Raw genomic sequence first — 112,962 nt, forward strand, 5'->3', positions numbered from 1 at the left:
GAGGCTGCTCACGCGCGTTTCGGTCGTATCGACGTGCTGGTGAACAACGCCGGCGTCGGCTATTTCGGCTCGTTTGAAGAAAGCGATCTGGACGAAGTTCGCAAGATGATGGAAATCAACGTCTGGGGTTTGGCGCAGATGACGCGTGCGGTGTTGCCCGGCATGCGCGAAAAACGCAGCGGTACGGTGGTCAATATTTCTTCGGTGGGCGGGATTGTCGCGTTCCCGGCCGTGAGTTTTTATCACGCCACCAAGTTTGCGGTAGAAGGCATGTCCGAGTCGCTGGCCCAAGAGGTCGCGCCACTGGGCATAAAAGTGTTGCTCGTCGAACCGAGTGGTTTCCGCACCGATTGGGCGGGGCGTTCAGCCAATGAGGCAAGCCAGACCATCGACGATTACCGTGAGACGGCCGGTAAGCGCATGGAAATGATGCGTGGCTACAGCGGCAGTCAGCCGGGCGATCCGGTGCGAGCTGCGGTGGCGATCGTCAATGCGGTCGAAGCCGAGAATCCACCGTTGCGTCTGTTGCTTGGCAAAGCTGCACTCGCTGGCGGGCGCGGCAAGATCGAATCGTTGCGCAAGGATTTTGAAGGGTGGGCCAGTGTCAGCGAAGGGGCTGATTTCCCGAGCTGACAAAAAAAGGGCCACGTTGAGTGGCCCTTTTGCAGGGTTCTGTCAGTACCCGAACTTGTCCCGCAGGCCGTAGTACCAGGCGCCCAGCGCCGCGAATGGCGTGCGTAACAATTGTCCGCCGGGGAATGGGTAGTGCGGTAAGTCGGCAAACGCATCGAAACGTTCGGCCTGGCCGCGCAATGCTTCGGCCAACACCTTGCCGGCCAGATGCGTGTAGGTCACGCCGTGGCCGCTGCATCCCTGGGAATAGTAAATAGTGTCGCCCAAACGCCCGACCTGAGGAAGACGCGAAAGGGTCAGCAGGAAATTGCCGGTCCAGGCGTAGTCTATTTTTACGTCCTTGAGCTGGGGGAATGCCTTGAGCATTTTTGGCCGGATGATCGCTTCGATGTTCGCCGGATCGCGCGCGCCGTAGACAACGCCGCCACCGAAAATCAGGCGTTTATCGCCGGTCAGACGGTAGTAATCGAGCAGGTAATTGCAGTCTTCAACGCAGTAGTCTTGCGGCAATAGACTCTTGGCGAGTGCATCACCCAAGGGCTCAGTGGTAATCACTTGAGTGCCGCACGGCATCGACTTGGCCGCAAGTTCCGGCACTAGATTACCGAGGTAGGCGTTACCGGCCACGATAACGAACTTGGCCCTGACCTTGCCTTGAGGCGTGTGCACCACCGGGTTCGCACCGCGCTCGATACGCACCGCCGGTGATTGCTCATAAATGGTCCCGCCCAGTAACTCCACGGCCGCCGCTTCACCCAGTGCCAGGTTCAGCGGATGAATATGCCCGCCACTCATGTCGAGCATGCCGCCAACATATTGATCGCACCCCACCACTTCACGAATACGCTGTTGGTCCATCAGCTCTAACTGCGTATGACCAAAACGCTCCCACAGACGCTTCTGCGATTGCAGGTGGCCCATCTGCTTGGCGGTAATGGCGGCAAATACGCCGCCGTCCTTCAAGTCGCACTGGATATTATATTTGGCGACCCGCTCACGAATAATCCGCCCACCTTCAAACGCCATTTGCCCCAACAGCTGGGCCTGCTTGGGACCGACGCTACGCTCGATCACATCGATATCGCGGCTATAGCTGTTAACGATCTGGCCGCCATTGCGACCCGATGCGCCGAACCCTACCTTGGCCGCTTCGAGCACCGTCACCCGAAAACCGTGCTCCAGCAGAAACAGGGCAGAAGACAAACCGGTATAGCCGGCCCCGATCACACAGACATCAGTCTCTACGTCATCCTGCAACGCTGGACGCTCAGGCGCCGCGTTGGCCGATGCAGCGTAATAGGACTCTGGGTAAGGGGTGTTTGCCATCCTGCAGCCTCTGTTTAATATATTTTACGTGTGCGCCGATCCTACCCCAGTTAAAAATCAGCCGCCAGCCGCCGCAAAATCTTCTTTGTCATGAAGAAATTAAATATTTTGCATATTCATAGGGTTAGCTCGAAAAAAGGTGTTGACACCCCTTCGGAATTCCGTAGAATGCCGCCTCACAGCAGGCACGTAGCTCAGTTGGTTAGAGCACCACCTTGACATGGTGGGGGTCGTTGGTTCGAGTCCAATCGCGCCTACCAAACAAAATCCGCTCTGCTGGGCGGTCTAGAAGGGCTCACCGAAAGGTGGGCCCTTTTTTGTTGGGTGTCGTTTGGAAAAACGTTGGAAACGTTTTGGAAAAACGAACCACCGTCACAGCGTCAAATCGGCCTTCACCTTCATGTACACCACCGCGTCATCGCCGTGGCCCGCCTGGTAATGTTCCGTCATCTTCACGTCGGCGTGACCCATAAGCCCCTGTATGTATTCCTGTGCAAAACCCTGCTGCTCGTACAGCCATGCGCCGAGTGCTCGAATCTCGTGAAAGGTGGGGCGCTCGCCTGCTGGCAATTCCTCGTATGCCTTTGAGTCGTCGCGCGCCTGGGCAAATGACTTGGTCAGGTAGTCCGCGGTTACCGCGTTCCAATGTAGCTTCGCATCCAGCTGGGCGCGTTTTCGGGCCTTGGGCGAGTAGTGGATTAGGTATGGGCAGACAACCGGTGACCGGATGCACTCCATGACGACCTCCCGCAGCGCTTTGCCCATGACTATTTCCAAGTGCACGGGCTTCCCGTAATTCTGCGTCTTCCCGGGCGATACCTTGATGGTGTTCTGATCGACGTCTACGGCCGATTTTGGCCACATCACGATATCTTCCCGCCGCTGAAGACTCAGCAATCCCAGTCGGATGGCTCGCTTCAGCCAGATCGGCGTCCCCACGTACTCCAGAATCTTGTTCAGCCCCTCGACTGTATGACGCTGGCGTTTCTTCTCGGCCTCTTTCTTCACCAGGGTCAACTCAGCCGAGTTGCGCTCGCAAAGACCCTTGGCCACGGCGAACGCGAATACTTGGACAAGCAGGCCCCGGTGCTTTGTATAAGCGTTGTTCTCGAAACCATCCAGATACTCCGCGATTGTGAGCACATCGAGTTGGCCTACCATCCTGTCTCCCAAATCCTCCTTGTAGCGTGCCAGTTTGAATTTGATCTCCTTGAGAGTTCGTTCTGCATATCCGCGCCCGATTAACCATTCCGTTTCGAAACGCTCGAGCAGATAAGTAAACGTCGGGGCTCTTTCACCCGTGAGTACCGCAAGCAGCGCGCCATCTGAATCCAGTAGCGGCTGAAGCTTGGAGTTCGCCATTTTTGCGAGCTTTACAGCATCAGCTTTAGGTTTGTTGATGCTGGTACGCTTTCCAGTGATCGGGTTGCGGTAAATAAAATATTTACCGTTTGGGTAAAGATTCTCTGGAAGTCCCCGGTTTGAGACGTCCCGGCCGCGCGGGGGAGCCATCAGCCCACCTCCATCATTCTAGCGAGCAGTGGATCGTCTGAGCCCATCACGGCCGCCTGCAGATCAACGAAATACATCCCGCCTTTTACCTCTCCAATCACTTCGCCTTCCTCAATCCATTTCTTCAATTGCTGCAGGCTAGGCTTTCCGCCTACGTACCGCAGTTTCCTGTATTCGCCTGCCTCCATGAGGCGCGGCAGTTTGACCGTAATCTGGGCCAGAACTTTTGCCATGATGATGCTCCATGCCGCGCGTGGCGGCAGAAGGTGGGGAAGGGTTACGCCGACCGGCGCCCGTTTTCTTTCTGGCGCTCTACGTCGATTTGTTCATATAGGGCATCGATTTTTTTACTTTTTCTGTCGATGGCCTGAGACCGCTTGATGTGCTCTGACATGGCCTTGTCATAAGGCTCTATCAGTTTGAACAGTCGCATTTTCTCTTCGGGGTCTTTTGAATCGTTGAACCTGGCGGCCAGATCATCACGCTGCTTGAAATTCACTCCATCAAGTGCGCGATTTTCCTTTTGCATTTCCTCAAGCACTTCGGCCGACTGCCGCTCCCAGTGCAGATACAAAATATCGCTTCGTTTGGGGCGCGAGAACTGGCGGCTTCTGATCCATGCCACCAGGTCCTCCTTGGTCATTTCGTCGAGAACATCTTTTGCGGCTTGTCTGCTCATGCGTGCACGGCTCCGCCCGCCGTTCACAGGCAGGCTCGTAGGTGAAAAGGGGGGTTAGATCGATCCGCTACTACGCCCCGCCAGATGCGAAAAAAGTAATTGCGACTGTTTTAGCTTTCTGATCAGGAAAGGGCGTACAACTGGGAGTCAGCCCTTTGATAAGTGTGAAACGAAATGCATCCGCTAAAGCAGCGACAGCGAGTTTTCTGGGAGTGGTCGGATTGCGCGCTGCACACTCGTTGTCACGACGGTATCTTTGAAGATGGGGGTCAGCTCGACGTCCAGGTTCGGACATCCCGTACTGGTGTAGTACAGCTTTTTATCGGTGTTTACTTGGGTTCCGGAGCAATGAAGTTCGAGGAGTACTACAAGGATCGTGTGGATGAAACTATGACTCAAGCGCTGGAGTGGGGCATCGAACGTGCATTGACTTTGACTTCCAGCAAATTAATGCCGCTGTCGTCATCGCCGACTCTCAGCGTTTACCACGATGCTTGAGATGTAAGCATTACAGTGGCCCCTTGTAGATGAGCCAGGCCATGTAGGCGAGGGCGATCATGGCGTTACCTGCTTACGGTAGCCGGCGTCGATAGCTCGAAGGAAGTCGCCCTGGCCTCGCTGATCAATGCCTTCCCATGGCAGGCGATGGTTTTCGTTGGGGATCATCGTCTCAAAGAGTTCTCGAGCCAGTTCTTGCCGATGCTGCTCTGCGGTCGCGCCGTTTGGGCGGAACTCACGCAAGCCGACGTAGGCGCAGTGTTCGACATCAGATCCGATGTACTGCCAGACCATCACATTGCTTGATGAGTAGAGGATGGTGCACGTGCCAAACCCCGATTCGCCAGTGGATCCATCGACTTCGCAAACCGTTCCGGCGGGCGGTGGGCCCTCGCCAGTCCATGGCAAAACAGTTTCTTCAGGCATTGCGATTCCTTTGCCGCTATAGCGGCTGACTTTGAAGGGGGAGGGAGTTACAGAGGGGTGGAGTACAGATGTACTCTTGTCAGGATTCGGCTGACTCGGTCAGCGTTTCACCTTGGTCCTGCAGGTCGCGGTGGTCTTGGCCCAAATGGCGATCACCTTTCGACCTTCACCCTTGAAGCTCGATAGCCACGGCCCCTCCATGCGCTCATACGAAATGCTCAGCGGGCAGGACCGGACCTGCTTGCCGTCTTTGAAGTCAGGGATACGCAACATGGCGTGGGTTTCCAGATCGGGGTCCAGCGTCTGGAGCTGCCGGATCAATTGGCGAACCGTCTTCGGCGCGGCCCAGTTCACCGGCTCGCGCTCGTGCTGGGTCAGCTCATCAATGCGCTGATCCGCCACGTTAAGTCGCAGCTGAAGGGCTTGTTCGCGGGCAATGGATTCTGCGAGCAGAGCGCGATCCGACTTGTAAGGCGTTGGGCATTCACCAGCGGGGAGTTCCGTATAGGTGCCACGAGCTTTACAGCCCCGGCAGATCACCAGGCCACCATCGTCACCCTCGACGGCCTCATTGCAATGCTTGCTCATCGTGCCATCTCCCATATCAGACCCGCCCGCCGGGCCGAGGTAAGTAATTGTTGGCTTGCTCACTTTGAACCCCTTCAATTGTCCGTACCCGTGTAGGTGCGCCAGCCGATCAACCTAACGCCGCTCTATGGCGAGTTTTCCCAGGCGGTGCCGCAATGACCAGTGAATCCGACAGTTTTGGAGTTATGCAGAGGATGTGGCGCCGAATTCAGCTGATGTCGAGTTGGGGTCGGGTCACGTTTTGCGATGACGGAAAAACCGCGCAGCTGCTGCAGGTGAAACTCAACGATTCCGAGACGCGCGACAGCACGCCGAGAATCGCCGAGTTCGGATTTACCTCGTTCCCTCCGAATGGGTCTGACGTCCTGGTGGTCTTTATGGGCGGCGACCGCTCAAAGGGTGTTGTGGTTGCAACCGGGCATCAACAAAGCCGCCCAATCGGGCTGGTTTCCGGTGAAAGCATGGTTTACGACCTATGGGGCAAAAGCGTCTATTTGACCAAAGATAACGGCATCGTCGTAGAGGCTGGCGGCGCTCCGGTCACGGTCAGCAATGCAACAACTGTCACGATCAATGCTGCTACAGCCGTCGATATGAACACGCCGGTGCTGAGGGTCAGCGGCGATATTGAAGCTGGAGGAAATGTCAAAGACAGTGTCCGCACGATGGCCGAGGATCGACTAATTTTCAATTCGCACACCAACGGGAGCGGCACGACAACGCCGACACCACAACAATGAGCGATATCACCACAACCTGGATCGTCCAGAGCGGCACGGGCGACTGGTCGATCAGCGGCGGCGCCCTAACCAGCGGTGACGATCTGGAAACAGCCGTCCTCATCAGCCTGTTCACCGATCGAGCTGCGGAGGCTACCGATGTACCACCGGACGGCGGCGATGATCGCCGTGGATGGTGGGGAGACGAAGAAGAAGACGTGCCGATTGGCTCGCGCCTCTGGCTGCTTGATCGATCACGCCTGACAACCGCCGCTGCCAATACGGCCCGCATTTACATCGAAGAGGCGTTGAAATGGCTTATCGATGATGAGGTGGCCACCAGCGTCAAAGCGCTCACCGCAATTTCGGGGGCAAGTCAGTTAAACAGCATCGTCACCATCACGCGTAGCGACGGCACGGTGGTCCCGCTCAAGTTCAACTGGGCCTGGCGATAGTCCTGATATTCGAATTACTGCAATCCCGCCAGTCGCGGGATTTTTCTTGCCTGGAGTTTGTCGCTCATGCCATATCCCAGACCCACACTTTCAGAGCTGCGAGCGAGAGTGGCTTCCGACATTACGTTGGGAATCCCGACCGCCGATGGCTTACTACGTTTTTCAAACCTGCAGATTCTCGGCAAGGCAGTCGCCGGCCTGGACCATTTGAACTACGGCTATCTCGACTGGATCGCCAAGCAGGCAGTACCGTATACATCGTCCGGTGAGTTTTTACAGGCGTGGGCGGCCCTTAAAAACGTCTACCAAAAGACCGCATCTTTCGCGGGCGGCAGCGTCACTTTCCCCGCCACTGCGGGCAAAACGATCGATAGTGGTACCGAGATATCGCGAAGCGATTCGTTCACCTTCACCACCCAAGCGCCGGCCACTGTCGGCGTGGGTGGCATGGTAACGGTGCAAGTTCTGGCTGATCTGGCGGGCGAGGCAAGCAACACTCCGGTGGGCAGCTTGATGACCCTTGGGATTTCGATTGAAGGTATCTCGTCGAGCGGTGCGGTCACCACAGCAATTACCGGCGGCGCGGACCAAGAAAAGGAAGACGCGCTATTCCAGCGAATGCTGGAGGCTTATCAGAACACCCCTATGGGTGGGTCGGTCACTGATTACCCCATTTGGGCGAAGGCGGTACCTGGTGTGACGCGGGCATGGTGCGCTCCGAACGGCTTCGGCACCGGAACCGTTGTGGTCTACGTGATGTTCGATGAGGCCAATGCTAATCACCAGGGCTTTCCTCAAGGAACCAACGGCATCTCCTCCAGTGATAACAGGGTCACTTCTGGAAATCTTGCCTCGGGCGATCAACTCACCGTGGCCAACAGCATTTTCCCCAAGCAGCCGGTTACAGCGATGGTCTATGCATGCTCACCAATCGCCGCTCCGAAAAACTTCACAATCACCGGCCTCACCGGGGCCTCGCTTGCGACGCGCGCCGCGGTTGCCGCTGCGATTTCCGAGGTGTTAAGGAGCAGGGTGCGCCGCTTTCTGACGGGTCTTTTGTAGCGCTCTCCGATATCGATTCAGCGATTGCCGCGATCGCATCGACGAAGGGGTTTGTGATCACTTCGCCGGTCGCGAACATAGCGAACGTCCTCGGTTATCTCCCGACCCTCGGCTCCATTACCTATAGCTGATCCCCTATGCCAAAGCCTTCGTTCACCAGTGCCGATTTCACGTTTGCGCTGCTTGGGCTGCTTCCGCGTGGCCGAGTTTGGCCTAAAGAGCTCAGCAGCGTTCATGCGCAAGCGGTGTCCTGTTTTGCCCCGACGTTTCAGAGGCTCAGTGATTCCGCCTTGGGTTTGCTGGTCGATGCGTTTCCCGCCACCGCCGTGAATCTTCTCGGCGAGTGGGAGCTGACCTTGGGCCTGCCCGACCCCTGCGCCGGGGTATCGCCGACTTTTCAAGGACGGCGTAACCAGGTCGTTGCGAGATTTACCAACACCGGCGGCCAATCCATCCAATACTTCGAGGCTTTTGCGCTAGGCCTGGGCTACACGGTAACCGTTACTCAGTACGCCCCTTTTCGATGCGGACAGAGCGCGTGTGGTCAGCAGCTGGGAGGGGAGGATTGGTTCTTTACCTGGGCCATTAACAGCCCGCTTAACACCATCAGCTATTTCCGAACCGGGCAGTCGGCCATGGGCGATCCCTTGTCGTCATGGGGGAACTCGGTACTCGAGTGCGAGTTATCCCAGGCCAAACCGGCGCACACCATTCTGCAATTCCATTATTCGTGAGGCTCTAGATGTATCAGATCGACAACTCAACGGCTGCTGCAACTATTCCAGCGAGTACATCTGCTGGAGCACCTGGTTTCTTTACTGATGGGAACCCGGCGACCGGCGTGGCGGCGACGATCATGCCTGCTGAATTTATGAACATGCTCATGATGGAAATCATCAATGTTCTTGGCGCGGCAGGGATTACACCCTCGAAGTCCAACTTCACGCAGCTGATTACCGCCATTCGGGCGGTGAATCGGCAAGTGTCCATTCTTGCTGATACCGGGGTTGCTGGTACTTATTCGGCGGTGAATTCTCCCGCTCTGTCGGCGCTTCCTACTACCGGTTACATTCAGCGCGTCAACATCGCAAACCTCAATCCCGGAGCTTCCACGTACTCGCCAGATGGCTTGGCGGCAAAGCCTATCTACGGTCTTGGCCTTCAACCACTCCAGGGTGGAGAGCTGGCGGTCGGCGTTGCCATTCTCATGTACCTGGTGCAGGCGGGCGTGAACGGCGGCAATGGCGCCTGGATCATTATTGAGTCGCTCGGTGGTGCCCAGCAAATTGCCACGGCGACAAAGGGTCAGCATGCTGCCCAGTTGGCCCAGACGGCGCTAGTTCAGTCAGCAAGAGGGTTGGTCGGAGCCAATAACGCGACTACGCCAAATACGCAATATGATGTGGCTGCCGACTTTTTAGTGTTGCGAAATCCATCTACTGGATCCTTAGCAAATATCACTGCCACCGGAACACTCACATGCAACCTTGCAACTGCCGGACCTGCAGTTAATGGTCGAGATCAATCAGGCGCGTTTTTAGCGTCCACTTGGGTGCACGTCTATTTCATCTGGAACGGCTCTACTCTGGCTACGGTAGTGAGCCTTAATGCGCCACCAGCTGGGCCGACCCTTACAGGCGCGCTTGCTGGATACACTCACTGGTTCTATGTTGGTGCATTATATTTCAACGCTAGTTCGCAACTCACTAAGACACGGTATCGTGGTAATCGTGCAATTCATTACACGCAAGTTGGAGTAGTTACGAACGGTAGCGCAACTTCGCAAACGGCAGCGTCCACGGCTACAGGAGTTCCTCCAAACGCTCAAACGGCAATCGTAATTGCTTCTGGACAAATGAATACCAGTGCATCTGGCGGAGCCCAAAGCTTTATCGGGATGCGAGTAGATTCTGGGTCCGACGCATTTACCGTTCCTTTTTCTGCTGCTGCATCTAGTGTAGCTCTTGCGAACGGAACTCAAGAGCTGCCAAACATAGGGCAAAACATCTACTACCTCTGGTACTCCGAGACAAATCCCGGAAATATATCTTTACGCTCTTCGCAGATTGCGGTGTGCGGGTTCACAGTTTCAAACGGAGCTTGCTGATATGGCTAATAGTATTTCGGTAGTGCGAAAATCCTTTCGAGATCCAGCGACAGGCTTACTTAAAGCGCATGGGTATATGGATCGCAACGACGAAGGGGATCTTGAGCGTGAAGAAGCGGAGGATTTTTTACTTCAGCCAAGATTGTGGCGAATGGAAAAAGGTGGGTGGGTTAAGGCGGAGCCGAGCGATGAAACAATCATCGCCTGGCCAAACCTTAAATAATGCTTAGGCTCGCCGCAGTAGTGAGCTTAGCCTGCGGATTGGTTTAGTTAACTTCCAAGAGGAACTTTGGCGCATGGCAATTACTTCTTCTTGCAATGCTGCATTTTTAGAACGCTCGGTTTCCAATAAGGCCTCTAGGCTTTGTGCATAATCAATAGGATCGATAAATGCCTTATTCAGTGCAATCGAATTATCACTGACAGGCATGTATCGTCGAATCCAAAGGTCTCGAACTTCAGTAAATTTTTCGTCGATCGCCAATAGGCGTGAAATAGCTTCCTGCCACGCGACTGGAGAGAGGGAATCTGAAACCGTACCGCTCTGAAGTGCCTGTTCCAAATTTGGTGTGCATGGCTCATTCGTTTGGTCTGGCTCAACCTCTATTGTTCTTAGGCGGTAAAACTCGCACTCGTGATGGCGGAGCTGCAGTCCAATGCGCGCGGCGTAGTACTCGCGCTTAATGCGTGAAAAATGGTCGGCTCCAGCTTTTGCTTGTGCCTCGGCCTTTCTCTGTTCGTAGTCAGCTGGCTTTCTGGCAATCACGCTGACTCCGGCAGCCAGAGCCCGCTTGGAATACTCAGATGATTGATTGAACCAGGTGCGCGCTGTCTCGGTATCTCTCAGGGCATCGATAAAACGACCGACAGGCATACCAAGAATCTGATGCCGATCTGCTAGATGAAGTCCTTCAATGAATCGGTGAAGGCTGTTTTCGATGCTGTTCGAGGCACGATCTTTGAAAGGGATTATCGATTCAACTAACTCGAAATCGTCTACCAAAAATGTCTCCGCGGCCTGCGGCGTCATGTTGAAATAATGCCCAGGAAAACCGTGGTAACCCTGCATAAATGCTGTGTCAACCATCAGGCCACCACCTCCTTTCAAGACGCGGCGCATTTCTGATATTGCTGCAAATGGGTCGTAAAGATGTTCAAACACTGCGTCAGATTCAACCCAGGCGATTGACCCATCAGCGAACGGGAGTGCTTCGGCTTCTGCCACGATGTCGGTGTTATGTGTGGGCAGGATGTCGACAGATAAAACGTCGGGGTGATCACACGGCACGTTGCCAGATCCGAGATGAATCTTCAGGCCGGGAACCGCCGCCGATGCTGAGTGAGGAACATATACATCAAAGTTCTGGGAAATGATGCTTTCGTCAGGTGGCGTGATATGCATCGCCATGACATTGCGGACCAAAATTGGTTTTCCGTTGATGATCGGATAACGCTCGCCTGCTGCTGAGACCAGCTCCGATCCTTCGATGTGCAAGGCAGTTCCCGTGCGTGGGCAGCGAAGAAGGTGTAGTGCTGCCTCGATTTTCTTATTCATCTTGATCATTTATGCCGTCCTGGAAGTAGCGAAATTCTAACAGTTTCCATCGCCGCTCCTGAGCGGCTTTTTTCGCCTGGAGAAAAGTATGCCCATCACCGCGCAGCAGCTGCTGCAGATACTCCCGAACGCCGGCAAAAAAGCCGGCGTTTTTGCACCTGTACTAAACACGGCCATGGGCCGGTACCAGATCATTGGGGTTAAGCGCGTTGCCGCGTTTGTTGCACAGATCGGCCATGAGTCAGGCCATCTGGTCTACGTCCGTGAACTGTGGGGGCCGACACCTTCCCAGTCTAGGTACGAAGGCCGCAAAGACTTGGGCAACAACGTAGCGGGCGATGGCTTCCGTTTTCGAGGTCGTGGCCTGATTCAGGTGACAGGGCGGTCGAACTACGCGGCGTGTGGCGAGGCGCTAGGCCTGGACTTGATCAAGCAGCCTGAGCTACTGGAGCAACCTGAATACGCGTGCATGTCGGCCGCTTGGTTCTGGTCGACTCACGGGCTGAATACTTTGGCCGATGCAGGGGACAACCAGAATATCGGCAGCATCATCAACACCGGAGGGAAAGGGCGCACGCCCAATGGCGCGGCGGAGCGGATGGCCTTCTACAACACTGCGCTGAAGGTGCTGGCATGAGCGGTACCGGATTCACCAAGTTGTCGTGTGTGCTGGCCAAGGCCAAGGAGGGCGATCTTTTCTTCGAGTGCCCGGGCTGCAACATGGTCCACGGCATTTCCACTGGGGTTGGACCTGGTCCTCGCTGGGGCTACAACGGCAATGCGGAGTCACCGACGTTCACGCCGTCGGTTCTGGTCCAATACAACTGGTCGGACGGTCCTAGGGTTTGCCATTCGTTCGTGACCGAGGGTCGCATACAGTTCCTCAGTGACTGCACGCACAAGTTGGCGGGTCAGACCGTTGACCTTCCCGACTGGGAGGATGAGCAATGATGACTCCCGGGCAAATTCTCGCCGCGGTCCTGCTGGCGGTTGCCATGGGGTTTGGGGGTGCTTGGAAGGTTCAGGACTGGCGTTACGGGGAGCAGCTCGCGCAACAGACCAGCTTGCACCAGTCCGACCTGGCCTCAATCAGCAACGCAGCGGCTGCTCAGATGCGAGCCGATCAAGACAAACGCCTTGCGCTCGAGCAGCGCCTGTCAACAAGTGACCAAATCCACCACAAGGAACTGAGCGATGCTCAAACGAAACAGGCTCGCGTGCGTGACAGCCTTGCTACTGCTGAACTCCGGCTGTCAGTCCTTCTCGACGCCACAGATTCAGCCAGTGGCTGCGACATGCCTGCCACCCCCGGCACCGTCGGCGTGGCTCATGCAGCCCGTCGAGCCCAACTTGACCCAGCGCATGCTCAACGAATTATCGACATCACCAATACCGGCGACCAAGGATTGATAGCTCTGGCTGCGTGCCAAAAATATGCGAAGGAAATATCAGCTCGAAAATAGATCAGGCATCGCGTCTAGTTCGTTACTATTTTTGGTGCGCGCCAAAGCGTCCAAACGCCTGGCTCCGATGACAGGGGGGCGATCTCTATACTCACTTTTTGTCCAGAAAACTCCGACAAATCCTGTGAAATTGTCACCCATTGATTCGCCGCTAATCGGTCGCCAGTGAGTTCGACGATTGAGTCGATATATTTTTCTCTGCTTGAGACTCGCACACGAAACTTCACACCGTTCACAGATGTGTCTGGGTTCCACGCTTCGTGGACCCTAACATCACTGATGAATTTTGTAGCAGATGTCGCAGGGACTCGTTTGAAAGTTACCCACTGACCTGTGTTGATCCATAGTATTTGCTGAGAAATATTACCACTTACCTCAAATAGATTCGTTCTTATACGCGGTTGATCGCCTATATCAATCACCGTTTTTGGCCAGGAGGACAAGTCTATTTCCCATCCGTATTTTTCAAATCCACCATCACGATTGATCTTCATGAATATAGCTGGGCCTGCCAGCCCGGCGAAAAGAAGAGCAATTATAGATAACGAAAGAGATCGCCCTGGCGAGCTGAAAAAGCACATAACAACTTTATGCATGATCTGCCTCGTACCGCTTATTTTGTGTCAATTTGTGTGCCGCATATGTACTTGATAGGACTCGTATCATGGTACTTGCATACACAGCGCCTAAAAGCACAAGAGTTAGCCATAGATAATGCTCAAAGTTGTTGTCTATGTATCGAACGCTTGGGTATCTGGATGCGTAAACTACAGCGTACTCTGTGAATATGAGAGACGCGAAAATTACCATGGAATTCTTTGTCATTTTGTTTAGTGTTAAAGCTGTAGCGATGATGATAGGTATCAAGGCAAAAAGCATTATAGGAGCGATAAAGTGATCATCACGCCGATACAAAGTCATTCCTGGAATTAATGGAAGAACCACGAAAACAATTAATGCCAGCGATAGATGCCAGTTTTTGCTTACGTTGCGTTTGATTCCGATCAATGCAATGACTCCGCCAGTCAAGCAAAAAGGAAATAGGAATCTGGTGAATTGAGTGCGGAACAACGCCTCAGCGAATGATCGCCAATCAAGAATAGGACCGGAATAGGAAGACGACACAAGCCAGCCTAGAGTCTCAAACGGGAGTAATCCTTTAATCAAGTTGATGAAAGGAAGGATCAATAGGTTCTGTGGGGACGTTGAGGAATAGAATCCTTGAGCCATGTCTTCGAGGCTGTGATGCAATCCATAATCTGTGGAAACACCATAAATATAGTAAGCCTGCAAAGGCGATTGACCGCCAAAGAAATGGTCAGCGCCGAACCAAAAGGCAGGGAACGCAAAACCAATCAATGCGATCGCTGATGCATTGATATATCTATTTGTGCTGTTTGATGGCCAAAAAAGTATATAAATGATAAGTACGCCGATCAGCGACAAATGCGCCCATAAAAACGACCCGTGGACAAGGAAGCTGACGCCGCTAACGAAAGCGGCCAGCCACCATTGTCGACGAAAAATCAGAAGCGATGCGCAAAGGATGATGTACACCCCAAACAGTTTCGGCCACACACCAATCGTATTGAACACAATGCTTGGAGCTGCTAACGCTATCCCACATATAACACATCCAGCGATGCCAAGAGCATATCGTTTCGCGATTGCTAAAACCGCATATACAATGCTTGAGTTGATCCAAATCCATAGTGCGAAGTAAGCCAACGATTCTGTGGGGGAGTATTCTCCAAAGGACTGGGATGGCATCAGTCCAATTGCGGAAAGTGCAGCGGCAGTTACAATCCCACCCAAAAAAGGTCGGTCGAATATCGCAAAGTCCTGCATATTTGCAAGGCTCGCTCCATGTATAAGATATTGCGCTTGGAAAAGTCCTTGCGGCGAATCGCCAGGTGATACGCCTGTCAGGTTGTATGCCGTCCAAAAAAGCGTGTCTCCACGGGCTGCGCCGTAGTGGAATGCCAACAAAATAGTGAAGCAAGCCAGGCCAAAGGCTGAACATATTAATATCGGTCGTCGCGCTTCCTTAAGAAAGCCAAACGTGTTTTTCCAGTCAAGCACTACGCAGAGAAGCAACGCCCAGAATGTCCAGGCTAAGGCGGAAGGGAAAAGCGCGATTGCTGCTCCGGACAAGGCTACGTGTAATAGGACGCCAAAAAACAGCGACGTCATTATTCGTATATCTGCATTGTCGGAAAAGCTTTCCCTCCAGATTATCCCTGAAATTTTCGACCCGATCAGGGTCGCGAAAAACATGTAGCCCATTCCGAACAAGGCTGCTGGAATGGCTATCCCTATCATTTCTAGCATTTTCTGACTCAAGCGCAGGTTTATGGGGCAATCATACTTAAGCGCTAAGCGTGTGTCGCCTCCAACGAATTGTCGCCATCACCGATTCCGGGGAGGGGCGGGGGCAGCGATTGATCGCGCTGGTCGCTTGGCAAGCCCATATCAAAGAAACTTGCGGAGCGACGTCAGAATTGGACTGAGTTGACTGATCGGAAGCAGGGCAGGGTTACTGTCCTGCTTACTTCTAGTTTAGCGAGGCTCCAACACCTGAACAGTGCCGAACCGTTGGGTTTCCTTATAATTTGCTTGAATGTAGCTATCAAGTAATTTTGATCCATTCGCTAGCCGTGAATCGTTTGGTTCTTCGGCGTCATCCCAGCGGCTATCAAGTACCACTATTTTTGGAGGTGACTCACGCATTTGGCCAATCATTTGTAACTGGATTCTCTCTTGGGATTGTACGCCAGGGTGGAGATCGTGCCACTTGACTGCGGGTTGACGCTCCGCAACGAAATAGAACGTAACTGCGTTCGCGAATAGTTTGTCATGCCGTGTCGTGCCTACGTATATTTTGTCGTTTGGTTGTGTTTTTTTCATGACGACTTTCGCAGCTAACAAATAGTCGTTGTCGATGCCAACGCATCTCATGCGTGGCAACATTGGGTGGGTGCAGTTAGCAATAACGTTAGATTTTCCACCAATGATATTGGTTGCGCCATAAACGGTTTCTATTGCTCCGGAAAATGTCGGGCTTACTAATAAAGCAGCGGCAAGTGAAAAGCTTGGCAGCAAAATAAATTTGCCAGGTTGGGATTTCCAGCTAATGCGCGGAGAATAAATTGCTAGCAATATTACAGAAAGGACCAAAGCTTGAATCATGTGGAAAGACGAAACTCGAACCATGCCTTTTATTGTAAATAGAAGGCATGTGATCAAAATTATAGGAATCAGCACCCAACTTTCATTAGCCGTTGAGGTCCTGAATATTGTTGTTTTTTTGTCCGCTCTTGTAGCGAACTCTGCGATTAAAATACTAATCACCAAGATGAATGGGACGTAAACTACAAAGGCAGGTATATCTAGCGCCAATAAGGCGTGAAGCTTTGGGAATGGTATTGATCTAACTGCTGGGTATATCTTTGAAGGTATGTAAATTAGGTTTTCGTAAAGATCAGCCAGCGGTACCGTGTAAAGTAAAAATGCCATAATGGGTATGAACACAGCTAGCGTGCCCGCGCCATAAATAATTATTTGGCGGGTTGATTTGTTGAGAGCGTGACGCGTACTCGGCGCCTGAAGCAAGTTAACTATAAGGCTACTTATTGAAATTCCCAGAGCGCTATACAATCCTAGGTCGTGCCGAAAACTAGTAGCTAGACCAGTTGATATGCCGGCTAAAAACAAGTAGCAGGTTTTCCCCCTTAGACCTTTTTCAGCTAAAAGCATAGAAGCCATCGCCAGTGTTAGAGCTGGAAATGCTGGAAATGCCTCTAAGTGCGCGGCAATAAGCATGAAAAGAATAATAGCAGTTGCTGCAATCGAATATGCTTTTGGTGCAAGCCGAGAAATTATCACGTACGACAAGCTTGTAATAATTGCTTTTTCTAACATGCCCATCGTTCTAACTACCAAGTCGGTATGACCGAAGATAGAAAATAGCCACGAGGTTAAATAAAATTGACCTGGACCATACATTGTCCAGAAATCGCGATATGGAACCTTTCCGCCAGACACCAACTCGGCGCCCAATAAAACTATTCCTTCGTCGTATATATTTATTAGCGGCTCAAAAGCAAAGAATTGGAACACTAACGCGGTAAAAAATACAAACCAGGGTGCCCAGGCTGAAGGTGTATCGAGCTGTAGTCGGCTTTTCATTATTATGTCTGGTTTGTAATGTTGAATTGTCATGCAAAAACCTAAATAGTTTATTTGTATAAATCGATGTTTTAAGTTCAGATAACTTAAATCATCTCATTCATGATTTCTATTTGTTAGGTGCTAAATGTCTTGTTTTCGTGAGCGCAATCATGCCCACCCCAACGGAAAACCAAAGAGTGCACAATCGGATAAGCACAACTGCAGCAATGGCGTCGGCATGTGGCACGCCTTTCCATATTAGCAAGGTTGCCATTACGGCTTCCGTGCCGCCTAGACCTCCTGGCATAAAACTCAATGCGCCAGCTAGAATTGATAGTGCATATACAAATACCGCGAAGGTTAATGGTACGTCTGCGCCTATCCAACTCAATATCCAGTAAAAAGCAAGTGCTTCGGAGCTACAAGCCAATACCCCCAGCAATGCTGCCAACAGAAACATACCGGGGCTATGGCAACGCTGGGCTTCAGTTAAAATGTGATTTAAATGTTTCGCTAGTCTCGTAGCTTTCCCATATGACTCAGGAATAAAGCGAACTAAGCGCTCGATCAATCTGCGCTGAGAAAGAGCTACGAGGCCTACAAGCACCATTCCGAATCCAACGAGAATCATGGCCTTAGCGTCGGGATACAAACTAAGACCGAGTAGCGTTAATAACGCTATCGCTAACAAATCAGACAGGCGTTCGCTAAAATAAGCTGCGAAGCTTTTTGGGTAAGGGACACCCCACTGTTTGAATAGTACGCCACGCAATGCTTCGCCCGCCCGACCTGGCGTTGTAGTCAGAGCAAAGCCTGCGAGGTACATCTTAAAGCTTGGTTGCGTGGGGAGAGGATGACCTAATTTATTTAGGTAAATTTGCCAGCGTAAGAAACGCACGCTGTAATTAATCAGAGACATAAGCATAGCAATGACAATCCCTGGCAAGCCAACCTTGACGATGGCACTGCTTACATCCTGCCAACCCACCCACAGGGAAAAACCCAGGTAACCGAGTGCAGCCGCTCCGGCCGAGAGGGTAACAGCACGATATCGCCAACCTGACAGATACTGCGTTTCGCTCACAGGTTGAGCCTCTTAACGATAGGCTCAGGGTAGCAGTGGATGACCAATGCCAAAAAACGTGGGGTATTCGGAGTTGCAATAACCACAGAAATCTTCCCGGTGCGTAGTACAGATACGATTAAATCTGCAGATTAAATCCGGAAAGTAGCCGGCTGCAGGACATGGCAATCAAATGCCGCCAAGTTTAAAAGGCGCTCAAAATACCACGTCCATCCCATCAATAAACTCAATTAAAACGGACGTGAGTGAGCGGCTGAGGGTCTAGGTAGATAGCGGCGCGGAGCATCACCATTGAGTGGCTGCCTGAACCTCAGCCTTCACCCATTGCTGCCATTTTTCTTCAAGTGGTGCGCTTGAGTAACGTCCGTCCTCTAGTCGAGACAGATCGATATCGGCACCCAGTTCGGAGATTTCGAGCGCTTCGAATTCTGCGCGAAAGTTCTCTGCATGATCGCTTTTCAGCATCGATTTCAGTTTGTCAAGCATTTCGCTTCTCTCCTTTGAATGTCGAACAGATTTTCGGCGGCAATAATACAATAGAATTAGCCTTAATCGGCGGCCTGGTAATGACCTGTTGAGGTCACAGGGTTGTGCGACTTAGGAGGCACACCGACCGCCGATCCGGCCGTTGTTGGATAAATGCCAGCCGATTCAGGACACTGGTTTTTTATCCAGTATTGAGTTGGCGATGTATTTCCTGAACACGACCATGAGAGAGAAGGGGGTCGCCAGGGAATGGAAAGCGATCCGGCAGACGGTCGGCGTCCCGGCCGACATCAACATCTGAAAGCTGATGTGCGGGCAGATGAACCGAACCAGCGACATTGCTGAGATTCGGCCGGATGGCATGCCGCTAGACAAAGTGCCGCTACCGCCGCTAATCGAGGCTTGGCTCTCAGGAGTGGCGAATAACGCTTTCACGCTGAGTGGCCTGGAGGAAATCGACAGCTGCCTGTATGCGCAGTCGTGGTGGTGTAGGCCGGTTTGATGGGTTGGCAGAGCGCCGGGGAGAGGGGGGAGTACTGTAGGAATATACAACGCTAAGTTATTGATTCTTATAGGGTGAAGTGTCGGTTTTACACCTCTTGAAAAATGCCTATTTTTCCTTCTGCATCAATTACTTGCGTAGGTTTCGTGGTCACCTTGACATGGTGGGGGTCGTTGGTTCGAGTCCAATCGCGCCTACCAAACAAAATCCGCTCTGCTGGGCGGTCTAGAAGGGCTCACCGAAAGGTGGGCCCTTTTTTGTTGTCTGGCGTTTGGGCAAACATTGAATTTGCGCGTGCGTAGGAAGCGCTTGCCGCGCCATACCTTCAGCTCACCTTTGACTTTTAAGTAAAGCAATTGCCTCATCGGCCGTTATTCCTTTATCCCAGATACCCACGGAGCGACAAAGCATGGATAGCAACACCACTCAAAACGAGTATCAGAAGCCAAAAAACCTGGCTGGATTGGGGCGCAGGTGGGGAGGGCAGATCATTGATTCGATCATCACCTTTGCGCTGTTCTACGTCGTAGGGCTGACGGCCGAGTTTGTTGGCCTGCCGCAAAACGTGGCGGCTATCCTGGCGTTTGGCTCGGGGGCGGCGTATTACCTGTTTTCCGATGCCATGCCCAACGGTCAAAGCGTTGGTAAAAAGGTGCTGGGGATGTCAGTGATTGATGAGCGCAGCTACCTTGACTGCAATCTTTATCAATCCTTTTTGCGCAACATCACTACGCCCTTTCTGAGCGTCCTGGACTGGATCTTTATTTTCTTCGGCTCGCGCAAGCGACTGGGCGACATGCTTGCGTCTACGATCGTGATCCGATCCAGGTAAGGGCCAGTTATCCTGGCTAGCGTTAGTGAACTTGCATCAAGGAGCGATGGAATGGGGAATGGATACAATACGGCACTGGTTATAGGGGCCGGGCTGAGTCTGCTGGCGGCCCTCATGCATGTCGGGGTGATCATGAAAGGGCCTTCCTGGTATCACCTGTTTGGAGCTGGCGAGCGCTTTGTGCGTGCGGCTCAGGCTGGTCGCAAATTTCCCGCAGTCGTCACGATGGGGATCGCACTGGTGCTCGGCGCATGGTCTGCGTATGCACTCTCAGGTGCCGGGGTAATCGATCCCTTACCTCTGTTGCGCCCTGCATTGTGCGTCATAACCCTGGTCTATCTGTTGCGTGGCCTGTTGGGACCGTTCGTGTTGGCCGGCACGGGGCGAAGTGTTCGCTTCATCATGATCAGCTCGGCAATCTGCCTCATGTTTGGGCTGGTGCATCTGTTCGGGGTGGTGCAAGTGTGGGGTCGCCTTGCCTGAGTCCTGGCCAAGCCTATTGCGATAACCCGACAGCAGGGCAATTCACGATTTATGAGCTACTACTGACAGGTTGATTCACTTCGCCCTGACAGGAGTATCTCGATGCTGACTCACTGGTTGCTTGCTGCGGTACATCTCTTGGCGTTTGCCACAGGATTTTGGGCGGTGCTTTCGCGTGGCACTGCTTTGCGGCGTCTGGCCAGCGGTTTAGGCGAGGCACGCAGCGTATTGATCGCAGATAACGTGTGGGGGATTTCTGCGTTGATTCTGCTGGTCACTGGTGGGATGAGAGCTTTTGGCGGGTTTGAGAAAGGCACCGACTATTACCTTCATCAGCCGCTGTTCCATTTGAAGATGACACTGTTCATCCTCATTCTGGTGCTCGAGGTGGCGCCGATGGTAACGCTGATCAAATGGCGGATTGCTCAGGCACGCGGTTCTTCAATTGATATCGGGCGAGCAACGCTGTTTGCGCGGATCAGTCATGTCCAGGCATTGCTGGTATTGCTGATGGTGGTGGCGGCCACGGGCATGGCGCGAGGGGTATCGTTTGGGTAAATGAGTGCGGATGCACTCTTTCTCAGGATTTATACGAAACGTCCGACAGCCATGAGGTGAACTCTGCCGGTAGTATCGGCAGCACGTTTCGGCGGGGGAGTTGGAAGGCGTCGTGACAGTTGAATCTTAGCCAGCCGTGGTTCGGGGGTGAACGGGCTGGCTACTGACTGCAGCAGGATTCAGTTTTGAGGCTTGTCCGGAGCGGTCAGGCCAGCTTGAATACGCTGATAAATCTCTTCGCGGTGCACCGCAACGTCTTTCGGGGCGTTGATGCCAATCCTGACTTGCTGGCCACTAACGCCGAGGATGGTGATCGTAATGTCATCACCAATGTTTATGCTTTCACCGACTTTGCGGGTGAGTATCAGCATGGTCTTCTCCTTGATTGCTTTGTAGGGCACCTGATTCGGACAGTGCAGAGGTCGGTGGTATGTATAGATTAGTGCGAAGTCTCACGGTTTGGGTGCCTCTTTCTGACGCGCAGACGCTGCATAAATTCCCAAGGCGTAACTATACAGACGCAGCAACCATCATTCTCGTTGTTTTGGGCCCATTTTGCGGCACTCGGAAAGTATTCATGAATGTTAAAATCCTGGCTTTGAGTATTCAGAGGGAAACGTTGTGCGCAAAATGGTCTTGGTAATCGCGGTACTGGCATTGGCGGGATGCGGTGAGGGCAACAGTCGTGATGTGCAAAAGCCCCGGCCAGCGGCGGTTTCAGCGCCTGTAGTGGCTGCCGGTGCGCAGTGGGATCTCGAAGTTCGCGGCGAAACCACTCAAGCGGTCAGTGACCTGAGCGGCTGGTTGATTGAGCACAGCTTCGTTTCCAACGTTGTCATGGAAGATGGCAAGGCGCGGATCCTGCTCGGTCCATTCAGTTCGAAAGCCGAGGTTGATGCTAAAAAATCTGATGTTGAAGCGGCGCTCGCCCGGGCCAAGAAACAAAACGTTCAATTGCTGGTCATCGAGCATCCGGTCATTCAGTAACGGATGTTTCTTTTGCGGCCATTCGGCCGAATCTCTTAAAGGGAGCTGACGGTAACTCGTCTCTAGACGTAGTCACTGTTGATTCCCCGAAGGAGTTCCCCCATGGCCTCCGCCACACCGTACAAAATATTCGACGCGGTCCTGCGTCGCAAAACCACCCTCAGCCCTCATCTGATGCGCGTCACGCTGGCCGGTCCCATGGTCACCGAGATGGCGACCTGGGCGCCGGATCAGCGTGTAAAGCTGTTTTTCCCGGCGCAGGACGGATCGCCTGCCACACTTGCCCACGATGAAGGTTGGTACGCCCGATATCGCTCGATGCCGGTTGCCAATCGTCCGGCGATGCGCACCTACACCATTCGACATTTGCGCGCCGAGCAGGGTGAGGTGGACATCGATTTCGTATTGCACGGCGAAACCGGCCCAGCATCCCGTTGGGCGATCCATGCCACCGCAGGCGAGCCGATACAGATCGTCGCGCCAGATCGTCAGTTTTCGGCACAAGATGCTGGCGGGTTCGAATGGAAGCCGCCGCAGCAGCTGAAGCATTTGTTGCTGGTGGCAGACGCCACGGCGCTACCCGCAGCGCTGGGGATTCTCGAGGAGATGGCCGTGCATGCCATGCCGCCAGTTACCCAAGCCTTTTTCGAAGTGGACAGCTTGGCGGATGCGTTGCCGGTCCCTGATTGGCCCGGGCTTTCAGTGGAGTGGTTGATTCGGGACCACGCCATCACTACGGCGGCAGGCTCACTGATGGTCGAAGCGGTCCGCCGGGCAAACCTGCCTTCGTTCGCTTTGGAAACACCAGGTGCGGCGGACCTGGCGGAAGTCAATGTCGACGAGGACATCCTCTGGGAAACATCAACGCCTCGCGCTGACGGCTTCTACGGCTGGGTCGCCGGTGAAACAGTCGCAGTGATGAGCTTGCGCAAGCATTTGATCAACGAGCGCGGCATCGCTCGTGAATCCCTCAACCTGATGGGGTACTGGCGCTACAACAAGGTCGGCGGCTAATAACGCAAAAGGCCCCGGGTAATTAACCCGAGGCCTTTTGTTTTGAGTGAGTTTTTAACCGCAGGCTTTCATGTTTACCGGGCCGACAAAGTCATTACCGCGGCCCATCACGCACGCCACACTCTGGTTGCGCTGACGTTCCCAGGTCTGAACCGGATAGGTCTTGTCCCAGGCTTCGTACAACTGGCGATCCTGCCTGGAAAGGCTCAAGCCGTATTGCTTGCTCATGTAGAAATAAGTGCGGGCGATCATCCCGCGAATGGAAGGACGAGGCATCACCTTCTTCGCTTTGAAATCGACCTGCGTCAGGCACGATCCATATTGGCCCGATTGCACCGGCAACCACCCAAAGCTGAAGTTATTACGATCGCCGTTTACCTCGCCGATGCTGGGCACCAGATTGTGCAAATCGGCCTCGGCTTTTTGATAAACCGGGTCGTAGCGTGTGCAATTTTTACGACCGCCCTGTTGCCAGCATTGGCGTTGATGACCAATTTGCCAGGCAGGGACGATGTGCTCCCATTCAATGCGCGACGCACGTTTGGCATTTTTGCGCGGCACGTAACCGCACGCCGATAGATTGACCTTGTTGCCAGTGTATTTACAGCCGCAATAGAACTCGGTGGATTGCGGCGCGTATAGCTTCCAGGCAACTTTCTTGGCTTCGCTGAAGGTGCGCGGCGCAGCAGCCTGGGCACCCGTGGCGATGAACAGAAACAGTAAAGCGAAACAACGGACACTCATTGATTCAATCTTCCTTCGGCACAACCCAGAAAATCTGCACACCGCCATCGTCGCGATAGGCGAGGGTGACGTTGTCGTTTTCGTCGATTTCTTCGAGTAACTGTTCCCACTCGTCCACCGGTTCGTCCGGCAGACGAAAGATCAGCGCGGCTTTGGCTTTTTGAGCAGTGGGGGAATTAATGATTTTCTGAACGCGAATGCCCATGCGTGCATAAGCGTCGGGAGAGGCAGAGGTGTTGGCCACGGAATTATCCTTATTAAGCTGTACGTGCATACAGTATTTAACTGTAGGCATTTTCGCAACTGCTTAAAATTCAAGAAAATCCTCTGACAGCGCTTTTTACCGTTTGGTGTAGGAAAAGGAGATTTTTTTTGGCGGTGCATGAGCCACCCGCCAGAGAGGGCGAGTGGAGGAGCGGTGCCCGACCGGAACCGGTCGGGCGAGGGTGACTCAGTATTCCCAGAACATCCGTTGCAGTTCTTTGCTGTCGTTGGTCTTGGTCAGCGCAACCATGGCCAGGATGCGCGCCTTTTGCGGGTTCAGGTCATGTGCCACCACCCAATCGTACTTGTCGTCAGGCTGCTCGGCGTTACGCAATACGAAGCCGCCAGCGTTAACGTGGGAGGAACGAATGATCTGCACGCCATCCTTGCGCAAGGCTTGCAAGGTTGGAACGACACGTGAAGAAACCGAACCATTGCCAGTGCCGGCATGAATGATGGCTTTGGCACCGGATTGGGCCAGCGCTTTGTAAGCGGTATCGCTCACGTTGCCGTAGGAATAGGCGATTTCGACGTCAGGCAGACTCTTGATGTCTTTGATATCGAATTCGGAATCCATGGTGTGGCGCTTGGCTGGCAGGCGGAACCAATAGGACTTGCCTTCAACCACCATGCCGAGAGGACCCCAGGCACTTTTAAACGCCTCGGTCTTGATATTGATCATTTTGCTGACGTCGCGACCCGACTGGATTTCATCGTTCATGGTCACCAGCACGCCTTTGCCGCGCGCCTCTTTGCTGCTGGCCACGGCCACCGCGTTGTAGAGGTTCAACATGCCATCGGCAGACATCGCAGTGCCAGGACGCATGGACCCGACCACGATGATCGGCTTGTCGGTTTTTTCGACCAGGTTCAGGAAGTAAGCGGTTTCTTCCAGCGTATCGGTGCCGTGGGTGATGACGATGCCATCGACGTCTTTGCTGTCGGCCAGCTCGGCAACGCGGCGGCCCAATTGCAGGAGGTTGTCGTTTGTAATGCTTTCGGATGCAATTTGCATGACCTGTTCGCCACGCACGTTAGCCAGTTGGCTCAGCTCGGGAACCCCGGCGATCAACTGTTCGATGCCGACTTTTGCCGCTTGGTAAGTGGCGCTGTTCGCAGCGCTGGCGCCCGCGCCGGCAATGGTGCCGCCGGTGGCCAGGATGACTACGTTCGCCAGTTTTTGTTTGGTTTCGACTTCTTTTGCCTGAAGGGCAGTGGGCAGAAGCAGCAGCAGGGCCAAGGCGCCCGGAACAAAGGTTTTCAAAGCAGATGTCATTATTTTTCTCTCTAGTCGTGAGACGGTGCGGATGCAACTTCATCTAGATGCGCCCCAGGCAGATCTGAACGCCGGGGGTACGGGAGAGGAGCAGGATCTGTACCAGTCAGACGTTGAAAGAAAAAAGATGTTTAACCTTATGATTTTTATGATTAATTTATAAAAGAACAGAGATTGTTAAACGGCAGCGTGTCCGCATTTCCGACTATCTCGCGCTTAAGTGTTCGGCTTTCCGAAAAGGATGACAGATTCTGTTTAACGGACCGATTTTCCAGATCGACAATCAGCCCTAAAGAAACCGTGATTCAGGTCGATGTCCCTCTAAAGGATCTTTTATCTCGGGAGTTCACATGTCGTTTACCGTAGGTTTTCCAAATGCGGCGGCGGTCACCATCGGCGGCAAATCCTCAGCGACGATCAACGCCCTGAGTGACTCCACCTCCGACGCCTCAACACAGATCCTGGGTAAGGACGATGCCGACTCCAACCAGGTGCGGACCGGCGGCGCTGCACCGGCCGACACCAAGGCTGACAGTGGTGGCAACCAAAGCGCGGCGGTAAAAATGTTGCTGAAACGCATGCAGGAATTGCAGCAGCAGCTTCGCGAGCAACAGCAACAACTGGCCGCGGCGCAAGCCCGGACTTACCCGACCCCCGAAGCCAAGACCACTGCAGTCATGAGCATTCAGGGGCAAATCGCCGACACCAATGGCGCACTGGCGGAGGTCACCGGCAACCTGATCAGGGAGCTCGCCAAGGACTCCAGCGGTGGTGGTTTGATCAGCACAACCGCATGATCTGACGGGCTGGTTTTTTGCCGGCCCGTCCATCCAACAGGTCGTTGACAAATCCCTGCAGGGTTCGCATAGTTCGATCTACGCAAACGTTTGCGCAGTCGCCGTCGATGGTTTCATCCATTGACGACCGACATCCAGGCGTACTTGGCGCAAGCGTTGCTCACAATAATCATAAGATCGGAGTGAACCCATGAAGCTGCCATTTGCTGGACGTCTTCTCGCTGTCGCTATGCTGGCTGCCGCATCCGTCGCGTTGCCTGTCTCCTCGGCTTTCGCCGATACCCCTGAAAAACCTAAAGTCGCGCTCGTCATGAAATCGTTGGCCAACGAGTTCTTCCTGACGATGGAAGATGGCGCAAAGGCTTATCAGAAAGATCACTCCGCCGATTTCGACCTGATCTCCAACGGTATCAAGGACGAAACAGACACCGCTGGCCAGACGCGGATCGTCGAGCAAATGATTTTGGCCAAGGTCAACGCACTGGTTATCGCCCCGGCGGATTCCAAGGCCATGGTGCCCGTCATCAAGAAAGCCATCGATGCCGGTATCACCGTGATCAACATCGATAACCAGCTCGACCCTGCCGTGGTCAAAAGCAAAAACATTACCGTACCGTTTGTAGGCCCTGACAACCGCAAAGGCGCGCGTCTGGTCGGTGAATACCTGGCCAAGCAACTGAAGGCCGGTGACCAGGTCGGCATCATCGAAGGAGTGTCCACGACCACCAATGCCCAGGCCCGTACCGCAGGTTTCAAGGATGCGATGGAAGCGGCGCAAATCAAGGTTGTCTCTGTGCAATCCGGTGATTGGGAGATCGACAAAGGCAACAAGGTTGCCGCCTCGATCCTCAGCGAATACCCAGACGTAAAAGCATTGTTGGCGGGTAACGACAGCATGGCTGTCGGCGTCGTTTCTGCTGTGCGCGCGGCCGGCAAAGCAGGCAAGGTGCAAGTGGTCGGTTACGACAATATCAACGCCATCAAACCAATGCTCAAGGACGGTCGTGTGCTCGCCACTGCAGACCAGTTTGCAGCTAAACAAGCGGTGTTCGGTATCGAAACCGCGCTGAAAATCATCAAGGGCGAGAAAGTCGACAGCGGCACTAACGGCGTCATTGAAACCCCGGTTGAGCTGGTTACCAAGTAGTCCTTCTGGCGACACAACGGTGCTCGCCCGTCGGGGCGAGCGCATGGAGAGTTTTTATGTCAGTTAGCGCCCCGGACGCTGTCCTCACGGTCAGCGGTATCGGTAAGACCTATGCCCAACCGGTTCTGACCGGCATCGATCTGACGCTGATGCGCGGTGAGGTGCTGGCACTGACCGGCGAGAATGGCGCCGGTAAAAGTACGTTGTCGAAGATCATTGGCGGGCTGGTGACGCCGACCACCGGACACATGCAGTTTCAAGGTAAGGACTACCAGCCTGGCAGCCGGACTCAGGCCGAAGAGCTGGGCATCCGCATGGTCATGCAAGAGCTCAATCTGTTACCGACGCTGACGGTGGCGGAAAACCTTTTTCTCGATAATCTGCCCAGCAAGGGTGGCTGGATCAGTCGCAAACAACTGCGCACGGCTGCCATAGAAGCCATGGCCCACGTGGGTCTCGATGCGATTGATCCGGACACGCTGGTTGGCGAACTCGGCATTGGCCACCAGCAAATGGTCGAGATCGCGCGCAACCTGATCGGCGACTGCCATGTGCTGATCCTCGACGAACCGACCGCGATGTTGACCGCGCGTGAAGTCGAAATGTTGTTCGAGCAGATCACGCGTCTGCAGGCTCGCGGCGTGTCGATTATCTATATCTCCCATCGCCTCGAAGAACTGGCGCGGGTTGCGCAGCGCATTGCGGTGCTGCGCGACGGCAATCTGGTGTGTGTAGAGCCGATGGCCAATTACAACAGCGAACAACTGGTCACGTTGATGGTTGGGCGCGAACTTGGCGAACACATGGACATGGGGCCGCGCAAAATCGGTGCTCCAGCCTTGACGATCAACGGCCTGACCCGTTCAGACAAAGTACGCGACGTGTCCTTTGAAGTGCGCGCTGGTGAAATTTTCGGGATTTCCGGATTGATCGGGGCAGGGCGAACCGAGTTGCTGCGCCTGATCTTCGGTGCAGACACCGCAGACAGTGGCACCGTTGCGCTCGGCTCACCGGCCACTGTTGTCAGTATTCGCTCGCCGGCTGACGCGGTGGGACACGGCATCGCCTTGATCACCGAAGACCGCAAGGGTGAGGGTCTGCTGCTGACTCAATCGATCAGCGCCAACATTGCCTTGGGCAACATGCCGGTGATTTCCAGTGGCGGTGTCGTCAACAACGCGCACGAGATGGCGCTGGCACAGCGGCAGATCGATGCCATGCACATCCGCAGCTCTAGCCCGACACAATTGGTGTCTGAGTTGTCCGGTGGTAACCAGCAAAAAGTGGTGATCGGTCGTTGGCTCGAGCGCGATTGCTCGGTGTTGCTGTTCGACGAGCCGACTCGCGGTATCGACGTCGGCGCCAAGTTCGACATCTATGCCTTGCTCGGCGAATTGACCCGGCAGGGTAAAGCGTTGGTGGTGGTGTCCAGCGACCTGCGTGAACTGATGTTGATTTGCGACCGGATCGGCGTGTTGTCGGCGGGACGTCTGATCGACACTTTTGAGCGCGACAGCTGGACCCAGGATGATTTGCTTGCAGCCGCATTTGCCGGCTACCAAAAACGTGATGCGCTGCTCAATGAAGCCGCGCCTAGGGATCTCCCATGAAAACTGCAACTTCTGCCGGCAAACGTAGTGGCAACTTTTATGGCCTCGGCACTTACCTGGGCCTGGCGGGAGCATTGCTGGCAATGGTCGCGCTGTTCTCGGTACTGAGCAGCCATTTCCTGTCGTATGACACCTTCAGCACGCTCGCCAACCAGATCCCCGATTTGATGGTGTTGGCGGTCGGCATGACGTTCGTTTTGATTATCGGTGGCATCGACCTCTCGGTGGGTTCGGTGTTGGCGCTCGCGGCGTCCACGGTCAGCGTGGCGATTCTCGGTTGGGGTTGGGGCGTGCTGCCTGCGGCGTTGCTTGGGATGGCGGTTGCCGCGCTGGCCGGGACCATTACCGGTTCGATCACCGTGGCGTGGCGCATTCCGTCGTTTATCGTGTCGCTTGGCGTGCTGGAAATGGCACGCGGCGTGGCGTACCAGATGACCGGTTCGCGCACGGCATACATCGGCGATGCCTTCGCCTGGTTGTCCGATCCGATTGCCTTCGGCATCTCGCCGTCCTTCATCATTGCGCTGCTGATCATTATCATTGCCCAGGCGGTGCTGACCCGGACCGTGTTCGGTCGCTACCTCATCGGTATCGGCACTAACGAGGAAGCGGTGCGCCTGGCGGGGATCAATCCCAAGCCCTACAAGATTCTGGTGTTCAGCTTGATGGGGCTGCTGGCTGGTGTCGCCGCACTGTTTCAGATTTCACGTCTGGAAGCGGCAGATCCAAACGCCGGTTCTGGCCTGGAGCTGCAGGTAATCGCCGCTGTGGTGATTGGCGGCACCAGTCTGATGGGCGGCCGTGGATCGGTCATCAGCACCTTCTTCGGTGTGCTGATTATTTCTGTACTGGCGGCCGGTCTGGCGCAAATCGGTGCTACCGAACCGACCAAACGTATTATTACCGGGGCCGTCATCGTGGTAGCGGTGGTGCTCGATACTTATCGCAGTCAGCGCGCAAGCCGGCGGATCTGAGTCATGGCAACAATCAAGGATGTGGCTGCACTCGCGGGGATTTCCTACACCACGGTTTCGCACGTGGTAAACAAATCCCGGCCAGTCAGTGAAGAAGTGCGAGTGAAAGTCGAGGCCGCAATCAAGCATCTCGACTACGTGCCGAGTGCAGTCGCACGGTCACTCAAGGCGAAAACCACCGCGACGATCGGGTTGCTGGTGCCTAACAGTCTCAACCCGTACTTTGCGGAGTTGGCGCGTGGCATCGAGGATTACTGCGAGCGTAATGGCTATTGCGTGATCCTGTGCAACTCCGACGATAACCCGGACAAGCAACGCAGCTATTTGCGGGTGTTGCTCGAAAAGCGCATCGACGGTTTGATCGTGGCGTCGGTGGGCGGTGATGCGGGCATGGCGGATGGCCTGGCAGGTGTGCGCACGCCGATGGTCATCGTCGACCGCGGGCTGGACGGCGTGAACGCGGATCTGGTGCGCATTGATCACGAATACGGCGCCTATCTGGCGACGCGGCACCTGCTGGAATTGGGGCATCGGGATATCGCCACCATCGGCGGCCCGGCCTCCACCAGCGTGGCCCAGATGCGCCTGGCCGGCTACTGCCGTGCGTTGAAGGAGGCGGGTGTCGAGGTGCCGCGCGAACGCATGCTGGAAAGCGATTTCACCAGCACGGGCGGTTACAGTGCTGCCGCTTTATTGCTGGAAAAGAACCCGCCCAGCGCAATCTTCGCCGGTAACGACATGATAGGTATCGGCGTATTACGGGCAGCCGCCGAACGCAATATCCGCGTGCCGAGTGAGCTGTCCGTCATTGGCTTCGACGATATCCAGATGAGCCGTTACGTTTATCCGGCATTGACCACCGTGGGCCAATCAATCCTGCAGCTCGGTGAGATGGCGGCCGAAGTGCTGTTGAGAAGAATTGCCACACCGGCCACGGCCACCGATCAGAGGATCGTGACGCCGAGCATCGTTTTGCGAGAATCGACCGCGCCACTGGCTGGCGTGTTCGCCCAATACCGCTGAAATCGAATTTGACGAGTAGTGATGTATGCCAGCAAAAGTAGTGGTTATAGGCAGCCTGAACATGGACCTGGTGACTCGCGCGCCCCGGTTGCCGCGTGGCGGTGAAACGCTGATTGGGCATTCGTTCGCGACTGTCTCGGGCGGCAAGGGCGCGAATCAGGCCGTGGCTGCAGCAAGGCTTGGCGCGCAGGTGGCGATGGTCGGTTGCGTGGGCAATGACGCCTATGGCGAAGCACTTCGAGCGGCGTTGCTGGATGAGCAGATCGATTGCCGGGCCGTCAGCACCGTTGAAGATTCCAGTGGTGTGGCGTTAATCGTTGTCGATGACAACAGTCAGAACGCAATCGTGATCGTTGCCGGTGCCAACGGCGCGATGACCGCCGAGGTGATCGACCGGTTTGATTCGGTGTTGCAGGCGGCAGACGTCATCATCTGTCAGCTGGAAGTGCCGGACGCCACCGTTGGCCACGCGATCAAGCGCAGCCGCGAACTGGGCAAAACCGTGATCCTTAATCCGGCACCTGCCAGCCGGCCGTTGCCCGCAGATTGGTATGGCGCCATCGATTATCTGATCCCCAACGAGAGTGAAGCAGCGGCCCTGACCGGGCTGCCAGTGGACTCGCTGCAAACTGCCGAAGTCGCGGCGGCCGCGCTGGTTGCCAAAGGCGCCGGTAAAGTGATCATTACGCTGGGGGCGCAAGGCTTATTGTTTGCCAATGGAGTCAGCGTTGAGCATTTCCCGGCGCCCACAGTGACTGCGGTTGATACCACGGCTGCCGGCGACACATTTGTCGGCGGGTTTGCCGCAGCGCTTGCTTGCGGTGAAAGCGAGGCCCAAGCCATTCGTTTCGGGCAGGTGGCGGCCGCATTGTCGGTCACGCGCGCCGGTGCGCAACCATCGATTCCCACGTTGTCCGACGTACAGGCTTTCAAAGCACCATGAAGAAGACTCCTCTGCTTAACGTCGCGCTGTCGCGGCTGATCGCATCATTGGGCCATGGCGACATGGTGGTGATTGGCGATGCGGGTTTGCCGGTCCCTCCCGGCGTCGAGCTGATCGATTTGGCCCTGACTCACGGAATCCCCGATTTCGTCAGCACGTTGAAAGTGGTGCTCAGTGAAATGCAGGTCGAAAGCCATGTGCTGGCTGATGAAATCCTCGACAAAAAACCTGCCGCACTCGCCGTGCTGGACGATCTCACCGCCGACGGTCAATTGGGTCGACGCGAGCTGCTCAGCCATGAACGGTTCAAGGTTCTCACCCGACAGGCCCGCGCCGTTATTCGCACAGGCGAATGCTCGCCTTACTGCAACGTGATCCTGCTGTCAGGCGTCACTTTTTGACGCGCTGCCCACGTTTTATTTTCTCATGCACAAGGAATGCGCCATGCACCGCTATGCTCAGAAACTGCACCACTTGCTCCGGAGTCTGCTGCTTTTGTCCCTGATTACTGCAACGAGCGCCCAAGCGGCGGAAAAGATCGACTTGATCATCGACACCGATCCTGGGGCCGATGACGTAGTTGCCTTGCTGTTCGCGCTGGCATCGCCGGAGGAATTGAATATCCGTGCGCTGACGACTGTTGCCGGCAATGTGCGTCTGGACAAAACTTCGCGTAACGCGCGATTGGCACGCGAGTGGGCAGGGCGCGAGGAAGTGCCGGTTTACGCGGGCGCGCCGAGGCCGTTGATGCGCACACCGATCTACGCCGAGAACATCCATGGCAAGGAAGGCCTCTCAGGCGTCACCGTGTATGAGCCGGCAAAAGGACTGGCTAAAGGCAATGCGGTGAACTACCTGATCGATACGCTGAAAACCGCCAAGCCTCACAGCATCACCCTCGCCATGCTTGGCCCGCAGACCAATCTGGCGCTGGCGTTGATCCAGGAGCCGGAAATCGTTCAGGGCATCAAGGAAGTCGTGGTCATGGGCGGCGCGCACTTCAATGGCGGCAATATCACCCCGGTGGCCGAGTTCAACCTGTTTGCCGATCCGCAAGCGGCTGAAGTGGTGCTCAAGAGTGGTGTGAAGCTGACGTATCTACCGCTGGACGTTACTCACAAGATTCTCACCAGCGATGCACGCCTCAAGCAAATCGCGGCCATCAACAATAAGGCCAGCAAGATCGTGGGCGATATTCTCAATGAATACGTCAAGGGCGACATGGAGCATTACGGTCTTACGGGTGGTCCGGTGCATGACGCGACGGTCATTGCCTACTTGCTCAAACCCGAGTTGTTCACCGGCCGCTCGGTGAATGTGGTTGTCGATAGCCGCGAAGGGCCGACCTTTGGGCAAACCGTCGTCGACTGGTATGACGGTCTTAAAGCACCGAAGAACGCTTTCTGGGTAGAAAACGGCGACGCGCAAGGTTTCTTTGATCTGCTGACTCAGCGCCTTGCACGTCTGAAATAAGCAGCCAACCCGCAGGTGCCAGCTTGCGGGGTTTTATTCCCTCTCTGTTTCGAGTACGCCCACATAGTCTTGCGGGTACTTCTCGAAAACCTGCGCGATGAACGAAAGGGCTGCTGCGGTTCCCAGTTCCTTGACCAATAAATCTATGCCGATGATTGCCAGCTCTTCCGGGCTGCCAGGACTGTAGGAACTGTGGCCCTGCGCCCATTTTGCTTTGATGTCGGCGTCGATACTTACGGTGGTCATGATGGCGCTCTGAAGTCGAATAAAGTCTGGGCGTCGAGTTAAACATTTTGCGTGGCTTTTGGCACTCCGACTTAGGCATGAGAGGAGGGCTATGCGACACTTGGTCTTTGACGATTTTCGAAGGATCGCGCTGTGCAGATTGATTTGAACACGCCTGACGGCTTGACCCTTGAGGCGGTGCGGCAATTACTGGCTGCCGCCAGTGACGATGAGCACACTCAGTTAAGAGTCACCAAGGCTGGCATCGCTTATATTTCGTCAGGTGTCGTGGGCGGTACCGACATCGGTGGGTTACTGTTTCGCCTGGAGACGTGGGCCAAGGGCTCGGGTTATGTCGGTCTGGTCGCTGCGAGTGACGAGGTCTGGGTAATGCAGATTTACAACGCGCTCAAGCAGAACTGGCCAACGCCGCCCTTCGACTACATCGACATCTATTGAGCTGTTCATATTCAGTCACGATTGATTGATGAATCGGGTGACGATGCTCAGGCAAACTCGCCGCTTGCCTGGATCGAGGGCCGGGCGCTGACGCTCCTTGTGAAACCAAACGCCATCTCGGCGGTCGCACGATCTCAGCTTAACTATTGAAAAAGGAGGCTTCATGCCTTGGAAGTTCGCGTCATTGGGTACTTTGTTGGTCGCAACGTTACTGGCTGGTTGCAGCAGCACGTCAACCGAATCGGCGACAGACCCTGTAGCTGCGACAGAGACCGGTCATAGCCGCTGTGAGGCAAAGGCTGCCGAATTCACCCTTGGCAAAAAGGCTTCGCCTGAACTGCTGGAACAGGCCCGGACCCGCGCAGGCGCTCAGAATGCACGCTTTCTGCTGCCCAACGATATGGTCACCCTGGAGTACCGCTCCGATCGCCTTAACCTGAGCACCGATGCGAATAAAATCATCACCCGCGTCAACTGTGGCTGATAGCGTCAGGTTTTTGTTTTGCCCATAAAAAACCCCGTCACATGGACGGGGTTTTTTTAGTGCGCGTAGAAATTACTCTGCGCGAACTTGAGCAGCTTGCATACCCTTTTGGCCTTTCTCAGCCACGAAGGAAACAGTCTGGCCTTCTTTCAGGCTTTTGAAACCGTCGCTTTCGATAGCTTTGAAGTGTACGAACAGGTCGTCACCGCCACCTTGAGGAGTGATGAAGCCGAAGCCTTTTTCATCGTTGAACCATTTAACGGTGCCGGTTTGGCGATTAGACATGGTGTATCTCCAAGAAACATATATTTTCAGTAGTACTGTGCTGCTCAGGCCAACTGGGCACACCGGGGTATCATAGTCGAAATGTTCGCTTTGGGAGCCCCCCGGAGGTGCTGTTTGCCATCTTGTTGCGTATTTTTCGCGGTGCTAAATGGCTGGAAGCCCCGTTTTAAGGGGCTCGGCGCTCTAAAAACAGGGTGAAAAAAAAGCCATAAAACCTGCGTAAATTATGTAAATCAGCTGTTTTTTAGCGTTTTTACATTGCTGAATGAGTCAAAAGCGAGGTTTTGAAACCTTACTTTTGTACTTTGCATACCGAAATTTCTTTCAGTGCACGCTGACCCAATTCGTTGGTAGGAGGCGTTTTCGGGTCCATCAGTTGCGCGATCTCCTGAGTGGTGAATTTCTTCTCCAGGACGTCGGCGCCGCACGCGCAGTGTTTTTGCGCCTCGGCAGGGTTGACGCTTTTGCTGGCAGCGATCGTGCAGTCTTCCATGTACTTGGCTTTCACGCCGGCCGGCCAGGCAGCGTGCGCGCTTAAAGGCAGCAGCATGGCCAATGGGGCAGCGAAGGCAAAAAGACGAATAAGGCGCATGACTGAAACTCCTTGGGGTCGATAATCTGTTGCGATTCTCAGCCTATTCGAGGTCGCTCGTACATCTCAAGTTCACTTTGCGTGCTGAAAGTGAGCAAATCATCATGACCTTTATGACGGCGCGGCGGCGACCGTTCATCTGTGCTAGCATCATCCGCTCGGGTTTTTGCAGGCTCCGGATGATCTTCAATCCCGGTGGCGGCAAAGACGCGAATAACCCTGATTTGAATCCCAGTCACTCTGGTTCGGTTTTCCGGTTGGCCGTAAGGCTCCTGCCGCTGTAAGGCAGGCGTTCGTTATTGAATGGCCTGGACCGGATCTTGTACTGGCTCATCCCAACCCACGTGACCTTTGGTAGGGGTCACCACTAGGAGAGGAGGCGCCATGCCAACTATTACTCTTCCCGACGGCAGTCAACGTTCATTCGACCACCCGGTTTCCGTAGCCGAGGTCGCCGCATCCATTGGTGCTGGCCTCGCCAAAGCCACCGTGGCCGGCAAGGTCAATGGCAAGCTGGTAGACGCCAGCGACATCATCGACAGCGATTCCACGCTGCAAATCATTACGCCAAAGGATGAAGAAGGGCTGGAGATCATTCGCCACTCTTGCGCTCACTTGGTCGGTCATGCGGTCAAGCAGCTGTACCCGACCGCCAAAATGGTCATCGGGCCAGTCATCGACGAAGGCTTTTATTACGATATCGCCTTTGAGCGTCCTTTTACTCCGGACGACATGGCGGCCATCGAACAGCGCATGCAGCAGCTGATCGAGAAAGATTACGACGTGATCAAAAAAGTCACTCCGCGCGCCGAAGTGATCGAAGTGTTCAAGGCCCGTGGTGAAGACTACAAGCTGCGTCTGGTCGAGGACATGCCGAATGAACAGGCCATGGGCCTGTACTATCACGAAGAATACGTCGACATGTGCCGTGGTCCGCACGTGCCGAATACTCGCTTCCTCAAGTCCTTCAAACTGACCAAGTTGTCCGGTGCCTACTGGCGCGGCGATGCCAAAAACGAGCAGTTGCAGCGCGTTTACGGTACTGCCTGGGCCGACAAAAAGCAGTTGGCTGCTTATATCCAGCGTATTGAAGAAGCTGAAAAGCGCGATCACCGCAAGATCGGCAAGCGTCTGGGCTTGTTCCATACCCAGGAAGAAGCACCGGGCATGGTGTTCTGGCACCCGAACGGCTGGACTCTGTACCAGGTACTCGAGCAGTACATGCGCAAAGTTCAGCGCGACAACGGCTACCTGGAGATCAAGACTCCTCAGGTCGTTGACCGCAGCCTGTGGGAGAAATCCGGGCACTGGGCGAACTACGCCGACAACATGTTTACCACGCAGTCGGAAAACCGCGATTACGCTATCAAGCCAATGAACTGCCCTTGCCACGTGCAAGTGTTCAACCAAGGCTTGAAAAGCTACCGTGAGTTGCCGATGCGTCTGGCCGAGTTCGGTGCCTGCCACCGTAACGAGCCATCGGGTGCGTTGCACGGCATCATGCGCGTGCGTGCATTCACTCAGGACGATGCCCATATATTCTGTACTGAAGAGCAAATGCAGGCTGAGTCCGCAGCATTCATCAAGTTGACCATGGACGTTTATGCCGACTTCGGCTTTAAAGAAGTCGAAATGAAGCTGTCCACTCGTCCGGAAAAACGCGTCGGCTCCGACGAGCTGTGGGATCGCGCCGAAGCTGCATTGGCTGCAGCCCTTGACAGTGCTGGTCTGCCGTATGATCTGCAACCGGGTGAGGGCGCATTCTACGGTCCCAAGATCGAGTTCTCGCTGAAAGATTGCCTCGGCCGCGTCTGGCAGTGTGGTACCCTTCAGCTCGATTTTAACCTGCCTGTCCGTCTGGGAGCCGAATACGTCTCCGAAGACAACAGTCGCAAGCACCCGGTTATGTTGCACCGGGCGATCCTCGGTTCCTTCGAACGTTTCGTCGGAATCCTGATCGAGCACTACGAGGGTGCGTTCCCTGCGTGGTTGGCTCCGACCCAGGCAGTGATCCTGAATATCACTGATAAACAGGCGGATTTCGCCGCTGAAGTTGAAAAAACTCTCAACGAAAGCGGATTTCGTGCCAAGTCTGACTTGAGAAATGAAAAGATCGGCTTTAAAATCCGCGAGCATACTTTGCTCAAGGTTCCTTATCTCTTGGTTATCGGAGATCGGGAAGTCGAGATGCAGACTGTCGCTGTGCGTACTCGTGAAGGTGCTGACCTGGGCTCGATGCCCGTCGCCCAGTTCGCTGAGTTTCTCGCGCAAGCGGTTTCCCGGCGTGGTCGCCCAGATTCGGAGTAATTATTATTAAGCGTGAAATGAGACAAGATAAACGAGCTGCACCGAAAGCCCCGATCAACGAGAATATCTCGGCACGCGAGGTTCGGTTAATTGGAGCTGAAGGTGAGCAGCTTGGGATTGTGTCAATTGAAGACGCGCTTCTTAAGGCTGAAGAGGCCAAGCTGGATTTGGTGGAGATTTCCGCCGATGCAGTACCCCCTGTTTGCAAGCTGATGGACTACGGCAAATCGATCTTCGAAAAGAAGAAGCAGATTGCCGCGGCCAAGAAAAACCAGAAGCAGATTCAGGTTAAAGAAATCAAGTTTCGTCCAGGGACGGAGGAAGGGGATTACCAGGTAAAACTGCGCAACCTGGTACGTTTCCTGAGTGATGGGGACAGGGCCAAGGTATCCTTGCGATTCCGCGGCCGTGAGATGGCCCACCAGGAGCTGGGGATGGAACTCCTCAAGCGAGTTGAAGGTGACTTGCTCGAGTACGGTTCGGTCGAACAGCATCCTAAGATGGAAGGACGCCAGCTGATCATGGTCATCGCCCCGAAAAAGAAGAAGTAATCAATAGGGCACGGCAGGCCTTCTGATTATGTTTATCAACTGAATGCGGAGTATCCGAACATGCCAAAAATGAAAACTAAAAGTGGTGCTGCTAAGCGGTTTCTGAAAACTGCTAACGGTATCAAGCACAAGCACGCTTTCAAGAGCCACATCCTGACTAAAATGTCGACCAAGCGTAAGCGTCAACTGCGCGGTAGCAGCTTGCTGGCACCGTGTGACGTGGCAAAAGTCGAGCGCATGTTGCGCCTTCGTTAATTTAGTCAAGAATAGAGGAAGTAACTCATGGCTCGTGTAAAGCGTGGCGTCATTGCCCGTAAACGTCACAAAAAAATTCTGAAACTTGCTAAAGGCTACTACGGCGCTCGTTCGCGCGTATTCCGTGTTGCCAAGCAAGCGGTAATCAAGGCAGGCCAATACGCCTACCGTGACCGTCGTCAGAAAAAACGTCAGTTCCGCGCTCTGTGGATCGCTCGTATCAACGCTGGTGCACGTATCAACGGTCTGTCCTACAGCCGTTTCATCGCCGGCCTGAAAAAAGCGTCCATCGAGATCGACCGTAAGGTTCTGGCTGATCTGGCAGTGAACGAAAAAGCGGCGTTTGCTGCGATTGTCGAGAAAGCTAAAGCCACCTTGGCTTAAGTACCCCCGACAGTCACCCGGCCTCACCTCTGTGGGGCCAGGTGTTAAACGTCATAAATAGGGGAAGAGCCTTCAAGCTCTTCCCCTATTTTGTATCTGGAGTCTGTACATGGAAAACCTGGATGCGCTCGTCTCTCAAGCACTAGAGGCTGTGCAAAGCGCTGAAGATATCAATGCCCTGGAGCAAATCCGGGTTCACTACCTTGGCAAAAAGGGTGAATTGACTCAGGTGATGAAGACCCTGGGGAATTTGCCGGCAGAAGAGCGTCCACAAGTTGGCGCGCTGATCAACGTTGCCAAGGAGCGTGTCACAGAGGTTCTCAATACTCGCAAGGCACTGTTTGAAGAGGCCGACCTGGCCGCCAAACTGTCTGCCGAGTCTATTGACGTGACCCTGCCTGGCCGCGGTCAGACCTCTGGTGGTCTGCATCCGGTTACTCGTACTCTGGAACGTGTCGAACAGTTCTTTACCCACATTGGCTACGGCATTGCCGAAGGCCCTGAGGTCGAAGACGACTATCACAACTTTGAAGCACTCAACATCCCAGGCCATCACCCGGCCCGGTCGATGCATGACACTTTCTATTTCAATGCCAACATGTTGCTGCGCACCCATACCTCGCCGGTACAGGTCCGCACCATGGAATCGAAACAGCCGCCGATCCGCATCGTCTGCCCAGGCCGTGTGTACCGCAGCGACTCCGATATCACCCACTCGCCGATGTTCCACCAGGTTGAAGGCCTGCTGGTCGATCGCGACATCAATTTTGCCGACCTCAAAGGCACCATCGAAGAGTTCCTGCGCGTCTTCTTCGAAAAAGAACTGGCCGTGCGTTTCCGCCCTTCGTACTTCCCATTCACCGAGCCATCCGCTGAAGTCGACATGGAATGCGTGATGTGTAGCGGTAAAGGCTGCCGCGTCTGCAAACAGACTGGCTGGCTGGAAGTGATGGGCTGCGGCATGGTTCACCCCAACGTGCTGCGCATGTCCGGGATTGATCCGGAAGAATTTTCCGGTTTCGCCTTCGGCATGGGCGTAGAGCGTCTGGCCATGCTGCGTTACGGCGTGAACGACTTGCGTCTGTTCTTCGACAACGACTTGCGGTTCCTCGCGCAATTTCGCTAGTCGTAACGAATTCTTAGGAGAGCAGGATGAAATTCAGTGAACAATGGCTGCGTGGCTGGGTAAGCCCGCAGGTAAGTCGCGACGAGCTGGTTGCTCGTCTGTCGATGGCCGGTCTTGAGGTCGATAGCGTTACGCTGGCCGCCGGTGAATTCAGCGGTGTAGTGGTGGGCGAAGTGCTGAGCACCGAGCAGCACCCGGACGCTGACAAGCTGCGTGTTTGCCAGGTCAGCAACGGTTCGGAAACTTTCCAGATCGTCTGTGGCGCGCCAAACGTGCGCCCGGGTCTGAAGATCCCGTTTGCGATGATTGGCGCCGAACTGCCAGGCGATTTCAAAATCAAGAAAGCCAAGCTGCGTGGCGTTGAATCCAACGGCATGCTGTGCTCCCAGGCTGAGCTGCAAATCGGTGAGGGCAATGATGGCCTGATGGAGTTGCCGGCTGATGCGCCGGTGGGTCAGGACATTCGTGAATACCTGAGCCTGGATGACGCCAGCATCGAGGTCGATTTGACCCCGAACCGCGGCGACTGTCTGTCTGTTGCCGGCCTGGCTCGTGAAGTAGGCGCGCTGTACGACGCCAGCGTCACTCGTCCAGTGGTTGCGGTCGTACCTGCCGTGCACGATGAAGTGCGCTCGGTGGAAGTGCTGGCACCTGCCGCTTGCCCACGTTATCTGGGGCGTGTGATCCGCAACGTTGACCTGTCCAAGCCTACACCGCTGTGGATGGTTGAGCGTTTGCGTCGCTCCGAAGTGCGCAGCATTGATGCTGCCGTCGACATCACCAACTATGTGATGCTGGAACTGGGTCAACCGTTGCACGCGTTCGATCTCGCCGAAATAAATGGTGGCATCCGTGTGCGGATGGCCGAAGAGGGCGAGAAACTGGTTCTGCTCGACGGCCAGGAAGTCAGCCTGCGCAGCGATACGCTGGTGATTGCCGACCACACTCGCGCCTTGGCTATCGCCGGTGTCATGGGTGGCGAGCACAGCGGTGTCAACACGGCGACCACTCGCGATATCTTCCTTGAAAGTGCGTTTTTCGATCAGATCGCTGTAGCTGGCAAGGCTCGTTCCTACGGCCTGCACACCGATGCCTCGCATCGCTACGAGCGTGGCGTTGATTGGCAACTGGCGCGTGAAGCCATGGAGCGTGCAACAGGCCTGCTGCTGGAAATTACTGGCGGCGAAGCTGGCCCGATCATTGAAACCGTCAGCGAGCAGCACCTGCCGAAGATTGCACCGGTCACGTTGCGTGCCCAGCGCATCACCCAGATGCTGGGCATGGAAATGGATTCGACCGAAGTCGAGCGCTTGCTCAACGCTTTGGGTCTGGCTGTTTCGGCTGATGGGGCAGGGCAGTGGCGCGTTGAAGTGCCGAGTCATCGCTTTGACATCAGTCTGGAAGTTGACTTGATCGAAGAGCTGGCACGCCTTTACGGCTATAACCGCCTCCCGGTTCGTTACCCGCAGGCTCGTCTGGCACCGCAAGCCAAGGCTGAAGCGCGTAGTGACTTGCCTGAACTGCGTCGTTTGTTGGTGGCGCGCGGCTACCAGGAAGCAATTACCTACAGCTTCATCGATCCGAAACAATTCGAGTTGTTTAATCCGGGTGTCGAACCGCTGTTGCTGGCGAACCCGATCTCGAATGACATGGCTGCCATGCGTTCGTCCTTGTGGCCGGGCCTGGTGAAATCGCTTCAACACAACCTGAATCGTCAACAGGATCGCGTGCGTCTGTTCGAAAGCGGCCTGCGCTTTGTGGGGCAGCTGGAAGGCTTGAAACAAGAGCCGATGCTGGCGGGCGTGGTTTGCGGTAGCCGTCTGCCGGAAGGTTGGGCGCAAGGTCGCGATGTCGTGGACTTCTTCGACGTCAAAGCGGATGTGGAAGCGGTGTTGGGCTTCGCCGGCGCGCTGGACTCCTTCACGTTTGTACCAGGCAAACACCCTGCATTGCATCCGGGCCAAACCGCGCGCATTGAGCGTGAAGGTCGTCTGGTAGGTTTCGTCGGGGCCATACACCCTGAATTGTCGAAAACTTTGGGCCTCGACCGTCCTGTCTTTGTTTTTGAGCTGGTTTTGGCCGAAGTGGCGTTAGGCAAAATGCCTAAATTCCAGGAGTTATCGCGCTTTCCTGAAGTGCGTCGTGACCTGGCGTTGATTGCCGACGAAGGCGTTGCAGCCAGTGCTGTACTGGATGTAATCCGTGAAAATGCAGGCGAATGGCTGACAGACCTCAGGCTATTTGACGTGTATCAGGGTAAAGGTATTGATCCGCATAGAAAAAGCCTTGCAGTTGGCTTGACCTGGCAGCATCCATCGCGCACTCTTAATGACGATGAGGTGAATACCACGACGCAAAACATCCTCACCTCGCTCGAACAAAGGTTGAACGCCACGTTAAGGAAGTGACGTATGGGGGCTCTGACGAAAGCTGAAATGGCGGAACGTCTGTATGAAGAGCTGGGCCTGAATAAACGGGAGGCCAAGGAATTGGTCGAACTGTTTTTTGAAGAAATCAGGCACGCTCTTGAAGACAACGAACAAGTCAAATTGTCCGGTTTCGGCAATTTCGACCTTCGGGACAAACGCCAGCGGCCTGGCCGCAATCCGAAAACGGGTGAAGAAATCCCGATCACGGCTCGCCGTGTGGTCACCTTTCGTCCAGGGCAGAAGTTGAAGGCCCGAGTTGAGGCGTATGCTGGAACCAAGTCATAACGACGAGCTACCCGTCATCCCAGGCAAACGCTACTTCACCATTGGTGAAGTTAGCGAGCTGTGTGCGGTAAAACCGCACGTGCTGCGCTATTGGGAACAGGAGTTTCCTCAACTCAATCCCGTCAAACGCCGCGGAAACCGCCGGTATTATCAGCGACAAGACGTGCTGATGATCCGGCAGATTCGTGCGCTCCTTTACGATCAAGGGTTCACCATCGGCGGCGCACGCTTGCGTTTGTCCGGCGATGAAGCCAAAGACGACACCACTCAATACAAACAGATGATTCGGCAAATGATTGCCGAGTTGGAAGACGTATTGGTAGTTCTCAAGAAATAATTTCTGCATTTGAATACTTCCAGTTTTCAAACGCTTGCGATATATTCTTGAGCGATCTTCGAGGTGAAGAGCGAGTTAAACGCCTAGTCGGGGCGTAGCGCAGTCCGGTAGCGCACTAGCATGGGGTGCTAGGGGTCGAGTGTTCGAATCACTCCGTCCCGACCATATAATTCAAGGGGTTGCGAGATTTTATTTCGCGACCCCTTTTTATTTTTGATCGTTTTTACCCCTACAAAATCACTGGCTCTGGGTGGAATCCTCACTGTGTTCGCGTGAATTGATGCCTTATCTGGCAGTCTTCTCATGCCATCTTCACCCCCCCGTAGTACATTCTCTCATCAGCGTTTTCCTAACTGCCTCAGCTTACGCAGGGATGTGAGTTCACGCCGCTTTTGGCCCTTTTGCGCGCTGCCTTTGGCACCAATCCTGTCTGATATTTCTCTTCCTTTCTCCGCTTTTTCGCATGTCAGATAGCCTTACCAAACGCCCTTTTTTCGGGCGATTCGGGCGTTTTTCCTCACCGGCTCCGCGGCGCTAAACCCTGGAAGCTCAGTTCCGATTCTTCGTTCTTAAAGGTCACCATCCAACATCCGCGAAACAGGCTGTACGTCACGCGGGCCGTGCCTTTGAAGACAAACGGAAGCACCTTTAGGCCGGACTTCCGATTGTGCGCTAGGGAAACGGAACAGAGCGCGGGGAGGGCGGGGAGGGTGGTTGGGCAATCGCCAGGTCTGTGGAAGGTCTCTAGTCGCCGGACGAGCCCTTTGATCACAAGGCCCAGGGGCCGATTTGGGATCAAACCATCGCGTCCGTGATCCTGACTCATACCTCCAAATTCGACGTTTTTGGGCCCAAACCGCAGTGCCAAACAGACCGCAAATTCACCCGACTTCTTGCTGTTTTGGTGACAAACCATTTTGCAGGTAGTTGGCACCGATTGAGTGCCGCTGAACCCTCGAAAGATCCGTCGGCCGCGGCTCCTAGCGGTCAGCTCGGAATCTCTTGCAAGGTCCTGCTCGGTGCCAAATCCGCTGCTAACTCACATATTCAGGTCTGGAATTGCCTCGGACCAGACTATTTCCTCGTGGTCTCGCTGGTAGTTTTTGGTCATGCCCTCGCTCGCATGGCCTGCGATTTTCTGCCCGTCTTTTCCGGCTTTCTTGTACAGGTGCAGCGACAACGCTCGCACTTCGTGGAAGCCTGGCATCTCCTCTTCCTTCCATCCCTTGTAACATTCCGCCGCGTCCCTGGCCTCTTTGAATGCTCGAGTCAAATACCTCTCTTCAACCTTCGTCCAGTGATCCTTGGTCTGCGCCTGTTTTTGCTTCAGACGATCGGGCTTGCGGTGCACCAGGTATGGAGAGACAACATCGTCGCGGCACCGGCTGATGGGAGTGCAAGCGGGTTTGGTGGGGTAGGGCCGGCAGCGTGTAGTGGTGCGATGTCGCTGCTCGTGCAATAAAAAGACCTACTGGAAACGGTGATGAGTTAGCGTTTCGTGGCGGCACCTCTTATGATCTTTAGCGCTGTGTGCACGGACGAAAATCACGAATCCACTGGGGCTGCTTAAATGGAAAGAAGCTACTTTTTGACGACTCTTTTGCTGGTTTTACATCAGATAGATGCGGCCTTTTGGCGCGAATGGGAGATGTTTTATGTGCCCGGCGGGATACAGGGCTTTCTCCTTTTCAATGCCGCGGCCGTTACCTTTTTATTGATTGGTTATAGGCATGTATTGCTTGGCACGAGCAGTGCTTTTTTGTACGCCAAAATTTGTGCAGGCCTAGGCGTGCTGACGTTCGTTATTCACACCGGCTTCGCTGTTGCCGGCTCCCAGCTATTTCACTTGCCACTGTCCATTGCTGTCATCGTTCTTTGCTTGATCAGCTCCATATGGTTGCTAGTCAAGACCCGAAATATTGAATCGCGGGTTAGCGTGCCCGCTATTTGATGCCGGTGGGCGGAGATAGGCCGCAGCTTCGTCCGCATCCTTCTGCCCACTCAGCGAATGTGCAGAGGTGATGCTTTCAATCAGTCGTCATCGCCTTGGCTGAGCATCTTTTCGATGTCGTCGGCGCTGGGTTTTTGCCAGTTTTTGATCTGGCCCGTCTCCAGGTCGATGCTGAGGATCAGGTAGTCACCGTAATGCTGACCTGGGAAGAAGTCCGGGACGTAGCCTTCGTAGCTGCCCACTTCTTCACCCTAGGCGTCTTTCAGTCCGCCCGCAAAGCCATCGCGCACTTTGATATGCAGGTGAAGCTCGGTCACGTTCACCTGCACCGTCTTTTGCTAGTTGATTTGCTTGCTGCTGTCTCCGGTTGATTTCCCGTCTGGCCCTGTCGCCAAGGCCAATCGGTGAAATCCCCGGTCTCGCTACTGGCGACAAACCGGGGTTGTTGCGTCAGCGGTGTTGGTCAGTTACCCGCCGCTGATTGCAGGTCTGTCCGGTCGTCTTCGGTGTGGGCTTCGAGCTTCCTACTCACAGCGTCAAACAGCATTTGTTCGCCGTGGATCACAGGTCCTTACAACATGCACGCTACAGCAATGAATGCCCAGGCTGAGTGGGGCAGCCTCCAGCTCTGCCGTCACGCGAAAGCGAATTCACCATAACCTCCACGTGTAATCGACATTTACCCGCAGTTCATTGTCATCCCGATGGCTGGCCTGCGGGGCGAAATCGTTGCGGTACCAGGCGTTACGCACGCGCAGGGCCAACCCTTTCAGTGAAGTCCCCTGCAGTACGTATGACAGTTCGATATCTTTCTCGCTTTCTGTCAGGTTCGAGCCTCCCAGCTTGGCCAGTTCGATGTTGTCGCCACTGACGTAACGCAGCATCCCATTGAGCCCCGGCAAGCCCATGGCCACGAAATTGTAGTCATACCGTACCTGCCAACTGCGCTCCTTGGGGTTGATGAATTCCGAGCTCAGCGTGCCTTCGGTGATCACCAACGGCTCGGTGCCGAACAGATACGGCATGGCCGTTTTGCCGGTCAGTTGCATGTAACCGGCACCGAATTTGTGGGCGCCCAGGCTGTACGTGAGCATCAGCGCCGCATTGCGGTTGTCCACGGGGCCAGCCTTGGCCGCACCGTCCTCGCCCGTGACGAACAGGCGGAAGTCACTTTTCAGGTTGCCGGGGCCCATCGGGCGATTGTCGACGAAGCCGTAGAAGTCCTTACGGTAAAGGTCAGCAAGTTCGGCGTGGTAGTACTTCAGCGTCAGTTGCGACGACCAGGTGTAGTCGCCGCCGAGGAAGGTAAAGCGGTCCGACTCGGCGGCACCGTTGAAGCGGCCGTTGGGCGAGGCCACCGACATTTTCTGGTAGTCCGTGGAGTCGCGCAGGTTGATGCGATCGAGCCAACCGACGTGCAGGGTCAGGTTGTCGATTTCCTGTGACTTGAGGTACGCACCGCGAAAGGTTTGCGGCAGCAAGCGAGTAGGGCTGGCAAAGGCTATCGGCAGGAAGGTGCTTATGGTGCCCAGTTGCAACTCACTCTTCGATGCGCGGACCTTGGCGGTCAAGCCCAGCTCCGAATATTCACTGGCCGGCTCGTGGGTGGTTGGGTTGTACGGCAGCAGGCCGGTTCCGGCACGATCCGCCGAGGAGTCGAGGCGCAAACCGAGCAAGCCCTGGGCGTCCAGGCCGAAGCCGACAGGTCCTTGCGTGTAACCCGAACGCATGTTGAGGATGAAACCTTGCGCCCACTCGCGAGCAGCTGCCTGCGGCGTGGTGTTCACGTAATTGCGATCGAAGTAATAGTTGCGCATCACCAGATCGGCATGACTGTCATCGACAAAACCGCTGGCGCAAGCTTGGCCAATGGAGAAAACGCAGGTGCAGGCGCTGAGCGCTCCGAGGGATTTCCTGAGCATGGAGGTGTTCACTTTTATTGTTGTTGGAGTAATCCCGCGCCATCGCGACGCGGGGTGTTGCGCATAGAAACTCAGTCGGCTTGTGAGCCGTTGCGTCGCACCGACAGGTAAAACATCGCCAGCGCTGCGATGACGATCCCCGGTGCCGAGGCCATCATCACGCCGGTCGTGCCGGTGCCCAACGCAAGCATCTTGCCGGCCACTAACGGGCCGCTCATTGCGCCAAGTCGGCCGATGGCAACCGCGCTGCCGACACCGGTGGCGCGAATGGACGGGCGATAAAAATGCGGTGCCAGCGCATACAACACGCATTGCCCGCCAGTGGCGAAGAAACCAGCGACGAAACCGGCCAGCAGCATGCTTTCCCACTGGCTGGCCAGACCCAGTGCGGTCAAGGAAGCAAGGATGCCGACGTAGATCAGCGCGGACAGCGCCCACGCCGGGAGGCGATCCATCACCCAGCCCAGCAGCAAGGTGCCGCTTGCCGCGCCAAACTGCAGCGCCAGCATCACCCAACTGGCCTGGCGCCCTGTGAAACCCTGGCCGACCAGCAAGCTCGGCAGCCAGTTGATCAGGATGTACACCACCATCAGCGTAAAGAAATAGCTGACCCAGATCATCGCAGTCGGCAGCGCTGCACCTTGACGGAACAAGCCTTGAACTACACCGACGGGTGCCTCTGCCTTGATGCTGCGAAACAGTGTCGACTCCGGCAGATAAAGCCCGAGCAGCGGCACGATCAATAACGGCACGAATCCACCGACGTAGAACACCGTCTGCCAGCCACCTGCCAAGTCAGCGATGCCAATGCTGGCCGCCAGTGCGGCCCCCAGCGGTACACCGCAATACATCATGCTGACCGCCACACCACGCAAGCGTGGGCCAGCCACTTCACTGGTCAGGGCGATCAGGTTGGGCAAGGCAGCGCCCAGGCCTACACCCGTCAGGCAACGGGCAATCAGCAAACTGTTGAAGTCCCAGGCGATGGCAGTGACCAGCGAGAACAGCCCGAACAGGGCCACCGAACCCATCAACACGCGTTTGCGACCGACGCGGTCAGCCAACAAACCGCCGAGGAATGCACCGGGTAGCAGCCCGAAAATCCCGGCGCTGAAGACCCAGCCCATGTGTAATTTATCCAGTTGAAAAGCCACCGCCATGCCTTGGGCGGCGATTCCCGAAGCTTGCAGGTCAAGGCCTTCCATCAGGGCCACGAGAAAACACAGACCGATGGTCCGTGTCAGGTGCACAGGTGTAGTCAGATTCAGCAATGTCATGGGCAGTACCCGTTTTATTGTTGTTATGTCAGTCAGGAGTGATCCCTGTGGGAGCGAGCCTGCTCGCGATGGCGGTGGAACAGTCAACGATGATGTTGAAGGTCATGGCCCTATCGCGAGCAGGTTCGTTCCCACAGTTTTTTAGGTGTTAGCGTTTGAGCAGGTCCAGCGCCACGTCGACGATCATGTCTTCCTGGCCGCCAACCATGCGCCGCTTGCCCAGTTCGACGAGGATGTCGAGGGTCTTGAGGCCGTACTTGGCGGCAGCGATTTCGGCATGGCGCAGGAAGCTCGAATAGACCCCGGCATAACCCAGCGCCAAGGTTTCACGGTCGACCCGCACCGGCCGATCTTGCAGCGGGCGGACGATGTCGTCGGCCGCGTCCATCAGGGTGTAAAGGTCGGTGCCGTGGTTCCAGCCCAGACGTTCGGCCGCGGCGATAAAAACTTCCAGCGGCGCGTTGCCGGCACCGGCGCCCATGCCCGCCAAGCTCGCATCGATACGGTCGCAGCCTTCCTCGACAGCGGTGATCGAGTTGGCCACGCCCAGGCTCAGGTTGTGGTGCGCGTGCATGCCGGTTTCGGTTTCAGGCTTGAGCACCGCTTTGAACGCACGGAAGCGGTCGCGGATATCCTGCATGTTCATCGCGCCGCCGGAGTCGGCCATGTACACGCAGGTCGCGCCGTAGCTTTCCATCAGCTTGGCTTGGGCGGCTAACTGCTCAGCCGGAATCATGTGGCTCATCATCAGGAAACCGACGGTGTCCATGCCCAGTTCGCGGGCGTATTCGATGTGTTGCTTCGAGACGTCGGCCTCGGTGCAATGGGTGGCGATGCGCACCACCCGGGCCCCGGCGTTGTAGGCCGCTTTCAGGTCATGCACCGTGCCGATGCCAGGCAGCAGCAAAGTAGTGATTTTGGCGTGGCTGATCACATCCGCCGCCGCTTCGATCCACTCCAGATCGGTGTGCGACGCAAAGCCGTAGTTGAAGCTCGAACCTTGCAGACCGTCGCCATGGGCAACTTCGATGGCATCGACCTTGGCCTTGTCCAGCGCACGGGCGATGTCCTGCACATTCTGCAGTGAATACTGGTGGCGTACCGCGTGGCTGCCGTCGCGCAGGGTCACGTCGGAAATGTAGATATTCTTGCCGTTCATGTCGGTCTCCTCAGGCGTTCAGCATCGACTGCGCCATGCGCTCGGCGGTGGCCAAGGCAGCGGAGGTCATGATGTCGAGATTGCCGGCGTAGGCCGGCAGGTAATGGGCGGCGCCTTCGACTTCAAGGAACACCGAAGTCTTGAGTCCGGAGAATGTGCCCAGACCCGGAATGTGCAGCGGTGCATCCTCAGGGATGACGTCGAACTGCACGTGTTGTTTGAGGCGATAACCTGGCACATAGGCCTGAACGGCGACGGCCATTTCGACAATGGATGCCTCGACCTCAGCCTGGTCGGCGGCCTCGGACAACACGAATACCGTGTCGCGCATCATCAACGGTGGCTCGGCCGGGTTCATCACGATGATCGCTTTGCCCTTGGCCGCGCCGCCGATCACTTCGATGGCCTTGGAGGTGGTTTCGGTGAATTCGTCGATGTTGGCGCGGGTGCCCGGTCCGGCAGATTTGCTGGCAATCGAGGCAACGATTTCGGCGTAATGCACCTTCGCCACACGCGACACCGCTGCGACCATCGGGATGGTGGCTTGGCCACCGCAGGTGACCATGTTGACGTTGAGCTGATCCAGATTTTGTTCCAGGTTGACCACCGGCACGCAGTACGGGCCGATGGCCGCCGGCGTCAGGTCGATCAGGCGGATGCCCGGTTTGATCGAGCGCAGAAACGCATCGTTTTTCACATGGGCACTGGCCGAGGTGGCATCGAAGACGAAATCGATGTCCTTGAATTCGTCCATGCGGGTCAGGCCTTCAACCCCTTCGTGGGTGGTGGCCACGCCCATGCGCTGGGCGCGGGCAAGGCCGTCGGAGGCCGGGTCGATGCCGACCATGACCGCCATCTCCAGGTGTTTGGCGTTGCGCAGGATCTTGATCATCAGGTCGGTGCCGATGTTGCCGGAACCGACGATGGCGACTTTGAGTTTGTTCATTGTTGTTGCCTCATTTGCACGCAAGTCGCCGATCACTCGGCGCTGAACTGAACACCGACACGACCGATGCCTTCGATCTCGGCCTCGAACCGGTCACCAGCAGCAACCGCTACCATCGGCCCGAGCGCGCCGGTCAGAATGATGTCGCCAGCCCGCAGCGGATCGCCCAGGCGTGCCATGGTGCGGGCCAGCCACACGGCGGCATTGAGCGGATGGCCAAGGCATTCGGCACCGCTGCCGGTGGACACTTCCTCGCCGTTGCGGGTCATGCGCATCGCGGCTTGGCGCAGGTCCAGGCCATCGAGCCGGCGCGCCGGTCCGCCGAGCACGAAACAACCGCTGGAGGCGTTGTCCGCCACGGTATCGACGAAGCGGATGTTCCAGTTCTGTACGCGACTGCCGACGATTTCCAGTGCCGGCACCACTGCACCCACCGCCGCCATGACGTCGGCAAATGTGGTGTCAGCACGGGGCAGGTCGCGGTCGAGGATCAGCGCAATTTCGGCCTCGATCTTCGGTTGCAGCACACGGCTGACGGGCACGGTTTCGTTATCGCCGTAGCACATGTCGGCGAACAGGGTGCCGAAGTCCGGCTGATCGACGCCCAGTTGCGCCTGGACCTTGGGATTGGTCAGGCCGATCTTTCGCCCGACCACGCGCCGGCCGCTGGCCACGCCATGAGCGACATTGAGCCGCTGGATGCTGTAGGCGGCCTCGGCATTGTCTTCGCCGATCTGTTCACGCAATGGGGCAATAGCTGCGTTGCGCGCTTCGGCCTGGCGCAGGTCGGTGGCGAGTTTTTCCAGTGTGTCTTGAATCGGGTTCATGTCGGCCTCGGTCATCAATGGGTCAGGAAGTCCAGGACCATGCGGTTGTAAGTCTCGGCGTGTTCCCACTGAGCCCAGTGGCCGCAGCGGTTGAACACATGCAGTTGTGCATCGGGCAGCCCGGCCAGCAGGCGCAAACCGGTGTCCATGGGCACGAAGCGGTCTTCGCGACCCCAGACAATCAGGGTTTGGGCCTTGATTTCGTGCAGTCGGTGGCTGAAATCCGGGAACTGCTTGGGATTGAGAGTGCTGCTCTTGACGAAGTTTTCCAGGTGATCGCGGCGCGCGAGGATGTTGTCCAGGCGGGTCTGGAACAGTTCGTCGGTCATGCTGCTGGCGTCGAAAACGAAGACGTTCATCATCTTCTTCAGGTTCTCGATGGTCGGCTCGCGATACAGCGCGCCGATCAGCTTGATGCCTTCGGTCGGCTGCGGGACGAAGGCGCTTGGGCCGCCGGTGCCACCGCCCATCAATATCAGTTTGCCGATGCGCTGCGGATAGGCGAGGGCGAACGCCACGGTGCTGTGGCCGCCCATGGAGTTGCCGATGATGTGTACGCGGTCCAGGTCCAGCGCGTCGACCAAGCCTTTGAGGGCTTTAGCATTGAGGTCCGAACGCGAACCACTGCAAACGATCGGGTCACTTTTGCTCCAACCCGGGCAGTCCATCAGAATCACGCGGTAACCGGCGTTCACCAGCGGCTCGATGTTGCGGTGGAAGTTGGCCCAGCCGCTGGCGCCGGGTCCGGAGCCGTGGAGCATGACCACGGTTTCGCCGCGCTGGTTTTCAGAGCTGGGGCCAACATCGTTGTAATGCAGTTGCAGGTCCAGCTCGCCTTCCTTGATACGGATAAAGCGGCTAGTGGAAGCTTCGGTGAATGCAGTGGCAGTCATGACAAGTTCCTCGGATTCAGTGGTTGTTGTTCAGCGGACGGGCGCCAAGGGCGGCGAAGCCTGCGATCCATTCGGGAATCGGGCGGTAGTAGCGAGCTTCGCTCTGGTAAGGGCCGAAGGCGGACAGCGCGGCGAAAGCAGCGACCCAGGTTTTCACTTCGTGAGTGGACTTGCCGGCCAACGCCGACAACGCCTCATTGCTCAGCGCATCGAAGTCGCTCAGTCGACCTTGTTCCAGCGTGTCGAGAAACTGCTGATCCCACGTCGGGTTGAGCGGGTGCAGGCTGTTTTGGTCTTCAACGAAATCGCGTGCCGCCTGAATGACTCGCTGCTGGCGCGCATCGCGTTCGTCGGCGGGCAAGTCGCGGCCGCTGCCCATCAGGCGGTCGGCCATACGTGCATCGACCTTGGCCAACTCGGGCACCGGGGGCTGATGGGACAAACCACCAGAGGCCAGAAACAGCACGCGTTTATTCAGCGACAGTGCCCATTGGCCGATGGCTTCACCGAGCAGGCGAGCGCGCCTGAAACCGGGCAAGGGCACGGCGACCGAGTTGATGAAAACGGGAATTACCGGGCAACCTTGCAAACCGCCGAGCAACAATTCCAAGGGCTGAGCGAACGCATGATCGACCTGCATGCGATAGGAGACGGCGGCATCGACACCCGCATCCAACACGCTTTGGGCGCAGGCTTCGGCCAGTCCCTTGGGCACGTCCAGCGCCCCGGCGGCGGTGCCGAAATCACCGATGGCGTCAGCGGCCATGCCGATGCAGAAGGCCGGCATCACGTCGTAGAAAAAACCGTTGTAGTGGTCCGGGCCGAACAGCACGATCAGCTCCGGGTTGAAGTGGGCGATGCGCTCGCGGGCCTCGGCGTTCATCGCATCGACCTCGGCCAGCACTTCAGGCGTCGGGTCGACGTAGCCCACCAGCGGCGTGTGCGACATGCAGTGCAGATACGCGCTCATCTCAAGCCACCTTGCTGGCGACAATGGTCGCGGCGGGTTGTGGCAGGGCCTTGAGCGCCAAGGCCAGTTGATCGCAGGCGGTGCCGAGGGTTTGCGGGATAGCCAGCCCGGCGAGGAAGCGGTCCGGACGCACCAGCGCAATGGACGCTGAACCACGGGCAAACCATTCCTTGAGGCGCCCGGTGCTGTCACCGACGCGGATCACATTGCCACTGACGTCACTGGCAGCCTTGAGCTGGACATCGGGCAGCACCTGGATAAACCGCGTTCCCAGTGCTTGCCATTGTTCAATCTGCTCGGCGCTCAAACCCCAGGTCGGGTCGCAGCCCCAAGCGATGATCGCGAAATGTTCACCGATCACTTCGTCGAGTAATACGCGCTCGCCGTTTTCGGTCAGCACCTGCGGCTGAATAAACATCTTGCCCACGGGGGAGGATTTTTCGCTCGGTACAATCAGGGCGCCTTGGGTGTATTGCGGCATCGGTTTGAAGCGCATTTCCAGGAAATAGCGTTTGACCGGCGGCACATAGTTGAGCAGCCAAGAAACCCCATCGCGCAGGGTGCCTTGCCAGCGTTTCGGCGGCGCCAACACGTGGCCGGCGAGTACGGACAGGTCGATCATCGCCTTGGCGTGATCGCGGCGTTCCTGTTCATAACTGTCGAGCAGGCTGTCGGCGGCCAGGCCTTTGATCACCAGCGACAGTTTCCACGCCAGGTTGGAGGCGTCGCGCATGCCACTGTTGTAACCCTGGCCTTGCCAGACCGGCATGATGTGCGCGGCATCGCCCGCCAGCAGTACCCGGCCCTGGCGGAATTGACCCGCCAGACGAGCATTGTGGGTATAGACGCGGCTACGGATCAGTTCGATGTTGTCCGGGTTCGGCAGCACTTTGCCCAACAGCTTGCGCATGTTTTCCGGTTTGCTCAGCTCGGCTTCGGTCTCGCCGGGCATGACCATGAACTCGAAACGGCGTACAGCATGGGGCAGGGCAGCGGAAACGTAAGGGCGCACCGGATCGCAGCACAGGTAAACATGCGGCGTGCTCAACGGGTCGTTGGCGATGTCGACGACGATCCACTGATTCGGCGCGGTCTTGCCTTCGAAGCTAATGTTCAGGTTGCGCCGCACGATGCTGTTGCCGCCGTCGCAACCGATCAAGTAACGGGCATGCAAGCGTTCGCTGCGGCCGTGCTGATCCTTGAGGTTAAGCACCACGGTGCTGTCGTTCTGTTCAAAACTGTCGAGTTCACGGCTGAACAGCACCTTGACGTTGTCAAAACGCTGCAAGCCTTCGAACAGGACGCGGTCGGCCAGCGGCTGAATGAATGCGTTGCGCCGCGACCAGCCGAATTCGTCGGTTTTCGGCTGAATATCGGCAAAGCAACGACCCTTGGGTGTCAGGAAACGCATGGCGTGCCACGGTGTGGTGTGCGGCAGCACAGCGTCTGCCAGCCCGACTGCCTGGAAGGTACGCAGGCTTTCGTCGTCCAGGCCGATGGCGCGAGGGTAGTCGATCAGGCTGTCGAGCTTTTCCACCAGTGTGACGTTCACGCCACATTGACCCAGGTAGTTGGCGATCATCAAACCGACAGGGCCGGCGCCGACGATGGCAACGTCGGTGGTCAGCTCCAATGTGGAAGGAGTAGGGGCAGGACTCATGGGTATCTCCGTACAGCGCTTTTGGATTTCTTGTTGGGCGCAGTATGGAAATCACGAGGCTGGTGGACAACGACAACCCTTGTTAGTGTGCACCAGGTGCACATCGTTGATTTACAAGAATAATGGAGTCATCCGTGAGCGAAACAGAATACAAGTCCGTGCGTGGGCTGATGCGCGGTCTGGCCCTGATCAACCGCTTGAACCGCTTCGACGGTGGGGCCAGTACCGCGCAACTGGCCGAGCAGAGCGGCCTGCATCGCACCACGGTTCGGCGGCTGCTGGAGACCTTGCAGGCCGAGGGATATGTGCGGCGCAGCGAGTCCGATGACAGCTATCGCCTGACCCTGAAAGTACGCGAATTGAGTGAAGGCTTTCGCGACGAACAATGGATTTCATCAATCGCAGCGCCACTGCTCGGCGAGTTGCTGCAAGAGGTCGTCTGGCCCACTGACCTGTGTACGCTGGACGGCGATGCGATGGTGATCCGCGAGACCACTCATCGCTTTAGTCGACTGTCGTTTCACCGCTCCATGGTGGGCCGGCGATTGCCATTGCTGATGACCGCGACGGGGCGGGCATATTTCGCTTACTGCTCACCGGCTGAGCGCGAGGATCTGATTGAGTTGATGATCAGCCGCGAGGATGAGCAATCGGCGTTGGCCAGTGATCGACGTTTTATCGAGCGACTGGTCGAGCACACCCTCGCCAAGGGTTATGGCGAAAACAACTCCCATTGGGGCGAAGAGCGCAAGATTGCTGCGATTGCGATTCCGGTCATGCACGAAGAACGGGTAATGGGTTGCTTGAATCTGGTGTACATCGCCAAGGCGATGCCGGTTGAGGAAGCGGCTCGCCGTTATCTGGGAGCCATGCGCGGGGTGGTGGCGAAGATAGAAGCGGGAGTCGTTGAGGGCCGGTAAGGCCTTTACGGTTGCATCTATTCTCACAAGGCCCGCACGCCCCTTCTGCGGGGCATGTGATAAGGGTTATTTGTAGGAAAAGGCTCATCGCTACGTCAGATGTGTTAACGTCCTGGCCGGTTTCAAGCATTTTTTCTCCTGTTTGACCGGATCGAACGCTGCCTTCCAGCGTTTTCTCGAGAACCCTCGCTTCATTGGTGGCCTGCCCACCCCCGGCCTTCTGTTTCACCGACAGATGCAGCCTTCATCACATTGCGCCATCGGTTAAGCCGATTTTAGTGCGCATCACTCAGAGCTTGATGGCCCGACCGACACCGGTACGAGCGTCACTCTTTTTCCGCGCTCAGTCGTCGCCAGGGCCAAGATCCCGCGTGCGATGAAGCGCCTGAAGAAAGGAGTCTTTATGACTTTTAGAGTTGCCATCCTTGGCGCCGGCCCTAGCGGCTTGGCACAGTTACGTGCGTTCGAAGCTGCCCGTTGCGACGACGCAGAATCCCCCGAGATCGTTTGCTACGAAAAGCAGAGTGACTGGGGCGGTTTGTGGAATTACACCTGGCGCACCGGACTGGATCTGTATGGCGAGCCCGTCCATGGCAGCATGTACCGGTACCTCTGGTCAAACGGCCCCAAGGAATGCCTGGAGTTCGCCAATTACAGCTTCGAAGAGCACTTCGGCCGGCCAATTCCTTCCTACCCGCCACGCGCTGTGTTGCGTGACTACATCATCGGCCGCGCAGCTAAAAGCAACGTGCGCCAGCACATACGCTTCAATACAGCGGTGCATTGGGTTGCCTATGACGACGGCACCGGCAAGTTCGCAGTCACCGTGCGCGACCTCAAGCAAGATCAGCTGATCACCGAAGAGTTCGATCACGTCATCGTCGCTACCGGGCATTTTTCGACTCCCAACGCTCCTTACTTCGAAGGCTTGGAGCAATTCCCCGGCCGCGTATTGCACGCACATGATTTTCGCGATGCGTGCGAGTTTCAAGGCAAAGATTTGCTGCTGGTTGGCAGCAGTTACTCGGCCGAAGACATCGGCACGCAGTGCCACAAGTACGGTGCCAAGTCGGTTACTTTCAGCTATCGCACCAAGCCCATGGGCTTTGATTGGCCGCAATCCTTTGCCGAAGTGCCGTTGCTCACCCGTGTGGTCGGCAAGACCGCGCATTTCAAGGATGGCACCAGCAAAGAGGTCGACGCGATCATCCTGTGCACCGGGTATCAGCATCACTTCCCGTTCCTGCCCAACGAGCTGACGCTGACCACACGCAACCGGCTCTACCCCGAAGGTTTGTACAAAGGCATCGTGTCTCTGGCCAATCCGAAGCTGATGTTCCTCGGCATGCAGGACCAGTACTACACCTTCAACATGTTCGATGCCCAGGCTTGGTATGCCCGGGACATTATGCTTGGCCGTATCAAGCTGCCTGCGGAACACGCCATGGCCAGCGACACCCGTGATTGGGTGGCCCGCGAAGAGCAAGTGGCCGATCCCTTTGAAGCCATCGACTATCAGGCCGCCTACATACTCGACCTGCTTGAGCCGACCGATTACCCGCCCTTCGATGTGCTCACCGTGGCTGATATTTTCAAGGAGTGGGAGCATCACAAAGCAGCGGACATCCTCGGTTACCGCAATAAAAGCTACCGTTCCGCGCTGACCGGCACCCTGGCGCCGGTGCATCACACGCCGTGGATGGATGCGATGGACGATTCACTGGAAGCCTTCCTGCACGACAAGCAATCGAAACCGGAAAAGGCCTCTACGTGAATGCGCCAAGCCTGAGCCAGGCTCGGTCGCGTTTCACCGCCAGCAGCATCCGCTGGGGTTTCATGTGGGCGTTGTGGTGCGCAGTGCTTTGGGGGGCTTGGTATGTGCCGGGCTCCGCCGTTTGGTTCGAAGCGCCCTATGTCAATCTGAAGTACGACACCAATGCCGAGTTCTTGCTGGCGGCAGCGGTGTTGACCACCTTCAACGCCATTGCCGTGTTGTTCTTCCTGTTCGTTTGGAACGGGGTGCTGGGCAAGTGGGGCGAGTACGTTCGCACCATCAAACAGATGCGCTACATCTCTAAGTGGTTCTTCATCGGCGCTATTTTTGGCGGCCCGATGGCCATCTTTGGCTCGTATTTGGCGATCGGCTATATCGGTGGGGCCTTCGCAGCTATTTCCGCATTGATGTATCCCATCATCGGCGCAACGCTGGCCAGGCTCTGGTATCAGGAGAAAATCACCCGGCGCGCAGCCGTGGGTATTTTCATCATCTTGGCCGGCGGTGTGACGGTGTATGCCCCCGGCATCATTGCTGAAATTACCGGCACGGGTGACACCGGCTGGCTGGGGTATCTAGGCGGCGCAATGGCTGCTATCGGTTGGGGCGTAGAAGGTGCAATCGCCGGTCGCGGGCTCGATGTTGCCGACCCTGATGTGGGCATTACGGTGCGTTTTACCGCCGAGGTGCTGTATTGGGTCGCACTGATTTTACCGGCGATCTATGTGTTTACCGATCAACCGGTCGTTGAACTCGTGGTCGCCACTTTCAATTGGTCCGCCATCGGCTGGCTGACGCTTGCAGGCGTGACTTTCGCCTTCTGCTACGTCTCTTGGTACAAGTCGTTTCCACTGATTGGCGTCGGCCGCGGGCAAGCAATTGCCTCGCTGTATGGTTTATTTGCGGTGATCTTTCTGGCCGTCTTCACGCTTAAATTTCCTGAATGGAATTTCCTGGCAGGTTTGGTGCTGTTTGTGTCGGGCGGGTTTGTGATGTTCACCGAAAGTGATGAGGTGCTCGAAGTCGTGCGCGCCGTATCAACCGACGGCAAAAAAGCCAACACGGTCGTTGATGCAGTTAACGTGTGATGACTGGAGCAAGCCATGAATAAGCTGCACATGAAGGGCCGCATTCTCCAACTGATCAACGATCAGCAGGATGTCGGTATCTGGGACTGGCAAATCACCGACGCGCTGATGAGTGAATATGGCCTTAGCGGGGCCTACTGGCGTGGCAACACCCGTGTCACTCTGACTGATCTGTTCTCCAGCGGCATTATCGAAAGTGTTGAGGAGAAACTCGATGATCAGGCCTATTTCGGTGCCGGCCGAGTGCTGTTCAAGTTCAGGGTCAACGACTTTGGCCGCCAACGTATGCGCGACACGGCGCTGGCGTGATGGTTGTTGCCACTTACCCTTGCCACTGAGGAAACACGATGTCTGATTTCTGGGGTTTTCCGGGCGCGGATTGGCTAGCCGTCGCCGTTATTGTCGTGCTTAGCAGCGCAGCGCTGTACCAGGCGCGGACTTTTGTAACGAAGCTGTAGTTGTGTGCACGTCAAATAACGGTAAGCGCGTCTGCCCGACTCAACGTTGAACTCAAGGTCGCGACAGCCCGTCGCGGCCCCAATCACTTTGTCAGTCGGACGGCTATAAGTGATCTGCCGTATTAGCCAACGCTCAGGCCTCCCAAGGCGTGCATGCAGGTTTTGACCGGGTTGTGGCGCGGGTTTTTTAGCTCGTCATGCCAGAGGCTGGTAGCATCGGCCCTGCTTCTAAAGGCATGGAATGACCAGGCGTCAGGTCATTCAAAGGGCATTCAACGTCACCTTGTGAACTGGCCTCTCAAAACAAAAAAATCAGGAGTCATCGATGCAACCGATCCGTCTCGGTCTGGTGGGCTACGGCAAGATTGCTCAGGATCAACACGTTCCCGCGATCAATGCCAACCCCGCGTTCCAATTGGTAGCCGTCGCCACGCAAGGTCAGCCCTGTGCTGGGGTCGAGAATTTCAAGTCACTGGGCGAGCTGCTGGAAAACGGCCCGCAGGTCGATGCGATTGCGTTCTGTACGCCGCCGCAAGGACGCTTTGCCTTGGTGCAACAGGCGCTGGCCGCCGGCAAGCACGTGCTGGTGGAAAAGCCGCCGTGCGCCACCCTGGGTGAAGCGATGGCCTTGGTCAGCCAAGTCGACGAGCAAGGCGTCAGCGGCTTGTTCGCCTGGCATTCACGTTACGCGCCGGGCATCAAAGCCGCCCGTGCCTGGCTGGCGACCCGTACCCTGCAAAGCGTGCAGATCAACTGGAAAGAGGACGTGCGCAAGTGGCACCCCGGCCAGACCTGGATCTGGCAACCCGGCGGTCTGGGGGTGTTCGATCCGGGCATCAATGCCTTGTCGATTGTCACGCACCTGCTGGCGCTGCCGCTGTTTGTCGAGTCTGCCGAACTGCGGGTGCCCAGCAACTGCCAGTCGCCGATAGCCGCGTCGATCGCCATGTCCGATTCGCGCCAACTCAACATCCGCGCCGAGTTCGATTTCGACCACGGTCATGACGAACTCTGGAGCATCGAGATTCGCTGCACTGAAGGTGTCCTGCGCCTGGATAACGGCGGCGCACTCTTGAGTATTGATGGTGTGGTTCAAGCCGTATCGGAGGAGGGTGAGTACGCGGCGGTGTATCGGCATTTTCAACAACTGATCGCCGACAAAACCAGCGACCTCGACCTGCAGCCACTGCGGCTGGTGGCTGACAGTTTCTTCGTTGGCAGCCGGACGTTGGTTGCGCCGTTCTACGATTAAACGGCTTCAACGTTTCGGAGGTTAAACACCCGGCGGCGCGTGGCGTTCGCTGGCCCGTTTCAGTGCACACGCGGCGCAGCGCTTGGCAACGCCGCGTGATGCCTGACGGGTGTTAGTTTTTTGTTTCGGTTTTACCGTCGTACCGCGCTCGCCATTTCTCCAGCACCGCGGCCCGCTGACTGCCCGCCTGGTCAAAATTGACAGTGATCAACCGGTCGTAATACGCGTCCGGCATTTGCGCCAACTTGCTGTTGAATTCCGGGCGCGCCAATGCGGCTGAATTGGGTTGATACAGCAGGAACGCTTGTTCGCTGACTGCAAAGTCCTCGAGTTTTTTTGCCGCCTCAAGGTTCTTGCTGCCTTTTATCAACGCCACCGCGTTGATGTCCAGACCCAGGCCTTCGGTCGGCAGCACGATGTCCAGCGGCGCGCCTTGACGTTTCAGCGTGACAGCCCGGTAATCCAGGGAAATGCCGATCGGGTATTCACCCATGGCCGCCTGAGTGCAGGGCTTGGAGCCAGAGTGGGTGTATTGGCCAATATTGGCGTGGAGCTTGTCCATGAAAGCCCAGGCCCTGTCCTCGCCCATGACTTGCAACCAGGCATTGACGGCTGAATAACCCGTGCCGGAGGAGGCAGGGTTGGGCATGACGATTTTGCCTTTGTAGACTGGGTTGGTCAGGTCCTCCCAACTGTTGGGGATCGGCAGGTTCTGTTTTTTGGCTTCGACCGTGTTCACGCACACGGCGGTGGCTTCCACGCCATTGCCGACCCATTGTGGTGGGTTTTGCGTGTCACGAAAGCGTGAGTCTACTTTCTCCACATCCTTGGGTGCATACGCTTGAAGCATGCCTTCCTTGCCCAGCAACGCCACACTTGATGCGTACAGCCCCCAGATGGCATCCGCACGCGGATTCGCTTTTTCAGCCAGCAATTTGGCAGTAATGATCCCCGTCGAGTCCCGCACCCATTTGATTTGAATATCGGGATTCTTTGCCTCGAAGGCTTTTTTGTAACCAGCAAGTTGTTCGTTTTCCATGGCGGTGTAAACGGTCAGTTCCGTGCTGGCGAAAGCCGTGCTGGCAATGCCGACACCAAGAACAGCGGCAACGAGGGTATTCCAGGATTTGATCATGGTAGGTCTCATTCAGTGGGGGGTAAAAGCAGGCGTTGTGAATTCAGGCGTGTCCGGTTCGCCAATGCTGGGTATGCCTGAGCAGGCCGCGCGACAGCATGTAAAGCGTCAGCGACACCAGGGCTGAGGTCAGCAGGATGAGAGAAGACAGCGCTGCAGCGGCGCCGATGTTGCCCGCGTCATCCAGGTTGAGTACGGCAACGGCGGCCAGAATGGTGTCGGGGCTGTAGAGAAAAATCAGCGCCGATACCGATGTCATCGACGACACAAAAAGATAGCGAAACACCTCCAGCAATGCCGGTAGGCAGATGGGCAGCGTCACTCGCCGGTATGTGGTCAGCAGTGGCACCTTCAGCGAAAGTGAAGCGGATTCAATCTCTTCGTTCAGTTGGCGCAAGGCTGTAGTGGCCGTCATTTGCGCCGGCGTCAGGAACCGCATCACGCAGCACACCACCATCAGCGCAATGCCACCGTACAGACCGTTCAGCGGGTTGGCGGGGTGGTTGAAGAAGAACACGTACCCCAGGCCCATGACCAAACCAGGCACTGCCATCGGTAACATGCACAGCAATCGCAGCAGGTTATCGAGCCAGCCGCTACGGGTTTTCTCCATCAGGTAGGCACAGGTGAAAATCACCGGCGTACCGATCACGGCCGTCAGGCTCGCCAGCAGCAGGCTGTTGCGGTACGCCAACCAGCCGACATCACCGCTGGATTCGAAGTCGTAATGACGCAGGGAGATGGCTAAGTCGTACGGCCAGAAGTTGATCAGCGATGCCCCGACCGCCACCACCACCAGACTCAAGAGCGCCAAGCCAATCGCCCCGGCAACCAACAGCAGCACCGAGTCACGCAGCCGATTGACCGGTGCGACATAGGTGGCTGCCTGGCTGCTGACCTGGCTGCCGCGCAATCTGCGCATCCATGCATCCACTGCAAAACTGATGAGGGCCGGTACCAGCAAGATGCTGCCAATCAGTGCGCCTTCGGAAAACTTTTGCTGGCCCACCACCGATTTGTAAGCCTCCATCGCCAGCACTTGATAGTCGCCGCCGATCACCACCGGAATCCCAAAGTTAGTGATGGTTTGTGTGAACACCAGGCAACTGGCGGCGAACACCGCGTAGCGGGTGCCGGGCCATGTCACATTGAGAAAGGTTTTCCAGTGGTTTGCGCCCATGCTGATCGACGCGTCGTACAGGCGCGCATCGGCCAGGCTTAAAGAAGAAATCAGGATCATCAGCGCCATCGGGAAGTTATAGAACGCTTGCCCCAATACGATGCCGGTATAGCCATAAATACCGTCCGCGAACCATGACTTCAGCAGCCCCTGGTTTCCGAACAAGTAGATCAGCGCGATAGCAGACAGCATCGACGGCGCCATCAGCGGCAGCAGTGACAGACTGCGAAGCAACCCTTTGCCCGGTATCCAGCTGCGTTGCAAGGCATAGGCGAATACGTACGCTGCGGGCACGACAAGCGCAACGGTGCTCAGAGCTACCTTGACGCTGTTGCCCAACAACCACAAAAAGCGTGAACTCGACAGCAGTTGCCAGACACCGGCCACCCCGTTTTGCACATCGACTACTTTGCCCAGCATTGCCATCAGCGGCAGGGCGAGCCCAGTGATCAGCAACAGGACCATTAACAGCTTTACGCCACGGGTGAATAGCAGGTCGAGGAGGGCTGCTTTAGGCGACCGCGTCAAAGACTGTGGTTGCAGAGGCACTGAGTGAGGGAACTGCAAACTGGTCATCGCACCGCTCCTGGAAAGGCTCGCAAGCTGTGGGATGGAAACGTCAGCCAGACCCGTTCGGCGACTATCGGCGCGGCGTTCAGATCAGCGCTGATCTCTGCAACAAACTGTTGGCCGCGCAGTTGGTCCAGCTCCACCGTGAGCCGGTAGCGATTACCCAAAAACAGTTTTTCGACGACCTGTGCCGCCAGGCTGTTGGAGGCTTGCGGGTGATTGTCGATGCGCAGCGCTTCGGGCCTGCAAAAAAGCCTGCCTGGCCCGTCGGCGGGGACTTTATCAAGGTGCAGAGAGACCGTGCCCAGGTGTGCCTGGCCATCGCTCATCTGTTGATAATCGAGCCAGTTGGCCTGACCGATGAAGTTGGCGACGAAGGGGGTGGCGGGCGAGCGATAGATGTTTTCCGGGGTATCGAATTGTTCTATGCGGCCTTGGTTCATCACCGCGATACGGTCCGCCATGACCATCGCTTCGTCCTGGTCGTGAGTGACCATGACCGTGGTGATGCCGAGCTTGCGTTGCAGCGTGCGCAGCTCATAGCGCAGATGTTCGCGCACTTTTGCATCCAGCGCTGACATCGGTTCATCCAGCAGCAACAGCGAAGGCGAGGGCGCCAACGCCCGGGCCAGGCCGACACGTTGCTGTTGTCCACCGGACAATTGACCTGGGTATTTGCCCGCCATTGCCGCCAGGCCGACAAGCTCGAGCATTTCCTGGACGCGTTCGCGTACCTGGGAGTGCAGGAGGTTTCGGGTGCTCAGGCCATAACCGATGTTTTGCGCAACGGTGAGGTTGGGAAACAACGCGTAGGACTGAAACAGAATCCCGTAATCGCGCTCCTGGGGGTGGGCACGAGTGATGTCCCTGGGGCCAATCATCAAGCGGCCGGTGTCTTGTTTTTCCAGGCCCGCAATGATCCGCAGCAGGGTGGTTTTTCCGCACCCTGAAGGTCCGAGCAGGCACACAAGCTCGCCTGCTTTTACCTCAAGCGAGACATCATCGAGTACGCTCAGTTTGCCGAATGATTTTCCGATGCCTTGAACCGAAAGCGGCACGGTAGAGAGTTGGGCGAGGGTAGAAGCCATGGTGAATCCCTATGCAATGCCAGCCACCAAAAACAAGGGTGGTACCGATGTAAAACAACGGTAATGAGCGAATGACTGGCAGATAGGAAGTTGGCGAATGCAGGCAATCTGGCGTTGCCGTACGGGAGTTGTTTCGCCTGGATTTGATGTATCACGCAGAAAAATGACCCGCAAACATAAAACGGTGAAAAACGTCCAGATAATCAATTTAGCGTGCGTTCACTCGAGCGTTATCTTTGTTAATAGTTAACAAATACAATTAGATAGATTGTTTTTGGTGCGTGCGAGATGGTGAATTTCACTGCACAAAATTGCCTATGAATTCATAGGTCTTTTGCGCCTCGGGAGCCAGATTCGAGTGTTGAAGTTCGATTTGAATCAAAACGGGTGCGCAAAGATGAATCAGTTTTGCTGATGCCAGGTCGCCCTATAACTGATTGGATTGGTGATTTGGCGGTTGGCATTCTGGCGCCTCTCTTAGAGTGAGGCGCCCCATGTCCGATGCCAATCTGGCCACATTGCTCGTATTGATTTCTGCATTCATGCACGCCAGTTGGAACGCCGTCGTCAAGTCCAGTAGTGATCGACTGTCCTCGATGGCAATGGTCGACGGGGTCGCGTTTATCGTCGCGTTAATCGCCTTACCTTTTGTCGAGGTGCCTGCACTACCGGTGTGGGGGCTGATCGGGATGTCGGTCGCAGTCAATCTGTTCTATCGCTACTTCTTGATCAGGGCTTACCACTTTGGTGATTTCGGCCAGGTGTACCCACTGGTTCGCGGTTTGCCACCGTTGCTGGTGGTGGTGTTTGCCACCCTGTGGCTGGGTGAGACCTTGTCCCCGATGGGTTTGACGGGCGTGGTGATCTTGTCGCTCGGGGTTCTTAGCCTGTTGCGCGTGACCGAGCAATGGCAGGCGCCGCGTAATGCTTTGGCTGCAGGCGTGTGCGTGGCCTTGTACACCGTGATTGATGCTCAAGGTGTGCGGAGCGCTCAGGGAGTGCTTTCTTATCTGGTGTATTTCACCTTGGTACTCAGCGTGCCGATTCCGCTTTTTGCCGCGCGGCGTCGGCGCCGGGCACTGCTGCAGCATGTGCAGGGTCATTGGCGAATGTCGGTGTTTGGCGGGCTGACTTACTGCGCGGCCTATGCGCTGGTGCTGTGGGCCATGACGCTGGAAAACGTGGCGAAAATCGCAGCCTTGCGTGAGAGCAGTGTGATCATCGGTGCGGTGATCGCCACGCTACTGTTCAAAGAGCCATTCGGTCGCCGCCGCTTGATTGCTGCAGTCACCGTGACCCTGGGAATTGTGCTGATCAAATACGCCGCTTAACCGAAGCGCTTTTGCGCCACTTGCAGGAAGTCGTCAATCAGCCGTGCCGCGCGACGTTCTTTCAGGCAGTACAGGAATTCGTCGAGCAAGGCCGCTTGGTGAATCGTCACGATGCGCAACTCCTGACTGTCAGGCACTTCGTGGCGCGCGATAATACTCACCCCGATGTTGCGCAGCACCGCTTCGCGGATGGCTTCGCGACTGCCAATCTCAATGACGTTCTCAAGCTTGATTTGTGCCTGGGCGAGCATGTCTTCAGTGAGCTGGCGGGTGTGTGAGCCCGGTTCCCGCATCAGCACACAATGATGTTCGATTGCGTTCAAAGAGAGGCGGCTTCGGTTCGCCAGTGGGTGGCTGCGATGCGCCACCAGCACCAGTGGGTCTTGCCCCAGTGGCAGGCAGAACAGTCGCGGGTCGGTGAGTTGCTGAGAGGACGTCACCAGGTCGACCCGGTATTCATCCAGCGCATTGATCATCTGTTGTGAGTTGCCCAACTCCAGGCTGACTTGCACTTCATGTTGTTCGCGAAAAGCCTTTACCAAATCCAGGATGTAGTAGGGCGCGGTGGCACCGATGCGAAGTTTCCCGGCCTTGCTGCTGGCGTTGTTCAAGAAGAACTCGATGTTCATGCCGTGGGAGATCATCGGTTTGATCAGAGGCAGCAACCGTGTACCGGTTTCGCTGAGGGTCAGACGCCTGCCGCCCCGATAAAAAAGCTCAACTGCAAACTGACTCTCCAATTGACGAATCTGGTTGGTCACCGTGGGTTGGCTCAGGCCGAGTTTCCTGGCTGCAAGCGTCACGCTGCCTAACTGGGCAACCATGTAGAAAGCTTTGAGTTCCGATTCAAGCATTATTCGCGCTCTGGCTTTAGGTCGACCCGCTCGTATAAGCCAGGAATTCAGCGGATATCTTAAGGCCTGAGTTTGAATTGTGCCTACGCCTCATCACTTGGGACATGCTTGGTTTGACGTCGACGATGACATCCGCAAGCAGGTCGCTCAAATCGGTTTATGCAGGGTCAGCATTGGAAAAACCGATATCAGCGACTTATAAGCTATACTTATTAGTGAAATACAATAAATCGATTTTTATTATTTCTAGCTCACTGCTTTGATAGCGCCATGCATCACTCCCCCACAACAACAATACAGCCGGAGAAGATCATGACCAAAGCCGAGTTTCCAACTGCCGTGCCGCTGGCAATACCTGCCCTGGGTGAGCCTTACCTGTTGACGCCGGGTCCGTTGACTACCTCCAAAGCGACCAAGGAAGCGATGCTCCGCGACTGGGGTTCATGGGACGGTGCCTTCAATCGCATTACTGCTGACGTTCGCCAAAGTCTGCTGAGCATGGCAGGCGTGCAGGACGACAGTTTCACTTGCGTGCCTCTGCAAGGCAGCGGCAGTTACTCGGTAGAGGCTGCTCTGGCTTCTGCCATCCCGCGCGAGGGTAAATGCCTGGTGCTGATGAATGGAGCCTACGGCCAGCGTGCCACCAAAACCCTGGAATACCTGGGGCGCGCCTTCATCACGCTGGACAAAGGTGACTACCTGCCACCGCAGCCTGATGAAGTGGACGCTTTGCTCAAGGCCAACCCGGATGTGACCCACGTTTTTCTGGTCCACTGCGAAACCAGTTCAGGCATTCTCAACCCGCTGCGCGAGATCGCCGATGTGGTGAAGGCTCACGGCAAGAGCCTCATTATCGATGCCATGAGCACCTTCGGCGCGGTGCCGGTGATCGTCAAGGACATAGCCTTTGACGTGCTGGTGTCCTCGGCCAACAAGTGCATCGAGGGTATTCCCGGTTTCGGTTTCGTGATCATCCGCCGCTCGGTACTGGAGTCGGCCAAGGGGCGTGCCAATTCGCTGTCCCTGGACCTCTACGAGCAATGGGTTTACATGGAGCGCACCGGACAATGGCGCTTCACCCCTCCGACTCACAGCGTAGTGGCCTTCCACAAGGCCCTGGAACAGCACGCGGCCGAAGGCGGGGTGCACGGGCGTCTGGCGCGCTATACCCGCAACCGTGACGTGCTGGTCAGCGGCATGCGCGAGCTCGGATTCAAGACCCTGCTGGAAGACCGTTGGCTGTCGCCGATCATCACCACGTTCTTTTGCCCTGAACACCCGAACTTTCAGTTCATGCGCTTTTATGAAGAGCTGAAAACCCGCCAGTTCATCATCTACCCGGGCAAGCTGACCCAGGCTGAAAGCTTCCGCATCGGCTGCATCGGCCAGATCGACGAATACATCGTCCACCAACTGCTTCGCGCCATTGCTGACAGCCTCTTGGCGATGGGCGTGGACATGCCGGCACCGGCAACCTGAACGCACGCTTTCAAGGTCTCTGTCGCTTCACGCATGGGTGCAATGGGTAGTACCTGTGGACGGTGATCTTTTTTATCCATGGACCCGGTGACTTATTGCCCTGCAGTGCCGTGCAGGCGTCACCGATCGCAGCAATTGACTAGACGAAGCCTGACGCCGTCCTCATAGACATCTGTTCGATGGCGTGTGCATGGCAGGGCTTTGTGCACCGAAAACAAAAACAAAAAATCAATTAATTGCGCTGTCTGGCACCACATTCGGGATCAGAACACCATGAACACAAACACCACAAGTCCACTCGCAAGAGGCTGGCAATCCCTCCACCGCTGGCGCGTCCAGGTTTTCCTCATTACCTGGGTGGCGTACGCCGCCTTCTACTTCACCCGTAAAGCGTTCTCTGTCGCCAAACTCGGTATTGGCGAGGACCCGAACTTCATGCTCGAAAAGGCCATGATGGCCAACCTCGATGCGCTGTACCTGACGGCTTACGCCGTGGGTCAGTTTTTATGGGGTAATTTCGCCGACCGCTTCGGACCACGAATAGTCGTTCTCAGCGGCCTGGTCATATCGGCCGTGGCGGCGCTGCTCATGGGCACCTACGCCACGTTACCGATATTCGTCTCGTGCATGCTGATACAGGGGCTTGCCCAGTCGACCGGTTGGTCAGGTCTGTGCAAGAACGTCGGCAGCTTTTTCAGTACCAGTGAGCGTGGCCGTGTGCTGGGTTACTGGAGCACCTCTTACGCCTTCGGCGGTCTGGTTGCTACTCCGTTTGCCGGTTGGTGGGCCTACGACACTTACCACGACTGGCGCTTGGCGTTCATCAGCAGTGCGGTCGTGGTGCTGATAGTGGCGGTGCTGTTCTTTTTCCTGCAACGCAACCGGCCAGAGGACGTAGGTCTGCCTCCTGTCGAGATCGAAATAGAACCCGTCAGCGATGTGGTGGTACCGCGTGAAAGCATGTGGGCTGGCTTGCGCACCGTGATGAAAAATCGAACGGTGCTGGTGCTCGGTCTAGCGTATTTCATGCTCAAGCCTGCGCGCTACGCCATCCTCCTGTGGGGCCCGGTCATTATTTACGAACGGATGCCCGAGATCGGCAAGGTGGCCTCCGCAATCGTACCGACTGCGTTCGAACTCGCGGGTTTGGCCGGTCCCATTCTTATCGGTATCGCCTCGGACAAGTACTTCGGTGCACGTCGTATCCCGGCCTGCGTTCTTAGCCAGGTGGTTCTCACCCTGTGCCTGGGGTTGTTCGTACCGGCGATGCAAAGCGGCAGCCTTTACATGGTGGTGGGCCTGCTCTTCATGATGGGCCTGACCCTCTACGGGCCAGACTCGATGATTAGCGGTTCGGCTGCCATCGACTTCGGCAGCAAGGACGGCGCTGCCTCCGCTGCAGGTTTCGTCAATGGCTGTGGCTCGGTAGGTGCGGTACTCGGCGGCCTGCTGCCGGGATACTTCGACACGATCACCGTGTTCCTTGTGTTCACCGGCTCCGCGCTGCTGGCCAGTTTGATGCTGGTGCCATTCTGGAACAGCCGCCCCAAAACAGTCGAAAAACACGTGTCTGCCTCGATCCCGGTACAACCCGTCATCGTCGGCACCAACTCCTGAATTCGCAGTTACTCATTATCCTTTGCTGGAGCGATCATCATGAATTACCAACAACCCGATCAACTGCAAGCCGTGGTCCTGGACTGGGCGGGCACCGTTGTTGATTTCGGCTCTTTCGCCCCGACGCAGATCTTCGTCGAAGCCTTTGCCGAATTCGGTGTTGCCGTCTCTCTGGAAGAAGCGCGCGGCCCCATGGGCATGGGCAAGTGGGATCACATCCGCACACTGTGCAACGAACCACAGATCGCCGACCGTTACCATGCCGCCTTCGGCCGCTTGCCCACTGATGACGATGTCACGGCCCTCTATGAGCGCTTCATGCCGCTGCAGATCGAAAAAATCGCCCTGCACTCGGCGTTGATTCCCGGTGCTCTCGAGACGATCAATACCTTGCGTGATAACGGCCTGAAAATCGGTTCGTGCTCGGGTTATCCGGCCGTGGTCATGGCCAAAGTGGTAGAGCTGGCGCGCAAGAACGGTTACGTCGCCGACCACGTGGTAGCCACCGATGAAGTGCCCAATGGACGCCCGCACCCGGCGCAGGCATTGGCCAACGTCATTGCGTTGGGCGTCAGTGACGTTGCGGCTTGCGTGAAAGTCGACGACACCTGGCCTGGCATCCTTGAAGGTCGCAGCGCGGGCATGTGGACGGTCGCGCTGACCTGCTCCGGTAACGCATTAGGCTTGACCTACGATCAGTATCGGGCCTTGTCTTCAGACAGGCTGGCCGAAGAACGGGCGCGCATCATCAAGATGTTCGAAGGCACTCGCCCGCACTATCTGATCGACACCATCGTCGATTTGCCATCGGTGATCGAAGACATCAATGCCCGTCTGGCACGCGGTGAAACCCCTCAGGGTTGCTGACATACACCACTACTGACGCGGGCAGTGGCCGTTCCATGAGCGGCCACATCCAAAAACAACAAGAGATTCCCACCATGAACTACGCCCATCCTGGCACCCCCGGCGCCATCGTTTCGTTCAAGAGCCAATACGGTAACTACATCGGCGGCGAGTTCGTCGCGCCTGTCAAAGGTCAGTACTTCACCAATACTTCGCCAGTCAATGGCCAACCGATTGCCGAATTTCCGCGTTCTACAGCCGAAGACATCGACAAAGCGCTGGACGCCGCCCACGCGGCTGCCGATGCCTGGGGCGCTACTTCTGCTCAGGCTCGCTCGCTGGTGCTGCTGAAAATCGCCGACCGCATCGAGCAGAATCTGGAACTGCTGGCGATCACCGAATCCTGGGACAACGGCAAAGCCGTGCGCGAAACCCTCAACGCCGATATTCCGCTGGCCGCTGACCACTTCCGCTACTTCGCCGGTTGCATCCGCGCGCAAGAAGGCAGCGCCGCCGAAATCGATGGCAATACCGTCGCTTATCACATCCATGAACCACTGGGCGTGGTCGGACAGATCATCCCGTGGAACTTCCCGATCCTGATGGCCGCGTGGAAGCTTGCCCCGGCGCTGGCGGCGGGTAACTGCGTGGTGCTCAAGCCTGCCGAGCAAACGCCGCTCGGCATCACGGTGCTGATGGAACTGATCGGCGACCTGCTGCCGCCCGGCGTGCTCAACGTCGTGCAAGGTTTCGGTAAAGAGGCCGGCGAAGCGTTGGCCACCAGCAAACGCATTGCCAAAATCGCCTTCACCGGTTCGACTCCGGTCGGCTCGCACATCATGCACGCCGCCGCTGAAAACATTATTCCGTCCACCGTGGAGCTGGGTGGCAAGTCGCCAAACATCTTCTTCGCCGACATCATGCAAGCCGAAGAAACCTTCATCGAAAAAGCGGCCGAAGGCCTGGTGCTGGCGTTCTTCAACCAAGGCGAAGTGTGCACTTGCCCGTCCCGGGCACTGGTGCAGGAATCGATCTACGACGACTTCATGAAAGTGGTGATGAAAAAAGTCCTGTCGATCAAACGTGGCGACCCGCTGGACACCGACACCATGGTCGGCGCCCAGGCCTCCGAGCAGCAATTCGACAAAATTCTTTCCTACCTGGAAATTGCCAAGGGCGAAGGCGCCGAATTGCTGACTGGCGGCAAGGTGGAAAAACTCGAGGGCAACCTGGCGACCGGGTATTACATCCAGCCGACCTTGCTCAAGGGCACCAATAAAATGCGCGTGTTCCAGGAAGAAATCTTTGGCCCAGTGGTGAGCATCACCACCTTCAAGGACGAAGCCGAAGCCCTGGCCATCGCCAACGATACCGAGTTCGGCCTCGGCGCCGGCCTCTGGACCCGCGACATCAACCGCGCCTATCGCATGGGCCGCGCCATCAAGGCCGGTCGTGTCTGGACTAACTGCTATCACCTGTACCCGGCGCACGCCGCGTTCGGTGGTTACAAAAAGTCCGGCGTCGGCCGTGAAACCCACAAGATGATGCTCGATCACTACCAGCAGACCAAAAACCTGCTGGTGAGCTACGACATCAATCCACTGGGCTTCTTCTAAACCCGCTGCCAAACCGCGTCGAGGCTTTCACAAGCAGGCGCGCGTCCCACGTTATCCGTTGAACCTGAGACCGTAGGCACCTCGACAGTACATTGTGCTGTCGAGGTGCCTTGTCAGTTTCTGGGTGTGCTGGGGGGAGACCTGCGTTTGAATACGGTGGCCGAGGCCGTCAATACGCTGGATGTCGATGGGGCTGCCGCACAAACCCCGCCCGGCCAACAGCCGAGCGGGGTTTTTGCTTGGGGTTATCCCTTATCGGCCTTGCCCGCAGCCGCGGCGAATTTTGCCAGGCGAACATCGAGTGGGCGAGGGCGTCGACCATGGTCCTCGGCCCGCTCTTTACGGCGAATGGCGTTGCGCACCATCAGTGAGCCCACGTAGCGAACGGGTTCCGGCGGGAAGTTGCCGAGTGGGCCTTGCACCAGCGGCGAGCGCGTCCAAGGATTGTCCAGGCCCTGCACCAGCGAGGAAAGGATCTGCCCACCCATATGGCAGGGGCCGACGCCGCTGCCCGAATAGCCGAAGCCGTAGAAAATATTGCTGTTCGGCCCCATGGTGCCAAAGAAAGGCAGGCCGGTAACCGAACGATCGGAAGGGCCGTTCCAGGTGGCGGCGATACCGACATCGGCAAAGTCCGGGAAGAACTCGGCCAGGGTGCTGCGCAACAACCCTTCGTAGGGCGATGGCTGGTCGAACACCGGCAAGATACGGCCACCATAGGCGAACGTGTTGCCCCCTTTACCGAGCATGATCCGGCCGTCCGGGGTGTTGTGGTAGTAGTGCACGAAAATACGCGAGTCGAGGACCGTGACCCCGCTAGTCAAGCCGATTCGCTGGAGCAGGTCCGGCCGTGGTTCGGTGATGATCATGTCACTGGAGACGATAGCCACCGACCGCGAGAACTCTGGGAAGGCACGCGCCATCCAGGCGTTCATCGCCAGCACCACCCGGTCGGCGACGACTTGCCCACCCGGCGTATGGATGATGGCCGGCCGCCCTTGCTCCAGTCGGGTCATTTTTGATCCTTCGTATATCCGCACGCCAAGTTCGAGTGCAACCCGGCGCAGGCCTCGAACCAATTTGCCTGGCTGCACGCTGGCAGCCGCTGGCGAAAACCAGCCTTCGATGTGCCGCGTCGAGCCGGCCATGCGTTGCAGTTCGGGCAATGGACACCTGGAAAAGGAGTTGATGCCGTGACGCTCCAACGCCGCGACCACCGCATCGGTTGCACCTTTCTGTGCCTCGTTGGTGGCGGTATAGAGCGTGCCGTCGAGGCGATAATCGGCATCCACAGCGTACTGCTGACAGAAGTCGCCGATGGCCCTGATGCTGTCTTCCGACGCTGTCACCAGACGCACCGCTTCAGCTTGGCCGAACAGCCGCTCGAGCGTGAAGTATTTGGCTGACCAGGACAGCGCGCAGCCACCGTTGCGCCCACTGGCACCGGCACCGCAGATGTCGGCTTCGACGATCACCACATCCAGTTCCGGGTTCTGTTGCTTGAGCATGATTGCCGTCCACAAACCGGTGTACCCGCCACCGACGATGCAGACATCGGCGCGAGTGTTCTGCTGCAGGGGCGGGCAGGGCGTGGCGGGTTGGTTCTTCAGGGCCTGATCGAGCCAGTAGGGTCGCATCGAAACGTCTCCGTTGGTTATTGTTTTAATGTCGGTTCAGAAGGGTCAGCCGCACGCCGCAACAACGATCATTTCCACGCGCAAACCAGGGTCGATCAAGCTAGCCAGCGTGCAGGCACGCGTCGGGGCATGGCCTTCGGGAAAGAACGCGTCCCAGACCCTGTTGAGCCCTTCATAGTCCTCGCGATGAGCCAGCAGGATGCGCACCGAAAGTACTCGCTTGCGATTGCTGCCCGCACTGATCAGCAGTTGCTCGATGTTGGCGAGCACTTCCTGTGTTTGCGCCTCGATATCGCCGCTGAGGTCCTCCGCGACCTGGCCTCCGATATAGAGATGGTTGTCGTGCCGGACCATGTCCGAGCGGCGTTTTGCCGTTTTGAAACGTTCTATTTCCATCAGGTTCTCCTCATCCATCGGGGGCTTGGCACTGTTCAAACAGTGGTCCGGCGGCTTGCGAAAACCATGCTTGCAGGTCATTGTTGATAATTAAAATCGATTTATCATATGCATGAATAAGTTCAGTCTATAACCAGGTCCACGACGATGATTTCTCACGCACAACTCAAGGCTTTTCACGCCGTGGCAATCAATGGCAGCTTCACGCGAGCGGCCGATCAACTGTGCTTGTCGCAGCCAGCCGTGTCTGATCAGGTGCGCAAGCTCGAGGATTACTACGGGGTGAGGGTGTTTTATCGCGACAAGCGTCTGGTGCGTCTGACGGAGGTAGGCGAGCGTTTGTTTGGTCTGACACAGCGCCTGTTCGATATCACCATCAATGCCCATGACATGCTGACCGACTACCGCACACTGTCCACGGGTACCCTGAACCTGGCCGTGGATGCACCGGTGCACGTGTTGCCTTACGTGGCACGCTTCTGCAGCTTGTATCCCGGCATCGATGTGAAAATCGAGACCGCCAATACTGATGAGGTCCTGATGCGGGTGTTAAGTCACCAGGCAGACATCGGCCTGTTGGGACGCAGCATTGACGATGAGCGTCTGCTGTCGCAGCACCTGCGCAGCGATCCCATGCTTGCCTTCGTGGCGCATGACCATCCATGGGCGCAGCGCGAATCAATTTGCCTCGCCGACTTGCACAACATTCCCCTTGTACTGCGCGAACAGGGCTCGGTAACACGACAGTCCCTGGAAGAGGAAATGGCCACGGCCGGCCTGCACATTCGCAAGGCAATCGAAGTGGAGGGGCGTGAAGCGGCGCGTGAAGCGGTGGCGATTGGTATGGGGGTGGGCGTTGTCTCGGCCGCCGAACTTGGCTCGGACTCCCGAATACGTGGATTGCCTATCGTCGACTGTCAGCGGCGCTTTACTGAGACCTTGGTCTGCCTTCGCACGCAGAGTTCCCGGCGCATCCTCGCCACCTTTTTTGACATGGTGAGTGAGTCGCCCCGGGTTTTGTCGGCACCTTAATGCCTCGACATGAGGTCAATCAGAACGGTTGTCGATACCAGGACAAAATCGAGGCGCTAACCGGGCCTCAATCGTTAGTACTTGCGGTCACTGTATTTTGAGGGCTCTGCAATGTCGGAGCTGTCTCATCGAACCAGCCGCGGATTAATTGGGTGAAAAACAGGTGCGTCGTATCCCACCAGTATTTCCACCAACTGCCTGTCTCAACGTCCTCCAGAGCTATCAAGGGGCGGCTCCCCAGTTTGTGCCCGGCATCGTACAGTTCCAGTGTTCCAACGACGGTGCCAATAGCGATAGGCGCTTCCAGCGGCCCATCTATCTGCATGCGCGTTTCCAATTCGCGATTTTTGTTCTTGGGCAAGGTGAGGGTCATATCGTCCAACAGCCCCAGGGCGATCGATCTGTTTTTACCTTTCCAGAGAGGGGACCGCGTGAGTATTTCCCCTGCTTTTTTGTAGGTTTGGGTATCGTAGAAACGAAAGCCGTAACCGATGAGTTTTTCCGTTTCTGCCGTGCGCTTTTGTGTGCTGCTGGCGCCAAAAATCACACTGATCAAACGCCGTCCGTTTCGGTGCGACGAAGCCACCAGGCAATAGCCTGCCGCGTCGGTATGGCCGGTCTTCAAGCCGTCGGAGCTTGCGTCCCGCCATAACAGAAGGTTGCGGTTGGATTGCCGTATGCCATTCCAGGTGAAGTGTTTTTTGGCGTATAGCGCATAGGAATCAGCACCTTCGCTGATGATCGCCCGAGCCAGCGTTGCCATGTCTCGCGCCGATGAATAATGCTCCGGTTCCGGCAGGCCGGTGGAGTTCATGAAGTGCGTGTTGGCCATCCCCAGTGCCGTAGCGGTCGAATTCATCATGGCGACGAAGGCACCTTCGCTTCCGGCTATATGTTCGGCGAGCGCAACGCTTGCGTCATTACCCGAGTCGATGATCACGCCGCTGAGCAAGTCGTGAACCGAAACGGAGCTGCCGGGATCAAGAAACATGCGTGAGCCGCCAGTACGCCAGGCATTTTCGCTGACGGTGACGGTGTCATCGCCTTTCATTCGCCCGGCCTTGATCTCACGAGTGGTGACAAATGCCGTCATCATTTTCGTCAGGCTGGCGGGTGGTAGGCGCGTGTCACTGTTGTGGCTGGTAATAACGGTACCCGTTGCAGCGTCTATCAGTATCCAGCCTTTGGCGCCAAGCTTGGGTGCAGCAGGGATCATGGCCCCTTGAGTATTATTGTCAGCCAGAGCAGGGGTAGCCCAGGCAAGAGGCGTTAGTACGCAGAGAGCGGTTAACAGAAGCCGGGACAACAGGTCATTCACAAGCAAAAGGCCTTGGGTCAGCAGAAAGTGCTGCCAAGTTAGCCCCCAAGGCAGGCGGGCTGACATTAAGCTGGATTAAGTTAAATTTAATATTCAGGCATCTGAAACCATCGGGCAGTGAATCAAAACACGGGTGCCGCAGCCGATAACCGCAGGCTGGATGTCCAGCGAGTAACCGTGCAATTTCACAATGGCGGCGACCAACGATAAGCCAAGTCCGTGTCCGGGTTGCAGGCTGCTTGCCTGCCCTCGATAAAGCCTGCGAAAGACATGTGTACGGTCAGACTCGGATATACCGGCCCCGTCGTCGACGACTTCAATGATGACCGTTGCCTCCTGGACACTGCCGCGCAATTTGATATGACCACCCACTGGCGCAAACTTGATGGCGTTATCCAGCAAGTTGACCAGCGCTTCGAACAGCAACGATGAGTCGCCATACACGCTGGGCACGTCACGGGTAATTTCCAGGGAAAGCGTCTGGGAGCGGTCCAGCGCCAATGGCTCATAAAACTCATGTGCCTGTTGCAAAAGCGCCATGATGGGAAAAGGTTCGAATGCCGAGCGGCGACGTATATCGTCGAGTTCGGCCACCCGAAGCAGTCCTTGAAAGCGCACCATAATGGATTCGCTTTCTTCAAGGGCTTGATTGAGCGTGTGCTGGTGATCACTGTCCAGCGGCAATTGTTGGAGCTGATAATGCCTTGCGCGCAAACGCGTCAGAGGCGTGCGTAGATCATGGGCAACGCCATCGCAGACACTCTTGACCTCATGCATCAGTTGCTCGATGTGGTCGAGCATCGTATTCACGGCGCTTGCCAGCATATCCAGTTCATCGCGGCGGGCGGACAAGGGCAGACGCTCCGCCAGGTTGCCTGAAACGATACTTTCGGTGCACAGCTGCAGGCGTTTCACACGCCGCAACGGTCGGCGCCGCAACAAGCGCCAGCCAATCAATCCGGGAATCAGGGTTAACGAGAAACCCCACATCAAGGCCTGTTCGATAATTCCGCCCACGGCTGAAATCGAGCCGCCGTCACGGGCCAGAATAAGAATACTGCCGTTGGGCCGCCGATTTAACAGGGCGTAGCTGCTTCTGGTTTCTTTGCTGGGTAACGCGATGCTCAGCCCGCGCTCAAGGTAATGAACATTGCCATCGTCGGGCAGACTGGAACGCAGTTTGAGCAGGTCTCCCGCAACGTGCTCTCCATCGGCTGTGAATAAACCGTAAGCATCAATCCCGGGCGTTGAATAGGCTTCACTGGCAGCCAGTTCTTGCACCAGTTTTTTATCGTCGATTTTCTGATAGTAGTGGGCACGCTGCAGTAACGTTCGCTCTGCAACGGTTCCCAGATAGTGGGAGATTTCCCAGTACAACACGCCTGTAAACAGTGCGGCCCACGCCACGAAAAACAGGGCGTAGAAACCGATCAATCGACTACCGGACGAGCGCCATTCTTCAGTCTTTGGCAGCAAGGACATAACCGGCACCGCGTATTGTATGAATGGCGGGAGTGCCTTCATCGCCTTCAAGCTTCTTGCGCAGCCGACCGATATGGACATCGATGATGTTTGTCCCAGGGTCGAATCGATAACCCCATACTTCTTCAAAAAGCATGGTGCGGGTGACCAGTTGGCCGGCACTGCGCATCAGGTAATTGAGCAGTTTGAACTCGGTTGGCAACAGCAATATGTGTTCGCCATCCCTGGTCAGTTTGTGCTCGACCAGGTCCAGTCGCAGGTTGCCGCAAATGAGTTGCGGGTGGCTTGCGTCTGCACTGGTGCGCCGAAGCAACGCATCAAGACGCGCCACCATCTCGATGGCAGAAAAGGGTTTGGTCAGGTAGTCGTCGCCGCCGGCGCGAAGCCCTTGCACGCGCTCATCCACGTCGGAAAGCGCACTGATCATCAAGACAGGCGTCTGAATCCCCAGGCTACGCAACGTGCTGACAATCGTCAGGCCATCAAAATCAGGAAGCATCCGATCCAGGGTGATGGCGTCGTAACCCCCTGCAATTGCCAGGGCCAGCCCGTCTCTTCCGGTAGCGGCCCATCTTGAACTGAACCCATGGCGTTGGAGTTCAGCAATGATGACTTCCGCCGTCACCTTGTCGTCCTCTATGACCAACGCGCAACTCATAACTTCCTCCGTTTTGAACTGTTTTTTGGCGTTTGCGACTGAACGTCGACAGCCGATGGACGCGTACCCTAGTGAGCAACGGTCCCGCCGAACATTAACTATTTCTTAACCCACCTTAACCTTGTCGCCCTCCAAACCACGGATATATTCGCAACGACAATGGAAATCACTCGGGTGCTCAAACCGCTTTTATTGATTCGCCGTCGTTTTGCATCGATCCGGTGGCGCACGCGAGTCACGCTGTGTGTCGCCGCTACGCTCGCGGGCTTGCTGGTGGTGATGTTCGCTCGACTGGCCGACCTGGCATTGACGCAATTTGCGCAACAGACCGCCGAACGGCCTTGGCTGCCCTTTGTTTACACACCGCTGGTGGGCATGTTGGTGGTGTGCCTGACCACTCGTTTTTTTGTCGGCTCACACGGCAGTGGCATTCCCCAGGTGATTGCCGCCACCCGGCTGGCGCACCAAGGTAAACCGGTCGATAAATTGGTGTCGTTACGTATCTTACTTTTCCGGTATCCCCGGCGGTATTTTTGCCCCTTGCCTGGCGGTAGGTGCGGCAATCGGAGCCAATGTCGCAGAGCTCTTCGGTCTGGCAGCACAGCCGATGATTGCGTTGTTTATTGCTCGAGACAGCGAAGCGTTGGTTTTGGCGATTTAGAGTTAGCGACCAGTGATCGGCATGCCGCCAGTGAATGCTCAGCACCGCAAACCGTCCTTCGACGGGGCAAAGCAAAATTGCCATGTGTTTCCTTCGTTCTTTCTAACGTCGCACTGTTCATTGCCTGTTTCTGTACGTTCGGAGTTTTCTCGATGCCCCCGTCAAAATCCCTGCCCGCTGCTTTGCTAGGCCTGGCCCTTTTTTGTCCGGCCATGGCCGCCGCTGAAAGCATGGAGCTGGGGCAGGTGCTGATCGGGGCTGAAGAGAAGGGCGATGAAGACCAGACGATTGAGGATGCCAAGGTCCGGCTCGACCAAGTACCCGGTGGCACCAACGTGGTCGATATGCGCCGTCCTTTGCAGGGGCGCGTGGCCAGTAACCAGGATGTGCTGGCCTATCAACCGGGCGTTTATGCTCAGTCGGCGGGCAATGAAGGCGTCAAGATATCGATCCGCGGTTCGGGAATAAACCGTGCGCCAGGCGCACACGCATCAGGGCTGTACACGATGCTCGACGGGTTGCCGCTGACCGGTCCTGGCGGCACGCCGTACGAATTGCTCGAGCCGTTGTGGCTGGAACGCGTGGAAGTATTGCGCGGCGCAAACGGTTTCGACAGGGGGGGCTTGGCGCTGGGCGGGGCCGTCGATTACATCAGCCACACGGGTTACGACTCGCCCAAGTTGCAAGTGCGCTATGCGACGGGCAGCTACGGTTATCAGCAGCGCCAGATCAGCTCCGGCCAGGTTCTGGGGGCTTTCGACTATTACGTGGCGTTGACCGACGCAAGCTCCGATGGCTACCAGGATCACACGGCCAGCAAGAGCCAGGGCGTTATCGCCAACTTCGGCTATCGCTTCAACCCGAACCTGGAGACACGCTTCTATCTGCGCCACCGCGAGACTGACAACGACCTCGCCGGACGGGTTTCCAAGTATTCCATCGAGCACACTGCACGCGCGGCCAATCCTGGCTATGTGACACGTGACGACAGCCGCGACGAGCCGGGCAGCACCTTTTTCGGCAACAAGACGACTTACTACATCGATGATGATTCGAGCATCCAGACCGGCCTTGTGTATCACGATTATCCGATGGATCTGCGTGAGGGCCCCAACCGTCTGAAGGTCGCGTATGCGGACGTCAGCGGCACCTTCGACTACAAGCGTCGCGATACGCTCTGGGGCCTGCAAAGCCACAGCACGCTAGGCCTGCGGGTCACCAAGCATCTGCCAAATGACGGTGCCAGTGAATTTGTGCGCATCCCGTCTGGCAACACCGCCGGGTACGCGCCGGGGACGTTGATGCGCAACTTCACTTATCAAGGATCGGACAGCGTTCTGCATGTGGGCAATGATCTGGAGATTGCCGACGACTTGTGGCTGACCACCGGCCTCGCCGCCATTTACACCCGTCGTGAAAGCGCTGTGACCTACCCGCAAAGTGGCGGCAAGACCAGCCTGAATGACTGGGATTACGCTCCGCGAGTAGGCCTGCGCTACCAGCTGACGCCGGATGTGCAGTTGTTCGGCAATCTGAGCCGCTCGGTCGAGGCGCCGCATCCTTGGTCGCTGATCTACAGCTCCAACATCCGATTCCCCACCGGCAGCGGTCCCGCCACGGGCGCTCAGCGTGATCCGGTAAAACTGCAAAATCAGACCGCCACCACCTTGGAAATCGGCGGCCGTGGCGACAGCGCTGCGGGACAATGGAGCCTGGCTTGGTACTACGCCCAAGTGCGCCACGAGTTGCTCTCGGTATTGCCCGATGCCAATGCGACCACCCCCTACGAGCTCAACGCCAGCCCCACGGTGCACCAGGGTGTGGAAGCCAGCCTGCTGAGCAACCTGTGGTCATCGGGCGACGGCGGTCAATTGAACCTGCGCCAGAGCTACACCTTCAGTGACTTCCACTACCGCGACGACGACCGCTTCGACGACAACCGCTTACCTGGCTTGCCGATGCACTATTATCAGGGCGAATTGCGCTATGACTGGCCGCTGGGATTCTTCGCGGCGGTCAATACGCAACTGGTGTCCAAGGTCGCAGTCGATTACGCCAACAGCTACTACGCCGATCCCTACGCGCTATTCGGTGCCACGGTGGGTTACAACGCGCCCAAGGGCGACTGGCAGGCGTGGCTGGACATGCGCAACCTGACCGACAAGCATTACGCCGCCACCGTCACACCGGGCTATGACGACCACGGTCTGGACGCGGCACGTTCCACGCCGGGCGAAGGCATGGCGGTGTATGTCGGCGTGTCGTGGAGTGTTCTTTGAGGCAGCGGGTGATCCATGGCGTGGCAGCCGTACATTTGTGGGGCTTGACAGGCCTGGGATAATGAAAGCAACACCGCGGCCCACGCGTTGTGCCTATCAATGCTCAAGGTGTCCCCATGCGCGATGAAAAACTCAAGCTATTGTTCGACCGGCAAGCGGCCAACTACGACCAGCAATGGGCGAGAATGGCGCCCATTCGCGACGCGTTGTATTTGCTGCTCGATGCTCACTTCAGCAGCCTGCCGGAAAATGCCCGGATATTGTGCGTCGGTGTGGGTACTGGCGCGGAACTGGCCCACCTGGCGGAACGCTTTCCCGGTTGGCATTTCACTGCCATCGACCCCTCGGGCGCCATGCTTGAGGTGTGCCGACAGAGCGCTATTCAAAATGGCTTTCTCTCGCGCTGCGATTTTCACCAAGGCTACCTCGACACGCTGGACGCCGAGCCCCGCTACGACGCTGCCACTTGCTTTTTGGTGTCCCAGTTTTTGTTAGAGGCGAGCGCCCGAACCACGTTCTTTCGCGAGATTGGCCGCCGCCTTAAACCCCACGCAATACTGGCAAACGCCGACCTCGCCGCCGATACCGACACGCCTGCCTTCGAGGTGCTGCTGCGCAACTGGCTGACATTGATGTGCGCAGGCGATCTTCAGCCAGAAATGCTCGACCGCGCCCGCGCTGCTTACGCCAGCGACGTGGCAATCCTGCCCGCACAACAGGTCGCGAACCTTATTGAAACCGCTGGTTTTGAAGCCCCTGTGCAGTTCTTTCAGGCCGGGTTGATGCATGGGTGGTTTTGTTCGTGGCGGTCAGGTGAGGAGTGAGTTGGATGTCATCTGGTCGTTTTCGGCGCGGAAGTTCCCGGGCGACATCTCACTGCTGCTGACCGTCCTGTGCATCCACATAAGTGGCGGGTATTTGGCTCCCACATTCCATGTTTGCAGCCATGCCCGGACTAACGGAGTAGGCGTTGGTGAAAAAAACGGTGCGCGGGTCGATCAGGTTGAAGGTGTTCGTGGTGGAGGCTTTGAACGGCGCGCTGATCGCTTTCGACCCTTTAGCTGCCCTTCGCGAAGGACAGCCATGGGCGAGATCAAACCTTTGAAAATTGGCACGTCGCTAGTGAGCTTTTTTCAATTTCATTTGCGAGTCTGAGGACAGTCTCCTCATCACCAAACTTTCCAACAATTTGCATCCCAATCGGAAGGCCATTCTCCATGATCCCTACGGGAATGCTGATGGCCGGTTGGCCAGTCAAGTTGAAAACTTCGGTGAAAGGAGAAAATGCGTAAGCGTTTTTGTACCACTCGTCCAAACACCTTTCCCCTGTGGTTACAAAGCCACCTATCAACGGGGGAGGAAGCGCTACGGTAGGGGTGATAAGGACATCTATGCTTTTGAAGCTATCCGCCATGTCACGACTAACTGTGTTCTGCGTGGCACGGGCATGGTGAACATCAAGTGCCGTTTTCCGGCGCGAGCATTTGTAAAACTCATACGTAATCCATTCAACATCCTCATCAGAGATCGGGAACCCGCGTTTTCGCGCTTGGTGTTCCATCAAAGCCTCTATTTCCATCTGCCAGAATAGCGCAGCAGCTGCACCAGCATTGTTCATGTCTGGCCATCTGAACGGCCGTAATTCATGGCCGTCCTTACTTAAGAAATCAACGGCGTTCAAAATGGCTTTGTGAATGGCATTATCGATACTCGAACCCTCTGGCCGGTAGCAGGCGAAAGCGATCTTCAGTCGTGGTGATTTTGCTTTCAGAGATTCCAGCCATGAAGCCGGTGCGGGAGGGGCGGCATAGGGGGCACCGGGCTCATAGCCAGATAGGACGTCCAGCAGTAATGCGGTATCGCGAACAGTCCTGGTCAGTACGTGCTCGCAATCTAGGCCTCCAACAAACTCACCTACGTGAGGGCCCACAGGGTTACGTCCTCTGCTTGGCTTCAGGCCAACTACGCCACAAACGGAAGCTGGAACCCTGATGGATCCACCGCAGTCGGTGCCATGCGCAACGGGAACCATTCCCGCGCCTACTGCGCTCGCCGAGCCACCACTTGAACCCCCAGAAGCGTACTGCGGATTTCTCGGATTCCGACATGGGCCTTGCCATTCAGGCTCTGTAACAAAGTCGCCTGCGAACTCGGGCGTTTTGGTTTTCCCGAGAATAATTGCTCCGGCATTGCGCAATCGATGCACAAATTCACTGTCGATCTGCGCCGGTGCGGCGTTCTCGTATAACCGGGACCCGTGCCTGGTTGCAAAACCTGCTACATCGATGTTGGTGTCCTTTATCAGGATAGGTACACCCGAGAGTGGTCCAGCCTTGGGATCTAGCGCCACTCGTTGCGCATCTTCGACATTGATTGCAACGACCGCACCCAAGGTTGGGTCCTGAGTTTCAATTTCTTTGGCTGCCAGGTTCACCAGTTCCAATGGCGAGACTTTTCCGGACTGCAACCATTGAACAAGGCCAACGGCATCAAGACTTTTATACTCATCAGGTGTCATTTCTACGCCTCCAGATTATAACCAAGCACGTTGTTGAGGAACTCGTAAGCCAAGCGACGTGAATCATCAATCGTGTCTGGGCTGCAATCGACCGCAGCCCTCAACCATAAACCGTCGATGAAAATCGCGATCATCTGCGCTTTGGAGTGGGCTGCTGCCTTATCCATGGTCTTTGACAAAGCATAAAAAAGTAATGAGTGGCTTCGCCGCGCGACGACGTTTTGTATCCGTTGCAATTTTGCGGATTGAGGTACCTGGGCCCAGAAAGCCAGCCAAGCCGCGACGTTTTCTTTTGTCAGATTCAAGGCACTGACGTTTCCGTCTACAAACGCAAGAACACGCCCGGCTGGTGTTGTGGACGTTCGTAGGCGCGCAAAAATTTCGGCATTTATGCGTTTGTTCAGCTCTCTCAAGGTGGCTTCGAGCAAAGCATTCTTGTCTGAAAAATAATGGTGCACGATGCCGTTCGCCAAACCGGCGCGAGCGCTGACTTGGGTCATGCTCGTACCTGCCATGCCCTGCTCACCAATAAGGTTGAGCGTCGCTTCGACGAGCTGTTTTTTTCTGATTTCTTGCATTCCAACCTTTGGCATAGAGGTGCTCTTTTTTTTCATTGGACGATGAATGAAAAAAAAGTTATCACTAGGCTCTCCAAAAAACAAGAGAACCCAAGGGGATCCAATATGAAAAGCAGTGCTATCGGTTGTGCTGTGCTGTTGATGACATTCCAGGGGATTGCCGGCGCCGCGGACTCTGCGGCGTGCCGCGCGCCTCAGTTCGCAGAAGTGGGGTGGACCGACATCGCTTTGACCACGTCATTGACCACAGCAGTATTGGAAGGGCTGGGTTACGTCCCAAAAGTCATTACTTTGTCGACGGGTATTGCCTACAAGGCAATGGAGGGCAAGAGCATCGACGTGTTCCTGGGGACATGGGATCCGGCGTTGATCGAGGCGGCTCAACCCTATTACAACAACAAGTCTATTCAGACAGTGCGAGTGAACCTCACCGGCGCAAAATTTACCTTGGCGGTTCCGCGATACGTCTATGAGCAAGGTGTGAAAAGCTATGCCGATCTGGACACTTACAAGGAAAAATTTGGTGGGAAAATCTATGGGGTTGAGCCTGGCGGAAACAAACCGATCCAGAATCTTATCGCGGATAATGCCTATAACCTGGGCAGCTGGAGCCTGGTTGAGTCAAGTGAGAAGGGCATGCTCACTCAAGTCGCTAGGCAAATAAGAAAGAACGATTGGATCGTGTTTCTGGGATGGGCGCCTCATCCAATGAACAAGAATATTGAGCTGGAATATTTGTCAGGCGGTGATAAGTACTATGGAGCGAATTACGGCGCATCGTCAGTGCGGACTGACGTGCGTGCGGGATATCTGGATGAATGCCCTAACGTGGGGAGATTGCTGAAGAATCTGGAGTTTTCTATAGACGCCGAAAACACCATGATGGACTACGTGATCAATGGTGGCCTCGCACCACGTGCGGCCGTGAAAAAGTGGCTGAGTGATCATCCCGAATGGCTTGAGAGAACGCTGGATAATGTTCAGACACTGGAAGGACTACCTGGGCTCACCGCGGTAAAGTCTCATATGGAGGTAGCGCCTCAATAGGTGGCATATCTCTACAAATCAAATATATCCAGAACATGTAGAGAATATTTTAGCGCCTGGTACTCACTTGCCGGGCGCGTCCTTACAACGTCTAAGCTCCCAATTAACCGGCCAGAGGTTCAGGCACGTCACCCCGAGGCGTTGCTGCCTGTACCCTTCGCGTAGCGCTTCCGCTATACCGCGCAGGGCGAATTTGGAGGCGCCAAAGGTGACTTCCGGTCGCCCACTTTGCGGCAGGCCCGAGGTCGAGCAGGTCAATATGATTCTTGGGGCATGCTGACTGTTCGGCGGCATGCAGCAGACGATTTTCGGCCTGACAAGTAAGAGGTGGTTCTGAGTTATTAACGACTGGGGAAAACTCGCTCATTCGCTCAGTGTTTGTGAGAGATCACCCATCGCGGCATCACGTTGCAGGGGGCGCGACGGCGCCAGCCGCAAGGTATTACGGCCCATGGCCTTGGCCTCATAGAGTGCCTCATCCGCGCGGGCCAGCAGGCTGGCAATGGTGTCGTCTTCACTGGGCACCACACAGCACACGCCGATACTGATGCGCAGTTCAATGTGCGAATCGCCGTATTGCACCGGTGCCTCGGCTAAAGAGGCGCGCAGTTCATCGAGCACTGCCATGGCTCCATCGGGGGTGGTGGAGGGCAGCAACAGCAGAAATTCCTCGCCACCATAACGACCAATGCTGTCGGAATGACGAAGCCGTTGGGTCAGGTGGTTGACGCAGTGGCAAATAACTTCATCCCCCGCCAGGTGACCATGCGCATCATTGATCTTTTTGAAGTGATCGATATCGACCATGGCCACTGCCAGGCAAGCACTGTCTCGGCGCGAGCGTTCCAGTTCTTTAGAGAACAGATCGAGGATGGCCCGACGGTTGAGAATGCCCGTCAGCACATCGCGCAGCGCCAGGTGCTGAAGCTGGGATTCGCTGCGCTCTTTGGATAACAGCACCAGGCCGAGGGAAATCATCATCGCGGTGAATGTGCCGATGCTGACCGAGATCGTTTGCTTGAGGTTGCTGACGTCGTAGCGCATTTCGGCCGCACCTCCGCCGAGTACGGCCACCACCCGCATGCCCAAACCGATCAGGCTGATACTGGAACCGATGATCAACAGCATGCGTGCACGACCCTTGGCGGGGATGTGACGCAACGTCCAGTAGATGATCAAGGCGCATTGCACCATCAATACCAGAGAGGAGGCGAGCATTCGCGGCTCCAGGGTATCGATGAGGCTGACCATCAGCACCAGCATCATTGCCACCGGAGTGAATACCCGCCACCAGGACACGGGCAACTCGACAATCCGAAACAGGCTGGCCCCATAAAAAGCGAGTGCCACGGACAGTAAAGTGTTGGCGGCGCCGTAGGTGAACCACAACGGAGCATGACCGAAGAAGGTGTAACCCACATACGCCAGGGCGTGAGCCAACAAGCCAAAGCCAATGGTGAGCAGACCGTCACGCTGGTTGAATTCGCCGACCACGATCAGACAAAACGCCATGATCGTCGCCACTAAGGCGACGCAGGCAAAAAGCGTGGGGGTATGGGCAATCATGGGGTCTCACCGGCCGCTGACAGGAGCAATTCTGGCGGCAAGTTTAGTTGAGCTGATGAAGTGCAGGGTTATTGTTTTTTCGTCTACGTCCATCCAGCAATCTGCCAATAATCACCTGGGTTCAGACCTTGAACACGCCGCTCACCACAAACGAATAGCGCTCTGGCCTGATGTAGAACGTCGTGCGGTCACAGCAGCGGCCATCGGCAAACCAGGAGGTGCGTTCCATCACCAGCAACGCTGTGCCACGCTTGATGCCCAGGGCCGTTGCCAACCCTTTGTCAGCCTGTTGCGCGCGTATCGCCATGTCGGCACGGCTGACCGCGCTACCGGTGACTTGCTCCAGCACCGAATAGATCGGTTGCTGTTGAACGTCTTCCCACACCACTTTTTCGAGCTCGGCAGGCAGGTGACTGCGGCCCAGGGCAATCACCTCGTTGTCCACGAAGTGCAGGCGCTCTACGCAGAGCAATCGGGTGGCGTCCGGGAACATGTCACGCAGGCTTTCCGGGGTGCTCACCAATTGGTGCGCGATCACTTGCATGGTCGGTTTCAGACCCTGCAGCAACAGGGCTTCATGAAAACTGCGCAAGGCGTCCAGGCCGTGACGCAATTGTTTGGCGGCCACGAATGTGCCTTTGCCTTGTTTGCGTTCAACGATCCCCTCGTCACTCAGCTTGCCGATTGCCAAGCGCACAGTCACTCGGCTGACGGCGAAGCGCTGACCTATTTCGGCCTCCGACGGCAACTTGCCTGACGGCTCAAAAGCACCGCGATGGATTTCATCCAGCAACTGTTCGGCGATCTGCTGGTAAAGGGAGGTTGTGCTGTCGCGAAGGATGGTCACTGTTCTATTCCGTGTGCTGAGGGCCGCCTGAAACAGTGGCACCTGTCTTTGCTTCTAAGGATATGACAAGACGATATGACTTCAACTTGTATTAATACGTATTATATCAGGACGCCCATTGTAAACGACCTCATCGCCTTTGCCATGTCTTCTACTCCATTAAAGTCTCACCCGTCCGTCAATGCGATCAGCGTTGAGTCCGTCAGTTTCAGCTACCTGGGCGGCCATCACGTGTTCGACCGGTTCAGCCTGAGCGCGCGTGCCGGGGAATTCGTCGCAATCCTCGGGCCTTCCGGCTGCGGTAAATCCACGCTGCTCAACCTGTTGTCGGGGTTTCAGCAGCCGAGCGCGGGACGGGTTCACATCAATGGCGAACCGATTCGTCCAGAGCGTGATGAGCTGGGTTATGTGTTCCAGTCTCCGCAGCTTTTCCCTTGGCTCAGTGCATTGGAAAACGTTCGTTTCGGCCTGCGCATGGCCGGGCAGGGCAGCGCCATCGAACAGCGCGAGAAAGCTCTTTCTTACCTGCGCCTGGTTGGCCTTGAGCACGCAGCACAACGGTTACCGCAGCAACTGTCTGGCGGTATGCAACAGCGCGTTTCGCTGGCCAGAACCCTGGCGCTGGAGCCAAGCGTATTGCTGATGGACGAGCCTTTCGCGGCACTGGATGCAATCAGCCGCAACAGCATGAACGAAGAGACGCTGCGCATTTGGGCGACGCTGGGCCAAACCGTGTTGTTTATCACCCACGACATTGACGAGGCGGTTTTTCTGGCTGATCGCGTAGTGGTGCTGAACATCGCTCCGGGCGGCATTCACAGTGAATTGAAAATCGATTTGCCACGCCCACGCAGCAATTTGCAGACACGCCGTTTGCCGGCGTTTCTCGATTATCGCAATGAGCTCATGGCGCGTATTTCCCACGTGATGGCGCAGGCACCCGGCGCTGTTCAAGTTTCTCCTTCTCCCGAGTTGACCACATGATCAAACGCACGCTCGTGGCCGCTTCATTGGCCGCATTTACTTTGGCTGCTTTCACATCGGCTTCGAGTGCTTCGGCAGCCGATAAACCCCTGCGTATCGGCTATGTTTTCGCCATGGCCAACGCTCCTGCGTTGATCGCCGACAAAGAGGGTTTCTACAAGCAGGAAGGACTGGACGTCGACCTCAAGGCGCTGGGCGATGGCCCGGTGATTCAGCAAGCGCTGGCGGCGGGGGAGCTGGACGTGGCTTACGTCGGCACACCACCGGTTTATCAGTGGTACTCGCGAGGGCTGCAAAGCACGATTCTGGCAAAGGTCAATTATGGGCAAGCGGCGGTAATCGTCGACAACAAGAGCCCGATCCATGACTTGGCGGGCCTCAACGGAAAGAAACTGGCCGGTGTGAAAAAAGGCAGTGGCATGGACGTGCTCCTGCGCGGCTACGTGCTCAAGGAAAGTGCCGGACTCAATCCCGACACCGATGTCGAGATCATCGATATGCCTCCCGGCAACATGAATGCAGCGCTGGAACGGGGCATCGTTGATGCGGCATTCACATGGGAACCCTTTGTCAGCCAGGCGTTGTTGCGCGGCAACAGTCGCGTGCTATTCGACGTCAACCAGGCGCTCCCGCAATACCCTTGGTACGTGGTCATCGCATTGCCCAAGACCTTGCAGGAACGCCCCGACGATGTGGTCAAACGGCTCCGGGCTCACCGCAAGGCTGTGGACTTTTTGAATCAGCATCCTGATGAATCCAACCGCATCATCGCCGATGCTTTCAAGCTTGAGGCCGTGCAAGGTGCAGACGGCAAAACCATCAGTCCCGAGCAAATTGTCGCCCAGGCGCGCACTCGGCTTGGGTGGTCTGCCGAGTTGCAGGACAGCGATATTCAGTTCATTCAGCGGCTGATGAATTACTCGACGCAACTGGGCTTCATGAACACCCACCTGGATGCGAAAAATCTGGTGGACACTTCTTACCTGGATAAAGCCTCGCGCTGAGCCTCTGATGTCGATACCGAAACCCAACTGGGGCTGGGCCTCACTGCCGTTTTTGCTGTTGGTCTGGATCATCCTGGCCTCACGATTCCCCAGTTACGTGCTGCCGCAACCCTGGGTCGTCGCGCAAGAGGCCATCCGCTGGATCAATGATGGATCACTGTGGAAGCAATTTCGCGCCAGCATGCTGGAGGAACTGGCCGGGTTCTTCTCTGCGGTTCTGGTGGCTGTGCTGCTGGGGACTGCTGGAGGACTTTCTCGGCGCTTTCGCGACTTCATTGCGCCCCTAAACAGCCTGTTCATGGCGATCCCGCCCATCGCTTGGGCGCCGCTGATTCTGATTATTTTCGGTTTCGGTTTTTTCTCGATAGTGCTGGTGATCTTCATCGCGGCCGTGTTCCCCATGGCGGTCACTATCCAGGAAGGCGTGCAGGGCATTCGCGGTGGCGAGGTGCGGGCGGCGCGCACGCTGGGGGCTAATACCTGGCAACTGCTGGCCCACGTTTATTTACCGGCCTCGCTGCCATTTCTGACTGCTGCGCTACGTATTGGCTTCAGCCAGGGTTGGCGTGCGTTGGTCGCGGCAGAGATGGTCGGCGCGTCCCAAGGGATTGGCTGGATGGTGTCGATGGGTGGGCAAATCGGCAACAGCAGCCAGGTATTGCTCGGCATCGCCTTGATCGGGTTGCTGGCCTGGCTCATGGAAAGCCTGGTGTTCCGCCGCATCGAGCGCCGTTACCAAGCCTGGCGTGCCCACTGATATTTCTTACTTCTACTCGATCCTGCACGAGGTGCATCCTGATGACTTCTTTCGATCCGCGTGACGCCGGTGAATACACCGCTCCCGTAGGCCTTTATGAGCGCAACAAGGCCCGTCCGTTTCTGGGCAGTATCAGCGGTGACCGGCAGACGCTGGTCGCCGGGCAATGGGACGAAATCACCCTGACTTACGAGGTGGGCGCCAGCGGCCTGGCCGACGGCGCCTGGTTGAAACTGGCCTTCAAGTTCTACTCGGACTGGGCGTTGTTTCAGACTTCAAACCCATCGGGTGCCAACTACGTCAGCGCCGAGTATCAGGCGGGTGAATTAGTCCCGGGGCAAAGTCAGGCAACCGTGCAGCACCTTAAAGTCCGGTTTGACCAGAAGGGGCACGAGCGGCCATTCCAGAAGGCAATCATCATCGACATCATCGACGGTTATCTGAACCCGGGTGATCGTATTGTGATTCGCCTCGGTGACCGTCGTCAGGGTGGGGCGGGTACTCGCGTGCAGAGCTTTGTCGAGAAAGATTTCCGGCTGCGGCTGTTCATCGATCCGCTGGGCAGCTCGAAATTCGCGGAAGTCCCGGGGGATCTGTTGTGGGACATCGTGCCGGGTGCCGCCAGCCAGCTGCAGGTCATTGCGCCGCGTTTGGTCAGTTCCGGTGAGGCGTTCGACATCTTGCTGCGGGTCGACGACGCCTGGGGCAATACCTGCCGTCAGTTGCCGCTGCACGGCAGCCTGCGCCTGAGCGGGCCGAACGATACCGAGCGTGACATAGCGTTCACGCTCGCCAGCGAGGGCTGGGCAGTTGTGCGTTTGCCAGCATTGCGTTTAGGCGAAACCGGCGAGTGGCAAGTGCGGGCGCACGTCGCGGATCCCACGGTTCGACCGGCTCAGGCGTTCATCAACATTGACCCTGAAGGGGCTGCATTAAGGCCGCTTTACGCCGACCTGCATGTGCATTCCGACGACACCGTGGGCACCAATGACACCTTGTATAACCTGAGCTATGGCCGCGACGTGGCAGGGCTGGACGTGCTCGGTTACACCGCTAATGACTTCAACATCACTGAGCAACGCTGGGATCAAGCGGTAGTGTTGATTCACGAACTGAACGAGCCGGGGCGGTTCGTCTGCTATCCGGGAACCGAGTGGTGCGGTAATTCCTGCGCGGGTGGTGACCGCAACGTGGTGTTCCTGCATGGCCGCAAACCGGAGTTTCCGTTCGATAACCAAGGACGCCTGGTGCGGTCCTTCGAGTGGAACGAATTCACTGCCGGCACCATCAAGCCAGGCGCCTGGCCGGTGGATGAACTCTACGCCGCCTATGCCAAGGATCCGGAGGGTCATTTGATGATGCCTCACGTGGGCGGCCGGCGGTGCAATCTGGACTGGCACCACCCAGAGCTGGAACGGCTGATTGAAGTCGGTTCGGCGTGGGGACAATTTCACTGGGTCTATGCCGAAGCGTTGCAGCGCGGCTACCGAGTCGGCGCGGCAGCCAACAGCGACGAGCATCAGGGCCGCTGTGGCGGTGGCGTGCCAGCCACTGCCGTGTTCGGATCGCGTGGCGGGCTGACGGGCGTTTTGTCGGCAGGTTTTGATCGCCAAAGCGTTGGTCAGGCATTACGCGCCCGCCGGACGTTTGCGACCACGGGCGAGCGCTCGTTTGCCAGCCTGAGTTCGGGGGAGCATTTCATGGGCGAAGTGTTCAGCACTGACGACAATGCCAGCCTCGACTACCGTTTGCTCGGTGAGAGCGGCTGGGAACAGGTCGATCTGTTCGATGGCGAACAACTCATCTGGTCGCGCAACCTGCATGAAGAACTGGGTTTCAGCAGTCACCGTATTCGTTTACGTCTGGGCGGCGCACGTATCAAAGACCGATATCGCGGTGCCTACTGGACGGGTGAAATTCGGGTCACCGGTGCAGTGATCAAACACTTCGACGCCTGTGGGCTCGATCATCCCGAACAAACCGTCTGGCGCCAGGACCCGACCAGCCTGGCGTTTCGTACCGATACCAATGGTGATACCGACAGCATTGAAATCGAACTGTCGCAGTTGGCCGGCATTCGTCTGGAAGTACGCAGCCGCATCGACAATTACGTCAAGGTGGGCGATCCAGCCAACCCGGAACCCTTTGTCCATGCACCCAATGTCGAGCTGGTGCTGAGCGGCGAGCAGTTGTTGGGCCAAGGGCAGCATGTCGTGGAGTTGCCGGGGGCGGAGTTGAAATTATCCGTAGAACGCATGACGGCGCAGACGTTGCCGCGCGAGATCCAAGGACGCTTGGCGATCGCCGATTTGCAGTTGCAGAGGGGACGTGAACACCCGTTGTTTATCTGTGCCCGGCAGCGCGATCAGTCGCGCGTCTGGACATCGGCGTTGTTTTTGACGCTTTCTTGAGCCGCCGTTCTGGCTGACCCCGCGAGTTTGGTTGAGTACATCAAGGGCCCTTTAAGGGCCCTTTTTGTTGGGTGAGATCAATGGAGAGCATCAGCAAACATCAATGTTATCAACTGGTGTTGATATAATTCGCGGGTAGACGTAGGCTCGTAAAAAAACCCAATCGGTCTTCAGGCTTCAAGCGCCATTTTGTCTGTCATTACAATAATAAGGACACAAGACATGAAACGTTGGTCAGTACTTGTTGGGTGCTTTTTGGGGATGAGCATTGCGCCTCCAGCCATTCTGCTGATTCCGCTGGGGCTGTTCATGAAGTCGGTGACAGGCGAGTTCGGGTGGTCGCGTACCGAGTTCTCTATCATTATTTCGGTGGCGGCGATCTGCAACGCGCTGGTGATGCCGCTGGCCGGCTACCTGGTCGACCGCTTTGGGGCACGCCGCGTTGCGCTGGTCGGCACGGTGTTGGGGTGTGGCAGCTACATGTGCCTGTCGCTCACACACTCGTTCCCAGCCTTTGTTGCGATCACGGCACTGAGTGTCGCATTGGGCAATTTGGCGAGTTATCCGGCCTTCCTGTTTTTGACCCAGCGCTGGTTCGACAAACACCTGGGCCTTGCGTTTGCCATTACCTCGTCGGGCCTGGCGGTCGGTACTGGCGGGTTTTCCTACCTGATTTCACAGAACATTCAACTGCACGGCTGGCGCGAGGCTTTTCTGGGGGCAGGGGCGATTGCCCTGGTCATTGGTCTGGTTAACCTCGCCGTATTCGTTCGAGACAATAAAGGGCCGATTCCCGAGGCTGAACGTCGTGGTGAAAAAAGCCCACTCAACCAGGACGGTTTAACCCTGCGCGGGGCCATGGCGACGCACGATTTCTGGCTGTATTCGCTGGCCTTTGTACTGGTGCTTTTTGGTGCTGTGGGTGCCAGCTTTCACCTGCCCGCGATGTTGTCGGATTGGGGGGCTTCCGCCGCTCAGATTGCCGGCATCATTGCCGCAGGTTCAGTCGGGTCGTTGTTCGGCCGACTGTCCGGTGGGGCCTTGCTGGATCATCTTCACACGCGCACCGTGGCCGGTATTTTTCTCGCGTGCCAGTTGGTCGGTTTCCTGATGCTATTGGAAGGGCTGAACTGGGCATTGCCTGCCAGCTTTCTGATTGGTGCAACCCAGGGCGCTGAAATCGATATTTTGGGTTATCTGATCGCCCGTCGATTTGGCCGATTGGCTTACGCGCGGATTTTTGGCAGTGCCTTTTCGGTCACCCTGCTGGGCGCAATTCTCGGACCGATCGTGCTCGGTGTGGTGTTCGATAAAAGCGGCACTTACAACCTGGGCTTGATGCTGTTTCCGATCCTCCCGGTTCTGGCATTTGGCTTGTTGTGCATGTCCGCCAAATCGCCGCAACAAGCCTGGAGTTCTAACTTAACCAAAGTGACATAGCCCGATTCAAAACGTTCTCTTCTGAATACAACAAAAATAAAAAGGAAACAGTATGCGGCCCACCTCAAACGGGAATAACCGACCCCGTACGCGTGCGTCTGAATTTGTACGCGTTACGCTCGCGGCATCCCTGGCTATATGGGCAGCTCATGCGTTGAATGCTCGGGCTGAAACAACACCGGCTGACCGCAATTTAATCGGCCAGGTTGCCCCGGAATTGATACAGCCAGCGTCGTCGCTTGATCCAGCGACTGCAAAGAAAACGTTGCCCGACAGTCAATTGCTTGGCCATATCATCGAGCGTAAAAAGCAATTCGCAAAAATCGATGCATTGGTAGAGCACGGTCAACTCACCGAGTTGCCACCACCCTCCGAAAGTATCCTCGGTGACGCGGATGGGTTGCGCAGTGATCTTGCTGAACATGGCATCGGTTTCAATATTCTGAACATGTCCAACTTTACTAATAATTACCTTGATCACGATCGGCACAATCCGCAAGCCTACAGCGGCGAGCGTCCTACTTACTCGTCGAACCTGGTGGCAGGGATTACTTACGATCTGGGGCAAGTTGGCCTGGAAAATGGCCAGTTTATCTTTGGCGTTGGAAGTTTCTACTCCAGCTGGGATGAAGTGAATCCCTCGTCGAAATTCAGCTACACGCGTATCGCCTATTACCAGAGCCTGTGGGATAAAACCGTCGAGTTCAAAATCGGTGTGTTGCCCAACGATCTCGAATATATCGGCCCTTTCACTGGCGGCACATTAGTGGGCGGCACTCAAGGCCTGCAGGCGCTTATCCCCTATCAGGTCGGCTTGAGCCATGCGCCCATTTCCAGCCCGGCAGCCAACGTTACCTTGAACCTCGGCAACTTCTACAACAAGTTCGGCGTGCAACGCAGTATCAGTCCTGACGGAATGGGGCCAGAAATTGACCGCCATCTCGGCGAACTTGACTTGCACGTGGATCATGCGGGTGCGCTGTACATTGATGAGCTTGGTTTTAAACGCAACGCGACGCCGGGCACCCCGTATGCATGGCTGCGTGCGGGCTATATTTACAACACGTCGAACTATAACCAGTTTTTGAGTAGCGAACTCAGTGACGATAACTACGCCGGTTATGTGCTGGGCGACTACCAGTTTTATCAGTTCAACAGCGCTATTGCGTCGCGCGGACTGTATGCCGGTTTCACCTGGATGTCTGCGCCAGAAGATCGCAATTTGTTCAACCTGTATTACGGCTTTCGCGTGTTCGCAAAAGGGCTGATTGATGCGCGCCCGTTTGACATGTTGACGCTGGAGTACGGTTATACAAGCTACAGCGACGACGCCAATAAAAAGCTCGACAAGATTCATGTTTCGAACGCAGATGATTCAAGGTCTACAACGCTCGCTTACAATCTTAGAGTCGCCGCCGGTGCGTATTTGCGTACAGGTCTAAGTTATGTAGAGCATCCCTCATTTAGTCCAGACGTCAAAGATACCCTTAATCTGCAAGTTGGCCTCACGCTGTTTTTCTGATCCATGGTTTGCTTCAGGAGATACCTTCAATGATTCTCATCACCTCGGCTAATGGCAATCAGGGCAAGCGGCTTATACCCAAGCTGCTCGCGTCCGGCCATCAGGTGCGCGCTTGTGTAAGAACCGAAGCGTCGGCCGCTCAACTGCGAGCGCTCGGCGTGCAGCAGGTACTAGTGGGAGATATTGTCGATCCGGTGTTTATTGCCCAGGCGATGAAGGGCATCAAAAGCGTGTACCACATCGGGCCGACGCTGCATCAGGATGAGCGCGCAATGGGTTTCGCGATGATTGATGCTGCAAAAGCTGCCGGTGTGGGCCATTTTGTTTTCAGCTCCGTGCTCCACGCCATCGCCAGCGATTTGATCCAGCATGAGATCAAGCGCGACATTGAAGAATATCTGCTGGCCTCAGGGCTCGATTACACCATCTTGCAGCCCGCCAACTACATGATGCCTTCTCGAATGAAAGCGGTTTTCGAAGAAGGCGTGTTCCGCTTGGCGTGGGCGTTGGACAAGCGACAATCGATGGTGGACCTGGAAGACGTTACCGACGTGGTAGCACTGGTTTTATCTGACCGCGAGCGTCACGCCGGCGCTACTTATGAGTTGGTCAGTCCCGGTCGCTTCACCGCGTACGACATCGGGCAGGTCGCTGCGAATGTGATAGGGCGCGAGGTGACGGTCGAGCGCTTCGATGTCGAAGTGTTCGTCCGCGAGCGGTTCGGCAGTCTTGACCCTGTTGCGCTCCAGCACATGTTGCGGATGAACCTCGCTATCGCCACGTACTACAGCAACCACGACTTCGTCGGTAACGCCAACGTGCTGTCCTTTCTCCTTGGCCGTGCGCCCACCACCTTCGACGCGTTCGTCCGCAGGGAATACGCAAGCTTTCTGAGTGCACTGAAAACACGTTCTGATTGATACGGTAAGCACATTTCTGTTCGGGGAGCCGCTCGTGCAATGCGACGGCTCAGCGGGGAGGTTGGAGGCTATTAGCGTTTCAACTGACTCGCATCATTATTGGCCATTGGCCGAGCTGCACGCATAGGAGATAGGCTTTAAACGCTGCAAATGCAGCTTGCCTCAAATCGAAAAACAACAACAAGAAGCCCTCATATGCTCAGTTTGCCATGGTGCCCTCTGCCGTTTCCGCTTTGGTTCAGACCTGCCTCACCATTGTGCGAAGGCGCGCTCCTATGATTGCTCGTGCGCTGGGCAACCTCTCTGTAGGCACCAAGTTGTCGCTGGGTTTCGGTTTGGTTCTGTTGTCGACCTTAGGCGTTGCAGCGACCGCGTTTTACGCCTTCAACGTGCTCGAAATACGCGCCGAGAAGATGAAGGACGTCGCATCCGTCGAGTCGCTGATGTTGCAAGCGCAGGTTGCGGTAAAGGCGTTCGGATTGGACTTGGCTGAAGAGCAAGCGAACACAGTGGCCAGCCTCACCGGTGAGTTGGTCTCAGTGCTGGAAAAATCTGCGGCGCAAACCGAGGAGGGCGACTCCATCGATGCCGCCAAAATATACCTCGTCCAGTTCGAACGTTATGCGCAAGCGCAGCGCAATGCCCGCGAGGCTCGCCTGCGCATGCAGCAACTGGCTCAGGTGCTTGGCGAGCGATTCACCGTGGTGATGCTTGATCAGCTCGACGCAGTCAACCTGCTGGCCTCGCGCGCGCAGCCGGCCGACTCGGTGCGCATGCTGCAACTTGAACAAGCCTCCACGCTGCGCGACAAACTGGCAAACCTGCGTGACAGCGAACTCTATTTCACTGTGCAAGGCAGCACCGATGTGCGCAACGCGTGGGAGGCGCGCGTTATTGAGCTGCGCTCGTATATGGAGAATCTGGAGCTACGGCTCGAAGGTTCCGAGCGCGAATCGCTGACCCAGGCGCGTGCGGCGCTGGATGAGTATCGCGCAGCATTCAACGGTTACGCCGCGAGCCGTGATCAAACCACTGATAGCCAAGCCGCGATGAATGTCGCGGCTGACAAGGTCAGCGCATTGCTGGGCGCGGCCCGCGTCGCCCAGGTGCAGGCCTCGCACTCCATGAGTCAGCGAGTATCGCGGTTGCTTGGGGCAATTGTGCTGTTGGCGCTGAGTCTCGGCATCGGTGCGAGCCTGTTGATTCGCCACTTGATCTTGCAGCCGTTGCGCCAGGCTGTCGAGTTGACCGGGCGAGTGGCATCCGGCGACCTCAGCGCACAGATCGATGCATCTGGACGTCGAGATGAGCTGGGGCAATTGCTCGGCAGCGTCGGCGTGATGCTCGACAGTTTGCGTGCCCTGATCGGCCGGATTGGCCTGGGTGTCGGGCAGTTGAACCAGGCTGCCAGCGGCCTGGTGCAGGTGACCGAACGTACACGTCAGGGGGTCGATTCGCAGCGCGAGGAAATTGAATTGGCGGCCACTGCCATGCAACAGATGTCTGCCACTGCCCAAGACGTCGCGCGCAATACCAGCCAAACCCGCGAGGCCGTCGATCAGGCCGATAGTCAGGCGCGCAAGGGCGAAGAACTGGTGCGTCAGGCGACGACCAAGATCGGTCATCTGGCCCAGGAAATGAGCGGATGCTGCGAGTCCATGGGCTCGCTGCTCAACGAGAGTGCGGCCATCGGCAAGGTGCTTGATGTGATCAAGGCCTTGGCTGAACAGACCAACCTGCTGGCCCTGAATGCTGCGATTGAAGCGGCACGTGCCGGCGAAAATGGTCGTGGTTTCGCAGTGGTGGCGGACGAGGTACGCAACCTGGCGCGACGCACACAAGCCTCTACCGATGACATCGCCGCGATCATTCAGCAGCTGCGCACCGTGGCCGAGCAGGCGTCCAGCCGCTTGCAGGGAAGCCAGGTGCTGACCGGCGAGAGCGTAGTACTTGCCGCACAGGCATCCCAAGCGCTGCAGGAAATTGCCTCGGCGGTATCCACCGTGGAGCAGATGAGCCAGCAGATCGCTGCGGCGGCCGAACAACAAAGTGCGGTGGCGGAACAGGTGGGCGGAAATATGCAGCGGGTTCGCGCGGTTGCCGAGCAAAGCACCGCTGCCAGCGGGTTGCTGGAAGAGTCTGTGCGTGGGTTGGAACAAGTGGGCGGGGCGCTTAACGCGGCGGTTGGAGGCTTTCGGACGACGATCTGAGATGGGTTCATTAATGCCGGATTTTTCAGCAATGAAGCTTGGTGCGGCGGCACGTTCTGTCGGTTTATCTCGAAGCTGACAACAATAAGAGTGGAGGCAGACATGAGTTCGCTAAACGAAAATTCGATCACCGGATCAATGTCCTCGATGGACATTGACCGTGAGGAAACGCAGGAGTGGCTGGAGTCGCTGGAGGCCGTCGTACGTGATGGCGGATCCGAACGTGGCCAGTTCCTGCTTAAACAGTTAGAGCAACACGCAAGAGCACTGGGCATCACCTCGCATGTGCATCCGTACTCGGCCTACCGGAACACAATTCCGATTGAAAGGCAGGGTCCCTATCCAGGTGACCTTGCTGTCGAGGAACGGATTACATCGATCATTCGCTGGAATGCATTGGCCATGGTGGTGCGCGCGAACCAGGCCTACGGAGATCTGGGTGGGCATATCGCAAGTTATGCGTCCGCCGCCGAAATCTTCGAGGTTGGCTTCAACCACTTCTTCCGTGCCCGTGACGAAAGTCACGGCGGCGATCTGGTGTTTTACCAGCCGCATTCGGCACCCGGTGTCTATGCCCGTGCGTTCCTTGAGGGCAGATTGTCCGAGGAACAATTGGCGAACTATCGCCAGGAAGTCGGCGGCAATGGGCTGAGTTCCTATCCACATCCGTGGTTGATGCCGGACTTCTGGCAGTTCCCGACAGGATCAATGGGCATCGGCCCCATCAGTGCTGTCTATCAAGCGCGTTACATGCGCTACCTCGAGCACCGCAACCTTGCCCAGACCAGCGAGCGTCATGTCTGGGGCGTATTTGGCGACGGTGAAATGGACGAGCCAGAATCGATTGCAGGACTCACGCTCGCGGCGCGCGAAAAGCTCGATAACCTCACCTTTATCGTCAATTGCAACTTGCAGCGGCTGGATGGTCCGGTGCGTGGCAATGGTCAGGTCATTCAAGAGCTCGAAGCGCTGTTTACCGGCGCAGGCTGGAATGTGGTCAAGGTTATTTGGGGCTCGGACTGGGACCCGTTGTTCGCCCGGGACACTCACAATGCCCTGTTGCAACGCTTTGCCCAGACCGTCGATGGTCAATACCAGACGCTGGGGTCCAAGGACGGTGCCTACAACCTGCTGCACTTCTTCCAGCAAGATCCAGAAGTCAAAGAGTTGGTCTCGCACATGTCCGATGCCGAGATTGATGCCCTGAAGCGAGGTGGTCACGATTTCCGCAAGCTGCACGCCGCGTTCGCCGCTGCCAAGGCGCACAAGGGACGTCCGACAGTCATTCTGGCCAAAACCAAGAAAGGTTACGGCATGGGCGGTGCCGGCGAGTCCCGCATGACGTCGCACCAGGCCAAGAAGCTGGATATCGATGCGCTCAAGGCGTTCCGTGATCGTTTCGCGCTGCCGCTTTCCGACGACGATGTCGCTCAATTGCGCTTCTATCGCCCGGCCGAAGACAGCCAGGAAATGCGTTACCTGCGTGAGCGCAGAGCGACGTTGGGCGGCTACATGCCTGCGCGGCAGAAGGGCGTCGAGCACATCGCGGTGCCAGCCCTGGCTGACTACGCGCGGTTTGCGTTCGAGGCCGACGGCAAAGAGATGTCCACCACCATGGCGGTGGTACGGATGCTCGGCGGCTTGCTCAAAGACAAAGAGCTGGGGCCACGAATCGTCCCGATCGTCGCGGACGAGGCGCGTACCTTTGGTATGGCCAACCTGTTTCGCCAGATTGGTATCTACTCGCCACTGGGGCAACTTTACGAGCCAGAAGACGCCGGCTCGATGCTTTATTACCGTGAAGCCCGCGACGGTCAGCTGTTGGAGGAAGGCATTACAGAGGCGGGCGCATTGTCTTCCTGGGTGGCTGCCGCGACTTCCTACAGCGCTCACGGCAAGCCGATGCTGCCGTTCTACATTTACTACTCGATGTTTGGTTTTCAGCGTGTCGGGGACCTGATCTGGGCCGCGGCCGACCAACGAGCTCGCGGCTTCTTGCTGGGCGCCACCGCAGGGCGAACGACGTTGGGGGGCGAAGGACTTCAGCACCAGGATGGCAGTAGCCATGTGGTGGCTGCCACCGTTCCCAACTGCCGTGCCTATGACCCGGCGTTCGCGGGCGAACTGGCGGTGATTGTCGACCATGGCATGCGGCAGATGATGGAGCGCGATGTCGACGAGTTCTACTACATCACGGTGATGAACGAGAACTACGCCCAACCTTCTTTGCCGTCCGGCATCGAGGATCAAATCATTCGCGGTATGTACCGCTATGCCTTGACCGACGCTCCCTCGTCGCGTGGCTCGGTGCGATTGCTGGGCAGCGGAACCATCCTGCGCGAAGTGATTGCAGCATCTGAATTGCTGGCTGCTGACTGGCAGGTGTCGAGCGAGGTCTGGAGTGTCACCAGTTTCAGCGAACTGGCCCGGGAAGCGCGGGAAGTTGAGCGACACAATCGCCTGAACCCCTCTGAACCTGAACAGGTCAGCCATCTGTGTGCCTCCCTCACCGGAGATGCGCCGGTCATTGTCGCCTCAGACTATGTGCGCGCCTGGCCTCAACTCATCGCCAGCTACATCGATGCTCGCTTTATTGCGCTGGGAACCGACGGGTTTGGCCGCAGTGATACCCGCGCAGCCTTGCGCAGTTTCTTTGAGGTTGATCGTCACCAGGTGGTTCTGGCAGCGCTGGACGGTTTGGTACGTGACGGCGCGTTGCCGCGTCAGGTATTGGCCGAAGCCATTGAGCGCTACGGCCTGAAGGGTGATCGCCCGGCGCCGTGGACGTGCTGACAGGTTTTGTCTTCGCATGCGCTCGATGAGCGCTCCCTCCGTTGCGTTAACCCGCAACGGATCTATTTCTGGGCGATGGTAAGTCATGAGTGAAATCAGAGAGATTCATGTCCCTGACATCGGGGACTTCAAAGACCTCCCGGTGATCGAGGTGTTAGTCAAACCGGGCGACAAGGTAGCGTTCGATGATCCTTTGCTGACCCTGGAATCGGACAAGGCATCAATGGATGTTCCAAGCCCCGGTGCCGGCACCGTTGTGTCGGTGACGATCAAGGAAGGGGATCGGGTGTCCAAGGGCAGTTCGATCCTCATGTTGCAGATGGCTGGCGATGAAGCACCTGGCATTCAGAGCGCTGTGGCGGTTGCAGAGGTCAGTGCCAAGGATTCACCGGCACCGGCACCGGCACCGGCACCGGCGTCTGTCGTTGCAACGCCCATTGCGCCGGTATCCGCTGTTGTGCCCGCGGTCAATGCATCCGGCGTGAAGCCTCACGCCAGTCCTTCGGTCCGCAGCTATGCGCGCAAATTGGGTGTGGACGTGACGAAAGTGGTGGCCACAGGCAAGGGCGGGCGGATGCTTCGTGAGGATGTCGAACGCTTCGTCAAGGACGCTTTGGTTCGTCTGGACAGTTCGACGCAACGTGCCGGTCAATCAAGCGGACTCAATCTGCTGCCTTGGCCGGACGTCGACTTTGCCAAATTCGGCAGTATCGAGAAGGTTGCCCTGTCGCGAATCAAGAAAATCTCCGGCGCCAACCTCTCGCGCAACTGGGTGATGATTCCCCACGTCACCAACAACGAAGAAGTGGATATCACCGAGCTTGAAGCGTTTCGGGTTCAGCTCAACCACGAGGGGGGCAAGGACGCGACCAAGTACACCCTGCTGGCGTTCCTGATCAAGGCTGCGGTCGCCACCCTCAAAGCCTTCCCGCAGTTCAACAGCTCGTTGGGCCACGAAGACGGCGAGCCAATCCTGATCTTGAAGCAGTACTACCACATCGGTTTTGCCGCTGACACACCGAACGGGCTGGTAGTGCCGGTGATTCGCGATGCCGATCAAAAGGGCATCGGCCAGATCGCCACCGAATGTGGCGAGTTGGCGCGCAAAGCCCGGGACGGCAAGTTGGGTCCTGCAGATATGACGGGTGGAACCTTTACCGTCTCGAGCCTGGGTGGCATTGGTGGAACCGGTTTTACGCCGATTATCAATGCACCGGAAGTGGCCATTCTTGGCGTTACTCGCGCTCAAATCAGACCGCATTGGAACGGCAGTGGGTTTGTGCCTCGACTGATTCTGCCCTTGGCAATGTCATGGGATCACCGCGTTGTGGATGGCGCTGCCGCGGCGAGTTTCCTCCAGTATCTGGCTGCTCTGTTGGCTGATTTCCGTCGAATTACTCTTTGAGGGAGCGCCTATGAGTCAGGTTATCGAAGTGAAAATGCCAGGCATCGGCGACGCTGCTGCAATGCCGGTGATCGAGGTGCTGGTCAAGGTAGGCGACGTGGTTAAAGTCGATGACGCCATCTGCACGCTTGAATCCGACAAGGCCACGATGGATGTCCCGTCCTCTGCCGCCGGCGTGGTCAAGAACATTCTGGTCAAGATCGGCGAGAAAGTATCGGAAGGCAGCGTGTTGTTGACGCTGGAGTCGAGTGACCTGGCAGCCCAGCCATCGCCTTCGCCGGTCGTTGCCGCTGTAGCGTCCGTGTCTGCACATTCGAAGGCTACCGAAGTTGCTTCCGCCCACGCCCGCAGCGCTGATCTGGAGTGCGACGTGTTGGTATTGGGCGGTGGTCCTGGCGGATATTCCGCGGCTTTTCGTTCTGCGGATCTAGGGCAAAAAACCCTGTTGGTCGAGCGCTATGCCTCGCTTGGGGGCGTGTGCTTGAACGTTGGTTGCATCCCCTCCAAAGCGTTGCTGCACGTTGCTTCGGTGATGGAGAAAGTGCCGCATCTGGCCACGCTGGGTATCGATTTCGGTGCCGGTAATGTTGATATCCACAAGTTGCGTGCTCACAAACAATCGGTGGTCGACAAATTGACTGGCGGGCTCGCCGGGATGGCCAAGGGGCGAAAGGTTGCGGTCGTGCGTGGCTTCGGTCGTTTTCTGGACGCCCATCATATCGAGGTCGCACTCTGCTTGGGTTCCGGCCAGGACCAGACAGGCGAAAAGCAGGTCATTCGCTTCAAGCAATGCGTGATCGCTGCAGGCAGCCAGGCTGTCAAGTTGCCCTTCATGCCGAAGGATCCACGCATCGTTGATTCCACCGGCGCACTGGAACTCAGGGCCGTACCCAAGCGCATGCTGGTAATAGGCGGCGGAATTATTGGTCTCGAGATGGCCACCGTCTATTCGGCCCTGGGCGCACGTATCGATGTGGTCGAGATGATGGATGGCTTGATGCAAGGACCTGATCGCGATCTGGTGAAGGTCTGGGAAAAGCACAACAGCCACCGGTTCGACCACGTGATGTTGAAAACCCGCACAGTGAAAGCCGAGGCCAGCGAGCAAGGCATCTGGGTGACGTTCGAGGGTGAAAAAGCCCCCACGGAACCGCAATGTTATGACCTGGTACTGGTCGCCGTGGGGCGCAAACCCAATGGCGATCAACTAGGTGCTGACAGCGCGGGCATCCACGTCGGTGAACGCGGATTCATCTCCGTCGATAAGCAGATGCGCACCAACGTGCCGCATATCTTTGCGATCGGCGACATCGTCGGTCAGCCGATGCTTGCACACAAAGCGGTTCACGAAGGGCACGTCGCCGCTGAAGTGGCGGCGGGTGAAGCCTTGAACAATCCAGAACTTGCGCGCAGCCGGTTCGATGCGTTGCAGATACCGGGCGTGGCCTACACCAACCCGGAAGTCGCCTGGGCCGGGCTTACGCAGCAAGAAGCCAAAGACAAAGGCGTTAACGTTGAGGCTGCGGTGTTCCCGTGGGCCGCCTCTGGACGCGCAATTGCCAACGGTCGCGATGAAGGTTTCACCAAGCTTTTGTTCGATGCCGAAACGCGTCGGGTGGTCGGTGGAGGCATCGTCGGCACCGGTGCCGGCGACCTGATCAGTGAAGTTTGTCTGGCCATCGAAATGGGCGCTGACGCCGTGGATATCGGCAAGACCATCCACCCCCATCCGACATTGGGTGAAACCGTGGGGATGGCGGCAGAAGTGGCCCATGGCAGTTGCACTGACTTGCCAGCGGCGCGTCGCGCACAGGCTGTGTGAGGGAGGAGATGAGAATGACCGGCAGCAATGAGGCAACCCTATCGGACTTGACCCAGTGGGTGGGCCGCGAGGAAGTGCGCAACGACCGTATCGACCAGCGGATCGCTCAGGCGCTTGCCGCCACGCTCGATCTTGATCCCGATACCTTTGAAGAAGGCGCCGAATTACCTGCTCTGTGGCATTGGGTGTACTTCACGCCCAACGCTCGACACAGTGAAATCGGCTGTGACGGGCACCCAAAACGCGGCGGCTTCCTGCCGCCAGTGGACCTGCCCAACCGTATGTGGGCCGGTGGCCGCCTGAGTTTCGAGCAGCCGCTGCGGGTCGGCGAGGCCGTCTCTCGGGTATCGCGGATAGTGCGTTGCGAGCGCAAAACCGGACGCAATGGCGAACTGGTGTTCGTGACTGTCGAGCACACGGTGTCGGGTGAGCGGGGTGTGTGCGTGGTCGAGGAACAGGACATCGTCTACCGCCAGCCCGCTGCGAAAGGTGCTGCGCTCGCCGGCGCGGCGGTTGAAGGCAGCGCCGGATTTCGCCAGCGAATCCATCCCGATCCGGTCTTGTTGTTTCGTTACTCGGCGCTGACGTTCAACGCCCACCGTATCCATTACGACAAACCCTACGTGACTCAGGAAGAAGGTTATCCGGGGCTCGTTGTGCACGGGCCGCTGGCCGCCACGTTGCTGCTCCAGGCCTTTCGCGCCGCGCACCCGGAGAAACGTATTCGACGTTTCGAATTCCGCGCAGTCGGGCCACTTTTCGATACCGAGGATTTTGATGTTTGCGGTCAGCTCACGGGTCCGACCAGCGCCGATTTGTGGGCCGACTGCGAAGGGCGCCAGACGATGAAGGCTGACGTCACGTTCGACTGATCAGCTAACGCAACGAAGAGCTTTGAAAAAAAGGTGCCGCCGTGCAGAAGCGCCAAGGGCGCCGCTGCGCCGAGATTGCCACATACAAGACAGGAAACCGCCATGACCATGCTCTATGCCCCCGATGAACACCAGGAAATCCGTGATGCCGTACGTGCTTTGTGCAGTGAGTTTCCGGACGAGTATTTCCGCAAAATCGATGAACAGCGTGCCTACCCCGAGGCGTTTGTCGACGCGCTGATCGGCGCCGGCTGGCTCTCGGCGATGATCCCTGAGGAGTACGGCGGCTCGGGTTTGGGGCTCACCGAAGCGTCTGTGATCATGGAAGAAATCAACCGTTCGGGCGGCAACTCCGGCGCGGTGCATGGCCAGATGTACAACATGAGCACGCTGTTACGTAACGGCAGCAACGCACAGAAAGAAAAGTACCTGCCGAAGATCGCTTCGGGTGAGTTGCGCATCCAGTCGATGGCGGTCACCGAGCCGACTACCGGTACTGACACCACCAAGATCAAAACGAACGCGGTGAAGAAGGATGGACGCTACGTCGTCAACGGGCAAAAGGTATGGATCTCGCGGGTGCAGCACTCCGACCTGATGATCTTGCTCGCACGTACCACGCCACTGACCGAGGTGAAGAGAAAGTCGGAAGGTATGTCAATTTTCATCGTTGACCTCAAGGACGCGATCGGAAAAGGCCTCACCGTACAGCGGATTCCCAACATGGTGAACCACGAGACCAATGAGCTGTTCTTCGACAGCCTGGAGATTCCCGAGGAGAACCTGATCGGTGAGGAGGGCAAGGGCTTCAAATACATCCTCGACGGGCTTAACGCCGAGCGCACGCTGATCGCCGCCGAATGCATCGGCGACGGTTATTGGTTCATGGAGCGCGCCGTCAAGTATGCCAACGAGCGCGTGGTGTTCGACCGTCCGATCGGTCAAAACCAAGGGGTGCAATTCCCTATCGCCGATGCCTTCATCGAGATCGAAGCCGCCAATTTGATGCGTTTCAAAGCGTGCCAGTTGTTCGACGCACACCAACCCTGCGGCGCCCAAGCCAACATGGCCAAGTACCTCGCTGCCAAGGCGTCGTGGGAAGCCGCCAACGTGTGCATGCAGACCCACGGTGGTTTCGGCTTTGCCAACGAATACGACATTGAGCGCAAGTTCCGTGAGACCCGTCTGTACCAGGTCGCGCCAATCTCTACCAACTTGATCTATTCCTACGTCGCCGAGCACCTGCTCGGGTTGCCGCGTTCTTTCTGAGGACTCTGCCAATGGCTGATACCAAACCGGTACTTGCGCTCGAAGGCATCACCGTGATCTCGCTCGAGCACGCGATAGCCGCCCCGTTGGCGACGCGTCATCTCGCTGATATGGGGGCCCGCGTGATCAAGGTCGAGCGCCCAGGCAGCGGTGATTTTGCACGCGCCTATGACGACCGCGTCGATGGGCTTGCCTCGCATTTTGTCTGGGTCAATCGCTCGAAAGAAAGCCTCACCCTGGACCTGAAACAACCCGAGGCGCAGGAGATTTTAATGACACTCCTGGCCGAGGCCGATGTGCTGGTGCAGAACCTTGCACCCGGCGCTGCGGCCCGAATGGGATTGTCGTTCGAGGCGCTCGCGGCGAAAAATCCGAAGCTGATCGTGTGCGACATCTCAGGGTACGGCGAGGGTGGTCCGTACACCGAAAAGAAGGCCTATGACTTGCTGATTCAGAGCGAGGCGGGCTTCCTGTCGATCACCGGTACGCCCGACGAACAGGTCAAGGCCGGCATATCGATCGCCGACATCGCGGCCGGCATGTATGCCTACACCAATATCCTCGCCGCGTTGATTGAGCGCGGTAAAACCGGGCGTGGCCGCCGCATCGAGATCGCAATGATCGACGCGATGGTCGAGTGGATGGGCTTCCCGATGTACTACGCCTACGAAGGACAAGAGCCGCCGCGCCGCACGGGTGCATCCCACGCAACGATTTACCCTTACGGGCCGTTCCGCGCTGGCGACGGCCGTACCGTCATGCTCGGCCTGCAGAACGAACGTGAGTGGGCAGTGTTCTGCGACAAACTATTGGGCGACGCGGCACTTGCCATGGATGTGCGCTTTGCCAGCAACGCGCGGCGCACCGCCAACCGAGAGGTGTTGAGCAAACTCATCGAACAGAGCTTCGCCAGCCTCACTGCCGACGAAGTAATGGCCCGCCTCGATGCGGCTGACATCGCCAACGCCAACGTCAGCACGATGAGTGACATCTGGAACCATCCACAACTTGAGGCGCGCAAGCGCTGGACGAGTGTGCAGACACCTTCAGGGCCGGTGCCCGCGCTGCAACCACCCGGCATGGGCGGTGAGCGTCCCGCGCGAATGGGGCCCGTGCCGGCACTGGGTGAGCACACGGCGGCGATCCTTGAAGAACTCGGCTACACGGATCGCGCAGCCGAATTGCGCGAAAGGAAGGTGGTGTGATGGCAAGCAGGCAATTGAATCTGATGCGCGCACGAACCTTCCTTTTTGTTCCCGCTAGCCGCCCCGAGCGCATTGCCAAGGCTCTGGCCAGTGGCGCCGATGTGGTCGTTGTCGACCTCGAAGACGCGGTTGCACCGGCTGATAAACCGGCTGCGCGGCAGGCCTTGTTGGACTGGCTGGATGCCAACCCCGATGAGCAGGTCAGCGTGCGGATCAATGCGTGCGACACACCCTGGCATGAGGAAGACCTGGCGGCCTGTCAGCACACAGGCGTCGGCGCCGTGATGCTGCCAAAAGCGGACAGCGCAGCGCAGGTCGAGCATGCCTATGACACCAGTGGCAAACCGGTGCTGTGCATTGTGGAAACCGGGCAGGGCATCGAAGCGCTACCGCACATCGCCGGGGCGCGTGGCTGCGCCCGTTTGATGTTCGGCAAGCTGGACCTGGCCGTCGAACTCGATCTGATACCCGACGAATCGGACCCCGAGGAACTGGTGTTCCTGCCTTGGCGCGCAATGCTGGTGCTCGCAAGCCAGCGCGCACGATTGCCAGCCCCAGTCGATGGCGTGTTCACCGTGATCGGCGATCAGGCGGGCCTGGCTCGGTACGCCAAGCGTGCGCGTCGGCACGGGTTCAGTGGCCAGTTGCTGATCCATCCCAGTCAGGTTGCCGAGGCTGGCGCTGCTTTCACGCCGTCGGCACAGGACATCGAATGGGCACAAGCCGTCTGTCGTCTGGCTGACGCTGCCGCCGGTGCAGTGGTTGTGCTCGATGGCCGCATGGTCGATGCGCCGGTGATGGCGCGGGCGAGGAACATTCTCGCGTTGGCCGCGGAGTTCGGTCTATGAACGTCACCAGACGTTGTGCGCTCTTTTCGATTTTGGAACAGCTCTTCATCCAATTAACAAATTCTTAAATCCTGCCTGTCTCCCTACCATCAAGGCTTGGAAGCAGCCGCTGAATTCCACCTGAAGCGGTCATGTCCGCCCCAGGCCAAACGTTTCAAATGCAGGAGCATTACCCATGGAAAACAACGCAAACAAAAAATCGACTGCCATGAGTGGAGCCCGAACAGGCGTACGCAACGGCGCCGACTACATCGCTTCTTTGCAAGACGGTCGTTCGGTGTGGATTGATGGCGAGCGCATCAAGGATGTGACGGTTGATCGTCGTTTCCGTGGTGCGATTCAATCCATCGCCGATCTGTATGACATTCAATGTGATCCGGCCTTGCAGGACAAGATGACGTTCCTCTCGCCGTCCTCCGGTGCGCGTGTGGGGCGTTCGTTCATGCTGCCTCGCTCTGCCGAAGACCTGCGTCTGCGCCGCGAAATGATGAAGACCTGGATGGATGCCGTGGGCGGCATGATGGGGCGTACGCCCGACTTCCTGAATGTCATGGTCAGCGCCCATGCCTCGGCCCATGAGCTGTTCGCCGCAGGTGGCGAACAATTCGGTCAGAACATTCTGAAATACCATGAGTTCATTCGTGAAAACGACCTCGCGCTGACGCACTCACTGGTGTCGCCGGATATCGACAAACGACTGCAGATGTTCGAACAGCCAGGCGATATGGTGATGCGCGTCGTCCGCGAATCCGATGCGGGCATCTACGTGTCCGGTGCGCGTTCGGTCGCAACTCTCGGCCCATTGGCCAACGAAGTGCTGATCATGCCAGCCGCAGCGAAATTCCCGCTGGTGGCAGACGCCGAGGCCTATGCCGTCGGATTTGCAGCGCCCATCGACACGCCCGGGATGAAGATGATTTGCCGTCCTTCGTTCCCGACGAAGGGCCACTTTGCCAACGACCCGCTCACGGCGCGGATGGACGAGATGGATGCGGTTCTGTGGTTTGACGAAGCGTTCATCCCGTGGGAACGCGTCTTCATGTACCGCAGCATCAAAGCTGTGGAGTCGGCCATGAAATCGCCCTCAGGCCCGCATGGCTCACATCAGTCGGCTACGCGCTCCTTGGCGAAGATGGAGTTCTTGCTGGGTATTGCCTACAACTTGACGGAAGTGAACCACAGTCGTTTCCCCAATGTGATGGTTCAACTGTCCGAACTGGTCGCGTATGTCGAAACCCTGCGCGCCATGATTCGCGTGGCCGAAATCGATTGCATTCCCGGCCCTGGCGGCACTGTGGTGCCGTACGAGCAGCCGCTGAACGTGGTGCGCGCCCAATACCCGACGATGCATGCCCGGGCGCTGGAGATCTTGCAGCTTTTGGGTGCCGGCAACGTGGTGGTTGCGCCAACCGTCGAGGATCTCTACAGCGAAAACGGTCCGGCCATCGAACGTTACTGCGCCGGTGCCGACATTCCGGCTGAACGCAAGATGCAACTGTTGCGCCTGGCGTGGGATGCCTCTTGCTCGTCGTTTGCCGGACGCCAGAATTTGTACGAGAAGTTCTTCTCGGGTGACCCGTGGCGCAACGCACAGATGCGCGGCGAGCGGTACCCGGGTGCTCGCGAGGCACAAGACCGCGTGTGGGCGTTCCTTGATCGCAATAACGAATGGGATCAGCGGATCAACGGCCAATAGTCGACGGCTGCCGCAGTCATTTTAATCGCCACGCTGCGGCAGCTGACTAACAACAATAATGTGCGGAGTTTTGTATGCCTCGTATTAACCTGCCAACCCCAGACGAAGCACCTGAAGCATTTGCATTGCTGCGTGCCAAGCGTGGTCACGCACCCAGCGCACAGATCTTTCGGACGCTGGCCATTTGTCCAGAGATCCTCGAAGTGTTTATCCCCATGGCCGACGCCGTTCGCCAAGGCTATGGCATCGATCCCAAATTGCGTGAGATGGCGATTGTGATGTCGTGCCAGACCATGGGCACGCGTTACGAACACGATCCGCATTGGAACCGGGCCATCAAGGAAGGCGTATCGAAAGAGCAAATGCTGGCGCTGTGGGATTTTGAAAAGAGCCTGCTTTTCTCTGATCTGGAAAAAGCGGTACTGCGTCTGGCACGTGATGCTACCCGTGCCCCAGCGCAAGTCAGCGCCGAGGTTTGGGACGCTGTTCATAGCGCGCTTGGGCCCCAGCAGAGCCTTGCGCTGCTGTTCAATATTGGTTGGTACAACATGACCGGTCGGTTGACTGGTCCCCTCGAGTTGAGCAACGAAGCTGACTTTACTCGGCTCTGAAAAGACACCAGGAGACTCACCATGCCACTGCCAAAACCGGTCTACTACCCACCGTTCAATATCACCCGCTCGAGCCACGCCGTCATCACTTCGCGCGACCTGGAAGCCAGTCGCGATTTCTACGAACAGGTCATTGGCCTGGTCTTGACCGAACGCGATGCCGACACCCTGTATTTCCGTGGTCTGGAAGAGGTGTGCCACCACAGCCTGGTGATCAAGCGCCACAACGGCGAGCATTCAGCCGAAGCCATTGGCTTTCGGGTTTACACCGAAGAAGAGCTGGACAAGGCGGCGCACTTTTACACGTCCAAAGGCCTCCCGGCACGCTGGATAGAAGTGCCACATCAAGGGCGCACGCTGCTGGTCAATGACCCGGCAGGGACACCTGTGCAGCTCTGCGCCACCATGAGCACGACGCCCCGTGTGTACACGCAGTTTCAGGACTTCAAGGGCGGCGCTGCCATGCGCTTCGATCACTACCAGATCCAGGTTCCGAATGTGCAGGAACAGACCGATTTCTATGCGGAGATGGGCTTTCGCATTTCGGAATACATGGCGCTTGATGAGAAGTTGATTGCGACATTCATGTTCCGCAAGCCCGGCACCCAGGACATCGTTTTTCTGGAAAATCCGGGACCGCGTTTGCATCACTTTGCCTACACCGTTTCCGATTCGCACAGCATCCTGCGCGCCTGCGATATCGCCGGCAATCTGGGCATGGGCGATATCGTCGAACGCGGGCCTGGCCGACACGGACCGGCGGGCGTGCTGTTCGTTTACTTGCGCGATCCTGATGGGCATCGGGTGGAGTTGTTCTGCGATCACTATCTGCTGATCGATATCGAGGTCGAACCTGTGGCATGGGATGTGCGCAAGCCTGGCTTGTCACTGCGCTGGGGCCTGCCACCCCAGGAATGCTGGTTCAACGAGACCACTGCGTTCAGTGGTGTTGCGACGAAGGCGCTGGACCACGAGCGAGGTCCGTTGGTGACGCTTGAGACCTACCTGGCGGACAAAGCACGCGCCAGAGCTGCCAAGTAATGTTGCGGCGGGCCGTCTCGGCGGCCCCTGTGCAGCGGGGCGGTATCGATCAAGAGATTGGAGGTATTCAGAATGACTACGCAGACATCAACCCAACCAGAACCTGCCAACGCCACTGCGAGCTTCGATGGCCGTGCACTGCGAGACGCCTTCGGCTCATTCGCCACCGGCGTGACGATTGTCACCACCAGCGGTCCGGGCGGCGTGGACA

General features: G+C 56.8%; 111 protein-coding genes and 2 tRNA genes (2 of these 113 only partly in view). 71 read left to right on the plus strand and 42 right to left on the minus strand.

Annotated features, from left to right (window positions below):
* Positions 1–633, plus strand: the 3' portion of a protein-coding gene (locus tag ACQR3R_RS02590) for an oxidoreductase (RefSeq protein WP_428270391.1). Its footprint begins 216 nt before the window's first position; only the last 633 of its 849 coding nucleotides appear in the window; its start codon lies off the left edge, out of view; it ends in the stop codon at positions 631–633.
* 42 nt (positions 634–675) lie between these two features.
* Here ACQR3R_RS02590 and ACQR3R_RS02595 read toward each other — a convergent pair whose 3' ends face one another.
* On the minus strand, positions 676–1,959 hold the full coding sequence (locus tag ACQR3R_RS02595) for an FAD-dependent oxidoreductase (protein WP_428270392.1): 1,284 nt from the start codon (positions 1,957–1,959) through the stop codon (positions 676–678).
* Positions 1,960–2,142: 183 nt separating this feature from the next.
* Between ACQR3R_RS02595 and ACQR3R_RS02600 the strand changes: the two genes are divergently transcribed.
* A tRNA-Val gene (locus tag ACQR3R_RS02600) sits at positions 2,143–2,219 on the plus strand.
* Between the two features lie 112 nt (positions 2,220–2,331).
* Here the strand turns inward: ACQR3R_RS02600 and ACQR3R_RS02605 are convergent.
* The 3 genes from ACQR3R_RS02605 to ACQR3R_RS02615 are packed head-to-tail and all read right to left on the minus strand — an operon-like array spanning position 2,332 to position 4,150.
* A complete protein-coding gene (locus ACQR3R_RS02605; protein ID WP_428270393.1) occupies positions 2,332–3,471 on the minus strand; it encodes a tyrosine-type recombinase/integrase in 1,140 nt (379 codons plus the stop codon).
* Positions 3,471–3,704, minus strand: a complete 234-nt coding sequence (locus ACQR3R_RS02610) for a hypothetical protein (RefSeq protein ID WP_428270395.1) — start codon at positions 3,702–3,704, stop codon at positions 3,471–3,473. Before ACQR3R_RS02610 ends, ACQR3R_RS02605 begins: the two co-directional genes overlap by 1 nt.
* A 44-nt stretch (positions 3,705–3,748) precedes the next feature.
* Complete coding sequence (locus ACQR3R_RS02615) at positions 3,749–4,150, minus strand: hypothetical protein (protein WP_428270396.1); 402 nt, start codon at positions 4,148–4,150, stop codon at positions 3,749–3,751.
* A gap of 348 nt (positions 4,151–4,498) precedes the next feature.
* Between ACQR3R_RS02615 and ACQR3R_RS02620 the strand changes: the two genes are divergently transcribed.
* Positions 4,499–4,648: a hypothetical protein gene (locus ACQR3R_RS02620; protein WP_428270397.1), complete on the plus strand. Its 150-nt coding sequence runs from the start codon at positions 4,499–4,501 to the stop codon at positions 4,646–4,648.
* A gap of 57 nt (positions 4,649–4,705) precedes the next feature.
* On the opposite strand, the gene ACQR3R_RS02625 is transcribed toward ACQR3R_RS02620, so the two are convergent.
* The gene (locus tag ACQR3R_RS02625) at positions 4,706–5,074 is read right to left on the minus strand and encodes a hypothetical protein (protein ID WP_428270399.1); all 369 of its coding nucleotides are present in this window, start codon (positions 5,072–5,074) and stop codon (positions 4,706–4,708) included.
* Between the two features lie 99 nt (positions 5,075–5,173).
* A complete protein-coding gene (locus ACQR3R_RS02630; RefSeq protein WP_428270401.1) occupies positions 5,174–5,725 on the minus strand; it encodes a hypothetical protein in 552 nt (183 codons plus the stop codon).
* Between the two features lie 92 nt (positions 5,726–5,817).
* Between ACQR3R_RS02630 and ACQR3R_RS02635 the strand changes: the two genes are divergently transcribed.
* The 6 genes from ACQR3R_RS02635 (at position 5,818) to ACQR3R_RS02660 (ending at position 10,228) form a co-directional block, all read left to right on the plus strand.
* Positions 5,818–6,402 (plus strand): phage baseplate assembly protein V, encoded by a 585-nt coding sequence (locus ACQR3R_RS02635; protein ID WP_428270402.1) that lies wholly within the window; start codon positions 5,818–5,820, stop codon positions 6,400–6,402.
* Positions 6,399–6,836, plus strand: a complete 438-nt coding sequence (locus ACQR3R_RS02640) for a phage GP46 family protein (RefSeq protein WP_428270404.1) — start codon at positions 6,399–6,401, stop codon at positions 6,834–6,836. The genes ACQR3R_RS02635 and ACQR3R_RS02640 overlap by 4 nt, the downstream gene beginning before the upstream one ends.
* Before the next feature lie 108 nt (positions 6,837–6,944).
* On the plus strand, positions 6,945–7,898 hold the full coding sequence (locus tag ACQR3R_RS02645) for a baseplate J/gp47 family protein (protein WP_428270405.1): 954 nt from the start codon (positions 6,945–6,947) through the stop codon (positions 7,896–7,898).
* 137 nt (positions 7,899–8,035) lie between these two features.
* Positions 8,036–8,632 carry a putative phage tail protein gene (locus ACQR3R_RS02650; RefSeq protein ID WP_428270407.1) on the plus strand — a complete coding sequence of 199 codons (597 nt, stop codon included), beginning with the start codon at positions 8,036–8,038 and terminating at the stop codon, positions 8,630–8,632.
* Positions 8,633–8,640: 8 nt separating this feature from the next.
* A complete protein-coding gene (locus ACQR3R_RS02655; protein WP_428270408.1) occupies positions 8,641–10,005 on the plus strand; it encodes a hypothetical protein in 1,365 nt (454 codons plus the stop codon).
* A gap of 1 nt (position 10,006) precedes the next feature.
* Positions 10,007–10,228, plus strand: coding sequence for a hypothetical protein (locus ACQR3R_RS02660; RefSeq protein ID WP_428270410.1), 222 nt, complete (start codon positions 10,007–10,009; stop codon positions 10,226–10,228).
* Between the two features lie 3 nt (positions 10,229–10,231).
* Here ACQR3R_RS02660 and ACQR3R_RS02665 read toward each other — a convergent pair whose 3' ends face one another.
* Complete coding sequence (locus ACQR3R_RS02665) at positions 10,232–11,569, minus strand: methyltransferase domain-containing protein (RefSeq protein WP_428270411.1); 1,338 nt, start codon at positions 11,567–11,569, stop codon at positions 10,232–10,234.
* A 79-nt stretch (positions 11,570–11,648) separates the two neighbouring features.
* Between ACQR3R_RS02665 and ACQR3R_RS02670 the strand changes: the two genes are divergently transcribed.
* The 3 genes from ACQR3R_RS02670 to ACQR3R_RS02680 are packed head-to-tail and all read left to right on the plus strand — an operon-like array spanning position 11,649 to position 13,023.
* Positions 11,649–12,197 carry a glycoside hydrolase family 19 protein gene (locus tag ACQR3R_RS02670; RefSeq protein ID WP_428270413.1) on the plus strand — a complete coding sequence of 183 codons (549 nt, stop codon included), beginning with the start codon at positions 11,649–11,651 and terminating at the stop codon, positions 12,195–12,197.
* Positions 12,194–12,511 carry a ubiquitination-like system serine protease family protein gene (locus tag ACQR3R_RS02675; RefSeq protein ID WP_428270415.1) on the plus strand — a complete coding sequence of 106 codons (318 nt, stop codon included), beginning with the start codon at positions 12,194–12,196 and terminating at the stop codon, positions 12,509–12,511. Before ACQR3R_RS02670 ends, ACQR3R_RS02675 begins: the two co-directional genes overlap by 4 nt.
* Positions 12,508–13,023 (plus strand): hypothetical protein, encoded by a 516-nt coding sequence (locus ACQR3R_RS02680; protein WP_428270417.1) that lies wholly within the window; start codon positions 12,508–12,510, stop codon positions 13,021–13,023. The genes ACQR3R_RS02675 and ACQR3R_RS02680 overlap by 4 nt, the downstream gene beginning before the upstream one ends.
* Before the next feature lie 14 nt (positions 13,024–13,037).
* On the opposite strand, the gene ACQR3R_RS02685 is transcribed toward ACQR3R_RS02680, so the two are convergent.
* The 5 genes from ACQR3R_RS02685 to ACQR3R_RS02705 all read right to left on the minus strand — a co-directional run bounded on the left by ACQR3R_RS02685 (position 13,038) and on the right by ACQR3R_RS02705 (position 18,763).
* On the minus strand, positions 13,038–13,619 hold the full coding sequence (locus ACQR3R_RS02685) for a hypothetical protein (RefSeq protein WP_428270419.1): 582 nt from the start codon (positions 13,617–13,619) through the stop codon (positions 13,038–13,040).
* The gene (locus tag ACQR3R_RS02690; protein WP_428270421.1) at positions 13,612–15,354 is read right to left on the minus strand and encodes a hypothetical protein; all 1,743 of its coding nucleotides are present in this window, start codon (positions 15,352–15,354) and stop codon (positions 13,612–13,614) included. Before ACQR3R_RS02690 ends, ACQR3R_RS02685 begins: the two co-directional genes overlap by 8 nt.
* Positions 15,355–15,582: 228 nt before the next feature.
* Positions 15,583–17,244 carry a hypothetical protein gene (locus ACQR3R_RS02695; RefSeq protein WP_428270423.1) on the minus strand — a complete coding sequence of 554 codons (1,662 nt, stop codon included), beginning with the start codon at positions 17,242–17,244 and terminating at the stop codon, positions 15,583–15,585.
* Between the two features lie 76 nt (positions 17,245–17,320).
* A complete protein-coding gene (locus ACQR3R_RS02700; protein WP_428270425.1) occupies positions 17,321–18,277 on the minus strand; it encodes a flippase-like domain-containing protein in 957 nt (318 codons plus the stop codon).
* A 285-nt stretch (positions 18,278–18,562) separates the two neighbouring features.
* Entirely contained in the window at positions 18,563–18,763 is a 201-nt protein-coding gene (locus ACQR3R_RS02705) for a hypothetical protein (RefSeq protein WP_428270427.1), read from the minus strand.
* A 911-nt stretch (positions 18,764–19,674) separates the two neighbouring features.
* Between ACQR3R_RS02705 and ACQR3R_RS02710 the strand changes: the two genes are divergently transcribed.
* From ACQR3R_RS02710 to ACQR3R_RS02720, 3 genes are all read left to right on the plus strand, one after another.
* Positions 19,675–20,097 carry an RDD family protein gene (locus tag ACQR3R_RS02710; RefSeq protein ID WP_428270429.1) on the plus strand — a complete coding sequence of 141 codons (423 nt, stop codon included), beginning with the start codon at positions 19,675–19,677 and terminating at the stop codon, positions 20,095–20,097.
* Positions 20,098–20,148: 51 nt separating this feature from the next.
* Entirely contained in the window at positions 20,149–20,580 is a 432-nt protein-coding gene (locus ACQR3R_RS02715; RefSeq protein ID WP_428270431.1) for a hypothetical protein, read from the plus strand.
* Between the two features lie 102 nt (positions 20,581–20,682).
* Entirely contained in the window at positions 20,683–21,138 is a 456-nt protein-coding gene (locus ACQR3R_RS02720) for a DUF2214 family protein (protein WP_428270433.1), read from the plus strand.
* A 179-nt stretch (positions 21,139–21,317) separates the two neighbouring features.
* On the opposite strand, the gene csrA is transcribed toward ACQR3R_RS02720, so the two are convergent.
* Entirely contained in the window at positions 21,318–21,509 is a 192-nt protein-coding gene (gene csrA / locus ACQR3R_RS02725; protein ID WP_045057924.1) for a carbon storage regulator CsrA, read from the minus strand.
* 250 nt (positions 21,510–21,759) lie between these two features.
* On the opposite strand from csrA, the gene ACQR3R_RS02730 reads away from it, so the two are divergent.
* Complete coding sequence (locus tag ACQR3R_RS02730; protein WP_428270434.1) at positions 21,760–22,125, plus strand: hypothetical protein; 366 nt, start codon at positions 21,760–21,762, stop codon at positions 22,123–22,125.
* A gap of 102 nt (positions 22,126–22,227) precedes the next feature.
* Positions 22,228–23,139: a siderophore-interacting protein gene (locus ACQR3R_RS02735; protein ID WP_428270435.1), complete on the plus strand. Its 912-nt coding sequence runs from the start codon at positions 22,228–22,230 to the stop codon at positions 23,137–23,139.
* A 54-nt stretch (positions 23,140–23,193) separates the two neighbouring features.
* On the opposite strand, the gene ACQR3R_RS02740 is transcribed toward ACQR3R_RS02735, so the two are convergent.
* From ACQR3R_RS02740 to ACQR3R_RS02750, 3 genes are all read right to left on the minus strand, one after another.
* Positions 23,194–23,883 (minus strand): endonuclease, encoded by a 690-nt coding sequence (locus ACQR3R_RS02740; RefSeq protein ID WP_428270437.1) that lies wholly within the window; start codon positions 23,881–23,883, stop codon positions 23,194–23,196.
* A 4-nt stretch (positions 23,884–23,887) separates the two neighbouring features.
* On the minus strand, positions 23,888–24,127 hold the full coding sequence (locus ACQR3R_RS02745; protein WP_428270438.1) for a DUF1654 domain-containing protein: 240 nt from the start codon (positions 24,125–24,127) through the stop codon (positions 23,888–23,890).
* A 207-nt stretch (positions 24,128–24,334) separates the two neighbouring features.
* Positions 24,335–25,423, minus strand: coding sequence for a type II asparaginase (locus ACQR3R_RS02750; protein WP_428270439.1), 1,089 nt, complete (start codon positions 25,421–25,423; stop codon positions 24,335–24,337).
* A 350-nt stretch (positions 25,424–25,773) separates the two neighbouring features.
* Here ACQR3R_RS02750 and ACQR3R_RS02755 point away from each other — a divergent pair, with 350 nt between their 5' ends.
* The 8 genes from ACQR3R_RS02755 (at position 25,774) to ACQR3R_RS02790 (ending at position 33,390) form a co-directional block, all read left to right on the plus strand.
* On the plus strand, positions 25,774–26,220 hold the full coding sequence (locus tag ACQR3R_RS02755) for a hypothetical protein (RefSeq protein WP_428270440.1): 447 nt from the start codon (positions 25,774–25,776) through the stop codon (positions 26,218–26,220).
* A 190-nt stretch (positions 26,221–26,410) separates the two neighbouring features.
* Complete coding sequence (locus tag ACQR3R_RS02760) at positions 26,411–27,367, plus strand: substrate-binding domain-containing protein (protein WP_428270441.1); 957 nt, start codon at positions 26,411–26,413, stop codon at positions 27,365–27,367.
* A 56-nt stretch (positions 27,368–27,423) separates the two neighbouring features.
* Positions 27,424–28,977 carry an ATP-binding cassette domain-containing protein gene (locus tag ACQR3R_RS02765; RefSeq protein WP_428270442.1) on the plus strand — a complete coding sequence of 518 codons (1,554 nt, stop codon included), beginning with the start codon at positions 27,424–27,426 and terminating at the stop codon, positions 28,975–28,977.
* Positions 28,974–29,951 carry an ABC transporter permease subunit gene (locus ACQR3R_RS02770; RefSeq protein ID WP_428270443.1) on the plus strand — a complete coding sequence of 326 codons (978 nt, stop codon included), beginning with the start codon at positions 28,974–28,976 and terminating at the stop codon, positions 29,949–29,951. The genes ACQR3R_RS02765 and ACQR3R_RS02770 overlap by 4 nt, the downstream gene beginning before the upstream one ends.
* Positions 29,952–29,954: 3 nt before the next feature.
* Positions 29,955–30,974, plus strand: a complete 1,020-nt coding sequence (locus ACQR3R_RS02775; protein ID WP_428270445.1) for a substrate-binding domain-containing protein — start codon at positions 29,955–29,957, stop codon at positions 30,972–30,974.
* Between the two features lie 25 nt (positions 30,975–30,999).
* Positions 31,000–31,917, plus strand: a complete 918-nt coding sequence (rbsK, locus tag ACQR3R_RS02780; RefSeq protein WP_428270446.1) for a ribokinase — start codon at positions 31,000–31,002, stop codon at positions 31,915–31,917.
* Positions 31,914–32,318 (plus strand): D-ribose pyranase, encoded by a 405-nt coding sequence (gene rbsD / locus ACQR3R_RS02785; protein WP_428270447.1) that lies wholly within the window; start codon positions 31,914–31,916, stop codon positions 32,316–32,318. Before rbsK ends, rbsD begins: the two co-directional genes overlap by 4 nt.
* 43 nt (positions 32,319–32,361) lie before the next feature.
* Entirely contained in the window at positions 32,362–33,390 is a 1,029-nt protein-coding gene (locus tag ACQR3R_RS02790) for a nucleoside hydrolase (protein WP_428270449.1), read from the plus strand.
* A 33-nt stretch (positions 33,391–33,423) separates the two neighbouring features.
* On the opposite strand, the gene ACQR3R_RS02795 is transcribed toward ACQR3R_RS02790, so the two are convergent.
* Positions 33,424–33,636, minus strand: a complete 213-nt coding sequence (locus tag ACQR3R_RS02795) for a hypothetical protein (protein ID WP_428270451.1) — start codon at positions 33,634–33,636, stop codon at positions 33,424–33,426.
* Between the two features lie 132 nt (positions 33,637–33,768).
* On the opposite strand from ACQR3R_RS02795, the gene ACQR3R_RS02800 reads away from it, so the two are divergent.
* Both ACQR3R_RS02800 and ACQR3R_RS02805 read left to right on the plus strand, forming a co-directional pair.
* Entirely contained in the window at positions 33,769–34,074 is a 306-nt protein-coding gene (locus tag ACQR3R_RS02800) for a hypothetical protein (protein WP_428270453.1), read from the plus strand.
* A gap of 163 nt (positions 34,075–34,237) precedes the next feature.
* On the plus strand, positions 34,238–34,558 hold the full coding sequence (locus ACQR3R_RS02805; RefSeq protein WP_428270454.1) for an I78 family peptidase inhibitor: 321 nt from the start codon (positions 34,238–34,240) through the stop codon (positions 34,556–34,558).
* A gap of 72 nt (positions 34,559–34,630) precedes the next feature.
* Here the strand turns inward: ACQR3R_RS02805 and ACQR3R_RS02810 are convergent, their stop codons facing one another.
* Positions 34,631–34,843 (minus strand): cold-shock protein, encoded by a 213-nt coding sequence (locus ACQR3R_RS02810; protein WP_007905882.1) that lies wholly within the window; start codon positions 34,841–34,843, stop codon positions 34,631–34,633.
* A 292-nt stretch (positions 34,844–35,135) separates the two neighbouring features.
* Complete coding sequence (locus ACQR3R_RS02815) at positions 35,136–35,435, minus strand: hypothetical protein (RefSeq protein WP_428270457.1); 300 nt, start codon at positions 35,433–35,435, stop codon at positions 35,136–35,138.
* Between the two features lie 384 nt (positions 35,436–35,819).
* Here ACQR3R_RS02815 and thrS point away from each other — a divergent pair, with 384 nt between their 5' ends.
* The 9 genes from thrS (at position 35,820) to ACQR3R_RS02860 (ending at position 43,274) form a co-directional block, all read left to right on the plus strand.
* Positions 35,820–37,742 carry a threonine--tRNA ligase gene (thrS, locus tag ACQR3R_RS02820; protein WP_428270459.1) on the plus strand — a complete coding sequence of 641 codons (1,923 nt, stop codon included), beginning with the start codon at positions 35,820–35,822 and terminating at the stop codon, positions 37,740–37,742.
* A 17-nt stretch (positions 37,743–37,759) separates the two neighbouring features.
* Positions 37,760–38,293, plus strand: a complete 534-nt coding sequence (gene infC / locus ACQR3R_RS02825; RefSeq protein ID WP_010455932.1) for a translation initiation factor IF-3 — start codon at positions 37,760–37,762, stop codon at positions 38,291–38,293.
* A 60-nt stretch (positions 38,294–38,353) separates the two neighbouring features.
* A complete protein-coding gene (gene rpmI, locus ACQR3R_RS02830; RefSeq protein WP_008145659.1) occupies positions 38,354–38,548 on the plus strand; it encodes a 50S ribosomal protein L35 in 195 nt (64 codons plus the stop codon).
* A gap of 27 nt (positions 38,549–38,575) precedes the next feature.
* Positions 38,576–38,932 (plus strand): 50S ribosomal protein L20, encoded by a 357-nt coding sequence (gene rplT, locus ACQR3R_RS02835; protein WP_007905879.1) that lies wholly within the window; start codon positions 38,576–38,578, stop codon positions 38,930–38,932.
* A 109-nt stretch (positions 38,933–39,041) separates the two neighbouring features.
* A complete protein-coding gene (pheS, locus tag ACQR3R_RS02840) occupies positions 39,042–40,058 on the plus strand; it encodes a phenylalanine--tRNA ligase subunit alpha (protein WP_428270460.1) in 1,017 nt (338 codons plus the stop codon).
* 26 nt (positions 40,059–40,084) lie between these two features.
* Positions 40,085–42,466, plus strand: coding sequence for a phenylalanine--tRNA ligase subunit beta (pheT, locus tag ACQR3R_RS02845; protein WP_428270461.1), 2,382 nt, complete (start codon positions 40,085–40,087; stop codon positions 42,464–42,466).
* A gap of 3 nt (positions 42,467–42,469) precedes the next feature.
* Complete coding sequence (gene ihfA / locus ACQR3R_RS02850; RefSeq protein WP_002553164.1) at positions 42,470–42,772, plus strand: integration host factor subunit alpha; 303 nt, start codon at positions 42,470–42,472, stop codon at positions 42,770–42,772.
* The gene (locus tag ACQR3R_RS02855; RefSeq protein ID WP_003179985.1) at positions 42,753–43,109 is read left to right on the plus strand and encodes a MerR family transcriptional regulator; all 357 of its coding nucleotides are present in this window, start codon (positions 42,753–42,755) and stop codon (positions 43,107–43,109) included. The genes ihfA and ACQR3R_RS02855 overlap by 20 nt, the downstream gene beginning before the upstream one ends.
* Before the next feature lie 88 nt (positions 43,110–43,197).
* Positions 43,198–43,274 (plus strand) — tRNA-Pro (locus ACQR3R_RS02860).
* A gap of 874 nt (positions 43,275–44,148) precedes the next feature.
* Here the strand turns inward: ACQR3R_RS02860 and ACQR3R_RS02865 are convergent.
* Positions 44,149–44,316, minus strand: coding sequence for a hypothetical protein (locus ACQR3R_RS02865; protein WP_428270462.1), 168 nt, complete (start codon positions 44,314–44,316; stop codon positions 44,149–44,151).
* A 363-nt stretch (positions 44,317–44,679) separates the two neighbouring features.
* On the opposite strand from ACQR3R_RS02865, the gene ACQR3R_RS02870 reads away from it, so the two are divergent.
* The gene (locus tag ACQR3R_RS02870; protein WP_428270463.1) at positions 44,680–45,060 is read left to right on the plus strand and encodes a DUF6713 family protein; all 381 of its coding nucleotides are present in this window, start codon (positions 44,680–44,682) and stop codon (positions 45,058–45,060) included.
* Between the two features lie 80 nt (positions 45,061–45,140).
* Here ACQR3R_RS02870 and ACQR3R_RS02875 read toward each other — a convergent pair whose 3' ends face one another.
* From ACQR3R_RS02875 to ACQR3R_RS02915, 9 genes are all read right to left on the minus strand, one after another.
* Positions 45,141–45,302 (minus strand): hypothetical protein, encoded by a 162-nt coding sequence (locus ACQR3R_RS02875; protein ID WP_428270465.1) that lies wholly within the window; start codon positions 45,300–45,302, stop codon positions 45,141–45,143.
* Between the two features lie 408 nt (positions 45,303–45,710).
* Entirely contained in the window at positions 45,711–46,982 is a 1,272-nt protein-coding gene (locus tag ACQR3R_RS02880; protein ID WP_428270466.1) for an OprD family outer membrane porin, read from the minus strand.
* Positions 46,983–47,053: 71 nt separating this feature from the next.
* Entirely contained in the window at positions 47,054–48,259 is a 1,206-nt protein-coding gene (gene mhpT, locus ACQR3R_RS02885; RefSeq protein ID WP_428270467.1) for a 3-(3-hydroxy-phenyl)propionate transporter MhpT, read from the minus strand.
* Positions 48,260–48,407: 148 nt separating this feature from the next.
* The gene (dmpG, locus tag ACQR3R_RS02890) at positions 48,408–49,418 is read right to left on the minus strand and encodes a 4-hydroxy-2-oxovalerate aldolase (protein ID WP_428270469.1); all 1,011 of its coding nucleotides are present in this window, start codon (positions 49,416–49,418) and stop codon (positions 48,408–48,410) included.
* 10 nt (positions 49,419–49,428) lie between these two features.
* The gene (locus tag ACQR3R_RS02895; protein WP_428270471.1) at positions 49,429–50,364 is read right to left on the minus strand and encodes an acetaldehyde dehydrogenase (acetylating); all 936 of its coding nucleotides are present in this window, start codon (positions 50,362–50,364) and stop codon (positions 49,429–49,431) included.
* A gap of 32 nt (positions 50,365–50,396) precedes the next feature.
* On the minus strand, positions 50,397–51,191 hold the full coding sequence (mhpD, locus tag ACQR3R_RS02900; RefSeq protein ID WP_428270473.1) for a 2-keto-4-pentenoate hydratase: 795 nt from the start codon (positions 51,189–51,191) through the stop codon (positions 50,397–50,399).
* Between the two features lie 14 nt (positions 51,192–51,205).
* Positions 51,206–52,084: an alpha/beta fold hydrolase gene (locus ACQR3R_RS02905; protein ID WP_428270475.1), complete on the minus strand. Its 879-nt coding sequence runs from the start codon at positions 52,082–52,084 to the stop codon at positions 51,206–51,208.
* Between the two features lie 16 nt (positions 52,085–52,100).
* Positions 52,101–53,054, minus strand: a complete 954-nt coding sequence (gene mhpB, locus ACQR3R_RS02910) for a 3-carboxyethylcatechol 2,3-dioxygenase (RefSeq protein ID WP_428270477.1) — start codon at positions 53,052–53,054, stop codon at positions 52,101–52,103.
* A gap of 1 nt (position 53,055) precedes the next feature.
* The gene (locus ACQR3R_RS02915; protein WP_428270479.1) at positions 53,056–54,714 is read right to left on the minus strand and encodes a bifunctional 3-(3-hydroxy-phenyl)propionate/3-hydroxycinnamic acid hydroxylase; all 1,659 of its coding nucleotides are present in this window, start codon (positions 54,712–54,714) and stop codon (positions 53,056–53,058) included.
* A 134-nt stretch (positions 54,715–54,848) separates the two neighbouring features.
* Between ACQR3R_RS02915 and ACQR3R_RS02920 the strand changes: the two genes are divergently transcribed.
* From ACQR3R_RS02920 to ACQR3R_RS02940, 5 genes are all read left to right on the plus strand, one after another.
* On the plus strand, positions 54,849–55,634 hold the full coding sequence (locus ACQR3R_RS02920; protein ID WP_428270481.1) for a DNA-binding transcriptional regulator: 786 nt from the start codon (positions 54,849–54,851) through the stop codon (positions 55,632–55,634).
* Positions 55,635–56,037: 403 nt separating this feature from the next.
* Positions 56,038–57,408: an NAD(P)-binding domain-containing protein gene (locus tag ACQR3R_RS02925; RefSeq protein ID WP_428270482.1), complete on the plus strand. Its 1,371-nt coding sequence runs from the start codon at positions 56,038–56,040 to the stop codon at positions 57,406–57,408.
* Between the two features lie 62 nt (positions 57,409–57,470).
* Entirely contained in the window at positions 57,471–58,496 is a 1,026-nt protein-coding gene (locus ACQR3R_RS02930) for a hypothetical protein (protein WP_428270484.1), read from the plus strand.
* A 15-nt stretch (positions 58,497–58,511) separates the two neighbouring features.
* Positions 58,512–58,805, plus strand: coding sequence for a hypothetical protein (locus tag ACQR3R_RS02935; RefSeq protein WP_428270486.1), 294 nt, complete (start codon positions 58,512–58,514; stop codon positions 58,803–58,805).
* Positions 58,806–59,279: 474 nt separating this feature from the next.
* Positions 59,280–60,206 (plus strand): Gfo/Idh/MocA family oxidoreductase, encoded by a 927-nt coding sequence (locus tag ACQR3R_RS02940; RefSeq protein WP_428270487.1) that lies wholly within the window; start codon positions 59,280–59,282, stop codon positions 60,204–60,206.
* A 112-nt stretch (positions 60,207–60,318) separates the two neighbouring features.
* On the opposite strand, the gene ACQR3R_RS02945 is transcribed toward ACQR3R_RS02940, so the two are convergent.
* From ACQR3R_RS02945 to ACQR3R_RS02955, 3 genes are read right to left on the minus strand one after another with little or no spacing between them, the layout of a single operon-like run.
* Entirely contained in the window at positions 60,319–61,341 is a 1,023-nt protein-coding gene (locus ACQR3R_RS02945) for a putative 2-aminoethylphosphonate ABC transporter substrate-binding protein (protein WP_428270489.1), read from the minus strand.
* A gap of 43 nt (positions 61,342–61,384) precedes the next feature.
* Complete coding sequence (locus ACQR3R_RS02950) at positions 61,385–63,097, minus strand: putative 2-aminoethylphosphonate ABC transporter permease subunit (RefSeq protein WP_428270490.1); 1,713 nt, start codon at positions 63,095–63,097, stop codon at positions 61,385–61,387.
* A complete protein-coding gene (locus tag ACQR3R_RS02955; RefSeq protein WP_428270492.1) occupies positions 63,094–64,179 on the minus strand; it encodes a putative 2-aminoethylphosphonate ABC transporter ATP-binding protein in 1,086 nt (361 codons plus the stop codon). Before ACQR3R_RS02955 ends, ACQR3R_RS02950 begins: the two co-directional genes overlap by 4 nt.
* Before the next feature lie 494 nt (positions 64,180–64,673).
* Here ACQR3R_RS02955 and ACQR3R_RS02960 point away from each other — a divergent pair, with 494 nt between their 5' ends.
* On the plus strand, positions 64,674–65,510 hold the full coding sequence (locus tag ACQR3R_RS02960) for an EamA family transporter (protein ID WP_428270494.1): 837 nt from the start codon (positions 64,674–64,676) through the stop codon (positions 65,508–65,510).
* Here ACQR3R_RS02960 and ACQR3R_RS02965 read toward each other — a convergent pair.
* On the minus strand, positions 65,507–66,364 hold the full coding sequence (locus ACQR3R_RS02965) for a LysR substrate-binding domain-containing protein (protein WP_428270496.1): 858 nt from the start codon (positions 66,362–66,364) through the stop codon (positions 65,507–65,509). The genes ACQR3R_RS02960 and ACQR3R_RS02965 overlap by 4 nt on opposite strands.
* A gap of 312 nt (positions 66,365–66,676) precedes the next feature.
* Between ACQR3R_RS02965 and ACQR3R_RS02970 the strand changes: the two genes are divergently transcribed.
* The 4 genes from ACQR3R_RS02970 (at position 66,677) to exaC (ending at position 71,922) form a co-directional block, all read left to right on the plus strand.
* On the plus strand, positions 66,677–67,843 hold the full coding sequence (locus ACQR3R_RS02970; protein WP_428270498.1) for a 2-aminoethylphosphonate--pyruvate transaminase: 1,167 nt from the start codon (positions 66,677–66,679) through the stop codon (positions 67,841–67,843).
* 273 nt (positions 67,844–68,116) lie between these two features.
* Positions 68,117–69,460, plus strand: coding sequence for an MFS transporter (locus ACQR3R_RS02975; RefSeq protein ID WP_428270500.1), 1,344 nt, complete (start codon positions 68,117–68,119; stop codon positions 69,458–69,460).
* Positions 69,461–69,499: 39 nt separating this feature from the next.
* A complete protein-coding gene (phnX, locus tag ACQR3R_RS02980; protein ID WP_428270502.1) occupies positions 69,500–70,327 on the plus strand; it encodes a phosphonoacetaldehyde hydrolase in 828 nt (275 codons plus the stop codon).
* A gap of 74 nt (positions 70,328–70,401) precedes the next feature.
* Positions 70,402–71,922: an acetaldehyde dehydrogenase ExaC gene (gene exaC / locus ACQR3R_RS02985; RefSeq protein WP_428270504.1), complete on the plus strand. Its 1,521-nt coding sequence runs from the start codon at positions 70,402–70,404 to the stop codon at positions 71,920–71,922.
* A 245-nt stretch (positions 71,923–72,167) separates the two neighbouring features.
* Here exaC and ACQR3R_RS02990 read toward each other — a convergent pair whose 3' ends face one another.
* Complete coding sequence (locus tag ACQR3R_RS02990; RefSeq protein WP_428270506.1) at positions 72,168–73,559, minus strand: FAD-dependent oxidoreductase; 1,392 nt, start codon at positions 73,557–73,559, stop codon at positions 72,168–72,170.
* A 45-nt stretch (positions 73,560–73,604) separates the two neighbouring features.
* The gene (locus tag ACQR3R_RS02995; RefSeq protein ID WP_428270507.1) at positions 73,605–73,994 is read right to left on the minus strand and encodes a Rid family hydrolase; all 390 of its coding nucleotides are present in this window, start codon (positions 73,992–73,994) and stop codon (positions 73,605–73,607) included.
* A 108-nt stretch (positions 73,995–74,102) separates the two neighbouring features.
* Here ACQR3R_RS02995 and ACQR3R_RS03000 point away from each other — a divergent pair, with 108 nt between their 5' ends.
* Entirely contained in the window at positions 74,103–74,987 is an 885-nt protein-coding gene (locus ACQR3R_RS03000; protein WP_428270509.1) for a LysR substrate-binding domain-containing protein, read from the plus strand.
* A gap of 67 nt (positions 74,988–75,054) precedes the next feature.
* Here ACQR3R_RS03000 and ACQR3R_RS03005 read toward each other — a convergent pair whose 3' ends face one another.
* The 3 genes from ACQR3R_RS03005 to ACQR3R_RS03015 form a co-directional block, all read right to left on the minus strand.
* A complete protein-coding gene (locus ACQR3R_RS03005; RefSeq protein ID WP_428270511.1) occupies positions 75,055–76,305 on the minus strand; it encodes a serine hydrolase in 1,251 nt (416 codons plus the stop codon).
* 93 nt (positions 76,306–76,398) lie between these two features.
* Positions 76,399–77,787, minus strand: a complete 1,389-nt coding sequence (locus ACQR3R_RS03010) for an ATP-binding protein (protein WP_428270513.1) — start codon at positions 77,785–77,787, stop codon at positions 76,399–76,401.
* Entirely contained in the window at positions 77,765–78,445 is a 681-nt protein-coding gene (locus ACQR3R_RS03015) for a winged helix-turn-helix domain-containing protein (protein ID WP_428270515.1), read from the minus strand. Before ACQR3R_RS03015 ends, ACQR3R_RS03010 begins: the two co-directional genes overlap by 23 nt.
* Positions 78,446–78,887: 442 nt before the next feature.
* Between ACQR3R_RS03015 and ACQR3R_RS03020 the strand changes: the two genes are divergently transcribed.
* From ACQR3R_RS03020 to ACQR3R_RS03030, 3 genes are all read left to right on the plus strand, one after another.
* Entirely contained in the window at positions 78,888–79,106 is a 219-nt protein-coding gene (locus ACQR3R_RS03020; RefSeq protein WP_428270516.1) for a chloride channel protein, read from the plus strand.
* Between the two features lie 152 nt (positions 79,107–79,258).
* A complete protein-coding gene (locus ACQR3R_RS03025; RefSeq protein WP_428270517.1) occupies positions 79,259–81,385 on the plus strand; it encodes a TonB-dependent receptor domain-containing protein in 2,127 nt (708 codons plus the stop codon).
* Positions 81,386–81,501: 116 nt separating this feature from the next.
* Positions 81,502–82,209, plus strand: coding sequence for a methyltransferase domain-containing protein (locus ACQR3R_RS03030; RefSeq protein ID WP_428270518.1), 708 nt, complete (start codon positions 81,502–81,504; stop codon positions 82,207–82,209).
* Between the two features lie 269 nt (positions 82,210–82,478).
* On the opposite strand, the gene ACQR3R_RS03035 is transcribed toward ACQR3R_RS03030, so the two are convergent.
* On the minus strand, positions 82,479–83,903 hold the full coding sequence (locus tag ACQR3R_RS03035; RefSeq protein ID WP_428270520.1) for an amidase family protein: 1,425 nt from the start codon (positions 83,901–83,903) through the stop codon (positions 82,479–82,481).
* Between the two features lie 2 nt (positions 83,904–83,905).
* Complete coding sequence (gene betI, locus ACQR3R_RS03040; RefSeq protein WP_428270522.1) at positions 83,906–84,496, minus strand: transcriptional regulator BetI; 591 nt, start codon at positions 84,494–84,496, stop codon at positions 83,906–83,908.
* Positions 84,497–84,586: 90 nt separating this feature from the next.
* Between betI and choX the strand changes: the two genes are divergently transcribed.
* Positions 84,587–85,528, plus strand: a complete 942-nt coding sequence (gene choX / locus ACQR3R_RS03045) for a choline ABC transporter substrate-binding protein (protein ID WP_428270523.1) — start codon at positions 84,587–84,589, stop codon at positions 85,526–85,528.
* 363 nt (positions 85,529–85,891) lie between these two features.
* On the opposite strand, the gene ACQR3R_RS03050 is transcribed toward choX, so the two are convergent.
* Positions 85,892–87,094, minus strand: coding sequence for a diguanylate cyclase (locus tag ACQR3R_RS03050; protein WP_428270524.1), 1,203 nt, complete (start codon positions 87,092–87,094; stop codon positions 85,892–85,894).
* A gap of 121 nt (positions 87,095–87,215) precedes the next feature.
* Positions 87,216–87,941, minus strand: coding sequence for a UTRA domain-containing protein (locus ACQR3R_RS03055; protein WP_428270525.1), 726 nt, complete (start codon positions 87,939–87,941; stop codon positions 87,216–87,218).
* Positions 87,942–88,085: 144 nt separating this feature from the next.
* Between ACQR3R_RS03055 and ACQR3R_RS03060 the strand changes: the two genes are divergently transcribed.
* The 19 genes from ACQR3R_RS03060 to ACQR3R_RS03150 all read left to right on the plus strand — a co-directional run.
* Positions 88,086–88,925, plus strand: a complete 840-nt coding sequence (locus ACQR3R_RS03060; RefSeq protein ID WP_428270526.1) for an ATP-binding cassette domain-containing protein — start codon at positions 88,086–88,088, stop codon at positions 88,923–88,925.
* Positions 88,922–89,929 carry an aliphatic sulfonate ABC transporter substrate-binding protein gene (locus ACQR3R_RS03065; RefSeq protein WP_428270527.1) on the plus strand — a complete coding sequence of 336 codons (1,008 nt, stop codon included), beginning with the start codon at positions 88,922–88,924 and terminating at the stop codon, positions 89,927–89,929. Before ACQR3R_RS03060 ends, ACQR3R_RS03065 begins: the two co-directional genes overlap by 4 nt.
* A 7-nt stretch (positions 89,930–89,936) precedes the next feature.
* A complete protein-coding gene (locus ACQR3R_RS03070; RefSeq protein ID WP_428270528.1) occupies positions 89,937–90,686 on the plus strand; it encodes an ABC transporter permease subunit in 750 nt (249 codons plus the stop codon).
* A gap of 41 nt (positions 90,687–90,727) precedes the next feature.
* The gene (locus tag ACQR3R_RS03075; RefSeq protein WP_428270529.1) at positions 90,728–93,097 is read left to right on the plus strand and encodes a hypothetical protein; all 2,370 of its coding nucleotides are present in this window, start codon (positions 90,728–90,730) and stop codon (positions 93,095–93,097) included.
* A 222-nt stretch (positions 93,098–93,319) separates the two neighbouring features.
* Complete coding sequence (locus ACQR3R_RS03080; RefSeq protein ID WP_428270530.1) at positions 93,320–94,537, plus strand: MFS transporter; 1,218 nt, start codon at positions 93,320–93,322, stop codon at positions 94,535–94,537.
* Positions 94,538–94,589: 52 nt separating this feature from the next.
* Entirely contained in the window at positions 94,590–96,059 is a 1,470-nt protein-coding gene (locus tag ACQR3R_RS03085; RefSeq protein WP_428270531.1) for a carbohydrate porin, read from the plus strand.
* Between the two features lie 29 nt (positions 96,060–96,088).
* The gene (locus tag ACQR3R_RS03090; protein ID WP_428270532.1) at positions 96,089–96,979 is read left to right on the plus strand and encodes an NmrA family NAD(P)-binding protein; all 891 of its coding nucleotides are present in this window, start codon (positions 96,089–96,091) and stop codon (positions 96,977–96,979) included.
* Between the two features lie 275 nt (positions 96,980–97,254).
* Positions 97,255–99,189 carry a methyl-accepting chemotaxis protein gene (locus ACQR3R_RS03095; protein WP_428270533.1) on the plus strand — a complete coding sequence of 645 codons (1,935 nt, stop codon included), beginning with the start codon at positions 97,255–97,257 and terminating at the stop codon, positions 99,187–99,189.
* Positions 99,190–99,291: 102 nt separating this feature from the next.
* Entirely contained in the window at positions 99,292–101,982 is a 2,691-nt protein-coding gene (mdeB, locus tag ACQR3R_RS03100) for an alpha-ketoglutarate dehydrogenase (protein WP_428270534.1), read from the plus strand.
* An 85-nt stretch (positions 101,983–102,067) separates the two neighbouring features.
* Positions 102,068–103,387, plus strand: a complete 1,320-nt coding sequence (aceF, locus tag ACQR3R_RS03105; RefSeq protein WP_428270535.1) for a dihydrolipoyllysine-residue acetyltransferase — start codon at positions 102,068–102,070, stop codon at positions 103,385–103,387.
* 10 nt (positions 103,388–103,397) lie between these two features.
* Positions 103,398–105,209: a dihydrolipoyl dehydrogenase gene (lpdA, locus tag ACQR3R_RS03110; RefSeq protein WP_428270536.1), complete on the plus strand. Its 1,812-nt coding sequence runs from the start codon at positions 103,398–103,400 to the stop codon at positions 105,207–105,209.
* Positions 105,210–105,223: 14 nt separating this feature from the next.
* Positions 105,224–106,081, plus strand: a complete 858-nt coding sequence (locus ACQR3R_RS03115) for an FAS1-like dehydratase domain-containing protein (protein ID WP_428270537.1) — start codon at positions 105,224–105,226, stop codon at positions 106,079–106,081.
* Positions 106,082–106,183: 102 nt separating this feature from the next.
* Positions 106,184–107,350: an acyl-CoA dehydrogenase family protein gene (locus tag ACQR3R_RS03120; protein WP_428270538.1), complete on the plus strand. Its 1,167-nt coding sequence runs from the start codon at positions 106,184–106,186 to the stop codon at positions 107,348–107,350.
* A gap of 11 nt (positions 107,351–107,361) precedes the next feature.
* Positions 107,362–108,555 (plus strand): CoA transferase, encoded by a 1,194-nt coding sequence (locus ACQR3R_RS03125; RefSeq protein WP_428270539.1) that lies wholly within the window; start codon positions 107,362–107,364, stop codon positions 108,553–108,555.
* Positions 108,555–109,403 (plus strand): aldolase/citrate lyase family protein, encoded by an 849-nt coding sequence (locus tag ACQR3R_RS03130; protein WP_428270540.1) that lies wholly within the window; start codon positions 108,555–108,557, stop codon positions 109,401–109,403. The genes ACQR3R_RS03125 and ACQR3R_RS03130 overlap by 1 nt, the downstream gene beginning before the upstream one ends.
* Positions 109,404–109,578: 175 nt before the next feature.
* On the plus strand, positions 109,579–111,099 hold the full coding sequence (locus tag ACQR3R_RS03135) for a 4-hydroxyphenylacetate 3-hydroxylase N-terminal domain-containing protein (RefSeq protein WP_428270541.1): 1,521 nt from the start codon (positions 109,579–109,581) through the stop codon (positions 111,097–111,099).
* A gap of 74 nt (positions 111,100–111,173) precedes the next feature.
* Complete coding sequence (locus tag ACQR3R_RS03140) at positions 111,174–111,710, plus strand: carboxymuconolactone decarboxylase family protein (protein ID WP_428270542.1); 537 nt, start codon at positions 111,174–111,176, stop codon at positions 111,708–111,710.
* Positions 111,711–111,731: 21 nt separating this feature from the next.
* A complete protein-coding gene (locus ACQR3R_RS03145; RefSeq protein WP_428270543.1) occupies positions 111,732–112,751 on the plus strand; it encodes a VOC family protein in 1,020 nt (339 codons plus the stop codon).
* Positions 112,752–112,823: 72 nt separating this feature from the next.
* Positions 112,824–112,962, plus strand: the 5' portion of a protein-coding gene (locus ACQR3R_RS03150; RefSeq protein WP_428270544.1) for a flavin reductase. The gene runs 824 nt beyond the window's last position; the window shows 139 of its 963 coding nt (coding positions 1–139); its start codon is at positions 112,824–112,826; its stop codon lies beyond the right edge, outside the window.

It is taken from the genome of Gordonia sp. IEGM753 (assembly GCF_050321825.1).
GTDB lineage: Bacteria > Pseudomonadota > Gammaproteobacteria > Pseudomonadales > Pseudomonadaceae > Aquipseudomonas.

Bases quoted from the DNA above. Each gene is read 5' to 3' on its own strand.
- ACQR3R_RS02960 (WP_428270494.1), top strand. From the start codon at position 64,674: ATGTCCGATGCCAATCTGGCCACATTGCTCGTATTGATTTCTGCATTC.
- ACQR3R_RS02655 (WP_428270408.1), top strand. From the start codon at position 8,641: ATGTATCAGATCGACAACTCAACGGCTGCTGCAACTATTCCAGCGAGT.
- ACQR3R_RS03130 (WP_428270540.1), top strand. From the start codon at position 108,555: ATGGCAAGCAGGCAATTGAATCTGATGCGCGCACGAACCTTCCTTTTT.
- ACQR3R_RS02670 (WP_428270413.1), top strand. From the start codon at position 11,649: ATGCCCATCACCGCGCAGCAGCTGCTGCAGATACTCCCGAACGCCGGC.
- ACQR3R_RS02970 (WP_428270498.1), top strand. From the start codon at position 66,677: ATGACCAAAGCCGAGTTTCCAACTGCCGTGCCGCTGGCAATACCTGCC.
- ACQR3R_RS02990 (WP_428270506.1), bottom strand. From the start codon at position 73,559: ATGCGACCCTACTGGCTCGATCAGGCCCTGAAGAACCAACCCGCCACG.
- ACQR3R_RS03120 (WP_428270538.1), top strand. From the start codon at position 106,184: ATGACCATGCTCTATGCCCCCGATGAACACCAGGAAATCCGTGATGCC.
- ACQR3R_RS02870 (WP_428270463.1), top strand. From the start codon at position 44,680: ATGGAAAGAAGCTACTTTTTGACGACTCTTTTGCTGGTTTTACATCAG.
- ACQR3R_RS02685 (WP_428270419.1), bottom strand. From the start codon at position 13,619: ATGCATAAAGTTGTTATGTGCTTTTTCAGCTCGCCAGGGCGATCTCTT.
- ACQR3R_RS03135 (WP_428270541.1), top strand. From the start codon at position 109,579: ATGGAAAACAACGCAAACAAAAAATCGACTGCCATGAGTGGAGCCCGA.
- ACQR3R_RS02665 (WP_428270411.1), bottom strand. From the start codon at position 11,569: ATGATCAAGATGAATAAGAAAATCGAGGCAGCACTACACCTTCTTCGC.
- ACQR3R_RS02815 (WP_428270457.1), bottom strand. From the start codon at position 35,435: ATGCGCCTTATTCGTCTTTTTGCCTTCGCTGCCCCATTGGCCATGCTG.
- ACQR3R_RS02635 (WP_428270402.1), top strand. From the start codon at position 5,818: ATGACCAGTGAATCCGACAGTTTTGGAGTTATGCAGAGGATGTGGCGC.
- ACQR3R_RS02955 (WP_428270492.1), bottom strand. From the start codon at position 64,179: ATGGCTTCTACCCTCGCCCAACTCTCTACCGTGCCGCTTTCGGTTCAA.
- ACQR3R_RS02650 (WP_428270407.1), top strand. From the start codon at position 8,036: ATGCCAAAGCCTTCGTTCACCAGTGCCGATTTCACGTTTGCGCTGCTT.
- ACQR3R_RS03115 (WP_428270537.1), top strand. From the start codon at position 105,224: ATGACCGGCAGCAATGAGGCAACCCTATCGGACTTGACCCAGTGGGTG.
- rpmI (WP_008145659.1), top strand. From the start codon at position 38,354: ATGCCAAAAATGAAAACTAAAAGTGGTGCTGCTAAGCGGTTTCTGAAA.
- ACQR3R_RS02930 (WP_428270484.1), top strand. From the start codon at position 57,471: ATGTGGGCGTTGTGGTGCGCAGTGCTTTGGGGGGCTTGGTATGTGCCG.
- ACQR3R_RS03070 (WP_428270528.1), top strand. From the start codon at position 89,937: ATGTCGATACCGAAACCCAACTGGGGCTGGGCCTCACTGCCGTTTTTG.
- exaC (WP_428270504.1), top strand. From the start codon at position 70,402: ATGAACTACGCCCATCCTGGCACCCCCGGCGCCATCGTTTCGTTCAAG.
- rplT (WP_007905879.1), top strand. From the start codon at position 38,576: ATGGCTCGTGTAAAGCGTGGCGTCATTGCCCGTAAACGTCACAAAAAA.
- ACQR3R_RS02915 (WP_428270479.1), bottom strand. From the start codon at position 54,714: ATGAGTCCTGCCCCTACTCCTTCCACATTGGAGCTGACCACCGACGTT.
- betI (WP_428270522.1), bottom strand. From the start codon at position 84,496: ATGCCAAAGGTTGGAATGCAAGAAATCAGAAAAAAACAGCTCGTCGAA.
- mhpB (WP_428270477.1), bottom strand. From the start codon at position 53,054: ATGAGCGCGTATCTGCACTGCATGTCGCACACGCCGCTGGTGGGCTAC.
- ACQR3R_RS02905 (WP_428270475.1), bottom strand. From the start codon at position 52,084: ATGACTGCCACTGCATTCACCGAAGCTTCCACTAGCCGCTTTATCCGT.
- ACQR3R_RS03065 (WP_428270527.1), top strand. From the start codon at position 88,922: ATGATCAAACGCACGCTCGTGGCCGCTTCATTGGCCGCATTTACTTTG.
- ACQR3R_RS02810 (WP_007905882.1), bottom strand. From the start codon at position 34,843: ATGTCTAATCGCCAAACCGGCACCGTTAAATGGTTCAACGATGAAAAA.
- ACQR3R_RS03095 (WP_428270533.1), top strand. From the start codon at position 97,255: ATGATTGCTCGTGCGCTGGGCAACCTCTCTGTAGGCACCAAGTTGTCG.
- ACQR3R_RS03010 (WP_428270513.1), bottom strand. From the start codon at position 77,787: ATGTCCTTGCTGCCAAAGACTGAAGAATGGCGCTCGTCCGGTAGTCGA.
- ACQR3R_RS02865 (WP_428270462.1), bottom strand. From the start codon at position 44,316: ATGCCAGGCTTCCACGAAGTGCGAGCGTTGTCGCTGCACCTGTACAAG.
- ACQR3R_RS03035 (WP_428270520.1), bottom strand. From the start codon at position 83,903: ATGACACCTGATGAGTATAAAAGTCTTGATGCCGTTGGCCTTGTTCAA.
- rbsK (WP_428270446.1), top strand. From the start codon at position 31,000: ATGCCAGCAAAAGTAGTGGTTATAGGCAGCCTGAACATGGACCTGGTG.
- mdeB (WP_428270534.1), top strand. From the start codon at position 99,292: ATGAGTTCGCTAAACGAAAATTCGATCACCGGATCAATGTCCTCGATG.
- ACQR3R_RS02610 (WP_428270395.1), bottom strand. From the start codon at position 3,704: ATGGCAAAAGTTCTGGCCCAGATTACGGTCAAACTGCCGCGCCTCATG.
- ACQR3R_RS02760 (WP_428270441.1), top strand. From the start codon at position 26,411: ATGAAGCTGCCATTTGCTGGACGTCTTCTCGCTGTCGCTATGCTGGCT.
- ACQR3R_RS02975 (WP_428270500.1), top strand. From the start codon at position 68,117: ATGAACACAAACACCACAAGTCCACTCGCAAGAGGCTGGCAATCCCTC.
- lpdA (WP_428270536.1), top strand. From the start codon at position 103,398: ATGAGTCAGGTTATCGAAGTGAAAATGCCAGGCATCGGCGACGCTGCT.
- phnX (WP_428270502.1), top strand. From the start codon at position 69,500: ATGAATTACCAACAACCCGATCAACTGCAAGCCGTGGTCCTGGACTGG.
- ACQR3R_RS02705 (WP_428270427.1), bottom strand. From the start codon at position 18,763: ATGCTTGACAAACTGAAATCGATGCTGAAAAGCGATCATGCAGAGAAC.
- ACQR3R_RS02620 (WP_428270397.1), top strand. From the start codon at position 4,499: ATGAAGTTCGAGGAGTACTACAAGGATCGTGTGGATGAAACTATGACT.
- ACQR3R_RS02615 (WP_428270396.1), bottom strand. From the start codon at position 4,150: ATGAGCAGACAAGCCGCAAAAGATGTTCTCGACGAAATGACCAAGGAG.
- ACQR3R_RS02715 (WP_428270431.1), top strand. From the start codon at position 20,149: ATGGGGAATGGATACAATACGGCACTGGTTATAGGGGCCGGGCTGAGT.
- ACQR3R_RS02755 (WP_428270440.1), top strand. From the start codon at position 25,774: ATGTCGTTTACCGTAGGTTTTCCAAATGCGGCGGCGGTCACCATCGGC.
- ACQR3R_RS02770 (WP_428270443.1), top strand. From the start codon at position 28,974: ATGAAAACTGCAACTTCTGCCGGCAAACGTAGTGGCAACTTTTATGGC.
- pheT (WP_428270461.1), top strand. From the start codon at position 40,085: ATGAAATTCAGTGAACAATGGCTGCGTGGCTGGGTAAGCCCGCAGGTA.
- ACQR3R_RS02595 (WP_428270392.1), bottom strand. From the start codon at position 1,959: ATGGCAAACACCCCTTACCCAGAGTCCTATTACGCTGCATCGGCCAAC.
- pheS (WP_428270460.1), top strand. From the start codon at position 39,042: ATGGAAAACCTGGATGCGCTCGTCTCTCAAGCACTAGAGGCTGTGCAA.
- ACQR3R_RS02735 (WP_428270435.1), top strand. From the start codon at position 22,228: ATGGCCTCCGCCACACCGTACAAAATATTCGACGCGGTCCTGCGTCGC.
- ACQR3R_RS03080 (WP_428270530.1), top strand. From the start codon at position 93,320: ATGAAACGTTGGTCAGTACTTGTTGGGTGCTTTTTGGGGATGAGCATT.
- ACQR3R_RS03075 (WP_428270529.1), top strand. From the start codon at position 90,728: ATGACTTCTTTCGATCCGCGTGACGCCGGTGAATACACCGCTCCCGTA.
- ACQR3R_RS03140 (WP_428270542.1), top strand. From the start codon at position 111,174: ATGCCTCGTATTAACCTGCCAACCCCAGACGAAGCACCTGAAGCATTT.
- ACQR3R_RS02750 (WP_428270439.1), bottom strand. From the start codon at position 25,423: ATGACATCTGCTTTGAAAACCTTTGTTCCGGGCGCCTTGGCCCTGCTG.
- choX (WP_428270523.1), top strand. From the start codon at position 84,587: ATGAAAAGCAGTGCTATCGGTTGTGCTGTGCTGTTGATGACATTCCAG.
- ACQR3R_RS02710 (WP_428270429.1), top strand. From the start codon at position 19,675: ATGGATAGCAACACCACTCAAAACGAGTATCAGAAGCCAAAAAACCTG.
- ACQR3R_RS02660 (WP_428270410.1), top strand. From the start codon at position 10,007: ATGGCTAATAGTATTTCGGTAGTGCGAAAATCCTTTCGAGATCCAGCG.
- ACQR3R_RS02895 (WP_428270471.1), bottom strand. From the start codon at position 50,364: ATGAACAAACTCAAAGTCGCCATCGTCGGTTCCGGCAACATCGGCACC.
- ACQR3R_RS02950 (WP_428270490.1), bottom strand. From the start codon at position 63,097: ATGACCAGTTTGCAGTTCCCTCACTCAGTGCCTCTGCAACCACAGTCT.
- ACQR3R_RS02880 (WP_428270466.1), bottom strand. From the start codon at position 46,982: ATGCTCAGGAAATCCCTCGGAGCGCTCAGCGCCTGCACCTGCGTTTTC.
- ACQR3R_RS02720 (WP_428270433.1), top strand. From the start codon at position 20,683: ATGCTGACTCACTGGTTGCTTGCTGCGGTACATCTCTTGGCGTTTGCC.
- ACQR3R_RS03085 (WP_428270531.1), top strand. From the start codon at position 94,590: ATGCGGCCCACCTCAAACGGGAATAACCGACCCCGTACGCGTGCGTCT.
- ACQR3R_RS02765 (WP_428270442.1), top strand. From the start codon at position 27,424: ATGTCAGTTAGCGCCCCGGACGCTGTCCTCACGGTCAGCGGTATCGGT.
- ACQR3R_RS02925 (WP_428270482.1), top strand. From the start codon at position 56,038: ATGACTTTTAGAGTTGCCATCCTTGGCGCCGGCCCTAGCGGCTTGGCA.
- ACQR3R_RS02805 (WP_428270454.1), top strand. From the start codon at position 34,238: ATGCCTTGGAAGTTCGCGTCATTGGGTACTTTGTTGGTCGCAACGTTA.
- ACQR3R_RS02605 (WP_428270393.1), bottom strand. From the start codon at position 3,471: ATGGCTCCCCCGCGCGGCCGGGACGTCTCAAACCGGGGACTTCCAGAG.
- ACQR3R_RS02690 (WP_428270421.1), bottom strand. From the start codon at position 15,354: ATGCTAGAAATGATAGGGATAGCCATTCCAGCAGCCTTGTTCGGAATG.
- ACQR3R_RS02965 (WP_428270496.1), bottom strand. From the start codon at position 66,364: ATGCTTGAATCGGAACTCAAAGCTTTCTACATGGTTGCCCAGTTAGGC.
- ACQR3R_RS02680 (WP_428270417.1), top strand. From the start codon at position 12,508: ATGATGACTCCCGGGCAAATTCTCGCCGCGGTCCTGCTGGCGGTTGCC.
- ACQR3R_RS02675 (WP_428270415.1), top strand. From the start codon at position 12,194: ATGAGCGGTACCGGATTCACCAAGTTGTCGTGTGTGCTGGCCAAGGCC.
- ACQR3R_RS02795 (WP_428270451.1), bottom strand. From the start codon at position 33,636: ATGACCACCGTAAGTATCGACGCCGACATCAAAGCAAAATGGGCGCAG.
- ACQR3R_RS03125 (WP_428270539.1), top strand. From the start codon at position 107,362: ATGGCTGATACCAAACCGGTACTTGCGCTCGAAGGCATCACCGTGATC.
- mhpT (WP_428270467.1), bottom strand. From the start codon at position 48,259: ATGACATTGCTGAATCTGACTACACCTGTGCACCTGACACGGACCATC.
- ACQR3R_RS02790 (WP_428270449.1), top strand. From the start codon at position 32,362: ATGCACCGCTATGCTCAGAAACTGCACCACTTGCTCCGGAGTCTGCTG.
- ACQR3R_RS03060 (WP_428270526.1), top strand. From the start codon at position 88,086: ATGTCTTCTACTCCATTAAAGTCTCACCCGTCCGTCAATGCGATCAGC.
- ACQR3R_RS02945 (WP_428270489.1), bottom strand. From the start codon at position 61,341: ATGATCAAATCCTGGAATACCCTCGTTGCCGCTGTTCTTGGTGTCGGC.
- ACQR3R_RS02640 (WP_428270404.1), top strand. From the start codon at position 6,399: ATGAGCGATATCACCACAACCTGGATCGTCCAGAGCGGCACGGGCGAC.
- ACQR3R_RS03090 (WP_428270532.1), top strand. From the start codon at position 96,089: ATGATTCTCATCACCTCGGCTAATGGCAATCAGGGCAAGCGGCTTATA.
- ACQR3R_RS03145 (WP_428270543.1), top strand. From the start codon at position 111,732: ATGCCACTGCCAAAACCGGTCTACTACCCACCGTTCAATATCACCCGC.
- dmpG (WP_428270469.1), bottom strand. From the start codon at position 49,418: ATGAACGGCAAGAATATCTACATTTCCGACGTGACCCTGCGCGACGGC.
- ACQR3R_RS03030 (WP_428270518.1), top strand. From the start codon at position 81,502: ATGCGCGATGAAAAACTCAAGCTATTGTTCGACCGGCAAGCGGCCAAC.
- ACQR3R_RS02775 (WP_428270445.1), top strand. From the start codon at position 29,955: ATGGCAACAATCAAGGATGTGGCTGCACTCGCGGGGATTTCCTACACC.
- thrS (WP_428270459.1), top strand. From the start codon at position 35,820: ATGCCAACTATTACTCTTCCCGACGGCAGTCAACGTTCATTCGACCAC.
- ACQR3R_RS02855 (WP_003179985.1), top strand. From the start codon at position 42,753: ATGCTGGAACCAAGTCATAACGACGAGCTACCCGTCATCCCAGGCAAA.
- csrA (WP_045057924.1), bottom strand. From the start codon at position 21,509: ATGCTGATACTCACCCGCAAAGTCGGTGAAAGCATAAACATTGGTGAT.
- ACQR3R_RS03000 (WP_428270509.1), top strand. From the start codon at position 74,103: ATGATTTCTCACGCACAACTCAAGGCTTTTCACGCCGTGGCAATCAAT.
- ACQR3R_RS03025 (WP_428270517.1), top strand. From the start codon at position 79,259: ATGCCCCCGTCAAAATCCCTGCCCGCTGCTTTGCTAGGCCTGGCCCTT.
- ACQR3R_RS02695 (WP_428270423.1), bottom strand. From the start codon at position 17,244: ATGACAATTCAACATTACAAACCAGACATAATAATGAAAAGCCGACTA.
- rbsD (WP_428270447.1), top strand. From the start codon at position 31,914: ATGAAGAAGACTCCTCTGCTTAACGTCGCGCTGTCGCGGCTGATCGCA.
- mhpD (WP_428270473.1), bottom strand. From the start codon at position 51,191: ATGAACCCGATTCAAGACACACTGGAAAAACTCGCCACCGACCTGCGC.
- ACQR3R_RS02940 (WP_428270487.1), top strand. From the start codon at position 59,280: ATGCAACCGATCCGTCTCGGTCTGGTGGGCTACGGCAAGATTGCTCAG.
- ACQR3R_RS03015 (WP_428270515.1), bottom strand. From the start codon at position 78,445: ATGAGTTGCGCGTTGGTCATAGAGGACGACAAGGTGACGGCGGAAGTC.
- infC (WP_010455932.1), top strand. From the start codon at position 37,760: ATGAGACAAGATAAACGAGCTGCACCGAAAGCCCCGATCAACGAGAAT.
- ihfA (WP_002553164.1), top strand. From the start codon at position 42,470: ATGGGGGCTCTGACGAAAGCTGAAATGGCGGAACGTCTGTATGAAGAG.
- ACQR3R_RS02935 (WP_428270486.1), top strand. From the start codon at position 58,512: ATGAATAAGCTGCACATGAAGGGCCGCATTCTCCAACTGATCAACGAT.
- ACQR3R_RS03050 (WP_428270524.1), bottom strand. From the start codon at position 87,094: ATGATTGCCCATACCCCCACGCTTTTTGCCTGCGTCGCCTTAGTGGCG.
- aceF (WP_428270535.1), top strand. From the start codon at position 102,068: ATGAGTGAAATCAGAGAGATTCATGTCCCTGACATCGGGGACTTCAAA.
- ACQR3R_RS02625 (WP_428270399.1), bottom strand. From the start codon at position 5,074: ATGCCTGAAGAAACTGTTTTGCCATGGACTGGCGAGGGCCCACCGCCC.
- ACQR3R_RS02740 (WP_428270437.1), bottom strand. From the start codon at position 23,883: ATGAGTGTCCGTTGTTTCGCTTTACTGTTTCTGTTCATCGCCACGGGT.